Below are 115,343 nucleotides of genomic sequence, written 5' to 3' on the forward strand. Positions count from 1 at the left end.
TTTGGTAAAAGTGCCAAGGACTTGAATCTTCCTCAAGCGGCCTTTATCGCAGGACTTCCCCAAAGTCCCATTGTTTACACGCCCTATACTAACACTGGTGCCTTGAAAGACGATTTGTCTTTAGGAATGAAGAGAAAAGATTTTGTTCTTTTCAGTATGTACCGAGAAAAAGCTATTTCACAAAAGGAATATGAAGAAGCCAAAGCTTACGACTTGAAAAAAGACTTTTTACCAACTGAACAGGCCAATGTCAATACAGAAGGCTATCTATACTACACGGTGTTAGATAAAGCAGTTGAGATTGTCATGGATTTAGATATGAAAAAAGCTAAAGTTAATCGTGATGATTTAGATCAAGTTGGTTTAGATCAATATGAAGAACAAGCACGTCGCGAAATCCAGTCGCAAGGCTATACAATCCAATCGACCATTGATCAGAACATTTATAACACGATGCAAACCGCTGTCGCAAATTATGGTTATTTGCTTGATGATGGCACTGCAGATGTCAATGGGAATACAATGATTGAAACTGGCAATATTTTAATGGATAACGCTACTGGTCGTATCCTCGGTTTTATCGGCGGCAGAAACTTCGATATTAATCAAAACAACCATGCCTTTAATGCCGATCGTCAAGTTGGTTCTACGATTAAACCAATTTCTGTCTATGGCCCTGCGATTGATCAAGGACTCATTGGTTCTGAAAGTCGTCTGGCCAACTACCCAACGACTTATGCTGATGGTACAGAATTTGTTAATTCCACAAATGTGGATTTAAATCAATTCGTGACTGTTCGAAATGCCTTGAATTGGTCTTTCAATATCCCTGTCGTTCATGTTAATAATGAGCTAAGGAAAAAAATGGGTGATGATAATTTCTCTTACAATCACTACTTAAGTAAAATGAACTATCCAGCTTCAGATGCTTGGGCTTACGAATCTGCGCCATTGGGTTCAGTAGAAACAAATGTTGTAACACAAACAAACGGCTTCCAAGCGCTTGCTAACAAAGGTAAATATCAAAAAGCCTACATGATTGAAAAAATCACAGACAATAGCGGACATGTGGTCTACGAACACAAAGATGAAGGAACGCAAGTTTATTCACCGGCGACCGCTTCTATTATGAATGACTTGTTGCGCTCAGTGGTGGATTCTGCGAATACGACAAAATTCAAACCAACATTAGCTGGCTTGAATCCTCATTTAGCCAGTGCTGATTGGGTCGGAAAAACTGGGACAACTAATGACTATAAAGATTCATGGCTAATTGTCTCTACCCCGACTGTGACACTAAGTTCTTGGTCAGGACATGATCTACCAGCGCCAATGACGACGACCAGCGGCGACAATAACGGGAATTATATGGCGAACTTAGCTAACGCGCTGTACTATGCGAATCCAGAATTGTTTGGCATTGGTCAAAAATTTGAATTAGACCCAAGTGTCATTAAATCAAAAGTTTCTGAATTTACTGGTGAAAAACCTGGCTCAATTACCTATAATGGTGCCAAGTTCAACACACCTGGCAAAACAACGACTTCATACTATGCCAAAGATGGTGCACCACAAAGTACCTATAAATTTGGGATCGGTGGAACAGACAGCAATTACGCTTCTTACTGGGGAAATCTTGCTCCACGTGCCACTACAAATAATAACAACAACAATAACAATAAAAACAACGATAATAAAAAGAATAATAATTAACTCGCTAAAATGAGCCAGAAAACGTATTTTTCTGGCTCATTTTTAGGTATCAAAAAAAGGCTAAACTAAGAGTTACCGCTCTTTGTTTAGCCGTTTAATTCAATTTATTTTGTTGAACCTTTTTGATCAATTCCATAAGGTAAAACAACTGTTTTTTCTTCAATTTCTTCTTTGTTCATTAGTTTTGTTAATAAACGCATTGACACGGCACCGATATCATATAAAGGTTGTGTAATACTTGATAGACGTGGACGAGAGACTTCTGTAAGCAATGAGTTATTGCTTGTAATGATTTCAAATTCTTCTGGAACTTTCACACCAGCATCTAGCATCCCATCTAATAAGCCAATTGCTAGCTCATCATCTGTAACAAAGGCAGCAGTTGCCCCACTATTACGGACACGCTCAGCCAAATTAATGCCTGCTTTAAATTTATATTCAGATTCAAAAACTAAGCCTTCATTATAAGACAAGCCATTTTCCGCTAAAGCTTCTTTGTAGCCTTTCATTCGGTTTTGACCATTAATTGGATCGATTAATGCACCACTAACAAAAGCAATTTTTTTGTTCCCATTTTTCGCTAAAGTCGCTGTTGCATCTTTCGTTGCTTCTGTGTAATCAATATTAACGCTACCAACTTGTTCGTCTGGATCAATTGAACCTGCTAAGACAACAGGTGTTTTTGAACGTGAAAATTCACCACGAATATCATCTGTAATGCGATGACCCATAAAGATAATCCCATCTACTTGCTTGGCAAGTAAATTGTTTAATACAGTAACTTCTTTTTGATCGTCTCCATCTGAATTAGCTAAAATGATATTATATTTATACATTGTAGCCACGTCGTCAATGCCACGTGCTAATGAAGCAAAAAATGCATTACTAACATCTGGAATAATGACACCCACTGTTGTCGTTTTTTTACTTGCTAAACCACGTGCGACTGCGTTAGGACGGTAATCTAAGCGATCAATCACTTCTAAGACTTTTTTACGCGTTGCTGGTTTTACATTGGGATTACCATTGACAACACGAGAAACAGTAGCCATAGATACATTTGCCTCTCTAGCAACATCATAAATTGTAATTGTTTGTTTTTCCATGTTTCTTCTCCTATAAATATGAATTTGTTCTCATTTTCTGAAAACACTGTTTACATTTCTTTCCTAGCCTAGAATATCAAAATTCTTCTATTTTTGCAACCGTTTTATCGTTTTTTCATGAAAATTTACTTTCCATTTCAAAAGGAACTTTTTGTCATTTCATGTTATGATAGTACTGTGATTCACTTCAGAATAAAAGAAAGAAGGATGTTTTATGAATCAAAAAAAAATTACCGATTTAAAAAATTGGATGCACCAAGAAAAGATTGACTTCACTTATATTAGTGATCCTGGTCATATCGCTTACTTTTCCGGTTACGAAAGCGAACCTCATGAGCGCGTGTTAGCTTTGTTTATCGCTGCGGACGACCAATCATTTTTATTTACACCTGCATTGGAAGTCGAAGATGCCGAAAATAGTAGTTGGACTTATCCCGTTTATGGTTATTTAGATAGCGAAAATCCTTGGGAAAAAATTGCGGCTTTATTAAATAAACGAACACAAGGCACACCACGCTTTGCTTTAGAAAAACAAGCTCTTTCTTTAGCTCGTTTCGATCAATTGAAAACCTATTTCCCAGCTAGCGATTTTTCGCATGATGTTACGCCTTTAATTGAAAAACTTCAATTAATTAAAACAGAACCTGAAATTCAACGTTTACTAGAAGCTGGTAGTTGGGCTGATGTCGCTTTTGAGATTGGCTTCAAAGCAATTCAAGCAGGCGTTGCGGAACAAGAAATTGTTGCAGAAATCGAGTATCAATTAAAACGTCAAGGTATTCGCTCAATGAGTTTTGATACGTTAGTCTTAACAGGAAAAAACGGAGCTAGTCCTCACGGGGTACCTGGCGAAACAAAAATTGAGCCCCATGACTTAGTGTTATTTGATTTAGGTGTCGTTCATAATGGCTATTGTAGTGATGCCACACGAACAGTCAGCTACTTGGAACCTTCTGATTTCCAAAAAGAAATTTATGGAATTGTCTTAGAAGCACAATTAGCAGCAACTGAAGCGGTGAAACCTGGTGTTACAGCAGGCGAATTAGATGATATTGCCCGAGGTGTAATTACAAAAGCTGGTTATGGTGAATACTTTAACCATCGCTTAGGCCATGGCATTGGAACCACTGTCCATGAATACCCATCGCTAGTTCATGGCAATGATTTAGTCATTGAAGAAGGTATGTGTTTCTCTATTGAGCCCGGTATTTACATTCCTGGAAAAGTAGGCGTTCGTATTGAAGATTGTTTACACGTAACGAAAACAGGCTCCGAACCATTCACTAAGACAACCAAAGAATTGCAAATTATTGAATAGCATAAAAATAAAATGAGGCCATCAGTCAACCGGACTGATGGCCTCATTTCTAAATTTTAAGGTAAGCCGCTGAACAAAAGCAACACGATCCGTTGCTAACTTTCATAAGCTAAATGCTTGTTACCCTTTAAATTCTTTTTTCACGTCTTTCGCTGCATCTTTAACATCTTCTTTTGCTTCTGCAGCTTTTTCAGGAACATCTTTGGTGGTTTCTTTTGCTTCATCGACACCAGCAGAAACAGTTTCTTTGGCCGCTGCCGCAGAATCTTTAACGTCAATATAGATATCTTCTGCTGCATCTTCGGCAATTTCACCTAAATCTTCTGCGTGATCTTGAGCATCGTCAGCTGCTTTTTTAAATTGATCAGATAAATCACCTGTTTGTTTTTTAAAGTTATCAAGCATGTCGCCAGAAACACCTTGTGCCTTATCTAATGAATCTTTTGTTTTTTCTTTGACAGAACCTGCCAAATCAGAGGCTTGATCTGATAAAACGCCGGCTTTTTGTTTTGCGATTTCTGTTAATTCTGTTCCTTTTTGAACAGCATAATCTGTGTAATCTTGCGCTTTGTTTTTTAAATCATCTGTTTGATTTGATAAATCATCACGTAATTCTTTACCTGATTTTGGTGCAAGTAATAATGCGGCAACGGCTGCTGCTGTTCCACCAATTACTGCTCCTAAGAAAAATCCGCCTTTTTTAGCCATAAAAATCTCCTCCAATTAGTTATTTGTTTTTTTATTTTTTGAACGCATTGCTCTAAAAGCAGAACCGCCTACTTTACTCACTAAACCAGCTTTCGCTGTGCCTTTCCCTACGGTTCCTACCTTCGTAATCAAATGTTTACTTGAGGTGTTCAATTCAGAGACACTTTCGCTTAAATCAGCAACGGCCGTAAACAACGGATCAATCGTTGCCACTTTTTGATTCACATCTGTCAATAGTTCATTACTTTTAACAAGCAAGCCTTCCACTTGGCGACTCAATACATTCACATCGCTAGTCACGACTTTGATTGTTGTATTTGTTTCATCAATTGTATCTTCAATTTTTGAAACAACTTGAGAAACTTTATATAACACAAGTACTAAAAAGATGACTAAAACAACAAATGCTACCGCTGCAATTAAGGCAGCAATTTCCCCACCTGACATATCATTACTCCCCTCTGAAATTTTATTTATAATCTTAGGATAACACCAACTTATATTTTTCACAACTCATAAAGCTAAGAATGACAATTTATTTTATAAAATTCTCATGCCCTTTTCTTTAAGAAAAAAAGCGTAAAATTTCCTTCTAACGAATTGAAATTTTACGCTTATTTTTATTTATTTTTCTTTTGGTTGCTCTTTTTTCGCTAATTGAGCACCTAAATTAATAATGTATTCTCGCAAATTATCTTTTACTTCTGGATGAGTCAAACCATATTCAATGCTTGTTTTCATAAACCCAAATTTATCGCCAACGTCGTAACGTTCACCTTTAAACTCACGAGCAAAAACGCGTTGTGTTTTATTTAAAGTGTCAATCGCATCTGTTAACTGAATTTCGTTACCAGCTCCTGGTTTTTGATTTTCAAGTACATCAAAAATTTCAGGGGTTAATAAATAACGGCCGATAATCGCTAAATCACTTGGTGCTTCCTCGGGTTTTGGTTTTTCAACAAAGTTCTCGACATTGTATAGTCCTTTTTCGATTTCTTTTTCTGGATTGATAATACCATATTTTGAAGTATCTTCATGGGGTACTTTCATTACCGCAATTGTCGAAGCATGTGTTTGTTCATAATCATCCATTAATTGTTTCGTTAATGGCACTTTATCTTCCATTAAATCGTCGCCTAACATCACGACAAAAGGTTCATTGCCAACAAATGCTTTCGCTTGTAAAACAGCGTGTCCTAAGCCTTTCGGATGGGATTGACGAATAAAATGTAAATTAACATCCGTTGTTTCTTCGACTAATTTCAATAAATCGGTTTTATTTTTTTCTTTTAAATTATTTTCTAATTCAACATTTGAATCGAAATGATCTTCAATCGGACGTTTGGCTTTGCCTGTCACAATTAAAATATCTTCGATTCCTGAAGCTAGTGCTTCTTCTACAATAAATTGAATCGTTGGTTTATCAACAATCGGTAACATTTCTTTTGCCATCGCTTTAGTAGCCGGCAAGAAACGTGTTCCTAACCCAGCTGCTGGAATAACTGCCTTTTTAACTTTCATCTTTTTTCCTCCTAAAAATCAAGTGTAAATTCGTTTTCGGTTTTGCCATCGCGCAACATGATTTCTTTTGCTGCTTGTTGTACATCTTCGTCATTGTACAAGACATTGTAGATTGTTTCTGTGATTGGCATTTCGACTTCTAGTTGTTGTGCCAATTCATAGGCTGCTTTAGTTGTTGAAACACCTTCCACAATCATACCCATGTTTTCTAAGACTTCATCTAACTTATGGCCTTTTCCTAATAAATTACCCGCACGCCAATTTCGAGAATGGACACTTGTACAAGTAACAATTAAATCCCCAACACCACTTAAACCAATAAATGTTAATGGGTTTGCTCCCATCGCAACCCCTAAACGACTAATTTCTGCTAAACCACGAGTCATAATTGCCGCTTTGGCATTATCACCAAAGCCTAAGCCATGAATCGCTCCGGCGCCCAAAGCAATAATATTTTTTAAGGCCGCCCCTGTTTCTACACCAATCACATCATCGTTCGTATAAATTCTAAAGTAATCATTCATAAACAACTCTTGCACATACACAGCGTCTGCTAAATTTTCGCTTGCTGCTGTAATGGTTGTGATGTCATGAACAGCGACTTCTTCTGCATGGCTTGGACCAGATAAAACCACAATCCCTTGCCGTTTTTCTGCTGGAATCTCTTCTGCTATCACTTCTGAAATCCGCTTATGTGTATCTTGCTCGAGCCCTTTACTTGCATGAATAATAATTGGTTTTGTTTTTAAATGTTGGGCCACTTCTTGTGCTACTGAACGAATGGCTTTAGTTGGTACCACAAACAGTACCGCATCAACATCTACTAAAGCAGTGGCTAAATCAGTGGTTGCCTGAATTGAAGTAGGTAAGATTAATTCTGGTAAATAATGTTTGTTGGTGTGTTTTGTATTTATTTCATCGATTTGCTCTGGTTTATTTCCCCAAATACAGACCTCGTGTCCATTTTCGGCTAATACTTGAGCTAAAGCTGTCCCCCAGGAACCTGGACCTAAAACAGCGACTTTTTGTTTCATCGGTGAAACTCTCCTTTCGCTAAACAACGTTACTTCTTTAGTTTACCATATTCTTCGATCAAGTTGGATTAAGAAGTTGTTATTTTTTTCTTTTGTTTCTCCCGATTGTAAAATTTCAAATTGGGATTTCTTCTGCGAACGATCACAATAACAATTGCTGCCACGAACATCACTAAAGACAACAATTGTGAGACACGAATGTTACTAAACGCATACAAACTGTCCATCCGTAAGCCTTCGATGAAGAAACGGCCGAAAGAATACCATATTATATAACCTAAAAAGACTTCGCCTTCTTTTAAAAAGTGTGGCTTTTTGCGTAATAACACTAAAACGATAAAGCCTAAAACATTCCAGACAGATTCATATAAAAATGTTGGTTGATGATACGTTCCGTTGATATTCATGTTATCAATGATAAACGTTGGTAAATGGAGATTTTCTAAAAATTGTCTGGTGGTCGCTGGCCCATAGGCTTCATGATTCATAAAGTTGCCCCAGCGACCAATTGCTTGCGCTAAAATCACACTTGGTGCGGCAATATCTAAAAAAGTCCATGTAGAAATGAAACGATGACGCGTAAAGAAAAACAGCGCCAGTCCCCCACCAATAAGACCACCATAAATCGCTAAGCCACCATTTCGAGTAAAGAAAATTTCAATCGGATTGTCTACATAGTCTTGCCATTGAAAAGCGACGTAATACAAGCGCGCGCCAACAATTGCTGCAGGTAATCCCCAGAGCATAAAGTCAAAGACATCATCTTCTTTTAAACCAACACGAACAGCTTCACGACTACTTAGCCAAACAGCTAAAGCAATCCCTGAAACAATAATAATTGCATACCAATAGACGGGAATACCGAAAAGGCGAAATGCAATTGAATTTACTTGAGCTAACATCATCACATCTTCTCCTTCTATTCTCCTGAATTTTCTTCAATCAAACGGGTTAAGCGCTCTTCGAACGTTTTTGTTGCATCATAGCCCATTGTTTTCGCGCGGAAGTTCATTGCTGCTACTTCAATGATAATGGCCACATTTCGGCCGGTCTTAACAGGAATACGAATCTGAGGGACATCAACGTTAGCTATTTCAACCATTGCATCATCACTACCGAGGCGATCATATTTCTTGTCTTTTTCCCATGCCTCTAAATAAACGACCAATTGAACTTGCATAAAGCCGCGGACCGCACTAGCTCCAAACAGGTTCATGACGTCAATAATTCCGATACCACGAATTTCAATTAAATGCTGCAAAATTTTTGGTGGCTCTCCAACCACGGTTAATTCATCTTGCTGATAAACATCGACACGATCGTCTGCGATTAGCCGATGTCCACGTTTAATAAGCTCTAAAGCTGTTTCACTTTTACCAATACCGCTATCTCCTTGAATCAAAACACCAAGTCCATAAACATCAACTAAAACCCCATGGACACTTGTCCGAACAGCTAAACGGCCATCTAAATAACTGGATAGTTCCCCTAGTAAACGGGAAGTTGAAATCGGTGAACGTAATACAGAAACGCCATTTTCTTTTGCTGCTGTAATTAATTCTTCGGGGATTTCTAGTCCTCTGGATACTATAAAGGCTGGAGTATCTTTCGCACATAAACGGCGCATCACTAATAAACGCTCTTCAGGCATCATTCGTTCCGCAAAGGTAATTTCTTTGCTCCCAAATAATTGTAAACGGTCATGGGAATAATAATTAAAATACCCAGTTAATTCTAAACCTGGCCGGGAAATTTCACCAGTTTTAATTGTTCTATTTAAGCTTTCTTCATCTCCGTATACTACTTCTAAAGAAAGATTTTCTACCAGTTGATAAATCTTTACCACTTCTGTCATATCGAATGTCAGTCCTTTCTGCTACTTGTTATATTTTATCATTTAAAAATACAAGTTTCTAGCTATTCACTAGATAATTCCTAGAATTATCATATTTCAAAAAAATGAAACTATTTTTCAGTGAAATTACCTATGCTATTTCTGTTACTTGACTATTTCAGAAAACTTTGTATACTTGAAGCCGATCCTTTTAAGAAAAGAGGAAACTTATGAAAGAATATTTAAAGGAAAAAGCCCATCAATTACCGTTAACACCGGGTGTTTATTTAATGAAAGACGCAACCGACACAATTATTTATGTGGGTAAAGCCAAAAAATTAAAAAATCGCGTGTCGAGCTATTTTATTAATAGTAATCAACATTCTCGAAAGGCGATGCGCTTAGTCAAACAAATTATAGACTTCGATGTTCTCCATACTGACACAGAATTGGATGCGCTCCTCCTAGAATGTCAACTGATTCAACAGTATCGACCGCGTTACAATCGCCAAATGAATGCTTATGAACAATATTCTTATGTATCGGTAGCCGTTAATGAGCGGCAATTAGAGATTAAACTCTTAAATATTCCCACTAAAGAGAACTGTTTTGGTCCTTATTCGATTCGTCGAAAATTAAACCGTTTAAAAATAATTTTGGATAGTATCTACGATCTCGTCCCAACCAACTATTGGCATCAAACCTTTCAAAAAGAGAGTGCCATTCCGACCGAACTATTTCAACAAGAATTGTTCGACTTTTTCCATAATCAAGGACGAGAACCAATCAAACGAATTGCTCAACAAATGCAAGAATCTGCTGAAAAACAAGCCTTCGAAAAAGCGGCAAAACTCAAAGAAGATTGGCTCTTTCTGACGCGCTTTGCAAACCAAAATCAACGAATTAGTCAAGCTAACCAACGAGATTGGCAACTGATGTGGTTACCTTGTCAGAAAAAAATCAAATACTATTTAATTTACCAAGGCTTGGTGGTAGCAACACGTGTTGTAACTAAACAAACGTTTCAAAAATATTCACCGCTTGAACTAGCAAAAAAAATCATGCCCAAAAAATCACCGAAAACAATTGAGCATTACTCGAAGCAACAAGTTGATTTTTTAAACATTTTATATGGCTATATCAGCCGTCATCCAGAATGTCACCTAGAAAATTTAACCATCGAAAAAGCCTGAAGAACGCATTTTATGCTACGTTCTTCAGGCTTTTTTATTCATATTTAGATAAATTGTGATCCGTAACGATCGTATTGACAATTGACATAATTACAGCCATTAGCACCGCTGCCCAAAAACTTGAGAAGCCAAAGTTCATTTCCCCCACAAAAAACGAGGTCATTTGTAAAATCGCTGCATTGACAACAAAGCTAAATAGACCAAACGTTAATAAAGTAAATGGGAGCGACAAGATTGTTAAGACTGGTTTCACCAACATATTTAGGATTGAGAGAACAAAGGCGGCAATAATTGCAGGCATTATGCCTCTCACATGAATCATGCCAGGAAAAACAACTGATAAAGAAATGAATGTCAGTGTATTAACAACCAATCGCTGAAAATATGTCATTAAAAGTCACTCCATTCGTCATCATCAATTTTTTCCGCTTCTTTACGTTGCTTTTTATTGGCAGCATAAGGATTTTCATTGCGAACATTTCTATTATAAGGATTTTGATGGCCGTAGCCGCGATCGCTTCCTGTTCTTCCAGAAGGGATCAAGACTGCTAAGGCAATGTATAAGAGAATGCCTGGAAATCCTGCTGAGAAAAAGCTGAGCAAGACATAAACGACACGAATAATTGTTGGGTCAATTCCTAGCCAATCAGCAATCCCAGCTAAGCTTCCTGTTAAAACCACGTTATTCGGAGATTTTGTTAGTTTTCTTTTCATATGTTTTCACCTCGTCTACTAAATTTTACACTAGAAAGGCTGATTCGTCAGCCCATCTAGCTTAAAATTATTAATTATTTATCCGTATCTTTTAGGAAAATACTTCCCGTTGTTGTAGAAGCATTAATTTGAGCCATTGATTCTTCCAGTACACGTCTAAAATGTAATTGTTGATTGCCGCGATCTTTCTTTTCACGGACAACTTCAATATCTGTTAAACGGCTGTTAATACTACCTAAATTAGTTTTCACTTGCCCTTCAACGCCTAAGTCATTTGGCAAAGCCAATTTGATATTCCCATTTGCAGAGCTTGCTTCAACACGGCGAAGCGTTTTTTCTTTAGCTGTAATGCGGATATCTCCATTAATCAGAGAAACACTTAGACTTTCTGGTGCCGCGGAAATAGACACATCACCATTGACTGTTTCAATAATGTTATCTAAAATCGTTCCTTCTAGGACTTTAATTTCACCATTCACGCCTTCAATTTCTAACATAGTTGCATCAATTTTTTTAAACGTAATCGTCCCATTCGTTGATTTTGTGTAAACATCTTTCGCTGTTAACTCTTCTACTAAGACATTTCCGTTTAATAATTTAACAGATACATGATCGTAAGTGCGTTTTGGTAAATAGAACGTTAAATCTGCTTTCACCCGTTTATTTGGCACTTGGAAAGAAATCGTTTCATCATCCACATCAATGTCACTTCGTTCTAAGAAAGCTTCCATTGGTGAATCTCCTGCCATTTTACCATATAATTTGATTTTTGCTTCGACTTTCACATCTTCTTGATCCCAAGTTTTGAAAACCACGGTACCATTTGCTACCTTGACATCAATTAAACTTGCTTGTGGATTTGGATAATTAAACTCATGTTCAAACTTAGTTGTTGCCACACCAGGAACTTTCATTTTAATGTCTTTCCATTCCACATTATCATTCATGGTGTCACTGAAAGAATTAAATGTTTTTTTCAAGAATTCTCCCACTTGGCCGCCAACTTCGGCAACTTTACCGCCGACTTGGTTAAAGGTGTCTGTGGCTTGATCTTTCCACTCTTCAGAGAATTGAGAAGAAACTTTTTCTTTTGTATCATTCCATTGACCTTTCCATTGTTCTTTGCGAATGTTTTTTAGTTCTTCTTCCAGTGCTGTTTTTTCAGTACTTTGAGTCGCTAATTTTTCTTCTAATTGTGCAAGTAAAACGTGCAAGTCTTTTCGTTGAACTTGTTCATCTTCTGTCAATGCATCTAATTCTTCTTTTGTATCTAATGTTCCAATTTCTTCTGCGACTTCTTTAATTTCTTCTTTGATGCCGGCAATTTCTGCGTTGACTTCGTCCAATTCAGCCGAAGCACGATTGGCTTTTGTTGCTAACTCATCAAGAATTCTTTCTAAGTTTTCACGATCTTTTTCTGCACTGTCCTGTGTATTTTCTTCAAACGAATCAACAGTAGGTCCTTCTGATTCGCCTTTTTCTAATGCATCCATTAAATCTGCGACTTGATCTTCTTTATTTGTTGTTCCAATATTTTGTGTATCAACTTTTTCAGCAGCTTTTTCGATTTGTTTTTCATCTTTTTCAGTTGCCATATTTTCTAATAAAATTAACGCTTCTTCTGACGTTAGAATACCTTTTTTCACTAATTCTAATACGCGTTCTCTTTCTTTCATGGATATTGCCTCCTTAGCAAATTTTTCACTCAATAGTGTTTTCCTTACATGCATTATTATGCCTTGTTTTTGATCATTTGTCATAGGACTTAAGAACGATTTCTTCTCATTAGTAAGGACTAGTTTTATAAAATCAGTTCATTTTACGCTAAAAAAACTAGGAATTGGTCTAAAAAAGGCCGTCTCCTAGTTTTTTTATTTGTTTTTCTTAAAATTGTTCATCACGATTACTATTCAATTCGGTAATTTTACCAGTTGCCAAGTAAACAATCCACTCACAAATATTTGTGACATAGTCGCCAATTCTTTCCAAGTATTGTGCCACATGTAGATAATCAGTTCCGCTAATGACCGTTTCTGGATTAGCTTTCATTGCTTCTACGGCATGTTTGTAAATACTATCGAAATATTCATTAGTACGATCATCCATTTGTGCAATCATTCGTGCATCTTTTTGATCCGTTTTAACATAGGCGATTAAAACATTATCCACCATTTTTTTCACATAATCAGACATATCTGAAATTTCTTTTTCAATTTCAGGAATACGTGTTTCTCCTTTTAAGCGAATCGTTGATTTAGCAATTGAAACGGCATGGTCCGCCATTCTTTCTAAATCCGAACTAGCTTTCATAACAGTAATAATCATACGTAAGTCTGTTGTCACTGGTTGTTGTAACGCAATCATTTCAAAACTCTTTTTCTCAAGTTTGACTTCCATATCATTAATTTCAATATCGCGATCAATCACTTCTTGAGCCAATTTTTTATCATGATTAATATATGCCTTCACGGATTTATGGACGGCACTACTAACCATCATACCCATTTCATAAAATTGATTGTGCAGATTCAATAGTTCTTCTTCAAATTGTGTCCGTAACATTCTTTTTCCCCCTTTTAACCAAATTTACCAGAAATGTAATCTTCTGTTTGTTTTTCTTTTGGATTTAAAAATACTTTTTTCGTGTCATTAAATTCAATTAAATCACCTTGTAAAAAGAAGGCCGTTTTATCAGAGATCCGTGATGCTTGTGACATATTATGTGTCACCATAATCATCGTATATTTCTCTTTTAATGTTAACAGCATGTTTTCAATTTTACCACTAGAAACTGGGTCCAAGGCGCTAGTTGGTTCATCTAATAAAATAATATCCGGTTCCACAGCTAAAACACGAGCGATACAAACCCGCTGTTGTTGTCCACCAGAAAGTGAAAGTGCACTTTTGTGAAGTTTATCTTTGACATCCTCCCAAACGGCAGCAGCTTTCAAACTGGTTTCAACTGCTTCATCTAAGACTTGCTTGTCTTTGACTCCTTTTAGGCGCAAGCCATAAATCACATTTTCATAAACTGAAAACGGAAATGGATTAGGTTGTTGGAAAACCATGCCAATTTCTTTACGTAATTCAACGTTATCTGTTTTCGGTCCATAAATATCTTTTCCTTTATAGACGACACTTCCAGTAATAGTTACGTCTGGGATTAAATCATTCATACGATTCAAGCAACGTAAATACGTTGACTTCCCGCAACCAGAAGGACCAATCATGGCAGTTAATTCTCCTTGATTAAAAGTTAAATCAATGCCTTTCAATGCTTCTTTTTTCCCGTAATATAAATGTAAATCTTTTGATGAAATAATTTCTTTGCCCATCTTGCTCCTCCTAACCAAAATGTCCTGAAACGTAGTCTTCCGTTGCTTGAATTTTTGGTCGTGTAAAGATTTTTCTTGTATGGTCGTATTCAATGACTTTACCCATATAGAAGAAAGCTGTATAGTCACTAATCCGCGCCGCTTGTTGCATGTTATGTGTCACAATGATGATCGTGTAATCATCTTTTAAATTCACTAACGTTTCTTCAACCGTTCCTGTTGAAATCGGATCTAACGCGCTTGCCGGTTCATCTAACAATAAAATATCTGGTTTCATCGCAATTGCCCGAGCGATACACAAACGTTGTTGTTGCCCACCAGACAGAGCTAAGGCGCTTTTGTTTAAGTTATCTTTCACTTGATCCCAAAGTGCGGCTTGCTTCAAACTTGTTTCAACGATTTCATCTAATTTTTTCTTATCCTTTTCACCATGCTGTTTCAATGCGAATGTGATATTTTCATAGATAGATTTACTAAATGGATTGGGCCGCTGAAAAACCATGCCAATGCGTTTTCTCATTTCGTAGACGTCAACTTCTTTCGTATTGACATCGACATCTTTATACATGATTTTTCCAGTAACACGTGAATTGGCAATGCCATCGTTCATACGATTTAGCGAACGTAAATACGTGGATTTACCGCAACCAGAAGGTCCAATTAAGGCGGTTATTTTGTTCTTTTCAAATTGCAAATCAACACCTTTGATAGCCTCATTGTCCCCGTAAAAGACATGTAAGTCTTCCGTGTGTAACGCAATCGGGTCTTTTTGGCTATCTAGTTGAAGTAAATGGGTATCATTTAAATTGTATTCTTTCATGCTAATTCCCCTAACATTAAGCTGATGTCATTCTCTTATAAAGACGGTTGCCGATAAAACGAGCGCCGAAATTGAAAAGTAAAACTACTAAAATTAACACAGCGGAGGCACCTGCTGAGACCGCAGCGCCATCTGGCATCGTTCCTTCGGTATTAATTTTCCAAATATGCACAGCCAACGTTTCCGCTTGACGGAAAATGCTAATTGGACTTGAAACGCTCAATGGATTCCAATTACTGAAATCTAAGGCAGGTGCGCTTTGTCCTGCTGTATAAATTAACGCAGCGGCTTCACCGAAAATCCGACCAGAACTCAAAATAACACCTGTCAAAATTCCTGGTAACGCTTCTGGCAAAATAACTTTTTTAACTGTTTCCCAACGTGAAAGACCTAAGGCTAACCCCGCTTCACGCTGTGTATAATGAATGGCTTTCAAAGATTCCTCAACATTTCTAGTCAATAATGGTAAGTTAAAAAATGTTAATGCTAACGCACCTGATAAGATTGAAAAGCCATATCCGATTTGTACAACGAAAATCAAGAAGCCGAACAGCCCGACAACAACGGAAGGCAATGAACTTAAAATTTCAATCGAGGTACGAATTAAATCAGTCAACCAATTCTTTTTCGCATATTCCGATAAGTAAATTCCAGCACCCAATGAAATTGGAATACTAATAATCATTGTAATCAATAGTAAATATAGTGAGTTGAAAAGCTGAATACCAATCCCACCACCAACTTGATAGGCTCTGGATGGTTGTGTTAAAAATTCCCACGAAATATGTGGAATTCCTCTAGCTAAAATGTAAATCAGTAAGGCCGCCAAAATTAAAACAATGACGCCAGATACGGCATATAAGATACCTGTTGCGATTTTATCAGCTTTTTTTGCATTCATTATTTTAAGGCTCCTCTCTTACCGATAATTCGGATAACAATGTTGAATAGTAAAGACATCAACAATAGAATCAAGGCTAAAGACCAAAGAACGTTGTTTTCAACTGTTCCCATAATTGTATTCCCAATCCCCATTGTCAAAATACTTGTTAGTGTCGAAGCTGGTGTTGTCAAACTAGTTGGCATCACAGCTGCATTTCCGATTACCATTTGGATTGCTAAGGCTTCACCAAACGCACGAGCCATACCAAAGACCACCGCAGTTAAAATACCAGGCACAGCTGCCCGCAAGACAACTTTATAAATCGTTTGCCAACGCGTAGCACCAAGCGCCAACGACGCTTCACGATAATGTCGAGGCACAGCTTTTAATGCATCTACGGTCATTGTAGTAACCGTTGGTAAAATCATGACAAATAGCACAAACGTACCAGCTAAAATACCGAAGCCAGTTCCGCCAAAGATTGAACGGACAAAAGGAACAATGACAGATAAACCAATAAATCCATAAACAACAGAGGGAATCCCTACAAGTAATTCAATAACTGGTTGTAAAAATTTCGCTCCTTTTTTAGGTGAAATTTCTGTCATAAAAACAGCCGCTCCAATCGCAAATGGCGTCGCAACAATCGCTGACAAAAACGTTACAATAAAGGAACCCGCAATCATTGGTAAAGCCCCAACCATGGGTTTACCGTCTGCGCCGATATCACTTGGGTTCCAGTTTGTTCCAAATAAGAAATCAAACACATTAATCTTATCTTTAAAGAATGTAGCAAGTCCTTTACTTGCAACAAAATAGAAAATTGAAACAACCACTGCTACAATTAAGGCAATACATAGGAAACTAATAAATTTCCCTCGTTGCTCCATCTTGGCTCTTTTCGATTTTGTTAATAATTTTTTCTGTACATCTTCCAAGAATATTTCCTCCTCAAACAATCCAACTTTTACAGATAAAAATAGTGTACCTTTTTTACATCAATTTGTTTTTAATAACATGTAAATTTTATGTTAAGTTTGTAAATTTTGTGTTAAGAGAATTATTTAATGACATTTCCTTGCCAATCCCGTTCAATTTCCATTTTCGAAACAGGAATATACCCTAATTGACCAATCACACGTTCTTGGATATCATCTGACAACATAAAGTCTAAAAACTCTTTGGTTAAATCACTTGGATTTTTACGAGTGTACATGTGTTCATAAGACCAAATAATCCATTTATTGTTCATTACATTTTCATCTGTTGGCTGAACACCATCAATACTTAACGTAGCTACTTCATCAGTAACATATGAAAATGCGGTATAACTAATCGCTCCTGGTGTATCAGAAACAATGGAACGAACCATGCCGCTGGAATCTTGTTCTTGCGCACGAATGGCTGTTTTATCTCCCAAGACCCACTTTTCAAAAGTCGCACGCGTACCACTACCGGCCGCTCTGTTCAAAATAACAATTTTTTGGTCTTTCCCGCCAAGTTCTTTCCAGTTTGTTACTTCACCTAAAAAGATTTTCTTTAAATTTTCCATTGTGATATCTTTGACACCGACATTTTTGTTAACGATTGGTGTAATCCCAACGACAGCAACTTTATGATCAATTAAGTCTTCCGCTTTGATGCCCTTTTTCTCTTCTGCAAATAAATCAGAATTACCAATGTCTACCGCGCCAGATTGGACTTGACTCAGACCTGTTCCGCTTCCGCCACCTTGGACATTAATAAATCTTCCCGGATTTTGGCTTTGATATTCCTCACTCGCTGTCTCTACTAATGGTTGTAAAGCTGATGAGCCTACCGCTGTGATGGATTCACCACGATCAATCCATTTTGCACATCCTGTCAAAGTAAGTATACTTGCCAAACCAATAAATAATAGCAATCTTTTTTTCATCGATTCATTATTCCTCCAATTAATTTCAATCCATTCTATTTTACCATTATATGTAGGACTTGAAAATTATAAGTTATCAATTTGTTGGTACAACTGAGAAAACTCTTAAATTAAATAACAAGTATTTTAAAACTAAACGAAAAAAAGCTCTCCAAAATGGAGAGCTTTTTTTCGTTTAAATTTTCAAGAAACGACGCATTGAAATAACTGAACCTAGTGATCCAATAATCATTCCTGTTGCAATCATTAATAGATTGACTTTCCAGATAAAATCTTCTGGACGAATTAATGAATAATTCGAACGCAATAACTGCGGGTTGAACATGTTATAAACTTGATGGTAGCCTAACGTCATAATAATGACTGGCACGATTGCGCCAATCAACCCAATCCAAGCACCTTCTAAGAAGAACGGCCAACGAATGAAACTGTTTTTGGCTCCTACAAGACGCATAATTTGGATTTCTTTTTGACGAGATAAAATCGTAATCCGAATAGTGTTGGAAATTAAGAACACTGCAACGAATAAAAGTAATGCAGCAGCTGCTAAGCCCCAAGTTCGAACGGTTTGAGCGATTTTAAAGATTTTGTCTGAGTTTACACCACCGTAATCGGCTTTAAAAACACTTGGGAATTTAGCTGCTTGTTTCGCAATATCTTTCGTGTCTTCTGGTGTTTTTGCACGGACATAATACACGTCGTATAATGGGTTACTGTCGCCTTCGAAAAGATTCCAGGCATCCCCCATTTGTTCTTGGATTTTTTTCAATTGTTGATCTTTGTTTGAATAAGAAATATCTTCAACATTGTCTAATCCTTTAAGTTGTTTTTCTAATGTTTTCATTTCATTTTGTTTTGTACCAATATCGACAAAAACTGACACTGTCACGTTTTTTTCGACATCATCAGCAAGTTTCGTTGCATTAAAAATAACGCCCATAAAAATACCAACTAAAACTAATGTAATTGTAACCGCACTTGCTGAGGCAACAGTCATCCAACCGTTCCGTTTTAAACTTTTGATACTTTCAAATAAATGAGAAAAGAATGTTCTAATCATCGTAACCGTATTCTCCTTCCACTTGGTCACGGATAATGCGACCATTTTCAATGGCAATAACACGGTGACGAATCGTATTTACAATTGTACTATTATGCGTTGCCATCACGACTGTTGTTCCTTGTGCGTTAATCCGGTCCAACAATTTCATGATTTCCCATGAATTCTCTGGATCTAAGTTCCCAGTTGGTTCATCGGCAATTAAAACTTTCGGTGTATTTACGATTGCTCGTGCAATGGATACCCGTTGCTGTTCCCCACCAGAAAGTTCGCTTGGAAAAACACGTACCTTATGTTTTAGACCGACTAAATCTAAAACTTCCATCACGCGTTTTTTGATTTCGCGAGGACGTCGTCCGATAACTTGCATCGCATAGGCCACGTTCTCATACACAGTTTTCTTTGGTAATAGTTTATAGTCTTGGAAAACGATGCCGATTTCACGACGTAAATAAGGAACTTCTTTATTTTTTATTTTCATTAAATCATGACCTGCAACTGTCAAATTACCTTTTGTTGCTTTTTCTTCACGATACATTAATCTAATAAAGGTTGATTTCCCTGCACCTGAGGGACCAACCACATAGACGAACTCGCCTTGGTCAATCTCTACTGAAATATTCCGAATCGCTGTTGTACCATTCGAATATTTCTTCATTACATCTTTCATTTCAATCATGGCGTTCTCTCCATCTCTTTTTTCTTCAATCCTACTCATTATAACATGTCAATATTGCAAACTTCTTGCATTAAGTTACATTTTTATTTCAATTTAATGAAGAGCTTAACTTAAGCGCTGTTTTAAGTAGGCATCAATGAAACCATCAAGGTCTCCATCCATCACAGCTTGTACATTGCCGGTTTCGTAATTTGTCCGATGGTCTTTGACCATTGAATACGGATGGAACACGTAAGAACGGATTTGTGAGCCCCAGCCAATTTCCATTTGTTCACCACGTAAACTTGCTGCTTCTTGGGCTTTCTTTTCCATTTCCAATTGATATAATTTGGCTTTTAACATACTCATTGCTTGCTCACGGTTTTTTAATTGGGAACGTTGTGCTTGGCTTGCGACAACGGTACCTGTTGGAATATGTGTGATTCGAACAGCCGATTCTGTTTTATTAATATGCTGACCACCGGCACCACTTGCTCGATAGGTATCAATTTTTAAGTCATCTGGATTGATCGCAATTTCTATTGTGTCGTCTAATTCAGGCATTACATCAACTGAACAAAACGAAGTATGACGGCGTTTGGCGGAATCAAAGGGCGAAATCCGCACAAGACGATGGACACCTTTTTCAGATTTTAGGTAACCATAAGCATTGTAACCTTTGATTAATAAGGTGACACTTTTAATCCCTGCTTCATCTCCAGCTTGGTAATCCAACGTTTCAACTTGGAAACCGTGACTTTCTGCCCAACGTGTGTACATTCGTAAAAGCATACTTCCCCAATCTTGTGATTCAGTACCACCTGCACCAGGGTGTAATTCAATTAGGACGTTATTATGATCATATGGCTCATTTAGTAGTAAGGATAGCTCATACGTTGTTAAACGTTCTTGCAAGAGATGAATTCTTTCTTCCAATTCTTCTTGAATCTCTGCATCATATTCTTCTTGTTGTAATTCAAACATCACCGTTAATTCGTCAAGTTCCTCAGAGAGCTGATGAAATTGTTGATATTTTTCTTTCAAACTATTGGTTTCGTTAATTAGCTTTTGAGCCGTTTCTGTGTTGTCCCAAAAACCAGGTTCTCCCATCCGATTTTCCGCCTCGGCAATGTCTTCTTCTAACTGGTCTAAGTCAAAGAGACCTCCTGAAGCTAGTAATTTTTTGTGTCATTTCGTCTAATAATGTACGAATTTCTGGGTTTTCCAAAATGATTCCTTCTTTCTCTTTATTGTAAAAAGAGCAAAGGCGGGACAAATTGCCCCACCCTGCGTTTTTTCTTTAATTAAGCGTTTCTTCCATGACAATTTTTGAATTTTTTGCCACTTCCACATGGGCATAAATCATTACGGCCCACTTTTTTATCTACACGCACAGGTTGACGCTTCGCACTTGTGTTGCTTTGTGCAGCTGCATCTTGTTCTGTTTCTGGATGTTCCGCTTGTCCTTGAGCTACTTGCTCACGTTGGACATTTTGGCGAATTTCCGATTTCATGAATAAACGTGTTACTTCATATTCGATTGAACCCACCATATTGTTATACATAGAATAACCTTCTGTTTGATATTCTACTAATGGGTTGTTTTGACCGTACGCACGTAAGCCGACAGATTGGCGTAATTGATCCATTGCATCAATGTGATCTGTCCATTTAGTATCGACAACACGCAAGATGACTACTTTTTCAAATTCTAGCAATTGTTCTTGGCCATTCAATTGTTGAGATTTTTCTTCAAATACTTCTTGCGCACGTGCCACTAAGTAGTCTTTGATTTCTTCAGCTGATTTATTTTCTAAATCTTTTTTAGAAATCGTATCTTCATGGACAAGTGTTGAGGCTGCAAAATCGACAATCCCATCTAAATTCCATTCTTCTTTTTCTAATTGTGTATGGCTATCCACCACTCGGCCAATCGTCCGTTTTACCATGCCCATCAATACATCAGACAAGTCATTTTCTTCCATAATTACTTCTTGTCGTTGCGCATAAATAACTTCACGTTGCTCGCGCATCACGTCATCGTATTGTAAGACATTTTTACGTGTGTCATAGTTATTTCCTTCCACACGTTTTTGAGCAGACTCTACTTGGCGAGTAAACATTTTACTTTGAATAACTGCATCTTCTTCTTGCACATTCATTCGTTCTAAGAATGTTTTAATTCGTTCTGAACCAAAGCGTTTCATTAAGTCATCTTCTAAAGATAAATAAAATTGTGAAACCCCTGGATCCCCTTGACGTCCTGCACGTCCACGCAACTGATTATCAATACGACGTGACTCATGACGTTCTGTCCCGATAACCGCTAGACCACCTAGTTCAAGTACACCTAAACCAAGTTTAATATCCGTTCCACGACCAGCCATATTTGTTGCAATTGTAACTGCGCCTTTTTGACCGGCATTCATAATGATTTCGGCTTCTTTAAAGTGATTTTTCGCATTTAATACTTCATGAGGAATTTTAGCTGCGTTTAATTTATCAGAAAGTAATTCTGACGTTTCTACCGCAACAGTCCCCACCAACACTGGTTGTCCTTTGTGGTAACGTTCTTTAATATCTTCCACCACTGCATTAAATTTACTTTCTAAGGTTGGATAAAGTAAATCTGGACGATCGTCACGGATAATTGGACGATTGGTTGGAATTTGAATGACTTGAATATTGTAAATTTCACGGAATTCTTCTTCTTCTGTTTTAGCAGTACCAGTCATCCCGGCTAGTTTTTTGTACATCCGGAAGTAGTTTTGGAACGTAATCGTCGCCATTGTTTTTGTTTCATCTTCAATTTCGACGCCTTCTTTTGCTTCAATCGCTTGATGCAAGCCATCAGAATAACGACGACCATCCATGATACGACCAGTAAATTGGTCAACAATTAAGACTTTATTGTCTTGAACCACGTAATCAATGTCTAATAACATGATATAGTTTGCCCGTAACGCTTGATCTAAATGGTGCGTTAATGCTGTATTTTCAATATCGTACAGGTTATCCAATCCGAAAGTTTGTTCAGCTTTTTCAATCCCTGCTTCTGTTAAACCAATTGTTTTAGACTGAATATCAATTTTGTAATCTTCGTCTTCTTTTAAGCGTTTGACAAAATTATCGGCACGCGTATAGAGTGCTGTCGATTTTTCAGCTTGTCCAGAAATAATTAATGGGGTTCTTGCTTCATCAATTAAGATTGAATCCACTTCATCGACAATTGCATAGTTTAATGGACGTTGAACCATTTGGCTGCGATAAACAACCATGTTATCACGCAAATAGTCAAATCCTAATTCGTTATTTGTACTATAAGTGATATCACAGTTATACGCTTCACGTTTTTCATCAGAAGATTTAGAGTTAATGTTTAAGCCAACGCTTAAGCCTAAGAAATTATATAATTCTCCCATTTCGTTAGAGTCACGGGTTGCTAAGTATTCATTAACTGTAACAACGTGTACTCCTTCGCCAGATAGTGCATTCAAGTATACAGGCATTGTGGCAGTCAAGGTTTTCCCTTCACCTGTTCTCATTTCAGGAATGTTCCCGTCATGAAGCACAATCCCACCCATTAATTGGACACGGTATGGGAATAAACCTAGTACACGTTTAGCAGCTTCACGGACAACAGCAAACGCTTCTGGTAATAGTTCGTCTAAGGTTTCCCCTTTTTGATAACGGGCTTTAAATTCATCTGTTTTTTCACGTAATTGTTCATCGCTTAGTTGTTCCATTGCACTTGCATGTGCATCAATTTTATCGGCGATTTTTTCTAATCGTCTTAATTCTTTTTTATCGTTTTCGATCATTTTTTTCAAAAATTTTGCCATTGGTATCTGTGTTCCTTTCAATTACCTCTTTTTATTTTTGTATCCTTTTTGTACAAGAAGCACAATCTATCCGTTTTATTTTATCATTACTTGACGAGAAAGAAAACCATTTCTCTCTATTTTGCAGACATTTTCCTTTAAAAGAGGAACTTTTAAAGTTATTTTATGTATTTCTTTATTTTTTCTTTACTCCGTGCTTTAAAGATGTTTAAAGAGCTGAAATGCACGAAGGCATTTCAGCTCTTATTTTAAGCTTTAGTCTGTTTCAATCAAGCCATATTTGCCATCTTTACGACGGTAAACAATGCTTGTTCCATTTGTTTCAGCATCTTCAAAAATGAAGAAGTTGTGTCCTAACATGTTCATTTGTAAAACAGCTTCTTCACTGTCCATCGGTTTTAATGATAGACGTTTTGTACGAACGATGTCTAATTCTGAAGGTGTTTCTTCTGTTTCTTCACCAACTAAGAAGACAGCGGCTTTTGTATTGTTACGTCCTGTTTCACGAGATTTTCTGTTGATTTTTGTTTTAAATTTACGAATTTGTCGTTCTAATTTATCGACAACCAAATCAATACTTGCGTATAAATCAGGTGACGTTTCTTCAGCTCGTAAAACTAGATAAGGAAGAGGAATAGTAACCTCGACTTTGGCTGTTTTTTCAGTGTACACTTTCAAATTCACGTGAACCGTTGCTTCAGGTGAATCGCTGAAATATCTTTCTAATTTACCGACTTTTTTCTCAACATAGTCTCGAATCGCTTCGGTTACCTCGATATTTTCTCCACGTACATTATATCTAAACATAACAATTACCCCTTTCATCTACCAGTAAAGAAAAGATTAAAGGACCACTCTTTAATTCCCTTCTTCTTAATTTCATTATATCGAATAATCTGGGTTTTGCCAACAAAATAGTCATCAAATTTATGAATTCTTTTCTTTTTACCGCGCGAGAGTAAACGTATTCAAACTTTTAGGATAACAGTCATTGATAACAGCAGCTGCGTGGAAAAGAGTTCGTCCAGTGGTATAGATGTCATCCACCAAAATAACAGAACAATTTTTTAATTTTTTTTGGTTTTCTTTTTGGATGGCAAATGGTTGTTGCAACTGCATCCTTTCCTTTCTAGTTTTCTTAGATTGCGGAACATTTTCCTCTTTTCTAATTAAAAAAGGGCTGTACGGAACATCAGCCGCTTCTAGTAAGCCAATTACTTGGTTGAAGCCTCGTTCTTGCATTCGTTTTTCGGATAAGGGCACCGGAATAATATAGTCCGCAGATTGTTGCTGAAAGTAAAAGTTGATTTCCTCGTTAAAACACATTCTTAAGCGATAGTCTCCTTGAAATTTATAGCGTTCCATCCACTCTTGCATTCCTTCATCATAATGAAACAACGCTACATTATGAAAAGAATACTCTGGATAAAGCAGCTGCCACCTTTGACAATCAAAACAATAGCGCTCTTGGCTGACGCGACTACAGCCAAAACAAGTGCCTGTCATTGGCAGTTTCTGGAACTTTGCTTGGCAGTGCTGGCAAAGTGAAGGCCTCGCCCATTTTTTAAAACGTAAGAGCATTTTTAATGTTATCTCCAAACGAATGGGGCTTGCGCAATTTTTACAATCCATCTAACATCCCTCGTTTGCTAGCCAAGCGATTCATTTGCTTTATTTGCCGAATTGCCTCTTTCATGTCTCTTGTTTCCCCATCATGTAAAAATAAAACTTCGCCGTAATTGAATTCTTGTCTTCGATCGACTCGGCCCGCAATTTGGACAAGTGTTGAAGAAGTGAAGACTCGATGATTGGCACCATAAACAATAACTGAGACTGCATCAAAAGTCACACCACGTTCTAAAATGGTTGTAGTGATCAAAATATCCGTTTTCTGCTGACGCATTGCTTGAACTTTTTCTAGGCGAAGCTCATCACTACCATAAACGGCGACAACTTCTTTGTCGGAAAATCGCTCAGCTATTAATGCATGCAATTGGTGAATTAATGAAATGCTTGGGCAAAATAGTAAAACTGAATTACGCACCAATAAACGTTTCAAATGATGTGCAATGATTTTAATATTTTTGCTAGAAAGACGTTGCCACGACTGAACCCAAAATCGGCGTGGCACAGGTAATGGCCTACGATGATATCTTGCTGGCAAAATACTGGCTGCTAACTTCTTTTGCTGTAAAAGCTTCCGTAATTCTTTCGTAGGGGTTGCTGTTAAGTACACCAAACTACTTCTTTTTTTTCGTGCGTTACGCACTCCATAATAAAGATGCTCGTTATTAACAAAAGGAAAAGAGTCGACTTCATCAACGATAAGTAAATCAAACGCTTGATGGAATTTCAATAATTGATGGGTGGTGCAAATCACTAGTTTCGTATAACGATACGGTTCTTGACTGTTTCCATGAAGTAAAGCAATTGCTTCATGAGGAAAAACCGCTTGGATTCTGGGAAACAGTTCTAAGCAAACATCGACACGCGGCGAAGCCAGCGCAATCTGCCCCCCTTCTTGTAAGGTTTGGTGTAAAACAGCAAATAACATTTCTGTTTTGCCTGCACCTGTAACTGCCCACACTAAGCGATTCTCTCTTGCTTTTGCTGTCTCACAAAGTTCAACCGAGATCGCTTGCTGTCCCTTTGTTAATTGTCCAGACCACTCAAAAAAGACAGTTCTTGGGCTATTGGGCCTTTCTGGTAAATGACAAAATTTTTGACAAGAAGTCACACGGCCTAATTGAATGCACGCATGACAGTAGTATACATTTGTCGCCAGTCTGTTTTCTTTTTTGGATACGACTTCCCCGCACCGCTGACATTGAATTGTTAGGGGGGAACGCTCTAACATTGTTGGTAAATAAACCAGTTTTGTCTGTATTGAACGTTCTGTTTCTTCAATAATTATTTTACGTCCATGCAAGTCTTCCATGTTAACCACCTCAATTATAAAATACGCATTTCTCTAGCTTTTTTGCGAAAAAGGAAATCTCCCACCGTTATCTTTCTATTCTTATCTAGTCGTTACCTACTAAACAAACTCTTGATACGCTTTATTGTTTACACGAATCTTCCACTTTCGACTTACCTATATGCAGATTTTTTATAACAAATTTATCTACCTTTAAAGAAAAATTAATGTTAAAGTATATCTAGTAATTCAAGCTTTAATTTGAAAAGACTAGAGAGGAGCAAGCTTTATCATGGAAAATATTTTTTTAAAAAGACTAGAACTCAAAGCTTTTGAAGAAGATTCTGTTTTTTCAAAAATTGAAGGGCTGAATAAATTTAATTCACTAAATTTTAAAAAACCTATTACTTTTTTTTCAGGTGAAAATGGAACTGGAAAATCCACTTTATTAGAAGCAATCGCAGTCAATTGGGGATTTAATCCTGAAGGCGGTAGTATTAATTTTAATTTCTCTACAAACGATACTCACTTGGATTTACATAATTATTTAACTGTTGGAAAAAGTGTAAAGCGTGCTACGGATGGCTTCTTTTTAAGAGCTGAAAGTTTCTACAATGTTGCTACATATGCAGAAAATATAGACTTAGATTTTTCTGAATATGGCGATAAATCCCTACATCATCAATCACACGGCGAAAGTTTTTTGAATCTGGTGAACCATCGGTTTAGAGGAAATGGTCTGTACCTGTTAGATGAACCTGAAGCGGCTCTCTCACCTCAACGCCAACTAGCCTTAATGATATCTATAAAAAAACTAATTGATGAGGGGTCTCAGTTTATTATTGTCTCTCATTCACCTATATTACTTGCAATGCCTGACTCACAAATTATTTCTTTTGATAAAGATAGTCCTTTAGAAATCACGTATGAAGAAAGTATGCCTTATGAAATAACCTCATTATTTTTAAACAACAAAAACAGAATTCTCTCTCATTTATTTGCTGAATAAGTCTGTTATTCGAATTGCTTATGCCATACTGTAATGACTTGTATATAATAATATTGTTAATCATTCTTTGAATTACTACTTTCAGACTACGGAAAAAGGCGTTCATTATTCAGAAAATAGATTGTTAAGTATGTTTTTTTAGTATCTAGATTAAAGTAAAAAATTAAAGACAGTTGTCTTTCTCTAGCTCACAGGACTAATTTCGGCTCTATAATTTATGGAACTGATAAACCAGAATGACTGCTTCAGCTCAATTCCAATTAACTAAAGTCATAAAAAAAGACAAGTTGCTTTTTCGAAGATTCTCGAAAAAACAACTTGTTTTTACTCTTTTTTATCTGCTTGTGCTAACAAACCCAAGGCTTGTTCCAGCACTTTTTCCCCGTTCATTAAGCCGTAATCAGACATGCTAATGACATCTGTTGGGATACCTTTTGGTGATAGACGCTTTTCAAAATCACTCTTCATATAACGAACTTGTGGACCTAACAATAACACATCGACTGGATTATTTTCTAAATTTGTTTCTGCTTCCGATGCAGAAGCCGCAAATATATGGGCATCTAAGCCTTGATTAAATGCTGCTTTTTGCATTTTTGTAACAAGTAAACTAGTACTCATTCCTGCGGAGCAAACTAACATAATTGTTTTTTTTGACATTTTAACAGCCCCTTTTACCATTGCCTTTTTCAATTTTCAACATTATCTATTAAAAATATTATAGTGTAAAGTTAATTTTTGTCAATCATTCTTGTTTTTTAAAGCGGATACAATCCTAGTTTAAACGTACCATGCTGACTTCAGCAATTTATTAAATACCACATATTCTTTTTCCAAATTCACTTGAACTACTTGGTAACTCGCATTCAACCAACCATAAGCGCCCTTTTCTGGATGCTTATAATCGTTCGCCCACCAATCGACATCTGTTTTAGCAGTTTTTGGTAAACCAGAATGAGGGAATAACAATTCATCAAACTGAGTAAAGGTCAAAGTAACTTGGGAACCGCCATTCGTTTTCAAATAATGAGTAATTGTATCATATTTTTTCTGTCGTGTATGTACCATTTCCAGCGCCTCCCTTTTCTCTATCATACCTTATTATAACGTTTTTTTCCAAAAAATCTCACAAAAAAGATGAGAGAAAAAGTTGCTATTCAGTTGATTCTTTTTTATACTGACTTTATTACGAGAGAAAAGGATGCCCATATGTTAGAAAGCTATATTACAGTCAAACAAGATGGTTTCAGCGAGATTGAAATCAAGAAATCGCGGTTTATCTGTTCTGTAAAGCGCGTAACATCAGAAGAAGAAGCAAAAGCCTTTATCGCCGCAATAAAAAAAGAACATTGGAAAGCCAATCATAATTGTAGTGCTTTTGTGATCGGCGAAAAAAATGACATTCAGCGGAGCAGCGATGACGGCGAACCTAGTGGCACTGCTGGTGTTCCAATGCTGGAAGTCTTAAAGAAAAAAGAGTTAATCAACGTAGTCGCTGTTGTCACTCGTTATTTTGGCGGAATAAAATTAGGCACTGGTGGTTTAATCCGAGCATATAGTCATGCTCTTTCCCACACTTTAGATGAAATTGGTTTAGTCATTGGCAAATTGCAACAAGAGCTATTGATTACGATCGCCTATCCTTTATTGGGAAAAGCCCAAGCCTTTTTAGAACATAGTCCCTACACGCTTAAAGAAACTATTTACACAGAGTCTATTCAGTTAATTTGTTTAGTAGATGAACAAGCAACAGAAACATTTATAGCTGAAATGACGGATCTACTTAACGGTCAGTTGACAATTGAAAAAGGCGCAACGAGCTATCACGAACTACCATTTAACGAAAAAGGAGCACAATCAAATGACATTTGAAGAAGTATTGCCACAGATTAAAACAGGAAAAAAAGCCGTACGTAAAGGCTGGAGCGGTTTTGAACTTTTTATTGAATTACGTGATGAAATTGGCACCTCCGAAGGTGAATTTTTACAAGTTACCCCGTATTTTTTAATCAAAACTTCTGATGAAGGCTACAGCATGTTTTCACCAACACCTTGTGATGTCTTAGCAGAAGATTGGGTGATTGTTGAAGCATAACTACACACATAAGGTCTGGCAGATTACGGCGATTGCTCGTTCTTCCAGACCTTAATTTTTAAATGTTTAAAGGAGTTTTTCTTATGCCAAAAGAATTTGAAACAAAACGGGTGCTTGTAACCGGTGCAGCTTCAGGGATTGGCCAAGCACAAGCAATTGCCTTTGCTGAACAGGGCGCTGAGGTTATTGGCATCGACCTAGACGAAACGGGGTTAAAACAGACAGCCGCACTGGTTAATCCAGATTCTACTAAGCCATTTACTTATTTTGTCGGTGATGTGTCTTCTCCCTCATTTGTGCAAGCCACGATGAAACAAATTGTGAAAGACAACGGCCAAATTGATATTTTATTAAATACGGCAGGTATTTTAGATGATTATCGTCCTTCTCTAGAAACTTCGGAAGCTTTATGGGATCAAATTTTAGCAACCAATTTAAAAAGTGTCTTTTTAGTGACCAATGCTCTATTACCTTATTTCCTCCAACAAAAAAAAGGAGTAATCGTTAATATGGCATCTATCGCTGGCTTAGTAGCTGGGGGCGGCGGCGCAGCGTACACTGCCTCCAAACACGCAATCATCGGGTATACAAAACAACTTTCCTACGATTATGCCAAATTAGGCATTCGAGCAAATGCGATTGCGCCAGGTGCCATCCAAACACCCATGAACGCAGCTGATTTTGCAGGAGAAGGTGAAATGGCTACTTGGGTAGCACGTGAAACACCCGCGGGCCGTTGGGCACAGCCACAAGAGGTAGCAAAACTTTCATTATTTCTAGCTAGTGATGACGCTGATTATATCCATGGCACAGTTATGACCATTGATGGTGGTTGGACCATGAAATAAAAAGACTTTACAGAGTGTCTGTTCTTCAGTAACATGTAACACAGTGAGGCAACTCACACCATAACACTTCAGTTGGCTTTGCTGCCCTTCCTTTGGTTATGGTTATCACTAAAACACGTCGTTGTTTTATAAAGGAGAATCTTAAATGAATCATTCATCAAATCCACAAACCAGTACGTGGTCAGCTACGGCGTTGGCTAAAATGGCGCTGGTTACCGCTTTGTATGTCGTTGTCACTGTACTTCTCGCTCCGCTTAGTTTTGGTCCGATACAGCTTCGTCTTGCCGAATTATTTAATTATTTAGGCGTTTTTAACAAGCAATATATCTGGTCCATTACGTTAGGGGTTGCGATTGCCAACACCGCTTCGCCTCTTGGTATCATCGATATAGTCATCGGTAGTGCTGGAACGTGCGCAGTCTTATGGATTGCCTATTTTGCGACAAAAAATCAGCAAAATTTATTGATTAAACTAATGCTGACGGCCATTCTTTTTGCTTTGTCCATGTTCACTGTTGCCGGACCCTTAACGTTCTTTTATCAGTTACCTTTTTGGTACACATGGTTGACCGTTGGACTTGGTGAACTTCTTTCAATGACAGTCGGCGGCATCCTGATTTACGTATTAAATAAAAAAATACAGCTTGTAAAACGCATCGAAGAATAAAAAAGCGCTTGGGATTTAAACCCCAAGCGCTTTTTAGCACTATCCTTTAGGTTGAATGAAGTCTGCTTGCCATTTTCCAAGAGATGGATTGTAATCAAAATACCAAAGTTGTGAAAAATATTGTTTTTGATGCTTGTATCCCGATAAAACACGACCGCTTTGAGTATCTTCCTCGTAGTCAATACAAGAAAAATGAAGCATCAGTGAAAAACTGGTTTCACTAATAGGATGATAATTCGAAGCTGGCGCTACTTTCACTTTTTTTACATAATTTCTGATGCCCGCTTGTTGATTTTCTTGTAATACTGCAAGATGTTTTTGATAAAGTTTTTCTGTATAGTTATCTTTGACTACAGACAAGTTTTCTTGATCCCACGCTTGTTGTATTTCTAAAAACGTTTGTTGTATTTCTTTTAAGAGTGCCTTTTTTTCTTTTGATGTTCCAGGTAATGCTGCCCACATTTCTTGAAAAACTCCTTCATCGACTGGTTGATTTCTACGGCGTCTTTGCCAAATCATCGTGCCCCCAAAAAGAACAAAAAATACTGTTGAAATTAAGCCTTCCAGTGGCGTTGTGTTGCTGGTCCCGGTCTCGTTATGATGAACATAACTTCTTGATCCATCACCGCTTGGCGAAAAACCATTCGAGGGATTACCCCCGCTAGGACTTTCTACACGTCCACCGCCATAGCCACCAGCTACAGCCGCCGCTTGATTAGGCCATAAACAAAAGGCCATGGCACAGCCCACAAAAACCAAAATTAACTTTCTCATTTTCTCACCTTTCGACCCTTTCAAACCAACAAATGAATAAATAGACGCAGAATACTAAACAAAGCGCCAAGATTAACAATGATTAAGAACACCTTCAGCTATCCACCATATGGTTGTACCGATTGATAACTTCGTTGATAAATACTCAAGCCAAATAGGACCGTTGGCCACATAAATATACTATATCTTGGGCCAAACGAATTACCCTCGCCCAAAAAATTCACATAAATGGGCACATGAGCTGGTAAATCAGGATAGACCACCGCACTTAATAATAGTAAACTGACTGCTAAAATACTTGTAACAATAAACAACCGCTGACTAACTTTTTCAATCTGGTTCTCTCTCATTAATTTAGCTTTCTCCTCTAGTTTAATGATGGATATACTTTCAGTTTATGCCTCCCTATCTGAATTTGCAATAAAAAAAAGACAAGGAAACATTCGATTAAATGTCCTTGCCTCTGTTTTTGAAAATCCTAAATCAAGCCTTTCACACCTATATCTTTTCGGTAGTACATTCCAGGAAATGAGTAATTATCCAATGTTTGATAAACTTTTTTGCGGGCTTCTTCAAGAGTCGAAGCAGTTGCTTCTGCTAAAAAGATTCGTCCGCCAGCCGAAACCAGAGCCTGTTCTGAACGAGTTACCCCTGCATAATAGATGGTTTCACCAGACATTTCGGGCAATGGTAGATTTGTCTTGTATTGATTAGGATAGCCTTCTGCTGCTACAACAACACCAACACTCGCTAACTCATTCCATGCAATCGTTGGTTGCTCTTTCACCAGCAATGAAGAAATTATTTCTGAAAGGGGACTCTCTAAACGTGCCAACACAACTTGTGTTTCTGGATCCCCAAATCGAGCATTAAATTCAATAACCTTGGGGCCAGTTGCTGTTTGGATTAAACCAGCATATAAAATCCCTTGAAACGGACGTTTTTCAGCCACCATTCCTTTAGCAGTCGGTTTCAGGACTTGGCTAATGGCTTGCTGAACCGCTTCTTCTGGGATCTGAGGCACTGGTGTATAAGCGCCCATCCCCCCTGTATTCGGCCCAGCATCCCCATCGAAAATCCGCTTATGATCTTGAGCAATCACCATCGGATATACCTTCTCATTAGAAACAAAAGCCATTAAGGAAAATTCTTCTCCTTGCAAAAATTCTTCGATTACAACCGTTTGACCGCTTGCTCCAAATTGTTGGTCCTCCATCATCGCAACTAGCGCCCGTTTTGCGGCTGTTTTTGTTTCGGCAACTACTACTCCTTTTCCAGCTGCCAAACCATCTGCCTTAATAACAATTGGTACTCCTTGCTGTTCAATATATTCTAAGGCAGGTGCCAAACGTCGAAAGACCCGATATTCTGCCGTTGGAATCTGGTATTTTTGCATAAAATCTTTTGCAAAACTTTTTGAACCTTCAATTATTGCAGCTGCTTTTGTCGGGCCAAAAATCAGTAATCCCGCTGCTTGAAAGGCATCTACAATTCCTTCAATTAATGGCGTTTCCGGTCCGATGAATGTCCAATCAATCTGATTATCCTTCACAAATTGAATTAGTTCCGTTTGCTGCTCTTCACCGATAGGTACAGTCCGAATATTATCACCACTCATACCAGGATTACCTGGTGCACAATAAACAGTCTTGACTTTGTCTTCTTGCTGTAATTTTTTGGCGATTGCATGTTCACGACCACCACGCCCAATCACTAATATATTCATCGGTTTCTCCTTTAAAAATTAATGTTTGAAATGACGAGTCCCAGTAAAAATCATCGCAATACCATAATGATTCGCTAGATCAATTGATGCTTGGTCTTTAATGCTCCCGCCTGGCTGAATAATTGCTTGAATGCCATGTTGTGCAGCATATTCCACGCTATCTGCCATGGGGAAAAAGGCATCACTTGCTAAGACGGCCCCTTGTAATTTTCCAGCTGCTTGGGCTTGATCAACTGCAATTTTTACTGAACCAATTCGATTCATTTGACCAGCGCCAATCCCCACCGTTTGGCTTTCATTGGCTAAAACAATAGCGTTTGATTTTACATGCTTGACTGCTTTCCAAGCAAAGTTCAATGCGTCTCTTTCAGCTGGTGTGGGTTGGCGCTCTGTAACAACTTGCCATGCTTGGTCATTTTCAACAACTGTATCTTGTTCTTGAATTAATAACCCGCCCATAACAGAAACTAATTCCACCGCTTTTTTTTCTTGAGCATGAAAATCTAACGTTAACAAACGAAGATTCTTTTTCTGAGATAACAGTGCCAGAGCTTCTTCCTCAAAACTAGGCGCAATAATTATCTCTAAAAAGATTTGATGCATTTCAGCCGCAGTCGCTTGGTCCACTGGACGATTCAAAACAACAATGCCACCAAAAATTGAAACTGGATCTGCTTCAAATGCCTGACGATAGGCTGCCAAAATCGTTTTTCCTGTTCCAATTCCACATGGGTTCATATGTTTAACAGCGACGACCGTAGGTTCTGTAAACTCGCTAGCAATCCGGAGTGCTGCATCAGCATCTCGAATATTGTTATATGACAGTTCTTTGCCATGAAGTTGTCGAGCGGAAGCAATGGATAATGATACAGGTACAATAGATTGATAAAAGGTGGCTTGTTGATGGCTATTTTCGCCATAACGCAATGTTTGCTTACGTTCATAAGTAAGCGTCTGTTTCTCTGGTTCAGTTTCACCCACTTGCGTCGTTAAATAGTCAGCGATAAGCGCGTCATAAGCAGCGGTATGACGAAAGACTTTTGCTGCTAATCTTTTTCTGGTGGCTAACTGGCTAGTTCCAGCGCTGCTAATTTCACTTAATACCTGTTCATAATCACTAGGATCAACCACTGCTGTTACGTCTTGATAATTTTTTGCCGCTGAACGTAACATGCTAGGACCGCCAATATCAATCATTTCAATTGCTTCTGCTTCAGAGATTGCTGGTTTTAAAATTGTTTCTTTAAATGGATAAAGATTCACTACTACAAGGTCAATAAAGTGAATGCCTTGTTCAGTCAGTGCTTTTTGATGCGTTTGGTTTCCCCTTTTTGCCAAAAGTCCGCCATGGATATTCGGATGTAACGTTTTGACACGGCCATCTAACATTTCTGGAAAGCCAGTGATGTCGTCAATAGCAAGTGTCGGTACCCCCGCTTCTTCTAAGACACTCCTTGTACCCCCAGTGGAGATAATTTCAAAACCATTTGCAACTAAGCCTGCTGCAAATGTTGTCACTCCTGTTTTGTCTGAAACGCTAATCAATGCTCTTTTGGTCATTTCATTGTCTCCTTTACAATTTGTGAAATTATTTTTGGGTACCATTCGTGCTCAAGAGCATGAATTTTCTCTGCTAATATGTCCAATGTATCTTCAGTATCAATCTTGGTGGTTGTTTGGAAAATAATCGGTCCTGTATCAACCCCAGAGTCAACATAATGGATAGTGATTCCTGTTATTTTCACTCCATAATGAAATGCCTCTTCAATTCCGTGAAGACCTGGAAAACTAGGTAACAGAGAAGGATGAATATTGACGATTCTCTTTGGATAAGCCTCCAGTAAAGTCTTGCCGATAATTCTCAAATAACCAGCTAACACGATTAAATCGATCTGATGCTCTTTTAAATGTTTCAATACTTGTTCTTCATACTGCCCACGAGATGGAAAATCAGATGGTGAAAAGCAAACAACGGGAATCTTGCGTTTTTTGGCACGGGTCAATACATAGGCTTCAGGCTGGTCACAAAAGACTAAGCTCAACTGCCCTGCGATTTTTTTTGGGGAAAAAGCTGCAGCAATCGCCTCAAAATTGCTACCATTGCCAGATGCAAAAACAGCTATCTTCATAAGGCTTCCTTAAAAATAACGGCTTTCGTTTTCCTAGGTACCAAACGACCAATTTCAAAAGCTTCTGGCAAAAGCTCCTGAACTTTTTCAACATGCTCTGGACTCACCGCTAAAATCATCCCTAAGCCCATATTGAAAATTTCATACATTTCTTCAGATGGAATTTCACCGTATTTTTGAAGCAATTTAAAAATTGGTAGCACTGGCCAACTATTTAATTGAATCTCTGCAGCTAATGAAGAAGAAAACATTCTTGGTAGATTTTCTAAAAACCCGCCACCAGTAATATGCGCAGCCCCATGCACGAGTCCTGCTTTTAACAATGGCAATAATTCTTTCACGTAAATTTTTGTTGGTGTTAATAATTCTTCCCCTAACGTTTTGGGTGCCAATTCTGGAAGCTTGTCCGTTGTTTTAAACGAATGTTTCTTAAAAAAAACATTTCTTACTAAAGAGTAACCATTAGAATGAAGACCACTTGAAGGAAGACCAATCAAGAAATCGCCTTCTTTTACGTTACTTGGAGTCAAGAGTTGACTTTTCTCAGCAATACCCACGGCAAAACCAGCCACGTCATAAGCATCTGCTTCATACATATCAGGCATTTCAGCTGTTTCGCCCCCAATTAAGGCTGCATTCGCCTCACAACAGCCAGTCGCAACACCCGCAACAATTGCTTCAACTTTAGCTGGATTAACGGTCCCTAACGCTAAATAATCTAAAAAATATAACGGTTCGGCGCCTTGTGCGACGACATCATTGACACACATTGCTACACAATCAATTCCGATTGTCTCGTGTTTCTGTTCTTCAATTGCCAAGAGTAACTTTGTGCCTACGCCATCCGTTCCTGATACCAAAACTGGTTCTTTAAGCTTGTAACTACTTAAATCAAAACAACCACCAAAACCACCAAGCATACCCAACGTTCCCGTCCGTTGTGTCTTTTGGCTATGCTTTTGAATTCGTTCCACTACTTCGTATCCTGCCTCAACATTTACGCCAGCTTTTGAATAGGCATTTTCCATGTCAATTCCTCCTAGTTTCTTTTTTCAAGGATGCTTGATATTGTTCTTCATAATCATACAAAGGCGTTGGATAGTCTCCATTAAAGTAAGCCATACACAGCCCAGAATAAGGAGCATCATAATTTAATTGAATCCCATCAATCAGCCCTGCTTCACTCAAAAAAGCCAGCGAATCTGCGCCAATCTGCTCTTTGATCTCTTCAATTGAATAGTTTGCCGCAATTAGTTCGTCCCGCGTCTGTATATCAATGCCATAAAAACACGGATATTTTAATGGTGGTGAAGCAATTCTGACATGAACTTCTTGCGCTTCTGCTTCTTTTAATAAATGAATAATGCGCCGAATAGTGGTCCCGCGAACAATCGAATCATCTACTAAAACGACTTTTTTTCCTTTGACCACGCCACGAACTGCTGATAGTTTCATACGGACACCTTGTTCTCTTAATTCTTGTGTCGGCTGGATGAACGTTCGAGCGACATATTGATTTTTTACTAAACCTAGTTCGTAAGGTATCTGTGCTTCTTCTGCATAGCCGCTAGCTGCAGACAATGACGAGTTCGGTACCCCAATTACCATATCAGCTGCGACTGGACTTTCGATTGCCAAGTTCTTCCCCATCCTTTTACGAGCTGTATGCACATTAACTCCAGCAATATTTGAATCTGGCCGTGCAAAATAAATATATTCCATTGCACAAATTGCCGGTTGGACTTCCGTAGTGAAAACCTCTATTTTCAAGCCTTCATCAGAAATGATGACTACTTCACCAGGCGCCACATCTTGAATAAAGCGAGCCCCAACTGTTTCTAATGCACACGTTTCGGATGCCACAACGTACGCCCCATTGTTCATTTGTCCGATGGAGAGAGGGCGAAAGCCGTTGGGATCCAGTGCAGCAATCATCATCGTTTCTGTTAATAAAAGATAAGCAAAGCCACCCTTAACCAAATTCAAGCTCTCTTTTAGTTTATCGAGAAACGAGGCAGCAGTGCTTTTTCGAATCAAGTGCATTAAAATTTCAGTGTCTGAATTGGAATGAAAAATAGCGCCTTCTCTTTCTAGTTGTTTTCGTAAACGCTTGGCATTTGTCAAATTGCCATTGTGTGCTAACCCAATTTGACTATCATAAAATTTAAATAAAAATGGCTGAATATTATCCACGCTACCCGTACCAGCGGTTGCATAGCGTACATGACCAATAGCCGCCGTTCCTTCTAACGCATTCAGTTGTTCTTGCTTTTGGAATACTTCTGCTAACAAACCTAAATCACGGTGGCCATCTAATTTCCCAGAATTGTTCGCCACAATTCCCGCGCCTTCTTGGCCTCGATGCTGCAAGCTGTGTAAACCAAAATAGGTCACTTGTGCCGCATCAGGATGACCCCAAATACCAAAAATACCACACTCTTCATTTAAGCTTTTTGCTTCATAAGACATGGAATCGCATCCTCCCATAAGGCTTTGGCTTCTTTTGTTGAACAATTGATCACATCATCTAACGCATGAATGACCAAACCAGTTTCAGTCACTTTCCCAATATGTTGAGCTTTTCTTCCGATAAGTGTTTCAAATGCTTCTTGATGCTGGGGACTAACTGAAAGAATAAAACGGGATTGCGTCTCCGCAAATAGATATTCTTTTGCTAATGGCAGTGTCACCTGTAACCCCAGTTCGTTGGCAAAAGCCGACTCGGCTAAAGCAACGGCAACGCCACCTTCAGCGCAATCATGCGCGCTAACAACTAGGCCTGCTTGAATTGCTTTTAAAACTAATTCTTGGTTTGCTTTTTCCTCTTTTAAATCAAATGAGCGTAATTGCCCTTCAATTCGACCCAGTTGCATTTTTTGAATTTCTGAGCCGTTAAAATCTGCGTGGGTTTCACCGATGAGATAAATTAAGTCATCCACTTGTTTAAACGCTTGTGTGGTAATTTGTGAAACATCTTCAATCACGCCCACCATGCCGATCATTGGCGTTGGATAAATGGCTTGACCATCTGTTTCATTGTAAAGAGAGACGTTCCCAGAAATCACGGGCGTTCCTAGCTGACGGCAAGCTGCGGCGATTCCATCCGCCGACGTCCATAATTCCCAAAAACTTTCTGGTTTATCAGGGGAACCATAATTCAAACAATCAGTGATAGCCAAAGGTTGTGCTCCACTTGCTACAATATTACGGGCTGCTTCTGCAACCGCAATTTGCCCACCAATTTCAGGATTTAAATACAAATAACGGCTATTACAATCTGTCGTCATCGCTAAGGCTTTATTGGTGCCCCGCACTCTTAAAACAGCTGCATCACTTCCTGGTTGCACCACTGTATTCGTTTGTACTTGACTATCATAGGTTTCGTAAACTGATTTTTTCGATGCAATCGTTGGTTGTTGCAATAGGCGTTTTAATAATTCCGTGCTATTCGTAATTTCTGGAATGAAGGGCGCTAATTTTTTAAAAGCACGCATCCGCTCTGGTTCTTGATAGGCTTTCTGGTAGACAGGGGCTTCTTCTGCCAAAGCATCTACTGGTACATCTGCGACTATTTTGCCACCGTGAAAGACACGATACTGTCCATCATCTGTTACGGATCCAATCGCTACCGCTTCTAAGTCATACGTTTGAAACAATTCACAAACTTGCTGTTCTGATCCTTTTTCCACACAGATTAACATCCGTTCTTGGGACTCAGACAAGAGCATTTCATAGGGGCTCATCAGCGTCTCTCTCTGCGGAACTTTATCCAGCTCTAGAATCAAGCCTGAACCTGCTTTTGATGCCATTTCAGCACTTGAAGAAACCAAGCCAGCCGCCCCCATATCTTGGATGCCGATTAAAATATCTTGATGATTTTTGATTAAATCAAGACAAGCTTCCAATAATAATTTTTCCATAAACGGATCACCTACTTGTACTGCAGATCGTTGCTGTTCTTCACCTTCACTAAATTCTTCTGAAGCAAAGGTCGCACCATGAATTCCATCTCGTCCTGTTTTCGCACCTACGTAAAGAATGCTATTTCCGACGCCTTTTGCTTGGCCTTTTTGAATCTCATCATGACGAATCAATCCCACACACATAGCATTGACAAGTGGGTTTCCTTGATAACATGGCTCAAAAGCAATTTCGCCGCCAACGGTTGGAATACCAATACAATTTCCATAACCGCTAATCCCCGCCACAACTTCTTGAAACAAATAACGTGTTCGTGCATCCGTCAGTTCGCCAAATCTTAGCGAATCCAGTAAAGCAATCGGCCGCGCCCCCATACTGAAAATATCGCGAATAATTCCACCAACGCCTGTAGCCGCTCCTTCGTAAGGTTCTACTGCAGAAGGATGATTATGGCTCTCTGCTTTAAAAACAACAGCTAATCCGTCACCAATATCGACAATCCCAGCTCCTTCACCAGGGCCTTGAAGCACTTGTGGCCCTTCCGTCGGAAACTTTTTTAAAACGGGCTTGGAATTTTTGTAAGAGCAATGTTCACTCCACATCACGGAGAATAAGCCAGTTTCTGTATAATTAGGTTCTCTTTGCAAAATGGTCTCAATCTGATGATATTCTTCATCTGTTAGTCCCCATTCTGCATACAACCGTGTCTCCTTGATTTCTTTTGGTGTTGGTTCATTCATCATTGGCTTAATTCCTTTCCAAAGTTTTTAATGATTGAAGCAAAAAAGCTGCGTCCATCTGTTGAACCTAACAATTCTTCCATCGCTCGTTCCGGATGAGGCATCATTCCTAGAACATTGCCCTGTTCATTACAAATACCAGCAATATTCTCAAGACTACCGTTCACCTTTTCTTGATACGTAAAAACAATTTGGTTCTTTTCTTTCAGCTCTTGCAACGTTTTTTCATCACAATAGTAATTCCCTTCGCCATGTGCTACTGGTAAATGTATCGAAACATTTTCAGGATACTCGCTTGTAAACTTTGTGTGCGTATTCACTTTCAATGGGACACTTTTACAAATAAAACGAAGCGAATCATTTCTTAGCAACGTGCCAGGAAGTAAGCCAATTTCTGTTAAAATTTGAAAGCCATTACAAGTACCAAAAACCATTTTGCCTTCTGTAGCAAAGCGAATCACCTCATTGATAATTGGCGAAAACCGAGCAATTGCACCACAACGTAAGTAATCGCCATAAGAAAAACCACCAGGCAACAATACGCCATCAAATTTTGCTAAAGAAGTGGCATCGTGTCGGACAAATTCTGCATCGACGCCCATCACCTCTTTGACAGCCCACAATAAGTCTGCATCACAATTAGATCCTGGAAAAACAATCACTGCCAATTTCATTTAAATTTCCTCCAAAGATAAAATTTCAAAACGATAGGATTCCATATTTACATTGGCTAATAGTTGATCACAAATTTGTTCAATTTTCTCTTCAATTGCTTCTGTCTGCTGGACGTGCATTTCAAAATACTTACCGACACGGATTTCGGCTACTTCTGTAAAACCAAGCCGATGGACTGCTTCCTTAACCGCTTCACCTTGGGGATCCAAAATTGATTCTTTATACGTAACATAGACTTTGACAAAATACATACGCGCTTCCTCCTCAATTAGCTGTTAGTAAACGTTGTAAAACTTCTTCATATACAGGAACTATTTCTCCTAATTCACGGCGATAAACATCTTTATCCAGATGTTCGTTTGTGTTTAAATCCCATAGACGACAGGTGTCTGGAGAAATTTCATCTGCCAGTAACAATTGATTGGCCTTCGTCCGACCAATCTCGATTTTAAAATCGATCAAACAAATATTGAGGCGTTGAAAGAGTTGACTGAGCGCCTGATTAATTTGTAAAGTCAATGCTTTAATCTCCACAATTTCAGCAGGAGTGGCTACTTTTAGAAATTGAATATGGTCTTCGTTAATAAAAGGATCATCCAGACGATCTTCTTTGTAATAAAATTCAATAATGGGCGTCACTAATTTAGTGCCCTCTTCAATCGCTAAACGCTTCGAAAAACTTCCTGCCGCATAATTACGTACGACAACTTCCAAAGGAATCATTTCTACGGCCTGAATTAATTGTTCGTGTTCAGATACTTTTTTGATAAAATGATTGGGAATCTTCTGTTGCTGTAAATATTCAAAAATAAGACTAGTGATTTGATTATTTAAAGCGCCTTTTCCAAGAACTTTGTCTTTTCTTTGACCGTTTAAAGCTGTTGCTTGATCAAGATATTCCACAAAAAGAACCGCTGCATTTTCTGTTTGATACAACTTCTTCGCTTTTCCTGTATACACAAGTGCTTTCTTTTCCATTCTTTCCCTCTTCTCGTTAGCTTCATGAATCCTATTCTTTCTAACTCAGCTGATTTACATCAGTTAAAAACTTACATTAGTTATAAAAAAACAATAATCGTTCGTGTTTGTCGAATGTAAAAATAAAAAACTTGCTTGGAGCAAGCATTTATTAAGTTACGTTCCAAATACCAACAGTCTCAATTTCCTTTAACGTTTCTGATAAGCAAGGTGTTGTAATGGTGACGTGGCCCATTTTTCTGCCAACTTTTGATTCGGCTTTTCCATAGTAATGGACTTGCCAAGTGGGTTTTGACGTGCATAACTGGTAGCTTTTTTCTAAGTGTTCACCTAAGAGATTCACCATAACCACTGGTTGAAGTAACTGGGGTAACCCAATGCCCCAATTGCTAATCCCTCGAATATGCGCATCAAATTGACTAAATGAGCAAGCTTCAATAGAGTAATGACCTGAGTTATGAGGCCGTGGCGCTAATTCATTGACGTACAACTCTTCTGAATCCGTTAAAAACAGTTCGATAGCTAAAACCCCAGATAAATTTAATTCCTCAGCAATGTGTTGCGCCAATTCCGCTGCTTTTTGTTGCACATTCTCAGAAATTCGAGCGGGCACAATTGATTCATGCAAGATATTCTTTCGATGAATGTTTTCAGATACAGGAAAGCTTTGGTAACCATGCTTATTCCCTGCAACGATGATTGAAAGTTCTTTAGTGAAAGGCACCCACTTTTCTAATTCACAAGTGGTGTTAGCTAATAATTTAGTCGCTTGGGAGAAATCCTCTTCGCATTTTAAGACGACCTGTCCTTTTCCATCGTATCCACCTTGAATAGTTTTTAAGACACATGGAAAACCAATCTTTTCTGTTGCTTGTGGCAGCTCTTTCTGACTTTTCACTTCCGTAAAAGGGGCAATCTTACAGCCAATCGATTGAAGAAACATTTTTTCAAGCAATCGATTTTGAGTAATTTTTAACAATTCTGTTCCTTGTGGCAGCTTTTCTAGTGGAATGGCCTTTTCTAGAGAGGCCACTTCAATATTTTCAAATTCATAGGTGATCACATCGCATAACTCTGCTAGTTCAGTTAAAGCAGATATCTGATCAAAGGCTGCCACAATTTGACGGTCAGCTACTTGACCAGCTGGACTATTGAGCGTTGGGTCCAACACAATCATTTGGAAACCCATTTTTTTACCACTCATGACTAGCATTCGCCCTAACTGTCCCCCACCTATAATGCCAATAGTTGCTCCGACTTTTAAAGGTTTATTCAAGTTGTTCCCCACTTTCCATAACCGCTTTTTCCAATGATTGTCGTCTTGCTTGGATTCTTTCTGCTAACTGTAAATCATCAATACTTAGTATTTCTGCAGCTAATAACCCAGCATTGGTAGCACCTGCTGAGCCAATCGCAGTTGTTGCTACAGGAACTCCCCCTGGCATCTGCACAATAGACAACAGTGAATCAATACCGTTTAATGTTCGTGTTTTAACTGGAACACCAATGACAGGTAAGGTTGTCTTTGCAGCTACCATCCCTGGTAAATGGGCCGCTCCACCAGCGCCAGCGATAATAACCTTCAATCCTTTTGTTCGTGATTCCTCTGCAAAACGAAACATCAAATCAGGGGTCCTATGTGCCGATATCACTCGTTTTTCATAAGGAATTCCCAACTCTTCCAACACAAGACAAGCAGCTTTCATCGTTGCCCAGTCTGAGGTACTTCCCATAATCACAGCGACTAATGGTTTCATGAATGTAATAACTCCTTCCGCCTTTTTTCACTGTTATTCTAACAATGAGAAAAAGAGATGTCAAAGAAAAACCGAAATATTATATATTAAAATTATATAATGTTCGTTTTTATCAAAAAAAAGAGTCATCGGAAAGATGACTCTTTTTTGCTATTTTTAGCGTTGCTTCCTCTTTAAGAAGAAACGTCGCCTGTATTAATAACTGGTTGTGTGCCCTTATCAGTAATGATTGAGACTAGTAAATTATTAATAAGTTGTACTTTTCGTTCATCGGTAAAATTAATTTCTTGCCCTTCTTCAATCTGTTCTAAGGCCATTTGTGTCATGCTTACCGCACCTTCAACAATTGTTTGTCGAGCCGCTAAGATTGCTTTTGCTTGCTGTCTTTGCAACATGGAGCTAGCTATTTCAGTTGCATAAGCTAAATGATTCAACCGTGTTTCGATAACCTCTACACCAGCCACTGCTAAGCGTTCTTGCAATTCTTTGGTTAACTCCTCGGAAATTTGTTCGGTATTTCCTCGCAGAGTTACATCATTATCTGAAAAAGTGTCATAAGGATATTGTGTTGCTACATGCCGGATTGCCGTTTCACTTTGAATTTCCACAAAGTCTTGATAATAATCGACATTAAATAACGCCTTAGCTGTATCGACTACCCGAAAAACGATGACCGCAGAGATTTCGATTGGATTCCCGTCAGAGTCATTGACTTTTAATAGAGAACTATTGAAATTTCGTACTTTCAAAGAAATGTTCATTTTTTGCGTAAATGGAATGGTAATAAACAACCCATTTTCTTTAATCGTACCTAAGTAGCGACCAAAAAATAAAATAGCTTTCGCCTGGTTGGGACTAACAATGGTTAAGGAACTTAAAAATAAAATAGCCCCAACTAACAAAATAATACCTAAAACAACAAGAACACCATTGGTATGACTCGCTCCATAAATAAATAAACCAATTCCCGCAATTAAAATAACTAATAAGCTCGCAATTCCTACGTAGCCACTCATATAAAATGTTTTTTTCTCTTCCATCTGTTTCACTCTCCTAACTCATTTATCTGGTCCTTATTATACACCTCATTGCCTTCAATAGAGTAACTTTTAACATTAAATAAACTGATTTTTTCGGTGCTCTTGTAGTATACTGAGAACAAAGAAATCCCAAGAAAAGGAGTGATAGAATGCGCTATTTAAGCAAGGACATTTTAGAGGAAGTCATCACTCAACGCCCCTCCGACTCTTATAAAAGCAATTTTGGGCGTGTCGTATTAATCGGAGGAAACCGTCAATATGGCGGAGCCATCATCATGAGTACCGAAGCGTGTATCAATAGTGGCGCTGGTCTCACCACTGTGATTACTGATGTTAAAAATCACGGGCCTTTACATGCAAGATGCCCAGAAGCGATGGTCGTGGGCTTTGAAGAAACAGCCCTTCTGACGGACGTCGTAGAACAAGCGGAGGTTATTTTAATTGGTCCAGGTTTAGGCTTAGATGCTACTGCACAACAAATATTAAAGATGGTACTCGCCCAACATCAAAAACAACAATGGTTAATTATCGATGGCTCAGCAATTACCCTGTTTAGCCAAGGTAATTTTTCCCTTACCTATCCTGAAAAAGTTGTTTTCACACCTCATCAAATGGAATGGCAACGTTTGAGTCACTTACCTATCGAGCAACAAACACTGGCAAATAACCAGCGCCAACAAGCAAAATTAGGCAGTACGATTGTTTTAAAAAGTCATCACACCACAATTTTCCACGCAGGAGAACCTTTTCAAAATACAGGCGGCAACCCTGGGATGGCTACTGGCGGAACTGGGGATACCTTGGCTGGCATCATTGCTGGTTTTTTAGCTCAGTTTAAGCCGACAATTGAAACCATTGCTGGCGCCGTCTACTTACACAGTCTCATTGGTGATTATTTGGCCAAAACCGACTATGTTGTTTTACCAACGAAGATTAGTCAAGCCTTGCCGACATATATGAAAAAATATGCCCAGCCACACACTGCACCTGATTCTGAACTATTAGAACAGAAGCGTTCGAGATAAAACCCGAAAAGGCTAAATGGTGACAAATTTTGGGTTAAAAAGCAGGATTTAAGCCTGGGCCGAAAATCAAAAGCGATTTTCAGCCCAGGCTCTCTTTTTATTTTTCCTTATAAACATTTTTTAACGTTAATGGAGCGCCAAAGGTATGAAAATTCAAGCCTTTGACTTTATCATTTTGCAGGACTGTTTGTTCATTTTGGCTAAGTGGAATCATGCCAGCAGTCGTTTCAATCACTTCTTTTTCAGCCGCAATCAGTGTCGCCCATCTTTTTTCTGGCTCTAAGGCATAGGTTGTGGCTGCTTCATCTAATAATTTGTCATAGACAGGGTTCTGATAATTGCGATCATTGCCCTTGTATAAAGTCATCAGGGTAGAAATAGGATCTTGATAGTCTGGTGTCCAGTAAATTAAGAATAAATCATAGTCACTTTCTCGCCCAAAGTTCAATGCAGCTTCGGTCGGCAATGCGGTTAGCTCTATTGTCAAACCAGGAAACAGTTCTTGTAGCGAGCCTTGCAAACTTTCACCAATTTTTTTGTAAGAACCATCATCTGTTACCATCAATTCAACGTTAACCTTTTCTCCTAATTCTGCTTGTGCTTTTTTCCAATAACTTTGCGCTTTTTCTTTGTTATAAACCATTAAATCACCTGCTTCTTGACGAAAATCGAGGCCCGTTGTGGGATTCGCAACAAAGCCTTCCGTGATTGCCCCATGTAGCGCTTTAGAACCATCTGCAATAATATTATTGACTAGATTTTCTTTATCTATGCCTAAAGCCAACGCTTTACGCAGGTTTTCGTTTGCAAGCGGCGTTGCTTGCCCTTTCCGTTTTTGATTTAAGCGCAAATAGTTCATTGTCGCTGTTGGGTACGAATGATACAACGTATTATTTTTATTCTGTTGCGCCAATTCACCACTTAGTGTAGCCACATCTAATTGTCCATCTTCAAAAAGATTCAATGCAGTAGATGTTTCTTTGATAACCGTATAATTGATAATGTCTGAGCGCACGTTCTGGTGATCCCAATAGCGATTATTTTTTGCTAGTTGCCAGTCCATCTTTGTTTGCTGCCAATCTTTTACCACGAACGGACCATTATAGACGACTTTATCACTAGCAGTTCCATAGTCCGCACCAAATTGTTCGACTACTTTTTGATTTTGCGGGAAAAATGTAGGAAAAGCTAACAAGGACGTAAAGTACGGTTTTGGCTCTTTGAGCGTCACCTTTAATGTATAATCATCCACAGCTGTGACACCAAGTTCATTGGGAGCTAATTTCCCCGCTGAGATTTCTGCACCATTTTGAATTGTTTCAACGATGAGGAAACTATAGACAAAGCCGTTTTTAGGATCAATCATTTTTTTCCAAGCATATTCAAAATCATGTGCCGTGACAGGATCATCGTTACTCCAAACCGCTTCTTTTCTCAAAGAAATCGTGTAAATTTTTCCATCTTCTGAAATCGTCGGCAATGCTTTTGCTACGGCTGGTACCAATTGGTCTTGTTCATCTAAACTATATAACCCTTCAAACGCTGCTGTTTGGACAATAGCATCTGGAAAATCCAATAATACAGAGGTGTTGAGCGTTGTTAATTCCGAGGGTGACATCAGTTGAACAGCTTCTTTGGTATTTTTCTGTTTCTTTTTATTTTCATTTTTATTGGTACACCCAGCTAAAAATCCTACCAATAAAATACAAACCATTGTGATTTTTAAATACTTTTTCATCTTCTTTCTCCTATAACTCTTCATTTTTTATGCTTTTACTTACAGAAAGACAGCTCCCCTTTTATTTTGTCCTTTCCACAAGCATCCAGACAACGACCGCTGGCTCCAACCCATTATTATAATTAATGTGCCCCTCACCAGCTTCAATTAATTGGGCTTGTCCAGCTTTTCCAACTAAGTCTTGACCATCTTCTAAAATCGTATGTGCTTCGCCAGAAATCACATAAGAATATTCATCCTGTTCATGGCGAGCATATCCAGCTAAAGGCCGTTTTTCACCAGGTTGTAATGTAATAACGCCCATTTGAACTTGTGCATTTGGTTGGTTTTCTTTATCAAAAAAAATCGTCATTTCTTCTGATTCTGCTGATTTAATAAGCAATAGCTTTCCCTCCTTTTTTTAAATCTTGTATCTTCCATTATTCCTTTAAATAGAATCAAAGTCAATATTTTTATAGAAAATTCTGAATATTCTACACAAAAAAAGAGAGCATGAATTCTCTCTTTTTTGTCTCTTTAAACTTTTACAATCCAGCCTTCTGGCGCTTCTTTGTCACCAAACTGTATGCCAACCAGTTCATCATATAGTTGCTTAGTCACTGGTCCAACTTCCGTTTCACTATAAAATACATGGAAATCTGTGCCGTTTTGAATCCCACCAATAGGAGAAATAATCGCCGCTGTGCCACAAGCACCCGCTTCGGAGAAGTCCGCTAATCGATCAATGTAAACGTCTCCTTCAAGCGCCGTCATCCCTAAACGTTCTTTTGCTAGCGTCAATAATGAATATTTAGTAATACTTGGTAAAATAGACGCTGATTTCGGCGTAATAAAAGTACCATCTTTGGTTATGCCAAAGAAATTGGCTGCACCAACTTCTTCAATTTTCGTATGCGTATACGGATCTAAATAAATGCAATCACTAAATTCTTTCTCATGTGCTTCTGCACCTGGTAAAAGACTAGCTGCATAATTGCCCCCCACTTTAGCGGCCCCAGTTCCTCGACCCGCTGCTCGATCATATTCAGAAACGATAAAGTTGGTTGGTGCTAAACCATTTTTAAAATACGAACCAACCGGCACGCAAAAAATAGAAAAAATGTATTCTTTGGCAGGTGCTACGCCAATATTATCGCCGACACCAATCATATAAGGGCGAAGATACAACGTACCGCCCGTTCCATATGGCGGTAAATAAGCAAGGTTGGCTTTCACCACTTCTTGGCATGCAGAAACAAAGGTTTCTACTGGCACTTGTGGCATCAGTAGACGCGCACAACTTTTTTGTAGCCGTTTGGCATTTTCATCTGGACGAAACAAATTGACAGAACCATCTGCACATTGATACGCTTTTAATCCTTCAAAACATTGTTGGCCATAATGTAGAGCAGGCGAACCTTCACTAATCGTTAACTGATTGTTATCTGTTAGCGTGCCTTCTTCCCACTTGCCATCTCGCCAATAACTAATATAACGAAAGGGCGTTTTAATGTAAGAAAATCCTAAATTATTCCAATCAAGATTGGCTTTTTCCATTGTCGTAGCACCTCAATTATTTTGATTTTTTATCTTAATTAGTGTAATTGTACCCACCAAAAACTAGAAAAGCAAGTCTTATTCTCATTCTTAACTTTTGTTATTTTTTCTTACTTGTCCATATTTCCCTCGCAAAAAAACCTTGATAACCGTTTCTTGAATTGCAACGGAATATCAAGGTTTCGAAAAATTATTCAGTATATTCTTTGGTTTCTTGTAACGTACCATCTTGCTTATAGATTTTCAGCTTTGTTTGCTTATTCCGAGCAATTTCTTGAGCTCGTTCAACCGCCTCTTGTTTGTGGGTAAATGTATTGCTTGCTTTTTCAGCGCTGTCTGAAATCACCAACCATTGGTCGTCTTTATATTTAACGTTGACAGCCGCCGTTAATAATTTTCCCGCATGTTTATCCTGTTTATGCGAATCTTGTTTCGTAGGATTTGCTTCTTGTTCAAATGCCTTTTTGTCTGCTGCACTTGCCTCTTGATACCATTTCTCCGCTTGACTAATCGCAATTGGAATGGCGCGATCATCAGGGTAGCCATCCGCAAGCAACGCATTGCCAATATCTATCGCTTTTTTCCGAATCAAAGGTGCTAAATTTTTCATTGATGTAGGATAATCATTCATATTCCAAGGCATCAAAATCTCCTCCTAAAATTCTGTCTATTAATAGCTTACTACAGAAAAGGAACATTTGAAAAAGAAATGATTACTTTGAATATTTCCTGAACCTTCTTGAGAGAATAAGCCTAATTTCCCATTAGCCAAACTTCTCAATCTTTGAGTGTATGATTACTCATTTCCCTTTGAATCAGTTATGATAAAGGAAGAAATAAATAAATTTTTTGGAGGGATTTTCATGAAAATGTCTAAAGTACTCACCACTGTTTTGACGGCAACTGCTGCTCTTGTGTTGCTTAGTGCTTGTTCATCTGATAAAAAAACAGATAGTAGTTCTAGTAGCAAAGAAACAGCTAATTCAAGTACAGAAGTAGTCTCTGGTGCTTCAATTAGTGCCAAGCCTGAAGAGCTCGAAATGGCGTTAAGTGATAAAGGAAATTGGATTGTCGCAGCTACTGACAATGTCACTTTTGATAACGAGGTAACAGTTGCTGGTACTTTCCATGATAAGGGGAAAGATTCCAACGATGTCTATCGTAAATTAGCGCTTTATTCTCAAGATGATAATAAAAAAGTAACTGCTGAATATGAAATCACGGTTCCTAAGCTAATCGTTTCTTCTGAAAATTTCAACATCGTTCACGGGACTGTCAAAGGTGATATTGAGGTGAAAGCAAATGGCTTTACTTTAAATGGTACCAAAGTTAATGGCAATATTACTTTTGATAAACAAGAATATAAAGATTCTGCTGACTTAGAAAAAGATGGTGCCACTGTTACTGGTGAAGTCACAGTAGCCAATAATTAAGTTATTACCAGACAATTTTAACTAGTAAAAAACCAATGACAAATGTTCAATCAAATTTGTCATTGGTTTTAGTTTGTAAACACAGTGCCAGCATTGGTAGATAATTACAAAATGAACTCACTCTTTGCCATAAGCCTAAATAATTAAATGGTTTTACCTGTTGTAGCTGTGGAATCCTTGCTAAGCCATATAAGCCGGCTGCAAGCATACATAAAATAAACAAAAAACCAAAAAGTTTTTTATTTTTTTGCGAACCGTATTTACTGTAGATAATGGTTAAGACGCCTGATAACAACAAAAAGCCTGTATAACCGACTGCTGATCCTCCGTTATGAAGCGCGGCAGCAACTGTGCCAGCGGTTGAAGTGTCTACGCTGAAGAGTCCACTGAAAATACAATCAAATAAACCATAAGCGCCAATCATTGCCACTACTAACCAAGCACCTTTTTTCGTTTTTCTGGAAAAAATAGCATATATCCTAGGTAAACTTGCTAACATCAACATTCCCGCAATGATAGTTAAATGATTAAAGGTTTCCCTAACTGGACTATTCACATCACCTAATAAGCTAATTACTTCTGTCAATTGATTGTAACCTTGATCTTTGAATCCGACATAATAAGGTGTAAAAAAATCAAGTAAGACCCCTAAAACTAAAAAATAGCCGCCATATTTTTTTAAAAACTGCATTTATTCACCTCAATTTTGATTTTCTATTTACTTTAAGTATAGCATATCAAAAATTCCAAATAATTAAACTTTCTTTTCCACTAAAAAACTTTTCGTCAACGCGAGACGAAAAGTTTTACTTTAAGATTCAATAGAATCTACAATCTTATCATTTTCTTTTGATTCATTTAGCCACTCCGAGACAATAATTTTAATGATTGCAGCAACAGGAACTGCTAAAAACATCCCTAAGACGCCGAAGTACGCTCCCCCAATCGTGATTGAAACAATAATTAAAATCGGATTGACATTTAGGGCATCTCCCATAATTCGAGGACCAATAATATTGCCGTCAATTTGTTGTAAAATTAATAAAACTAGTAACACCGTAATTGCTTGAGTAACACCACCTGTGAAAAGCGTAATCACACCAGCAACAATTGACGCAAAAATCGAACCAAAATAAGGAATCATATTACAAATACCTAATAAAATACCCAAAGTCACAGCAAATTTCACATTCAAAATACTTAACAAAATCGTTGATGAAACGCCAATTATACAAGCATCAAGAAATTGGCAACTGATAAATTTATAGAAAATTTTATTCGTTGTATTTAACCAGGTTTGTGTTTGCTTGTACACTTTTTCAGACAGCAATTTGTGGGCAGCCTTTTCAACAAATGTCAAAATAGATTGCTTAAATACCAGCGCATATATTGAGATAATCAACGTCAAAAATGCATTTAAAAAGAATGAGGAAACATTTTTAGTCAACGTTCCTAATGAAAATAACGCTTGTGTCCATTGATTTAAAAAACGTTCCGGCGACAAATCTTTAAGGACACTATTTAAATATTTTTCAATCGCGGCTGTTTTTAAAATCCCTTTATCTTCTAAACTCATCACAAACTGAACCATGTGATCATAAAAAGTAGGTAAAGAGTTTGCTAAATCTACTAAATTACTAATGAGTAGCGGAACGATATAGTTTAATGTCAAGACAAAAATAAACAAAATAATCAGGTATAAAAGGAGTACACTCAAGCCGTGTTTCGCTTTTTTAACGACTGGTAAAGGTACTCTTTCTAGTAATCCCTCGATTTTTTTCTGACTTCCACTCAATAAATAAGCAATCACGAACCCAGTAATGAATGGGGATAAGATGCCTAATAAACCCGAAACACTATGGACAAAGTGCTGATAATTCGTGATTAATAAATAGCCAACAATCAGCGCCATTACAAATAAAAAGCGGACAACCCAGTAATTCCAATCAACATTGTATTTCTTCAATCACTTCACCTCTAAATAAATTATGCCTATCATTGTAATTGTAAACGATTTGTGGCAAAAGGCAAGTTTGTCCATTCGTTCTTGATGAAATACACAAAGAAGCCTGACACTTTAAAAAATGTGTCTGTTTATTCTGCAGTATAAAAATGAGGCACTAGACCTTGCTTCTTTTCATAAAAGAAGCAACTTGGGCTACAAGTACGTTTAACTTGTAGCCCAAGTTGCTTAGATAGACTAAATTTATTTTTTCGATTCCACTGTGACCGTAAAGTTATCCATAATGAAATCTTTATCGGCACCTGTTGTAAAAATACCAAACGTAGTGTTTCCTGAAGCATCCCCAATTATTTCTGCTTCATAATGCTTGGTTTGACCATCTGCTGCTGTCGAAGTCAACTCACCGACTGGCTTAAAGTCATTGTTATTTTTCAACTCTCCATTAATGGTCCCAGCAGTAAAGACATTTTCACCATCAGTTTGATAATCAAATTGGACCGTATATTTCTTGTTCGGTTCAAATTTAATATTTTGCGGAATTGTTTGAAGCATCAAACCTGCTCCTTGTTTATGGGCTTTCAAGGACCAGTTGCCTTCTAATACATCTGAAACAAGGTTTCCATTCCAACCATATTGTGTGTAAGGTTCATTTCTTTCTGATAAATGAATCCGTGGATCTTCTACACCACCAGCTGAGCCTTTAACAAACGGATATAACCCAACTGCTTGTGTGTCTTCAAAATCTTGCTTAATAACTGTTTGTTTGTCTGGGTTCATGATATCCGTTTGACGCTCAACAATTCGTAAATCATCAAATTTTGTAACGGAATTGCCTTTATCAACCGCTAACGTCACCGAGCCTTTTTGGGCATTATCTGGGATTTCAAAATCAATTCGCATATTTTGCATATACTGCGGATTTTTCCTGCTTGTATGGTTAATATCTGCCTGAATGTAGTTTTGGGCAACCGAATTATTCACTGTCCGCGTATATTTCTTACCACCAATTTTAACAGTTACTGTGGCTTTGCGATCATGTGTTTCTGTGTTTAGATACAAACTATATTTTCCTGGTTTAGGAAGATTGATGTCTTGTTTGATTTCGGTTCTTTCTTTTTCTGAACTAAAGACATAATCACCGTTGGCATCTTTTTTAACTTCACCATCACCTCGGAAAACTTTCCAGTTATTTTTTAAGGTATTGGCTTCATTAAATCCAGGATCTTTAAATGGTGTTCCTGTTCCAAATGTCATCGGTTCAATACTGTCAGGTTCAGCAATGACATACGGTGTATTAGCCTCGGCTTGGATGGTCACTTGGTTATTTGTAGTGGCAATTGCGCCTTTGTCAATACGCCCTTGATCTGTTAATTCATATAAATGTAAATTCGTTTTTCCTTGCATTTTCTTATCCAATGACCAAGTGCTGGTACCGCCTTTTGGATTCCAGTGATATAGTTTGTCTTGACCATTGACATTCCAAGGCAGTAGATACGCATCACCTTTTAGAACTTCTGTCTCATTTAACGTAATGCTTCTTGGCGAATTAGCATCTGCTTGAGTAACGGTCACTTTTTCAGCACCGTTCGCTAATTTAATCGTACCATAGATTTGACCATCTGCTGCTGTTGTAGTTTCCCAGTTTGTAATTTGGTAATGCTGTAAGAACTTAGTTGGGACATTAATGGCAAAAGTTTTTTGGCGATAGGTATTAAAATTGGTTTTACCCACCCAACCTTCATAGGCTTCAAATTCAGCTCCACCTAACAAAGGATTGTCGGAAATAATCCAAGTGTCTTTTTGATGATTCCGAATAAAACGAACGATTGTACTGTTAAAGCCTTTCGTTGTTGTACCGCCGTAATCTTTTTCTGCAGACCAATGGTTCCAAACCGAGTCATACTCTAAAGCATTCGGAAATTCATTGGTTGTAAACCAACCGAGTGAATTAATTTCTTTACTTAGTTGACGACTTGCCCAACCTGATTCGCCTTGATTGCCCCAAACATCAACATAAATATAATCTAGATTCGGTGCTTTTTGTTTTAATTCTTTAAAGCGCTCATAGCGACGACCACTCAATGTATCGGGTCTTTGTTTAATAAAATAAGACGGATCTAACCAATCCCAGCCACGCTTCGTTGGATCAACTAATTCCTCATTAAATCCTTTTGCTTCTGGGTAAGACTCGGTGTCATTAATATGCACACCGAAAACGGCATTTAATTTATGACCTTCATCAATTAATTGATTCAACGCTTGTTCCCCGCCAGGTCGCTGACCAATAGCACCGTAATCTGGATGCGCAGAATCATGTCCTTCATTTTGATACCCTTTTAGTAAATTCATTTGTCCTAATCCATCTGTTAAATTGTAAATGCGTTTTGATTCGTCTAACGTCACTAAGAATGGGTTCGTCGCCTGACTAGCAAAGTTAAAAGGAATCCGTTGGTTGACTAATTCAGGGACTTTTTCCGCACCCATTGGGTTATTCATAATTGAACGGAACCCAATTGCCGCATCTTGCCAATCCACCCGATTGTCGTCGTTGCTATCTTTTGAGAATTTAACTTTCACTTCTGGCGTTTCTCCAGTTGTGTAATCTTCCGGTGCATCAAATGGTCGATAGGTCCATGCCCCACTTGACAAGGTTGTTACAAAACCAGTCGCCGCTTCTTTTGTTTGTTTATGGATTCGATTGTTGTCACTACCATCGACAGAGCCGTCTCCATAGGCGTTCGTCCAAAAACTTGCAGCATAATTCGCTGTATTTAAGAAACCATACATATATTTTTTCGTTTCTTCTTGGCTTGTTGTAGTTAAATCTTGGATAGTATCACCATTTTTATTTCCGTTATTTGCATTTGTCCCAGTATTCATCACAACGCCAGCAAAAGTCGCCCCTTCATCTGTACTATTGACAGAAATCAAGCCTTGATTTGGAATTGAAATTGTGTGTATTTTGGTTCCTTCTTCACGAATATCTGAGAGTTTCATAGCTAATTCTTGGCCTTCGGAAACAGTCAATGTCGTTGTGAAACGCAGGCCAATTTCTGGGACAGCTACGTTATAAACGGCTTGATTTGCTTCACTCTTTTGTTTTTCAGCAGTTGCTTTATATGCTTTGCCATCAATCATTACTTGGTCAATTTTCTCGTGTTGGCCATTAAAAATCACTTGATTACTCTGAGGGTCTTCGTAGCGAATAATTCGTGGAAATTGTGGATCAACCACGGCTGTTAAATCTGCGGAAGAGATTTTGTCGCCTTTTTCAGCTTCATTGTCTTTAGCAACAACAATGCTGGCTTTTGCTTTGATGTTTGTATTTTCCAAAGTACCGTCGACTTCAAAAGTTCCTGGTTCTTTATATGCATCAGGATCGATTTCATTCCAACGGACTGCTTCATTGGCTTCTTTACCAGTATTATAGGTCACTTTTACTTGTTTCGGTAATTTTGGTGCGACACCAATTTTTGTAAAAACTTTGACTGGCGCAATTTGGGTCACTTCTGGCACAATTTCCGGAATGCTATCTACGGGGCCATTTTTAAAATAGTCATAATTGACAATTTTTTTGTCGTACCACAAACGGACACCCACATGTCCGGCTTCTGTTGGAATTTTGTCTCCGTTGGCCAAAACAGGTTCTCCTTCGTAAATCAACGTGGTGTTAAGCCAGATAGTAATTTTTTCACCAACATAACGTACTTTCAACAAATAATTCGTATCTTCATTTAACGTTGGCCCAGAAATCGAATCATTCCACGAATTAGGGCTTTCAACTAACCATTTGCCATTCGCGTTATAGCCTACAAAAACCCAGCTATCTTTGGTATTACCACGAATAATCACACCCGTCCGACCGCTTCCAGCAGTGTATTTAAACCTTGTTTCTACTTCACCATCAGCTAATTTAGGGGAATCTAAATTTAAAGATACGGCATTATTACCTGCTGCTGCATCTCGTGAAATCGCCAATGACTCTCCTGCTAATTCTCGATTTGTTTTACCAATCACATCTTGCCACTCACCAATTTTCCCTCCTGGAAAATCAGATTGCCACAATTTTTCTTCTGTTGCGGTAGGTTCCACCATTGATGAGCTTGTTTCAGTGCTGCTGTTTGTTGTTTCTTCTGCAGACGTACTTAATGGTACTAAAATCGTTGCGCTTGCCAATAGTGTCAATGTACTAAATCGTTTTATTTTTCCATGTTTCATCTGATAAATCAGCCCCCTAACATTTTTGAACACGCTTTCATTATTAACAATTAAAGGGGCGTTCCAAAAATAAATTCTTTTATTTTTGGAACGTCCATCTCTAAATCATTCTCTTAAAAACTTTGATTACTTACGACAACAAGTCAGAATTATTCATCCTCATCATCTACTGCAACATTTAGCAGCAATTCGTTGACTTTCACAATACTTTCTGCTGATTCTTTAACATAGTCACCTTCAATTGCTAATAAACTTGCATTTACATAGCTGATAACCATCGGTAAATTCATCCCAGTATATAAGTCAAACGAAGCACCTTGCATAATTTTTTTGGATAAAATATTACAAGGTGTTCCCCCTAATAGATCAGCAAAGACAACAAAATCTTCTAACGATTCCGTAATCGCTTCAAATTTTTCTAAAAAGTCAGCTTCACCTTCTTCTGGTAATAAAGCAACAGTGGAAATTGTTTCTTGCGGTCCCATAATCATCTCCGCACTTTTTTTCAATTCCTCGCAAAAACGGCCATGACTTACTAAAACTAAATGTTCACTCATCGATTTTCTCCTGTCTTACTTATTTTGAAATAACACCTAACGCAGACAATGCGACACAGACAATTAATACGATAAAAATGGCTTTAGTAGACGTCATATTCTTTTTACCTAGCATCCAATAAACGCCACCGACAATTCCTGCAGGAAGTAGACGTGGTAAAATCATATCCAAGTTATTTTGCATGTTAAGTGTTACATCCCCAATACTTGGTGCCCATGATAGTTTGACATTAACCATTGTTGCCACTAAAGCGCCAACCATGAAGACCCCTAGTAAAGTTGCAGCATCTGTTAAGGCAGTTAAGCGGTGTTGCATAGTTGTTACCAAAGAAATTCCTTCGCGATACGCAAATTCCAATTGTTTCCAACGGAAGACCATCACGGCAATTTGAGCAACAATCCAGATAAAGATACCAGTTGGGTTACCATTAATCGCCATGTTAGCAGCTAGCGCCCCAAAAATAGTTGGAATTAAAGCTGCGAAAATTGAATCCCCAATTGCTGCAAACGGTCCCATTAAACCAGTTTTCAAACCTGAAACTGTTTGTTTTCCAGCAATGCCTTCTTTTTCTTCAATGGCCAAATCGATCCCTGTAATAATCGTATTAAAGAAGTTTGAAGTATTGAAAAATTGCGTGTGTGTTTTCATCACTTCTTTTAATTCAGGCGTATCATCCCCATAAATTTTACGCAATTGTGGCAAAATCGTATACAAGTAACCTGATCCTTGCATTCTTTCGTAGTTCCAACCTAATTGGAAAGTAAACAAGCTTCTGCGATTAATTTGTTTAAAATCTTCTTTCGTCAATTTATAATTAGATTTCGTCATCTTCAATCTCTCCTTCGTCTGAATCATTCGCTGCATGTTCTTTTTTGGCTGCTGGCCCACTCGGAATCATTTGGCCATTTTTGTAGCTAATTGCGGCTAAAGCGAAACCAATTAAAGCGACTGCTAACATTGGTAGTGCGTTAAATACACCACTGAAGTCTTTCACAACGCTCGCAACAGATGTTCCTAAAAGTTGCATGTTTGTAAAGATTGTTCCTAGTAAAGCAGTTACAGTGAAACCAAGAATTAAATAAGGGAAATGTTTTTTCACTGGTAAGTAACGTAGTAAAATTGCAAAACCGACCGCTGGTAAGACCGCCCCAGCAACAGACAAGCCATCACCTAACCATTTCAAATCGCCATTTAGGACAGATACAACTTTTTGTACTAAACCACCACCAAAAGCAAGTGCTAAGAAGACTGGAATCATTCGAGAAAGAGACCAAGGTAAGGCACCCATTAAGAAGTTACGTTCAATTCCTTTGTAGTTCATATCTTCGACCATTTTATCAATCCGATGTGCAAAGTAGGTATTCGCAAAACGAGCCAAAATGTCTAATTGAATCATTAAACTAGCAACTGGTACTGCAATAGCAGCGATTGCTTGTTCAGGGTTCATTCCTAAAGACACAGAAAATGCTGTGGCAAGAATCGTACCTGAGTTAGCATCAATTTTGGAGGCACCCCCGAAAGTCCCAACTCCTAATACAGTTAATTGCATACTTCCACCAATAATAAGTCCTGCTTTAATATCCCCCATCACTAATCCTGCAAAAAGACCTGCAAACACTGGCGCACTTAATGAAGAATAAATTTGTAATTCATCTAAAATTTGGTATCCTGCGTATAATGTTAATAATAAGATCTGCCACCATAAGATATTCATTTTTTGTTCCCTCCTATTTTGTTATCAAACTCATAAAGTCTTCCGCTTTGTCACTTGGCACCATTTGAGCAATCAGATGGACACCTTTAGCATTTAACTCTTTAAAAACCTCAATATCTTGATCGACCACATTGATTGACTTAGTAATCGACCGTGTTTCGTTTGTTTGTGACATGTTCCCAACATTGATTTCTTTAATCGGCACCCCAAGTTCTACTAGTTTTAATAAACGATCTGGTTTCCGTACCACAATTAGTAAACGTTGTGAGTCGTATTTTCCTGCTAAAATATTTTGAGCAGCTTTTTCAACTGGTAACACGCTTAGTTTCACGCCAGCTGGTGTTGCTAATTTCAAGCCACTTTTTTCAATGGCATTCCCTGCAACCTCATCATCAACGACCATAATTCTGGAAATATTCAATTTTGTCGCCCATAAATTTGCCACTTGTCCATGAATCAAACGTCCATCAATTCTTACGCCAATAATACTCATTGTAATCCCTCTTTCATTTCTTTATATAGTGGTTCTTTTACTAACTGAATTTCTGGTTGGTACGTTCCTTCCGTTTCAAAAATGACGATCTCATTTTGCCCTTCTTTTAATAATCCTTTGGGAATATATAAGGAAAGCGTGGGACCAACATTCCAGAAACGACCAAGATTGGTTTGGTTAACAAAAACAATTCCTTTGCCAAATTTAGAAACATCAATAAATGTATCTTTCACTTCTGCTAACTCCACATGATACTGGTAAAAGCTTGGTTGATCAGGCTGCCATTCTCTTGAATAGTCTACCTGTTCACAGCTTGTCATAGGTAAACAATATTGTTGCCATTGCGTCATAAAATGTAAATCTGCCATGACACCCGTTCGAATCCCTTTTTTCTGAGTATCTGCAAATAGTTTATGCCCGTAATTGACACGACCCATATTTTCCATTAAAACATCGATTTGATTATTCTCTTGCGGCAGTGTAACGTAAATATCTTCGCCAATTTCCGTTTGATATTGCGTTGCTTGATGTACCTGATTGACAAATAATTGCAGACGATCACGACCGTCAATCACTCTTAGCTTTTCTTCTGCAGCATCTTTTTCAATGCTTGTTCGGTAAAGAAGATAGCCGGTATTTTGTCCTAATTGTTCCATGGTTTGCGGATAAACGCTGACCACTGGCTGACTAATCGTTTCTAAAGTCGCAAACAAACTCACTTTGTTTGTTAAAGGAATTGCTGTTTGCGCAAAAGAATCTTTTACTAATGGTTCAGCTTGTGGTAACGCAGGGTACTCTTCGTGAAGCATTTTTTGTAACGCAAAATACTTTTCGGTTGGGTTCCCTTGTTCATCAAGTGGCGCATCATAATCATAGGAAGTGATTTGTGGTAAATCAATGGTTCCTCGTGCGGAGCAGCCATTCATAAACCCAAAATTGGTGCCGCCATGAAACATATATAAGTTGATACTGCCTAATGCTAATGCTTCTCTAACTGATTCAGCCAATTCTTGCGGATCTCGTTTAATAATTGGCTCTTTCCAACGATTAAACCAGCCATCCCAAAATTCCATACACATTAGCGGCCATTTTTTACCATGTTCTTCAAAAAAGGCTTGCATCATACCGAAATTTTCTTTGGCTTTTGAGCCAAAATTCCCAGTTACTAAAATATCATCTTCAATCATGCTGCCTGACCGCAATGTTGCGCGCCATGGCCCGTCAGAAGTAAAAAATGGTGCTGTCACGCCACGTGCAATCATCAAATCGCGAATCGCCCGTAAATACGCTTTTTCTTCGCCAAATGAACCATATTCGTTTTCGATTTGAATCATTAAAATATTGCCACCGTTAGCAAGTTGATGCGGAACAATTTTTTCCATTAAAACATCATAATATTCCGCAACATGCTTCAGATAGGTTGGATTATTCGAACGCATCCGTCCTGGTTCATTTAATAGCCAGGCTGGAAAACCGCCAAACTCCCATTCTGCACAAATATAAGGAGACGGCCGCACAATCGCATATAGTCCAAGTTCTTGTGCTAATTTTAAAAAGCGCTCCAAATCTAATATTCCCTCAAAATGAAATGTTCCTTTTTGCGGTTCATGTAAATTCCATGGTACATATGTCTCAACTGTATTGAAGCCTAAAGCTTTCAAGTTATAAAGTGAATGATGCCAATCTGAGGGATCTACACGAAAATAATGAATGGCGCCTGATAAAATTTTAAATGGTTGACCATTTAAAAGAAACTCCTCTTTAATTTCAAATCTTTCCACATTGCCACCCTTTCTAGTAAACGCTTTCAATTACTGGATAATTGCTAAATAAAGAAAGCTCTTTATTTAGCAATTTCGACTACTTGGATGTTCATAAGATGTTTCTTCACGTTCTCTACGTCTACATGCCCAGTCGTTCTTTCTTGGGCATTAGCCATTCCAGCCGCCATGCCCCATTTTAGCAGTTCGGCCGCTGGGGCATCCTTGGCTAGTCCATATGCAAGACCAGCAATGGTTGCATCTCCTGAACCAACAGGATTTTTAGCTTGAATCGTTGGAATTTTTACACGATAGAATTGATCTTGATGTTTGACAATTGCACCATCTTTTCCTAAAGATACGACAATCCATTCAATTCCAGCAAACATTGGTTTTGTTAAAGCTGTTTGTACAGCTGCTAATGGATTTTCTGAAAAATCTTGCTCTAGCAATCCTTCTAGTTCCTCTAAATTAGGTTTAATTAAATACGGTTTCCATGGTCCTTGAAGAACTTGCCTTAAACTATCACCAGAAGTATCTAGTAGCACTTTAACCTCTTGTGCTTGAGCTTTTTGAACTAATTCTTGATAAAAATCTGATGGTAATCCTTTCGCTAAACTGCCAGAAATTGTGACAATTTCTGCTTGCTTAATTAATTGATCGAAATTTTCAAGGAAGTTACTGATTTCTTCTGGGGAAACAGTTGGTCCAGCTTCTAAAATTTCAGTTTGATTCCCCTCGTGCAAAATCGCAATCGAATCACGTGTTTCTTCTTTGATTGACGTAAATGCTTGGGGGATGTTTGCTTTCTTTAACTCATTTGCAATAAACGCCCCATGAAAACCACCAAGAACGCCGGTAGCGATAACATCTCCACCTAAATCATGAATAACGCGAGTGACATTTAGTCCTTTGCCACCAGGGGTTTTGGTCACCTGACTGGTCCGATTAACGGTATCAAGCTTTAGATGATCTAATAGGTAGGAGATGTCAATTGACGGATTCATTGTTACTGTTACTATCACAGCTATGCCTCCCAATTACCCTTCGTTTACTTGAACTTTCGCATGCCAAGAGCTGGCGGTTGCTGCGATGACTTCATTTAAACTTTCAATGTTTTCTCGGCCTTCTGTTTTTAACCAATCACAAGCCGCAGTTTCTCCTGCTTCAACGAAAGGTTTCACGCCATTTTTCCACGTAGCACGGCCACATAAAACACCATTAAATGTTGAACCAGCTTCTTTAGCGAAACGTAGTGTTTCTTGGAATAGCTCTGTTGAGACACCGGCACTTAAAAAGATAAATGGTAAATCAGTGGCTTGACTTTGTTCTAAGAAATAATTCGCCGCTTCCTCTTTTGTATACGCTGTTTCAGCCGGCGCAAAACCTTCTACAAAATTCATATTAACTGGAACTTCCACTTTCAATACATCTACTTTATATTGGGGTTTAGAAAATTCTTTCATCATTTCATTCACTTTATGCGGTTTAACTTTTGCATATTCTAAAGAAGTCGCATCTGCTATTTGTGCATCATAAGAAACTAATTCTAAGTAAAATGGTAGGTCTTCTTCTGCACATTCACTTCCTAAGCGTTCAATGAATACATGTTTTTGATGATTGATTTCTGGATCCTCATCCACATCATAGTATAGTAAAAATTTAATCGCATCTGCGCCTTCTTCTTTCAAGCGTAAAACAGACCAATCTGCTAGTAAATCAGGCAATCGTCCCGGAGTTGTTGCATCATAGCCCGTTTTTTCATAAGCGAGTAACAATCCAGCCTCGGTATCGCGTGCTTTTGCAGCAGGCAATCCATATTCTGGATCCAATAAAATGGCAGACGCATAAGGTGTCAATTCTTTCGAGACTAATTCTTTAAACGTTTCAATTTGTGCATCAGTTGGCTCTACATCTAGCGCTTTGATCATTTTTTTCAAGGCACCTCGTTGATCAATGGCTAATGCGCTAATGATTCCTTCTTGGGTTGACAAACGATCCATTGCCGCTTTTTTTCCAGCTGTTAACGTAAGCATAGTTCCTCCTCCAAATGTTGTATTATTTATAGTCATAAATCGTTACGCCTTTAACCACACGATTTACTGTACCTGTCGGTGAAGGGGTATCCGGTTTATTTCCAACTTTAATAGATGTTAAAAGTGCGACTGTTTGGGCTACCATGATATCTGCTAATGCTAAATAGCCATCAGGTAATAGAGCAGTTTCTGCGGAATATTCAATAGTTGAACCTGAGAAATTACGTTTGCCAGGTTGAGCAATCGCAAAAACACCCGCCGCAATTTCGTCACCGTGAACTTCTTCTAAGATATCCAAGTCATAATCTCTTGTGTATGGTGTATTATTAACAAAACCAAACATTATTGTTTTTTCATTAATAAATGATTTTGGTCCATGACGGAAGCCCATAGAAGAGTCAAAAATTGTGGCAACTTTGCCGGCTGTTAGTTCTAAAATTTTCAATTGCGCTTCTCTTGTCAAACCAGCTAAACTTCCAGAACCAACATAAACAATGCGTTCAAAATCAAGGTTAACAATTTCATTTAATTCTTCTTCACGGGATAGCACTTCTTCACCTAATTTAATTAGAGCGGTTACATAATCTTGTTTTTGCTCAAAGGCTGTTTGATCAAAGAGTAGTAATGTACCCAAGGTCATGCAAGAAAAGCTACCAGTCATCGCAAAACCACCATCATTGGAGCGTGTTGGCATTAAGAATAAAAAGCTGTTTTCTTCTTTTTGGCTTATTTGTGCCAGTTGTCCTTCTTCAGCACAAGTAATCGCTAAATGATGAATTGTTTCAACCACTTGATTAGCTACTTCAACTGCCGCTAAACTTTCAGGACTATTTCCACTTCTTGCAAACGAAACTAACAATGTTGGTTCGTCTTTAATCAGATAATCTTCTGGTTTGGCCACAATATCCGTTGTCCCAATACTTTCGAATGAAAAGGCTTGTGTGTCACCGTGTGCTCGGAGATAAGGTACAACCGTATCACCGACATATTGCGAAGTCCCTGCTCCTGTAAAAATTACTCTTGTGCGTTTTCCTTGCGCTTTGGCCTGGACTTCTTTTAAAAAGTTTTCCAAAGCTGTTTGATTTTCATGATAAAGTGTCACGGTTTCTTGCCAAAGCTCAGGTTGCTGACGAATTTCACGTGTCGTGATTTCCGCTCCTAGTTGTTCTAGTTCTTCTTTTTCTGCTGTAAACATACTTAACTCTCCTAACTATTCCGAATATGGCGTATCTGATAATGAAATTGGTCTGCTCGCGCCACACTCAACGTAAATTCAATAATTTCATTTTTCATGTTATATGTCTGGCGTGCTAAATGAAGGACTGGCGCTCCTTCTGGAATCATCAATAATTTGGCATCTTCTTTTGACGCAATGCTAGCGTATAATTCTTCATCAGCTAAACGAACGGTTTGCTTAAAATCTTCCGAAAATAGATCATATAATGGTTTGCTACGTAGTAATTGATCCGTGAGTGATAAGAAAAATTTCACAGGCAAGTATGTGTCTTCAACCATTAATGGCTCGTTATCAGCAATCCGCAACCGACTTAATTTAAAAACTGCCTCTCCTAACGAAAGATTCAAATGCTGACAAATAAATTTATCCGCTTCCAATTTTTCGAAGGATAATATACGGGTATGTGGTTTTCGACCCAGTCCTTTCATTTGTTCTGTAAAACTATATGCGCCAGCTAAATCAGCGGCCTCTTTTTTTATATCTGAAACAAATGTTCCTTTGCCATGACGACGATAGATGGAACCTCTATTTTCTAGTTCTTGTAGCGCTAACCGGACCGTCGTCCGACTCACTCCATATTGTGCAGTCAATTCACGTTCAGAGGGCAACTTGTCATGAGGAATCATGCATGTTTCGATTCGTTCCTGCAGCAAATCAACAAGTTGATGATACAAAGCTTTGTTTTTAAAGGCATTTTCCATAACTTTCTCCTTTACCCTAACTGGTTATAACCACAAACCAATAGTACGGTGGTTTTTTTTATTTTGTCAATAAAAAGTATTAATAAATATCTTCATACCGCTATAACCTTGAAATGATAACGTTTACATTTTTTTATTTTTCTTTATTGTAATATTTTTTTCCTCAAGAAATCATTTTTTTATAAAAAACCATCCTTAAATATGATACCAGTTGCTGGCTTTATTTTAAATAGACAAAAAAGAGTATGAGACAAAAATCACTTTAGATTTTTGTCTCATACTCAAAATCTGAAAAACAGTTCGATCCCGACTTCTTCGTTTCTATTGTTTGGTTCTGGCAACAACTAACAAGTAACTAATTTTACGAAATCCATGACAATATTCATTATTGAGCATATTCAATCCTTCTACTAATTTTCGTATAAGATAAATATTGATTAAATGTGTTGACACAACGAAAGGCCGTCCTATTCGCATATTGATCATAATAACGCTTGGTATACCACTGAAATTCTTTCGTCCAAGGTTTGACATGGCCAGTAAAGTGGATAATGGATGGTGCTCTTCTCGTTTCTTCATATTGTTTTTCTCCATAAATAGTTGGATGTTTTTTCGCTTTTGACAGAATATAACCTTGGGCGTTCCACTTAGGATGCAACAGGGTCCAACGGTCGTGTAAAACCGCATTCAATGCATCTTGATCATGGAAACGTAATTTATCTGGATTTTCTTCAATAAATCTTAAGACTTTAGTGGTTACATCTAAATTCAACCATTTTTTAACATCGATTAGCAACAAGCCTGAGTTAAAATAACACATAGATTCTGCAGGAATCGCCATTTTTTCCAAACGTTGATGGAACCCTGCATCTTCCACAGCGGCGATGATATTTTCACCTAAATCAACTGTCCATAATTTTGCGACATCATCTAAGGCAATCATGTCACAATCCATATACAACAGCCGTTCGATCTGGCTTCCTCTAAACAGCTCTGGAATAGCAATCCTGTAGTAAGCTGTTTTGGGAATTCGTTCACTGGTTACAACATTTTTGAAAAAATGGGGGTTGATTTTTAAAAATGTTAACTCTGCATTGATTTGGGTATGTTTAATCGTAAAATACAGTAGTTGCTTGCTTTCAAAATTGATATTGTCATCAATTACATAAAAATGAACAGCTGCCGCTGAAGGACTATTTTCTAAAATTGAAACAAACATAGCAGCAAGATGCGGTACAAAGTTGGTATTGCAACAGGAGACAATCGCTAATTCTTTTCTATTTTCCATTTCTTGCACCTACTTTCTTTAATTTGTTTAGATAAAGAGCTGTATAAGGATGATTTTCTAACGTATTCCAGGGTTTATCGTGTCCAGTAAAATGAATAATCACTGGCTCTTGATTTCCCGCTGCATATAATTTTTGGTAAGCCTCATTAGGCGCTTCATGACGATTAAAAACTAAAGACGTCTGCATATTCCATCTTGGTTCTAGAGCTAGCCAATCTTCATAAAGAACAGCGTTTAAAGCATCTTGATCATGATAGATTATGCGGTCCCCATTTTCTTCTAGATACTGAATTGTTTTTTGCGTGATTGCTTTCTCGTTCCATCGGTCAATATCAATAATCATGACTCCTGAATTAAAATAATAATCGGAGGAACGGATGCCCAAACGTTTCAAAGCATATGCTTGACCAGGATCAATAACCGCGCCAATCGTTTGGTTCACTAATGGCGTATCATACAACTGGACAATATCATCTAAAACAAGCGTATCTGCATCTAAATAAAGAACCTTTTTATAGCTATATTTTTGTAAAAGTGACGGTAAAGAAATGCGTAAGTATGCGGTCGTTGTAATATGATCACTCACTAAAAAATTTTGATAGACTTCTTTGTCTGCTGTTAGAAATTCAACAGTTGCATTTTGTGAGTTACTACTAACCGTTTCTAGGAGTGCTTTTTTGCTAGATAGCGACAGCCCATCATCAATCACATAAAAATGAACAGGTCTCTCCGCATGACAATTTTCTAAAACAGTTATCATCATTACATTCAAATAAGGAGCATAATTTTCGTCTGAAGCTGTCACAATTGGCACAATCTTCTGAGTTTTTCTCATCAAAACCACTCTCCTCTTTTATTTTTATAGCTAAGTTCCTATTCAGAATAGGCCCTGAAAAACTTATCTGCAAATCATATGCTCATTGTTTTATAATATAATTATAATAAAAATATATTTTATGGCTATAAAATAATTTTGTTTTCCGTTAACAACTATTAAAAAAACAACATTTCTCTTACTTTATCCTCAAAAATACTATTTATTTAGTACTTGTTTTACTAATTTTTTTATCTAGAAATCCGCCTGTTGTATTTTCTGTTGATGGTAATTTTAAAATGTACAGCGAAACTTAATATAAATTCTAAACTGACTTCTTACTCAATAAAAGAGCGAAAGAGCCTGGGACAAAAATCACTTTGGATTTTTGTTCCAGGCTCAAAACCTGATAAATGGCGGGAACAGAACCAATTGCTTCGAAAATAAACGGCTCTGTTCTGACCTCTTTCACTTCATATATGATTCTCTTTCCCTTCCAAAAGTTATCCTTCTTAAATGATCTATGGCGTAGTCGGATAATTTTGGACTGTCGTTTGATTGCCATTTTGACTAAACAAGCTAGTTGATTGTGCATTTTTTTGTTTTTCTACTTCTAAGACTTTGTTTTTTTCAAAAGCCACATCATAGTTGTAGTCCTTTGGTTGCACTTCTTGGAATCCTTGTGGTTTATAAAAACGTAAAAGGTTTTCCTGATTTAATTTGTCAGATAAACTTAACGATTTTTTCACCCAATCGTTATCTTTCGTGACTTCTGCTTTTAAATCTGCTGGAACTTGGTCTAATTTTTTCCCTTGATTATTGTAGATTTCCCCACCTAGATACGAAAATTGAGGCGTTACAAAATCGCCATTTCTAAAAGGAACCACTTGTTTATATTGAGGAGATAAAAGGTCCGTGCCAAAATGGATATAATTTTTATCATCGACACCTAAAAGATGGTACAGTGTCGGTAAAACGTCAATTTCCCCACCATATTCGTGCATGATTTTCCCTTGCGTATAGCCTGGCATGTAAAACATCAAAGGTACTCTTTGCAATTGCGCATTGTCATAGTTTGTCCACGTTTTTGGATCGCGGTTGAAGGCTTTACATAAGTCCTTGTTGTTCGCATCTGAAATACCGAAGTGGTCACCATAAATAACAAAAATAGAATGATTGTATAAACTTGTTGTTTGCAAGTAATGGAAAAATTGTTCTAGCGATTGATCCAAATAGTGCGCTGTTCGAACATAATCATCCACAATCGAATTGCCTGTGTTCAATTTAGGAAACGGGAAGTTTTGGTCATCCGTATAATAAGGGGTATGATTGGTCACAGTTAAAAACTTCGCATAGAATGGCTGCTGTAAATGTTCAAGCTCACTAGCTGATTCACGCAACAATTGTTTATCTAAAATACCGTAACCTAGCATTTTGTCATCTTTTGAAAAATATGACCGATCAAAAAAGTATTGATATCCTAAGTTTTTATACACATGGTCTCGATTCCAAAAACTCCCCACATTTCCATGGAAAACAGCGGTTGTATAGCCTTTTTGTCCTAAAACTGCGGGAGCCGCTTCGAAAGTATTGTCTGATCCTAATTGTGTAAAAAGAGAGCCTTGCGGGAGCCCGAATGTTCCTGTTTCCAACATATTCTCCGCATCACTCGTTTTTCCTTGCCCTACTTCATGAAAGAAATTATCAAAACTGATTGTCGCTTTGTTTTGATAGAGCTGATTTAAAAACGGTGTAACCTCTTGGCCTTGGACTTTCATATTAATCAAAAATTGTTGAAAACTTTCTAAATGAATCACAAATACATTTTTTCCTTTGGCAATCCCGGCATACTGCGGATTAAGCGGTAAATTGTTTTGCTTGGTAAATTTCATGATTTCAGGTAATTCGTTTGAACTAGCTTCTGCTCTTACCTCATTTGACATGGCTGTTTTGACACCATCGATGGCTGTGAATGCATCCAAGCCAAGATATTTTACAATATAATTACGATCAAAAATTCTTTGAAGCAATTGAGGACGATCGGTTTCGCTTAAAAATAAGTTAACCGAAAAGAGCAAGACACTTAAACAACTAATTGAGATCGCCAATCTTCTGTTGATAGGTTTGGTCACAAAGACTTGATGATTCCGTCGCTGTTTAAAAGAGTAAAATACCAAAACGAGCAGCACTAAAGTATCTAGCCAATAAAAGACATCGTGGACTCTCATTAAAGCAAGTAAATCACCAGAAATCCCTTCTGAAACTTTTGAAAAGCCAAAAACAGATTGGATGGTAATAAAGTCAGTGAATTCACGATAAAAAATAATATTCAAATATAAAATTAATGTATTTAAAACATTTAAAAGAGTTAAGCTAAGCATAAATGTTTTATGCTTTTTAAAATACAAACTAAAGCCAAATAATAACAGCGTAGTAGCAACTGGATTGAACCATAAAATTTCTCGCTGGAGACTGCCCTTAACGCCCAATGAGAAATCTAGGTAATACGCCAGAATCGTTTTTGCCCAAAAGAGTAAAACAAAAAATAAAAAGAGTCCTAATCGGTTATTTATTTTTTTCATCTAAGTTTGTCTTCCTTTCCCTTCAAAAAAATCTTGATTTGTTAAAAATAAAACCTAACTCTGCGCAATGACTTTTTCGCTAGCGGAGAATTGGATAAATAACTTAAAAAGATAATCGCAATGGCGCAACATCCAAATAAAAGCCATACGTTTGTAAAAGGTGTTCGAGTAAGCGAACTAGTAATAGGCTTTGTAATTAAAAGACTTGGTAGCGCCACCCCTAAAGAATTGCCAATTTGCTTACATGTCACCGCAATGGCTGCTGCCGTTCCTGACTGAGAAAGTGGCATTCCTTCAATCGCTGTAATGGTAATCGGTGAATTTAACATCCCAAACCCAATGCCTAAAAAGATATAAATAACAAATAAAATAATCATAGGCGTTGTTTTAGTTACAAATAATTGTAAAAAGCTAACAGCCAACATTGAAATACCACAAAGCATAATAGGACGTTTCGTTCCTATTCTCCCTACCATTTCGCCGGCTCTCGGTGCAACAAGAAAACTAACAAAAGCCAAAGGAATGGTTGATAAGCCAGCTTCCAACGGGCTGAAGCCTCTCATTTCTTGCAAATATAGCGTGTTTAAAAATAAATAGCCGTTATATATGATAAAGCCAAAAATAGCTAAAAAAGAAGCCGATGTAAATGGAATAGATAAAAAGAAACGCGGGTTGATTAACGGATTGTCAATGTTATATTCATAAATAAAGAAAATAACAATGGCTAAGCAGCCGATTATCCCAGTACTTAAAATATCTGGCGCGAAAAGCCCTTTTCTAGGTAGTCCGATAATGGAATAGATAGAACTAAATAGAAAAAGAATCATCAATGCTTGACCAACAAAATCATTTTTCGCCGTTTTCTCTACTTTTGACTCAGGTACAAACTTTTGTGTAAGGATAATTGCCGCAGCAATGATCGGTACATTTACAAAAAAGACATACCGCCAGCTAAAATAAGAAACAATCAGTCCACCAATAATCGGGCCCATGCCTAAGGAAATCCCTGTAACAGAGCCCCACAAGCCAATTGCTTTCGCTCTTTCTAACTTTTCGGTAAATACCTGTGTAATAATAGACATTGCTACTGGATTTAACATAGAACCACCAATCCCTTGCAACATGCGAAACGCGATCAATTGCCCTGGGGTTTGCGAAATCCCACATAGGAAAGACGCTAAACCAAAACAGGCTAAGCCCAATTGAAGGACTCGTTTACGGCCAATTCGATCTGCTGTAGACCCAGACAACAATAATAAGGATGCTACCATTAAAGTGTAGCCATCTGTTACCCACTGTAATGTAGACAGATTCGTGTGAAAATCACTTTGAATGGATGGTAACGCCACATTGACAACCGTAACATCCATGGTCACTACAAACAAACTCATGCAACAAGTATACAAAATAACTTTTTTTCTATCGATCATAAAAACAGTCCTTTCTAGCAACTACATAAAACAGGAAAAGCAACAATGACACTTAAACTTCTAACGACACAGTTATCGCAAGTACTCACGTATCAACAGTTCTTTATATTCCTTGCCATTTAGTTATTTTATACTTAAAAAAGTAAATCTTTAGATAGCCAAACTATACACCAGAACCCTTTTAAATTGAACCGTAATAGATACGATTTATCGATTCTTAAGTTATTAAATAATTGAACATTCCGTTCAGAAATATCGAACAGTCCCATAATTGAGCATCTCTTTTAAACAATGAACAACAAAAATAGCCTTATCCGCAGCAAAAGTAAATCTAAGCGAATAAAGCTATTTTTGGTAACTATTCCAAAGTAATTTTAATGGCTAAGTCTCTAGCAACTTTTGTAAAGTTGCCTTGATTTGACCAGGTTGGACAAAAACCGAACTGGAAACATTTCGGTATAAATAAAATTTTTGTTTTCGTTCAATCGGTAAAAAGAAGAGTTTAGAATCAATTTCTTGCAGTTGTTCTTTCCGAAGAGAGATTACCGCATAAACTCCTTTACTTTTTTCAATGAGACGAGTAAGCATCAACGTATCATAGCAACAAACAAGTGGACTTGTTAATTGCAACATTTCTAGCACACTCTTGGTAGCTTCTAAATGATCTAAGTGATGAGGCAAAAATAGAAATGGATAGTTGGTCAAACAGGTGAAGCCTTCTTCCTCAATTTCTTGTTTAATTTCTCTTGAAACACAAAGATACATTTTTAGTTCAATTAATTGTTCTTTCTTTAAAACTGGACTATTCACATCTGCAGAAGTAATCACAAAATCCAACTCATGATTCTCCAATTTATTCAATAACTCAAACGATGAACCATGGTAACATTCCCAAAAACGATTCAGTTGGTCCTCATTTTCTGTCACTTTATACATCAAGGACGTATTTCCAAAACCTAAACGCATCACTGGATTCTCAATCATTTCATGCAAATTAAGTTTCATTTTCTTAGCCTCGTTTAAAATGATATATACAGATTGGACGATTTTATCACCATAGGAATTTAACGTCAAAGAATTCCCGTTACGGTCAAAAAGTAAATGGCCCAATTCACTTTCCAAATCTTTTAATGACGCACTTAAGGTTGATTTACTAACATGGAGTTCAGAGGCTGCTTTGGAAATACTATTATATTTTGCAATGGTATAAAAATATTCTAATTTTTCAATAGTCATCTTTTGTCATCCCTTTTATTCAAATTCATTTGCCCACGCAACCTGTTCAAAACACGCCTCACTCTTTATCAATAGCGTAGTTATTTTTGCTCTAATAAGCTATGTCCATCTTGTTATTTTTCTATAACTAATAGCAGATGGATATGAAAGTGCCTTTGGTAAAACTTTTTTTCGGAAATAGTACGAGCATTCGCAGTAAATTCGGCTTATCAAAAAAGGCGTCTAGCTTTTTCTATTTTACGCAAATTTACTTAAGAAATTCCATTTCAATTCTTCTCTAAAAAAGGTAAGATGGACACAACAAATGTTTCAGTTTCCATGCCCATTTACTTTAAGGTTCAGCGTTATCTACTAAGTATGAAGAATGTCAAAGAAAGGTTAGGTACTCCCAATGAAAATCAACTATTTAGGTACGGGTGCAGCAGAACGGATTCCAGGAATTTTTTGTAATTGTAAATTATGTAAATACGCTCGAGAGAAAAAAGGACGAGAAATTCGTACACAAACTCAATTAATTATTGATGATATCCTGCTGATTGATTTTCCAGGGGATTCTTATTTACACTTGTTGCAGTATGACTTGTGTTTTGCAGACTTTAACTCTTTACTAATCTCTCATTGGCATTCCGATCATTTTTACGGCGAGGATTTGGCTTATCGAATGTCTGGTTATGCATTAGATATTCCCAATCGTTTAACTGTTTACGGAAATGAAGCAGTTAAGACGTTTTATCAGCGCGCCTTTGATTTAGAAGGTCGTCAAGACGATACCCGATTACATTATCAGGTTATTCAGCCCTACAAATGTTTTACTATTGCGAACTATACGATTTATCCCCTTCCTGCACAACATGGAAATTTCAGTGAAGATTGTTTTATTTTCGTTATAGACGATGGTAAAGATGCTTTTTTATCCACCCATGATACAGGTTACTTTACGTCAGAAATGTTTGAATATCTTGAAAAGAGCCACTTACTTCTTAGTATTGTTTCTTTAGATTGTACTAGTCAAACAAACGAAACTGGCAATAGTCATATGAATTGGGAAGAAAATTTAAAATTAATTGCAGAATTAAAAGAAAGAAAACTCGTCACAGATAAAACGATTTACGTTGCCAACCATTTTTCTCACAATGGCGGCTTGTCTTATGCGGAGATGGCGGCTTTATCTCAAAAGCATGAAATCATTACGAGTTATGATGGTTTAGAAATACTAACTTAATCGGATTATTTGCCTTCTTTTCAGCACTATTATATGCTTTTAACCGATAATTACAAGGTACTTATATCGTAACTTACACTATCTTAAAAAACAAAAATACTCGAAATTTCCCGTGATTCTGGAAATTCCGAGTATTTTTATGGTTCTTTACGCTGCTGGCACAGCGGATAAACGTTTATTTTCTTCTTCATTCACTCGATTGACAATAAAGTTATAATTCACTTCATTTAGTCTTTGACCATGATTTCCTGTTTGCTTAATGCCACCATTGGAATGAACACCAACTACTTCAAACCGAGCATTATAGATTGGTGAACCAGATTGACCACCTGTTGTATCGATATCATAAAATAGTAATGGATTTTCTAAGTCTGTAAAGTTAGATGTAAACAAATCATTTTCATGAGACCATTGCGTGTGGTTTTTCTCACCTGGATAGCCTGATATTGTGACATGGGTATCTGAAGATTCAAACTTTTTCAAAACAAATGGCGTTAAAATTTCTCCCAACTCTGGGCCATCTGGACGATCGTTTTGTTTGCCGACAGTCACTACCGCAATATCCGCATTCGGGGAAAAAGCTACATCAATCACTTTGAATTTGCCAAATGGTGTCGCACTGCCATCTCGACCTGGATAAAACCAAGCATCATCTTTGGCATTCGGATTTAATACTTTGGCATTCTTAAAACTTTCAGCCACATGATTATTGGTGACAATTGTATTAGTTCCAACAACAAAGCCTGTTCCTAAAGAAATATATCCTGGTTTACTGGCAGGGGAAATGATTCTTCCGATTGACGCAAAAGGCGCTTCGGTTGTATCTGCCACTTCTTGTCTTCTGTCTTCAGGGTCCAGTAACGATCTTTTTTGTCGTGAATGACTTTCGGCAGGAACGATATACTCTTCTGCATTTGCAGACAAGCTAAAACCGGCGATCAAAGTTACTAAAATCAGAAACAAAAAACCAGCACTAATTTTTCGTATGGAGAACTTTTTCATAAGATTATGCCACTCCTTATCCATTTTTATTTAATTGGGGAATTTTTTTCATTCATTGACCAGAACAGATTCACTTGGTTGGTTTACTTGAATATCCTCTTTAGCTCCGATTCCAGCAGAGTTAAAGGCTGCTGACACCACTGAAGCTGCTTCATCGCCATATTGAACTTTTGCAGCAGCAAGCATCGCATCACGAGCATCACTGAATTGTGCTTTAGGTGTTAAGTAATTTACTAACGAGCTGTAGAAAATAGTCTGTGCTTTTTCAATGCCTAAGTTCTGGATAATGGTGTAACCAATCCGATTAATAATTCCACTATTATAATGAACACCGCCTTGATCATAATAAGGCGTTCCTTTATACCGTGCTCGATCGTCGTATTGAGCCATGGTTTCTGGTTGTCCGTGTTTACTTGGCGTTTGTAAATTTCGAATACCTGTTTTTCGGTCAACACTCTGAGTATCCGCACCAATTTCTGGATTAGATGCACCCGAAATAATATAACCCATCAAATCAGAATAAGATTCATTCAAGGCACCTGATTGTCCTAAATATTCTAAACCGGCAGTATGTTCCGTCACACCATGTGTCATTTCATGACCAACTACATCTAAAGAGGAAGCATACGTTTTTCCTGTTGGTGTACTTGTTTCACCATAACGCATTGCTTTTCCATCCCAAAAAGCATTGTCATAAGCATCTGGATGTTGTTCATCAACAACTGACAAGATGGGCATCCCTCGATCATCAATACTGTGTCGTTGGAAATGATCTTCATAATATGTTTTTACAAATTTTCCATGCGTATAGGCGTCAACAGCATTCTGATTTAATGCTGCTAGTGATGGTGCTTGAATAATAGAATAATTATTTTTGCCATCAACTACTGCATGGTAAACCCCTGTGTTATCCGTTCCGTGTAAAGCAATTCCCGTATTGCTTTTTTCAACTGGTACATTAAACGTTACTTGAAAAGAGTTTTTTAACGTTACTTCACTACCGACATGTTCCGTTAAATCTTGTTTTTCCATAATTGTTCCATCTGTAGCATTTACTTTATAAACCAATGATATGGGGTCACCAGTTGGTGAAGAAGTTACTCTGACTTTATAAAATAATTGCCCTTCATTATTTACACGTTTGTCAATAGCTAAAAAGACAAGATCTTTAGTTTCCGGATTATCAGAAGCAATAATTTTTTTAACTCCTTCTTCACCGATTGCATCAACCGATTGAATTTTCACTACTTGATCAACTGGATTTCCTGTAACACTTGTTACTGCACCATTTTTATCTAAATGAATAATCACATTATCTGAATCAACAGTAACGCCTTCCGTTTGCTTTTCTAACTTAAGATGCTTCATCCCCCACGCATCTTCTTTTCGATCTACAACCGTATATTGTTCAGCAGCTGCCTCAGAAATTGCCTCCTTTTCCAACTTCGATAAAACTGTTGAAACTTCACTTTCTGAATAAACTTGTTCTTCTGCTGCTACAAAAAGTGAAGAAAATAGACATGAACTTCCAACAAAGATGCCTGTACCTAAAATGTATAAAATTTTATTTCCCTTCATCAAACAATTAACTCCTTCCCCAGTTTCCTTTTATTTCTTTTCCCAACAAAAGTATTGCTTTATCCTCCCTAATTTTTCCCGTTAAACGACCGCCCCTTTCCCTGCGTAAATATTTGTTGCTATTTTCATTATAGACAACTACCTAACCGGCACTATCTAAATTCCTTAATCAGCCGACATTTTTCCCTGTATTGCCCCTCATAACTCAATACCATAGCAAAAAAGTTGTTAACAAATTCATTCGTTAACAACTTTTTTACTATTATGATTTTTTTCAATAATTAAATGTTGAGTAACCGATCCTTCATTGAAGGACGTTTGCAAATCAAATTGATCTGAAAAATCAACAATTTCTTTTACGTATAACAATCCCCAACCGTGCTCTTCAGGGTTACTTTTAGAACTAAATTTGGTTTTCTTCATAACCCTAAAATCAAATTCGGCTTGGACACTATTTGTTATCACAAACTCTTGTGTTTCATTTTTATTGAAAATCGAGATAGCGAACATTTTCAATTCTGATTTTGCACTGTTTTCAATCGCGTTATCTAATAGAATAGCCAACAAACGAATCACAACCACTAAGTCGATTGATGTATCAAGAATAAATACTTCTGGCACATCAACAATCACTTTTAGTTTTGCTTGCTTTGCGGTATTAATTTTCATACTTATGAGTGCCTTAAGTTCCATATTTTTCAAACGATTTAACTTCATAAGTTCAAATTCTTCATTATCAATAATTTTTTTGGTTGGTGCAATCGTTTCTTCATAAATTCTTTTGATTTCCAGAATATCTTCGTATGAAATAGCAATTTGTAAACTATACAATAAATTTTTATAGTCATGACGAAACATCGCTAGCTCTTCGTTAATGGATTCTATTTTTTCAGTATAAATCGTTAAATTATTCAATAATTGAGTGTTGATACGTTGTTCTTCCAAATAAGCTTCAATGACTAAACCAATCAGAATTAAAAATAAACCTACACTTATTAATAACTCCAATTTAGAACTATTTACCGTGACAAATCCTCGCATAAAGTCAGGTGAAATCTCTGGCGAAATCAAAAACACAAAAAGTAACAACAGAATCAACAATAAAAGTAAACAACCAAAAAAAATTCGGCTATTTTCTAACACACGATTTAATCTTAAAAAAACACTATTGGGAATTTTTAAAGCAATCCAGATATTTATAAGCAACAGAATAACATTTGAGGCAATCCATAATAATTTATTTTGATAAATCTGTTGAAAAAAAACACTTAAAATCGTTTGCTCCGTGTAATTGATAAACGAAACCATAAGCAATGTAAAAACGGATAAAAATATTGCTTTAAAAATTGAGAACCTCTTTTTGTGAATGAGTAAAAATCCTGTAAAAATAACGACTGTCAGCGCATAAATCAACCAAGAGTAGCCCAACATTAATGCCGCAAACGAACAAAGATTAATGACAATAAGCAATGAAAGTAACGGTATTTTACATTCAATCTTGATCAATGTTACTCGTAAAAAGACAAAAACGATAAAGCTAGATACAAGCAAAACGTTAGTAGCTAATAATGACAAAATCATTTTTCAATATTCTTTTTAGGTTTTTCAGTTTGTCCCATCCATTGTCCAAATATATTGGGCGAATTTTGATTTAATCTAGGCTTAGTTCCCACACCATCACTAACTTTTGCAACTCTTTTTTCAATAACATTTTTAATTATTTTTTTACCAAATTTCATAAAAACACTTCCTTCAATTAAATTTTTTGTTACAGGGAGTATCATCAGACCTTGGATGACGAGACCGTAGAGTATTACTGAAGCAATCTTTTCTTTGACAAACAGACTACATAAAATAAGTAAACACACCCTTATAAGGCTTTGCTTTTTGAGCACGTTTAAATCAGATGGTTGAACAGGTTCGATTGCTGTTCCTTGTGGCGCATACCAATAAAATAATACAACTAAGAGGCAAATCAATAGAATTTTATAAATAAACGGTAAGCTCACAGAAGAATTTTTCAATACAAATGGTATGGCAACATAGATAACAATGCTTTCTAGACGACAGAGCCATTTGGTTTTTGCATGCCAGCCACCTGCGACAGGCCGTAAAAAAATCAGTACGACGTATACAATAAAGGTTTCGCTTAACGTCCCAAATAAAACTGATAAAATCAGAATCATCAGAAAATTAAATAAGCCAGAAAAATAAACGGTTAGATAATACTTTGTCCATTGTGTTTTTCCTGATTGATCTTCCTGATCCATATCCATAATATTTTTTAGAATCCAATCGATTAGCATATCGCCCTCCTCTTCAAGTATTGCACTAAATTATAACGAATATAGCGACTAATAGATAGATAATTCCTTAATTAGTCATTATCCCTCCCTAAGTAAGAAATAGTGCCTTGACCTGAGTATAATATCTTCTTGAGACTGGTACTTCCGTTCCGTCTCTCATAGTTAAAAGATGCGTTTTATAATTTAATTTTGACGCATATTTTTTATTGATGATGATTGATTGATGGACTCTAATCAAATCTGGATGCAGTTGTTCAATTTTTGATAACGTTCCATAAAATTCTCTTTTAAAATTTTTACCAACCATTGACACACGATGATCGTATTCCGTTTGAAAGAAATAAATATCATTAATATCCATTTTTATAGAGGATGCTTTTAAGTTAATGATAATATATTCACTTTTTGTCTTTATATTTTCTTTTTGTTGAATATATGCATCGACACATGTTTCGACCTCTTTTTGGAAATCTAGAAAATCCACGTTCTTTTGAATAAATTGAAGAGCTGAAACCATATATTTGTAAGAAGTTAAAACTAATTCTGTGTGAGTAGAAATAAATACAATCAGACTTTCACTGTCTGTTTTTCTGATTTCTTTGGCAACCTCAAATCCTGCCTGGATATGATTGTTCATTTGAATATCTAGGAAAAAGATATTTAGTTGGGCGTCCTGGTGTGCCACTTGTAATAATTCATCTGAACGTGAAAATAAATGGATTGTTTCATTATAAATATTTCTTGAATGTAGGATATTTGTTAACAATACTTCTAACGCTTTTGCTTGAATAATTTGGTCTTCTAATATATAAATAGCCATTTGTTCACTCATCCCTTTCTCAAGAAGATATAAAATTACACAACAAAAGACAAATGATTATAATGTTCAATCAATTTATACACCAATAAAAGAGATAAAAAATTGATTGTCTGTTAGTATATTCACATAAATTTAGTATAGCGATTTCAGTAGTTTCCTGCAAACAAAAACATAAAATAACAAAGCATCAAGAAAGAGTACTTTGGACTATTCATCTTTTTCTAACGAATCATGAGGACGATTGTCTCTTCGTTGATGAAAAACAAAGAATCAACCGCCAAACTGTTCTTGTCATTTTATACATGACAAAATCAATTCATTGGTCGATTCTGGTTATTTTAATTTGTTAGTTCACACATGGATCATTGTGCTAACTTTTTACTTAAACATCCACACTTCTTCCTGTTGAATGAGTCGCTTAAGCGCCAATGTAGGTCACGCCACTACTATAAGCAATTGCATTAGGTAAGACACGATACGAAATCGTTTGATCATTGATGACATTGCTTTCAGAAATAATGATTCCATCAGAAGTGACCGCTTCAACAAAAGCAACATGTCCATATTGATTATCTGCGCCAGCAACTCCTGGTTGGAAACTAATCGCACGACCAGCTTTAGGCAATGAACTAACTTGATAGCCTAATGCACGTCCTTTTCTTCCCCAGTCACTGCCATTTCCCATAAATTCATCCACAGAAGTGCCCAACTGTTTGAAACGATTATAGACATACCACGTACATTGGCCCACGGGATAGCTACCACTCCGATTATAATTGATCCCATCATAGACTGGAAAATGCATTTGTTGCTGTTCCGCTTCCGACAGCTCATTTTTAGATTGGATAATCAAACCGTCCACTGTTTTTGGTAAATCAAATTGCGTTAAGTTATAAACCGCAATTAACGAATTTAATTTATTATCGTATTGCTTGTCTGTTGCATATTTACCTGTTAAAAAACGCGTTGCTTGAAGGTAGTTTTTGGCTTCCGAACGCCACGCTGGTTTATAAAAATCTTGATTTCCGTCAATCCCTTGTCGGAGTAATTGAACATAATCTTGCAGTGAGTCATTATAGCCACCGTAATCGCGAAACCCAGCGGAAATTGTATAAAGTTGGCCCCTCTGATCAGCCTCTTTTGTTGAAAAGCTAACACTATTTCCTTGGAACGAACCTTTCACGCCAAAGAGATTATAATAAGGTTCTTTGGCTAGTTGACTTTCGCCAGAGCCACTTTCTAAAATAGCCTGAGCTATCATCACTGATGCAAAAACATCGTATTTTTCGCCAAGTTCTCTGGCTGTCTCACCAATTTTTTTAATAAACGCTGTGGCTTGTTCTGACTTCTGCATTTCAAATGACGCACCATATGTTGCTAAAACTTCTTTGCCATACTCCGTTAATATGAACTCCTTAAAAGGATTAGTCACTACCAAGCGTTTTTCCTCTTTTGAGTCTGGTTGTTGTTTGGCAGTATAGATATTCTCTAACTGAGCGATTACTTCTGGTTTCTCTTTAGAATCCGCTTCCGCTGCGGCAATTAAATATTTTCCTTGGCCAAGATAAACACCATTTTGAAGCGTTTTTCCTTCAGCTGTTTGCCAAAAAATCAGATCACCAGGTTCTGCCTCCTCTATAGAACGAACTTTACCAAATGTCATTTGTTCTTGCGGCGTACTGCCAATGTCTATTTTAAATAATTGTTGGTAAACTTTTTGGGCAAGGAAACTACTGGTCAATGCTTGCTCCGTCAAATTAAATTCTTTTTTTGTTTTCCCAACGTGTCTTAATGCTTCAGCCACCACAACTGCCCGTTTCTTTTCGCCAAAAGACGACAACAGTGGAAGTTCGTAGCCTTTTAAATTTGAAGAAGCTATTTCATCTACTTTGAGGGACGGATTTAACGATACAGCCTGATTTTCTTCAACAACGTTATTGGTGGCTTCAGGAACTTGAATAGGTTCTTCGGGTTCTTGCTTGGTCACAGGAACTTGTGGTGGTTGAACTTGTGTTGGTTGCGATTGTTCAACAGGCTGCGTGATTTCTGATGATACCGTCGACTCTGTAGGTTCTTTTTTTGTTTCAGAACTAGTATTTGTGGTTGTCGTTTCTGTCGTTGAATGACTCGTTGATTCGGTAGTCGTATCGGTAGAACTATTTGATTCAGATGACGAACTACTAGTGGACGTTGTCGATGTAGCAACAGTTGTTTCGGTTGTTTCGGTTGTTTCAATTACTTTTTCTTCCGAAGTAATTGTCGTTTCCGAGGACAGAGCTGTTTGTAGCGAGCTACTTGGTAATTCTGCAGCCAACGTAACAACTGGAGCGACTTCCAAACTCAGAAGAACGAGAATACTTGTTAAAACAAGTAGTTGATTCTTGATTTTCTTTCTTTTCATTCGTAAAAATCCTCTCCTATTACATACTCGCGCATTTGCACACTGTTTTTGTACAAATGCGCCTTGTAAGTTAATGATACGCTAATTTTGGTCTTTTTTATTTTTGAAGAATAATTTTCCTAAACCAATACTTACTATTAATAGAAAACCACTAATTGACCAGATTGGCGAAACAACTTCATTTGCTTTTGGCAAAGTACCAGAAGTGGTGGTTTTCGTTGTCGTTCCACCTGCTGCTGTGCCCTTTCCTGGACTGGTTACGCCACCAGTCCCGCTAACCGTGCTATGATTTCCATTGTTGCCTGTAGAGTTGCTACTGATTGGCTCTTCTGCCATTGCTTCAATGGCTTGTGATAAAATACTTAAACATTTGTCCACAGCTTCTTGCGTCGCATTTGGGTCCTCAACAAGTGCTTTTGCTTGTTTAATTGCTTCAGCTAAAGCTTCTTGCGATGCTTTTGTAAATTGTTTTCCTGCTTTAGGTTTCAAGGTTTCTGCTTTTTGAAGCAGTTCTTTCAACTTTGTTTTATCCGTTTGAAGGACTTGTTCCTCTAAACTATCCAAAGCAGTTTTTACATTTTTTTCAGCAGTATCAATTTGTTCTTGCCGAGCATTTTTATCAGCTAAAATCCCTTCCGCTTGGTCAATTGCTTCAGTTAAGCGCGCTTTAGACTCGCTAGTAAATTCTTTTCCGGCAGATGGTTTGATTGCTTTTGCTTTGGCTATCATTGCCTCTAAGGCTTTTTTATCTGTAACTAACGCTTCTTCTTGTAACCCATCGATGGCACTAGTTAATTCAGCAACCGCTTCATCAATCATTTTTTGATTAGCTGCTGGGTTTTCCAATGTGTTTTTAGCTGCTAAAAGCGCTTTTTGTAAATCTTGTAACGAGGAGGCAGTAAATTGGTGCCCTTCACTTGGAGTGACTTGCTGCGCTCGTTTGACAACTTCTTGTAATTGGTCTTTATTTACAAGGGGTACTTCTTTTAATTGAGCCATTGCAGTTTCCAATGCGTTTAGAGCCGCTGAGACTTCTTCTTTTGTCGCCGTTTCTTTCGCTACGATTGCTTCAGCCGCTTGAATTGCTTCTTGCAATTGTTTTTCTGTTTCTTTTGTAAATTGGTATCCTTCTTCCGGCTTTCTTCCTCGGGCTTGAGCGATTTGCTCTTTTAAGGTTTCCTTATCAACGGCGACGGGTTGTTCTTTTAATTGTGCAATTGCTTCACGCAATGTTTTAGTCGCTTGGTCTATTTCTTCTTGGGTAACTTTTTCTTGAGCAAATACTTTTTGAGCTGCTGCTAATGACTCTTCGAGAACTTTTTTAGTTTCTTCGGTGAATTCTTGCCCATCACTTGGTTTTTTCGCCAGCCCCTCTTGAATTGCTTTTTCTAAATCAGCTTTATTCGCTACATCAGGCATTTTTTCCAACTGTTCTACAGCCTTTTCTAGATTTTCCACAGCAGCAGAAACGTCTGTCTGTGTGGCTTGCTCATTGGCTAGAACAGCTACTGCCTCATCTAAGATTGGTTTAAAGATTGCCCAAGTTTCAGGCGTATATTCTTTTTCGACACGTGCTTGATTTAGCGTAATTAGCGCTTGTAATAACTCTTTATCTACTAGCTCTGTTGGCTTCACTGTTACAGAAAAATCTGAAAGTGTTGCTTGTTGGAATCCTTGGCCCACTAATAATCCTTGACTCATATCAAATTGTAATAGCTGCTCAACAGTTGTCGCACGTTTTACGCGAGTTGTTTCTTTTACTTTAACTTTAAAGGTAACTAAGTCCATTGAACCATTTAACAATTGTTTATTTCCTTGATTACTAAGAACTAAATATAGATTCTCCACATCATTTGAATGTTTCCGATATTTAGAATAATTTTCCATTTGTTTTGTATTATTCGTGGTTGCAGGCTGACCGACAAGTTCAAATTTGCTAGAATCAAAGGACATTTTTGTGCTTAACGCATTAATGTTTTTTAAGTCTTGACCTTTAAGTGTAAAGGTTAATGTATCGCCAGGAAGATAAGTATCCTTGCCATTTTCATTAACCACAGCAAGGGATAAACCGCCCGCAATTTCTTCGACATCAGGTATCTCAATCCCACCATCTAATTGTCGTAAAACATAACTGATATCATAAGCATCAATTACCCCATTTTTATTTAAATCACCTTTTTCAACATAGCCATTAAAGTCACTGTCCACCGATTCTAAGCCTGTATAGTTTCGATAACTCATTGCATCATTTTCATCAATCGTTCCATCGTTAGTAATGTCTCCATGTAAGATTCCTTCTGATCCTGGTTGTTTGTAAAAGAGCATCTCACGACCAGAGCCAAAATTACCCACCGATTTTAATACCTTCATTTCAACAAAACGATACGCTTGGTCCTTCGTTTCAATGGTTTTTGTCAAAGCATCTTGCTTCCAGTTAATAGGTTCTGAAAACTCTGTCCAATTAGCTCCATCTTTCGACGTCCGATACTGGAGCTGCAAAATATTTCCGTTGCCGGCATTGTCTCTTGGCAAGTATTCAATTTTATCCATTTGATACTCCGCACCAAGATCAAATTTTAAAGTCAAGAAATTTCCATCACTTGGATTAGCGATGCCGGTTGACCAGTTCGTATGCCAACCTGTACTTAAATCTTTATCTGTTAATTTCTTCAATTCTGCGCCTGGTTGTTCTGGTAAATTACTTGTTGCTTTGACTTGATTAATTGTTTCTTTATAGGGATCATCTTGTGTTTTTCCTTTAATCGGTTCACTCCATTCAGAGACCCCGTTTTTTCCAACAGCTCGAACTCGAAAAGTATGTTCGCTTAGGAAGGGAAATCCATCAAATGTTGCTGTATTCGTTTGAATATTTCCGAAAACAGTCCCGTCACGCTCTACTTCATAACTTGTTGCCTCAGTTACTTGATCCCATTGAAGAGTCAAAGAAGATGGCGTTGTTTTTTCTTCATTGATTGCGACATTTGCCGGAATAGTTAACTGGTCATCGACCGTTGTATTTCCTCCGTCAACCGTTCCTTTATTAATGAAACCTTTGACAGTTATTTGAACATCTTTGGCGGTCACAGATTGTTTCGCTAGTTTTACTGATAACGCTGATTGGTTCAGTTTTTCTCCTGAAGCTTCAGAAAGATACTGATTCACTTGGAATTCTTTATCAAAATAATATAGATTTGTGCCAGCTAAAAATTCTTCTTTATTAGCTGCTTGTTTCAAGGTTACTTCTGTCCCCCCCACCATTGCTGTTACGCTTTCGGGCGCTTCTGAAGCTAGCAAATCAAGCGTGGTGCTTCGTTCATCAACAAAGTCTTTATAACTTCCTTTTGTCGGTTCGATAGTAACGGTCAGATCCCCTTTTTCGTTTGATTTAGGGCCTTGACTATTTATTTTAGTCGTAGCTGATTGCCCAGCTTCATAACTAGTTGAAATTCCGTCATCTTCATACATATTAAAAGAAGTGGTGCCATTTGGATAAATCAAGAAAGATCGTTGATCTCGTTGGATTTCCTTTGGATTGTTGTTTGGATTCGTCATTGGGATAATACTGCCATCTTTGACGAAAACGGGCACCTTCCACAGCGGTGTTTTTACTCCATTTAAGACACGGCCACCTTGATATTTTTCGCCTGTAAATAAGTCAACCCAGACTTGTTTTTCATCTGGTAAGTAGATTCCATCACGGATTGAATTTCCTGCCTCATCTTGATTGCCATTATAAATTGGGGCAACGAGTAAATTGGGTCCCCACATATATTGGTATTGAGAATCTTTTGTATATGCTGTTCCTTCATTAGGAAATTCTAAAGCCATGGCCCGTACCATTGGTAGTCCATCAACTGATTCCTTGGCAATACTGTAGTTATAAGGCATCATCATTGATTTTAATTTTAGATACGCTCGGTTCAAATCTGTGGCTTCTTGATCAAAAGCAAATGGCGTTTTTGGATTGGAGCCCCAGCCGTCCATATTTAGCTGCACTGGTGTAAAAGTTTTCCATTGGAAATCACGTATGTTGACCTCTTTATTTTTTCCACCAAAAATTCCATCCATATCTGAACCGACATTTGGTTGTCCAGACAACGAAGTCCCGATATATGTTGGGATATGGAAGCGAATATATTCCCATTGACCACCCGTTTGATCGCCTGTCCAAATACCAGCGTGCCGTTGGGTTCCGGCCCAACCATCTAATGAAACAATCATCGGACGAACTGCGCCGTCTGTTTCTTTTACAAAAACATTCGCGGCATCTTCTACACCATTTAAGCCAAAGGAATACCCATACCCGACCCACGCCACGTCAGTTTTGAGAGCTTTAACACCAGCGACACTAACTTCTTTCGCAATATCCCGTTCTCCTTTTTTAGGATTTTTAGGATCCGCTGGATGGAGATTAGATTGAGTCCACAGCCCCACTTCAACACCATTGGCTTGAGCATACTCTGTAAATTCTTTTAAGTTTTGTACATCGCCGTCCAATGAATCTGTTTGGCCATAGCCAGCACCGTAGCCGTCATTTGGCAAGAACCACCCTAACGGCATATCGTTTTTCTTATATCGATCAATAACTGCGCGTGCAGAAAATTGATAATTCTCTTTTTCTCCATTTAAAGATTCTAGCGTGCCATTTAAGTTTCCTAGATCGCCTGGTTGGTATTCTTTGTAAAAATTACCATCTTCAAACTTAACTGCTCCCGCGGTTCCTTCTGCTACTTTCACCCAATAGTCCCGATTATACGCGTTTAAATGCGCTTCATAGAATCCGTATTCTGGCATCAAAGCTGGTTTCCCGGTTAATTCATAGTAATCTTTTAAAATACCTGCTGAGGAATCATTAAAGAAATAAAAAGCATCAAAATCTGTTCCTTCGTGCGTTGTTGTGGTTGTTTGTGGATCATGACTGCCAAAATCATAGTTGCCAGGTTTCCATGTATTTCGAACAACGCCATACCCTGCAGTTGACCAATAAAATGGGTTAGGCGATGCTACTCCGCCATCTACCCAATTGTTCGTATTGACAATCTGGATAGCTGTTCCTTTATGCGTAAATCGACCATTTTGAGTTCCTCCACCAAAATAATTTTCTTGACTACTTTGTTTTAACGTTTGTGTAGCTTTATCATTTTTAAAGGATAGCGGAGCGGTTTCTTCTAAAATAACTTGATTCTTTTTCTTGTCTAGAACCTCCATTAAAGCGCTTTCTTTTTCGAACATAATTTTTAAACCATTATTTTCTAGAATAAATTGGTTTCCTGAATCTGTGACGTTCGTTTGCTCAAAGGCTTGTGTACCATAGTCGGCCATTGTTTTAGCCGTAATTTTCGCAACATGCTTTGGATCATTTGGCGTTGGATATTCTTCAAATTTACCAGTTGGATCTAGATGATAGCGAAAAAGATGGTCGTTTAAAATACTAATTTGTGCTTTTTTTCCAGAAGCATACGTAATGACAAAGTTTTTCTCCGCTTTTTCAATCGACACAATTGCTCCGACTGACGTTGCTGAATCAGCTACGTCTTCTTTTGCTGTTTGCTCTTGCGCATCAACCACTTGAGAATCCATCGTAACAAACGAATGGAACGCCAATACAGACGAACTCACTAATAAAAATGTCAACCAGTGCTTTTTACCGTAAATTTTTTTACCCTGATACTCTTTGTTCATTTTTTCCTCCTTAAAATTGCTCCCCATAGAATAGTTCCGACACAATTACTCGCAAAATCCAAAACCCAACAAAGTTTTATCCAGATGAAAAGTCATAAAAAGTCATAACGATTTTCTTAGTTTACTGAGACTGTTAGAAAGTCAGTTTCAGTAACCCCTTCATAAACACATCCTTTCAATAAATTATTAAATGAAAACAATCTATTTTCATCTTATATAAAAATTTTAGTACAGAATCACAATTTCCCGATGAATGCGTTTTCATTTGTTGACTACCAATTTTTCACTTTTTTAATAACATAATTATCGTATGATGGTTTTTTTGTGTTTGTCAACGGTTAATTATAGCAGCCACCATTAACAAGTATTAACCCTTGATAAACCTGTTAATTCACTTATAATGATGATTTTATTGCAAAAATATCTACATCAGAAAAAGAAAGACTTTTTTCAAAAATCTAATACCTGTTGCTCAAATCTAGTCTATTTAAAAATAATCAACACCCTCCTGCTCAGCAAGAGGGTGTTAATTACTCGTTTTTTAGTGATTGATTTGACTTGCTGGTGTGAAAAGCAAACTAATGATGATGCCAACTATCAGTACCGCTAGCAATATAAAAATTAACTTTCCAAACCGGTGATAGGGATTGATCGAAAGCCCAATCCCATAAACTTTCGGAACCCACAAAAGAGGCGTTGGATTATCTTTTTGATCTTTATAGGCTATCTTTAAAATCTGCCACGCAAAATACAACAATGGTAAAACCATAATTACCCCAACTATACCTAGCCATTTTGCTAATAAGTCACTAGTATGCAAAAGACTGATTGTCAGAATTGGTACAAACAAAAGAATAAAGCTAATTGTGGCTCCCACTTGTGCTTGCTTAAGCAGTCGTCTCTCACGGAGAGTAAGATTCGCAAACATTCCATCCATCCTTTCATGGTTTTCAGATTAAATCAACGAATCACTAAAAACTAAATTAACTGCGAAAATCAATGACCATGCGCCCGCGAATTTTTCCTTGTTCCATTTCTTCAAAAATAGCATTAATTTCTTCTGGTTGGCGTGTTTGACAAACAGGAACAACTTTTCCTTCTGCACCGAATTGGAAAGCTTCTCTTAAATCTTGACGGGTTCCAACTAACGATCCGACTACGTGAATGCCATCAAGAACAAGACGTGGAATAGATAAATCCATTGTCTCAACAGGCAATCCAACGGCGACAACCGTTCCTCCCGCACGGACTGCATCGACTGCGCCATTAAATGCTGATTTAGCTACCGCAGTGACTACTGCTGCATGGACACCGCCAATTTCTTTTTGAAGTTGTGCAGCAAAATCAGGATCTTTAACTGGATTAATTAAAAGATCAGCACCCATTTCTTTCGCAAAAGTTAACTGATTATCATTCACATCAACAGCTACTACTTTTGCATTAAAGACATGCTTGGCATATTGTAAAGCTAGATTACCTAGCCCACCTAATCCTGAAATCATTAGCCATTGACCTGGACGAATCCCAGATTCTTTTATCGCTTTGTAGGTTGTTACCCCTGCACAAGTAATAGAGGAAGCTGGCTCTGATGCTAAATTTTCTGGCACTTTCACTGCATAACCGTCTGTGACGATACATTCTTCGGCCATGGCACCATCAACTGTATATCCAGCATTTTTTACTGAACGACAAAGCGTTTCTCGACCAGAAGTACAATATTCGCAATGCCCGCAGCCTTCATAAAACCATGCAACAGATGCACGATCACCAATCTTTAAACTAGTAACGTCTTTTCCAACCTCCGTCACAATCCCAATTCCTTCGTGACCTAAGGTACAACCGCTAACATCGCCAAAATCTGCATTCTTAACGTGTAAATCCGTATGACAGACACCACAGACTTCCATTTTCAACCGCGCTTCATTATCTTTCAATGGACGTGATTCTTTTTCAACAATTTTTGTTGTTTTTCCTTTTGCTGCGACAATTGCTTTATACATGGTTCTTTCCTCCTTGTTTCTATTGTGAATCATTGAACAATAATAGTATAATACTACTTTCCAAAATAAGGAACACCAATGACTTGCGTAAATTAACGCTAATTTGACAATTTATCCTTGCTAGACAGCTATTCTTCCCTTATGTCATAGATAATTCATACTGGCATGATTTTTTCTGCATAATTGTCAACTATTTTAAAGGCAGGTTTTACAACCTCATTTTTCCCTTCTTTTTTCCCAAGATATAGCAGACGGTACCTAAAATAACTAGAATTAAAAAGGCCATGAGGTACTTAAGCCAGTGAAGGTTTTTGACTTTATGATCAACAGAACGCTTATTATACTGATCAGCTTGCTTTTTGTTTATCGTGAAATCTTTTGAGAACGTCCAGCTCCCCTCATGGTTTTTCAACTTAATGGTATAGATATAGTCTCCAGGTTTAAACGAATCTTTCAGTAAAATAGGCAGATCAAACCTTGTGTTTGGTGCAAAACTAAGATTATTTTTCTTTTCGTGAATGATCGTTTTGTTTGTTCCTTTTTCTTTAACAAAAAAATCTCCTTCGACTTTTGACAATAACTTCCGCTGTGGATTTTTAATTTTCATCGAAACAGTATTGTGGCGGTTAATTTGCCCAATTTTAACAGAACTACTTTCCAATTTTGCAGGTATGGTCTCTGCTGTTTCATTCACCCGAATAGCAATCGTATGCATATAAACATTTTGAATCCCACCCTTGCTTTGGTCCCCAGCTATCTCTACAGGTCGAATCGTCACTCCACCTAATAAAATTCCTGAGAATAACTTTTCTGGCATCGTTATTTGAAAATCAATCGTTTGTGATTGTTTACCAGGAACACTAATGTCCTTCCTATTGGGACTAATCAAATCACTAAGTACCAAACTCATCGATGGATCTTTTTCAAAGCTACTTTTTGTATAGTCAACTATCCCATTACTATTTGTTGTTGCTGTATTTACCTGAACTTTAAATTTTTGAGGGTTCGGCGTAGTATTGGTTATCGTTAATTTGAATGTATCTTTTTGTTTCGGAGTTAATGTCATATCAAAAAAATTACTGGTTTTGTTATTTTGAGTTGCTCCGAAAACGGGTGTGACTGTATACGCATTCGCATTGTCAATTGTTGCTGAACTATTGGTATTAGACGGCTCTGCCCAGGCACGCATCGCTCCACCTAAACAGAGAATAGTCAATATAAAAAGTATCTTTAAAATTCTTTTCAATTTATCTGCCTCGTTTTCTTACATCGTTTTATGTTAAATTCTTAGGCGGGTGCTCCATCGATGGCATTCCAGACGATGGTCCCAGAGTAGGTATTTGCAGCAATACTTTTAGGTATATTTAACGTTGCATTTAAATTGGCTGTCGTGACAGTGTCTGATAAACGGATATCACTTTTATCTAGCGAAATAATGGTTGAAGCATCTGTGGTTAAATCAACGCCCGTAAAGGTACCTTTTTCAGAAGATCCGTCAGGTTTTTTAGTGTCTAAATGAAGTGTCATTCCGTCTAAGCCAGTGACACCTTTTCCTTTATCTTCTAAATTCGCTGTCAGATACCAACCTGTATTCGTTGTCCCACGATTATCATTAATGATAAGTTGCGACTTGCTTTGATCTGGTTGCGTATGATCTTGGCCGTCTTTTGTCACCGTCCCAAAGTTAATTTGTGCTAATGGTGTAATGGTTAATCCGCCACCCAAAACCGACACATTCGCTGTGGTATTGGTATTATCAGCCGCATTTACAGTTTGTTGACCAATTAAAAAAATCCCCGTTCCTAAAGTGACAGTTAAACCAATTATTTTTTTATTCATTATTTTTCCTCTTTTCTTTATAAAGTCCGACGATTAATGTACTTCCGAGTACCACGATCCCTAAAATCGTCTCTTGAGACGTAATCTCGTTTGTTTTTGGTAAAAAATTAGGTTGTCCTCGTGAAGTTGGCATATCGTTAGTCTGAGGTATAAGCTCATTGGGATGTGGAACAATATCCTCACTCTCTTTCACTATTACCATGACTTTTGTGCCAGCTTGTGCGTCAGTTGTCTTGTCTTCAGCTTGTGCTTGAATTGGCAAACCGAGAATAAAGGCAACAAACAATAAATCATAGATAAACCATTTCACAGCTATTCCCTCTTCCCTTACGGTGTTGCTTCTAAGTTCCAAATTAACTGAGCTTCATATTTATCAGCAGGTGTGACTTTTGAAATAGTTAATGTGGGCAATAATTGTAATTTCGTCAAAACTTTTTTATTTTTGATAGATTGGTTACTTACATCAGCTACTAATTGTTGCTCATCGTTAACCATAATATTTTGCTCAGTTGTTACATAATCGACTGACTTTGGATTTAGCGTGAGATCAAGCCCTGCGTCTTTCCACGCTTGTGTTTTCTGATCATTTAAATTATAGGCTACTTCAAGCTGCCAGCCAGTTGTCCGATTAGGATCCCCCGTATCTTCAATGTTCATCTCACAACTTTTTAATGTCTGTGTTTGATCTTGGCCATTAAATTTTACGTTCTCAAAAGGCATTAGTTGTTCAGATAAGTGATAAAAGTCTAGACGATTAGAGTAATAGTAGGTCCAATCAACAGTAACACTTTTACTAAAACCTACTATTTTAGAGATATCATAAGTAATTCTATAAATGCCCGCTACTTCATCGTTTACCTGCTTAGGCGTATAGCGAATCGTTATCTTACTATAAGGAATGGACTGTCCATCATTATCTGTTGCACTATCAAAAAGACGTTTTGGATCGAAGGGCGTCCCTACAGAAAAGCTGCCGTTATGTGCACCAATATGAGCTGAAGAGGGAATGACTTCTAGTGCAGTCTGCGCCTCTAATCCTAGGTAGTTATAATCAATTTCATATTTACCAACCACTTTTGTATCCACCGCATCTACTGGGACCTTTTGCTCTCCGTCCAGTTTATATATGGTGACACTTACGTCTCGAAAATCACCTTTTTTACCATCTGGTGTTTGTAGGATAGTCACTTCACTTTCTGGTTGCCATTGAGTATATTGATAAACCGTATCTTGAGATTTAACTTTAATTTGCGCCTGATCAATGTGCACAGCTAAACTTTTCTCATTTGAGTAGCTTTTAGATGTATCATCAACATCAAGAATTCTAAATGTTAATGTGTAATCTCCTGAAGTTGGTAAAGCATCTGCTAAACAGTTAAAACTAACGCAATCATCTGTGACTGGTAAATTTTTTAAATCTTGCTCCCCAATTTTATGAAAATCAGTTTGGGCAGCACCTGAAATTTTTTCTTCAATTTGAACTTTTCTAGTTGTCGGAGCCTTAACGGTTAGTTCTACTGGTATCTTTTGTTGCGGGTGAAATGTTGTTTGACCTTTAACAAAAGCTGCCTTTTCTAAACTTGGCACTTGGTAGGGATCTGTTGTGACGCGCATATATGTTTTATCTGTGGGCTCTGAAGAATCCGTCCCTGGCGGATTGACTAACGGCAGCCCACAACCATCTTTGCCACTAAATAAATAGGTTGTTAACCCGTTTTGTTGTTGTGAAGAGACATTCACATTGGCCTTAGGATCAACTGTGTGAGTATGAAAATTAACTACGCGCGCAAACCGTTGAGCAACATACCCATCTGTCCAATTAAGCGGATTGTCTTGTCTTTGGTTCATCGTAAACTTTGGTGATAAAAAATCCCCTGGTAACATCGTTTTGCTTTCAGGTATTTCAGGATATTTAGAGGCATCTTGGGTATTGTAATTGGATAATGGATTGTCTTTATCGCCGCTGTCCCATGGCGAGATATAAGAAGACCAAGTAGCCACTTTCCCAGTGATTCCAGTGATAATTTGATGATTCAAATTATTTGGATCTTGCTTTGCTGCTGCCGCTAAACTTGTCGCACGTAACCACATGTCTGGACTAAGCAATATCCAATTATGATTAACCGTATTCGTTGTATCTGATTCGTAAGTTCGACCAAAAAAATCTGCCGACAACGAAAATTGATCACTTTCAGTGCCATCCGACAAAACATTTGATACTGGTAAGCGATGTTTCGTTAAATTTTTATTGAGGGAATAATCCTTTGAATCGCCATCCTTCATTAAAGTAGCTACATCTAAATCAAAATGAAGTTCAAATTTTATGGCCGATTTGTCAGGTTCATGTCGCCAAATTTCATAAAGTTTAGTAAAAGAAAAATTAATAGTGTCCCCCCGTTCACAAAACATCACCTGATGCTCAGTATCAATTCCGCTATAATCTTGATCAGGATCACCCCATCCCGGTGAACCATCTTCTGAAGAACCGTTAAACGTCCGCATTCCTTTTGTGTTAACAATTGGTATTTGTGTGTTTTTTTGTCCACTAATTGAATAAAAATTTTCTGGATTATCCGCAAAAGCCTTGTCATAAGCCGCTTTAAAATTATCTGCACTTATATTTTCTGGCAAATGAAACATCAGTCCATATTGCATTCCTACAGTACCAAAAGAAAGAAACTTCAATGCTTCTGTATGAGAAGTGTCCACTGTTCCGTATAATTTTACGTGTAATTTTCCTCCAAATGATCCATCAGGACCACTACCACCGTCATGGCTTATCTCCATTCCATAAGGTAAATCAGTTCTCAAATCAATGGCTATCCCTCCCGCTTGATAGAGCGAAGCTGCCTCGCATTCTTGAAAATGCACGCTCAAAAAACAAGAAATCGATACCAATAGTAGACAAGAGTAAAAGAAATAAGCAATGCTTTTTTTTCTTTTGTAGGTTGGCATTTTCATTTTTAATTGTTCGTTGATTTTTTTCATTGCTTACTCACCTTGACCTTTTTTGGAATTAGAAACTAAATAATAATTATTCTAACTACTGCTAGCTTATCAACATTGAAATTGCTTTGCCACACACAATTAATGTATAAGGCTGTACATTAATTGTGATGGCCGCTTCTTATTGCGCTTGTGTTAACATATCAATACAAAAATTTAAAGAAAGTAGACTACAATGAACCTAAATTTTACTTTTGGAGGTCCATAACATGTTTCCATCCTACCTAACGAATGAGCTAGAAATTTTATTTTACATAGTGAAGCGAGCTCATACGTCATTAAATGAAATTTCTTCCAATTTAAAAATTTCAAAAAGAACGGTCAAGGAAAATCTGATAAAAATAAATCAAGAATTCGAGGATACTTATCAAATCCAACATTTTATTGTCTCTAACAATAATGGCATTGTTTGTGTAAATCCAGCGTACCGAAAAAGCGCGGTCGAATACGCCTACACGTTAAAACTCAATCTTTTAAAAAACAATGTACAATTTAATTATTGCGTACAATTGGTCACACATTCTTCCATTGATAAAAACGAATTAATTAAAGTTTTATATATTTCTGAACATTATCTGGTAAAAATCACGAAACAACTGAATAACTTTTTTAAAATTTTTGATATAGTAATCGTTAGTATTAAGGGTATTTATCAATTAACTGGCAATGAATTATCGATTCGAGTGTTTTCTTTCATTTTCCTACAAGATTCCTTTCAAGAATTGGCTTGGCCTTTCTCTAAAATAAGTCTTGAAGAAATAAAAAAAAGTCTACCCGATGAACTTCTTGAACGATCCTATAAAAATGTCCGAATGAAGAAAAGAGCGTTTTATATTTTATATGCGATATTTAAAACTAGAACAAGTGCACAAAACTTCTTAAAGATGCCGCACTCTAAAAACCTGCATTCTTTTTTTATTCTGATCAATCAATACAGTCATGTGACTTTATTTTTTCTTGAACACTCTTTCGCTGACATTCAATGCGAAACAAGAAAAACTGAAATTTTATACTTTAATTTTTTATCTCGCATTTTTATCCCTTATATCTTTTCGGAAAAGCAAACGAAACAAATAGAAAAATTATTTATAGAATCTAACCATCCTTATTGTGTCTTATCAAAAAAATTATTTAAGCAAGTAGCCTACTTACTGACAAATCAGCATGATTATCAATACGTTTACTATCTTTCTATTTTTAATGCTTGGTACTTTTTAACGGAGGGCAATTATTATACTTTTTTAACACTTTATTTACCGCAGCCAGAAATTTGTACTCCGTCAGATGTGGCATACTTTAATCGAATAAAAGGAACGGTGGCAAAATTAGTTCACCAAGAAACGCATTTAGAGTTACTCAGTCAACTGCTTTACACATTGTCTGTGTCCGAAAAAAAAGTACAAGTGAGAATCTATTTACAAATTATCAAAGATTTTTATGCAAGTTATTTTATTAAAACACGGTTATCCTCCTTATATAATACAAACGCAATCTCTATTACCGAAGACTTCACAAATGCGGATATCATCATCACAGATTCTTTCGAAAAAGCTACTTCTAATCAAGATATTTTCTACTTAGATTCCATTGAAAATGAAGAAAGTTGGCATGAGCTTACAGAATTTATTCAACAAAAATATATGGCTAAACTTAATGTTGGCTTATAATTGTGAGTTTTCTTAAAAAGAGCAAATTTGAAAAAAAAATTTAGAGGTGTATACTAGCAGAGGAATAATTTTTTAGCTTCTAATAAATTTTTAAAGAAGGAATGTTTTGTGAAATTATCTATCAAAAAATTTTTTGAGGTTTTCTTAGAATCGTCTTGGGCGTATAGTCGCCCTATACTAACTTTTGATACAAGACAGAACTGGTTTGCCCTTGTTCTTAGTATCATTATTGCAAATGCTGTTGGTGCTGTTCTAACAATAGTCTTTCCTTTCGCTTTTGTTTTAGTAAATGTTGGTAGCTTTTTGGGCACTGTAATTTGTGTCTTACCACGACATAGCTCTCCACAAAGAAGTGCCATAGATGGTATTTTAATGATTTTTCTTGGTGCCAGTCTGGGGATACTTTTACAGTCGTCAAGTATATTCATTATTTTATTATTCGTCCTTGGTTTGTATTTTTCAGGGATTGTAAGAAACTTTAGTATTGGTCTGTATATTCGATGTCTCTTTGGGACCATTTCTTTACTAGCTGGTGCGCAATTAAAAGGCAATTTGTCTATTGGTCAAACTTTTGAAGGTCTGGGTGCAATAATTTTAGGTATGTCCATCCTTTGTTTGTTCTATTGTCTTTATTCTAAGCCGAAAAATAATGAAGCACGAAAATTAGTAGCCGATTTATATGAACAATTATATTTATTAGCACAAGGAAAACCTGCAAGCTATGTCCATTTCAGAATAAAAGTACGCGAATCTGTTGAAACAATGCCATGGGTCAATCATCAAAAAACACCATGGATTTATCCCTTGGTTTCACAAGCAGATGCAATTGCAGGTTCGTTAGATTCAACCAATGCAGCTGAAAATCTTCCTGCTTTAAAAGCAATTCAACTCTTTTTAAAAGGAGAACAATTAACCCTGCCTCTTCAAGAATTTGCTTCAGCAAACACCGAAATAAAATCAGCAATCCTTTTGATACAAAACAAACAATCCTCTAAAAAAATCTCATTTAAATCTTTCTTACCCACAAAAGAAGGACTTGCAGAAGCCAAAGAGATCCTTCATTCTTACAAAGGCAGCTCTGCTAGATTCGCAATTCGTTTAGCTTTAACAGGTTTAGTTTGTCATTTTTGTTCGCTTATACTTAATTACATGTACCCTTTGCCTTTAGCTAATCACGAATTCTGGGTAGTTATTTCTGGTTGTTTGATGGTTATGCCAGGGTATCATGGTACACTCGGTAAAATCACTTCAAGAACTATTGGTTCTATTTTAGGTGGTTGTTTAGGCATCTTTTTGTCTCAATTAATTGCTAACTTAACAAACCTAAATCCTTTATGGCCAATGCTATTGTCTTGTTTGCTAGTTATATTGTATGAAACCGTCCGTAAATTAAGTCAAGCATTTCTAATGCTAAGTGTGACCACTTGGTTAACTTTCACATTAGGTGGTAGTTCTGCAGGCTATACAAGAGTTTTTGATGTAATTATTGGTGCGCTGATTGCTTTTGTCATGTTTTTTATTTTCCCAACATGGCATAGTCAAGTATTACGTAAAAATATCAATAGTTGGTCAAAAACGATCAGCTCTATTTTGCTAGCGTTAATCAATGAAGAGACCACGTTACCAAGTGATGCTTGGGTACTAGCTTATCGAGTACAACGTAGAGTAAACTATTCTATTCAAGAAATTGTTCTTGAATCTCCTATTTATAGTAACGATGCCTCTGCTGAAAGCTTAATGCAACAAAAACAACTAAATGATCAACTGTTGGAAATGCAAACTGCTATGGAAGAGCTTCTTTTAGAACTTATGAAAACACAACACTACTTAAAAAAATTAACGCCAGTTAGGCCGGACACACTAAACATTGAGTTATTTAACTATTCACAGCAAATACTTTCACTCACGAATCCCAAAAATAATCGACTAATCAACCAGTCCAAACAATCCATTTATTTTCCTCAAATTGAACAATCACTGGTAATCTTAAAAAATTCTACAGCTAATTTCTTTTTAGCAAATATCAAATGATTAAATAGACAAAAAGCCTAGGAAAAATCCAAAGGGAATTTTTCCTAGGCTTAAAAGTTAATAAACTACTGGCAGAGTAATCAATGAAAACAACCGACCTAATCGAGCAGAAAACTTGGTTTTTGTAACGGAATACCCCTGTCCTGACTCCGTTACACCGACTCAATTTTATAAACTTATCTGTCTAACATTCACAAAAAACTTTTTTTTCAGTTTCTGTGAGGATATCATTCATTCGACCAGATTTAAATCCTTCTAAGTCAAAAGTTACATAATTAAATCCTTGTTTTTTAAGATAATCTGCAATTTTTTCTCTGTTTTCTAATAACAGAGAAAGTTTGTCTTCTGGAATTTCAATCCGTGCTAAATCATGATGTGCTCTGACACGGACAATTGGAAAACCTATTTCCCGTAAATATTTTTCACTAGCAAATACTTGATCAATAGCTGAGCGTGTTAACTTAATGCCATAAGGAATTCTTGAAGCAATGCTACATGAGGCAACTTTACTCCAATTGGAAATACCTGCGTCTTTAGCAAGTTGACGTATTTCAATTTTATATAATTTAGCTTGTTGTAGCGGACTGATGACCCCTTCTTGATCTCTTGCTCTTAATCCAGGACGAAAGTCAGTATTATCATCCATAATCATCCCATCGGCCAGAACATCAAATCCCTCTTTCTGAATAGCCGAACGAATAGTTTTATATAATAATTTTTTACTGTAGAACCAGCTATTAGGGTTATTTGCAACAATTCTATCATCCGCTAATTCGCTCATTTCAAGGCCTAACACATTTGCTCCCAATCCATTAGCTAAATCGACCGCTTTATCAAACTCATCATCAGAAAATAATTCTGAATTTACAACAACCGCAAGTACATTTTCAGCACCTAAAGTGTCCAAAGCTTTTTTTAGCAAGTAAGAGCTATCAATTCCACCTGAATATGCAACAGCCAACTTATCCATTTTTTGTAATTCGCGAACTAAATTTTGTTCTTTCGTTTTCATGACAGACATTTAAACCATCTCCTATTGATTTTCTTTTACATAATTAATTATAGACATCTCCACATTAGAAAAAATCACGATTCATAGTATCAATTATTGTCAATATTTGTACACTTAATACCGTTTTAAATGTTGTAACAAGTTAGCATTGGCTTCTATCTCTTCCTTTGAGTACCTTGTGACAGCCGAATCAAACAATAAAATGGAATCAGCTTCCTCGTAAATACTCAAATAGTCATGGGTGGAAAGGATAATTGTTTTACCAAGTTGATGCAGATTTTTTATTATCTTTTTAAATAATTTTTCCGATTCTTTTGTCAACCCAGCAAACGGCTCATCTAATAAATACACGTCTGGATTCATTACTAACAGACTAGCAAAAGCCACTTTTTTCTTTTCTCCTCCCGATAATTGATAAGGCACTTGATTGCTTAAATGGGTAATTTTTAATAAATTCAAACAATCATTAATTCTTTTTGCTGTTTCATGCTCGGATAGTTGGAGCTGTCTAGGGCCAAATGCCAATTCGTCATAAACTGTTGCATTAAATAATTGTGTGTCCGTCTCTTGAAATAATATACCCAAATGAGCATAATACTTCTTTTTATGAATAGGGTCTTTTTTCCAGGCCGTTAATGATTGTTCCATAAAATAAATCGTTCCCTCGGAAGGTTTTAAAAAACCTGCGAGCAAATTTAAAAAAGTGGATTTGCCACTGCCGTTATCTCCCATCAAAACCAGATATTCTCCTCTGGCTATTTCCAAATTACAAGGCGAAAAAACAGGCTTCGTTTGATAGCGATAAACCAAATGATTTACTCGATACATATTAGTTCCTCCCTAAATAAAGCAACCCCCCGAAAAATAAAAGATAGGCAATACTAACCAAAAAATCTTTCGTTTTTAATGGTTGCTTTACTCGATAATATTGACCAGTATATCCTCTTGCTTCCATCACCATGTCCAACTTTTTCCCATACGTAAAAGATTTTAAAGAAATAAGACTGATTAAATTACTACCCGTACTCAACTGGATATTCCCACCAACTGCTCTAGCTTCTACAGCGGCAAGCAGTTGGATTAAGAGATTTCCAAAGAAAAAGATATATTTAATCGTAATATCTAATTGTAAAAGTATTATATTCGGAAAATGAAAGATTTTTAATGCTGCTATAAATTGATTCATGTTGGTTGTTTCCATATATTGACTAATCGCTATGGCTAAAAAAAACAAATGAACAATAAATAATAAACTAAATTGACCTAAAAAAAAGATCGGTAAATAGATAATCAGCGGCATCAAAATGAGGATACTAGCTTTTTTGACAATGTTTCGTAGAATAGTTGGTTTTTCAACTAAAAGTAACATGCCTAGGTAGATGCCTACGAGCCACAAAACAAGAACTTTTTGTGTAGTGCTGATTAAAACAATTAGTAAAAAAGTACTGATCAGTTGAATTGCTGGGTGTATATCACTGAGAATAGTCTTATTGCGTTTCCCACTCACCTGAAATTTATTTAATAAAAAAAGGATTCCTTTTCGATTTTTAAGCATAAAGGTTTCTTTTTTATTAGGTTCAAAGGACGTGGAAGATTCTTTCATCCATTCAGGCATCAACTTTGCCTTCTTCCATTAAATAAACGAAAAATGAGTAAAAAAACGATTATGGCTGTTACGCCACTTAAAATATACCCAAGTGCTAATGGCAGTCCTGGAATAAAGTAATCACTCAAAAGTGCATGAAATGAAAAACCATTCACCATACCTTTTGGTTGTACTGCAGGTAAATGATTCTGTTTTAAATTCTTGACTAATTCAGATAAATCCCATTCACCCCAAGCGGTGGCATGATCAATCAAACCTAATGGACATAAAATTACCATAACCAATAACAGTCTCTTTAATCGCAACAACGGAGTCCTTTTCTTCTTTTCTTCGATAAAAATTGCATCTTTTGACACACTTTTTACAAAATTATAGACACACACGGTGAAGAGACCTTCAACAATCCCTATTACTAACAGATGGACACTCATCATTGCTGGTATAGTTATAGAAAGACCATATGGGTTATAAAGTGGCGTACCATTCGCTTCATGGAATAGTAAGGGTTGGATACCTAATAATACAGAAGTAGAAAATGCCGCCACATTTACACCAAGATACCCAGCTAAGAAAAGACCCATTGTTTCAAATTTTTTTACACGCGTAACTAGCTTATAAACTCCATATCCCACGAATGGCATCACAAACGCCATAGAAAAGGCGTTTGCACCAAAAGCTAATATACCACCATCACCAAATAAACAAGCCTGTAATAGTAAAGCCACCGAAACAGACAGCGTCGCGGCCCAAGGTCCCATCAATAATGCGATGAGAACAGCCCCAACAGCGTGCGCAGTTGTTCCACCAGGTACTGGCAAATTAAACATCATTATTAAAAATGACAAGGAGGAGGAAATCCCTAACATGGTCCCTGTATCTTTTTTTAATTTAATTTGAACGTCAACTTTTTTTACCGCGCGGTACCAGACAGGTACCATAATCGCGCCCATCACTGCGCAAGTTTGTGGGCTTAAATAATTTTCTGGAATATGCATGTTCGTCAGACTCCTATCTTATCGATCAATATAATCAGCTAAATAACTTTGATCGTAAATCACAATTTTTTGTTTTTTGATATCGATGACTTTTTCCTCTTTTAAATCATGGATAATTCGGTTTACGCTATTTCTCGTTGAAATCCCGCAAAACCCCGCAATATCCTCATTAGTTACTTGAAAATCAATTAATATTCCTTCCTCTGTCTGTACACCAAACAAATCAATTAATTGGTAAATAAAAGTACAAACAGCCCCTTTCTTACCATTCATTGTCATATTCTGTAAGGAACTAATACTCTCCGATAATTTTGCTCGGTAGTAATCCCGTACATAATCTTGAAGAACAGCATCTTCTCTAACATATTCCCAAAATACAGTCCTTGGTATCCGATAAAAGCTAGCCTCTTCCGACTCAATGCGGATATTAAAAGGAGCAGATGTATAATTTGATACTTCATCACGTAACAATGAAATAATGTCAGGAGACACAATATACGACAGATTAAATTCTCGTCCATCCTTTAAAATAATACTCGTCTTAACGACCCCTTTCTTTAATACATAGGTGTACGCTTCCTCCAATCCATGATAAGCGAGATAAGTATGGCGTTTTTTTTTGATAATCGGCGTCTTCTTTCTATCTAAGAAAGCTGTAAGATAATCTGACTCCATAATTGTCACTCCTTTGACTAAGTTTCTGTTTGATTCGTTAACTATTATAAACACTCTCACCAACCTTTTGTTAGCAAATGTTACCCACAATAAGGACTGTGTGATTTCTAAATTTCATTATACTTAGTCTCGTAAAATATTACTTAGGAGATGATTGCTATGGTAGAAATTAACCTACCTTATGACAAGAAAATGATTACTGCAAGAATTCCCGATAAAAATTTTATTGGGCTTCTCGAATCAAAAGCTGAACATTTTTCAAATCCATATACTGAGAAAGAAACAGTCGAAAAATCGCTGGACAATCCTATTGGAAGCCTTCCATTAGAAGAATTAGCTAAGGGTAAAAAAGACATTGTCCTCATTAGTTCCGATCACACACGTCCCGTTCCTTCACATATTATCACCCCAATTATTTTGCGTAGAATTCGTTCAGTGAACAAAACAGCTAGAATCCGGATTTTAGTTGCTACAGGCTTTCATCGCCCTTCTACACGAGAAGAACTGATTAGCAAATATGGTAAAGCGATTGTAGAGAATGAAGAAATCGTTATGCATATCTCTACTGATGATTCCTCAATGGTCAAAATCGGTCAACTACCTTCAGGGGGCGATTGTATCATTAATCGCATTGCAGCAGAAGCAGATTTACTGCTGGCCGAAGGGTTTATTGAATCACACTTTTTTGCAGGATTTTCTGGTGGACGTAAATCTGTTTTACCTGGAATTGCTTCTTATAAAACCATCATGGCTAACCATTCTGGAGAATTTATTGATTCCTCCAACTCACGGACAGGAAATTTAACGGATAATCCGATTCATAATGATATGGTCTACGCTGCCGCTAAAGCGAATCTAGCTTTTATTGTTAATGTCGTTTTAGATGGTGACAAAAAAATTATTGGTTCCTTCGCAGGTGATATGGTTGAAGCGCATAAAGTTGGTTGTAACTTTGTAAAAGAAATTGCCCGTGTCAAAAAAATACCTTGCGACATTGCGGTTTCAACGAATGGCGGATTTCCACTTGATCAAAACATTTATCAAGCAGTTAAAGGGATGACCGCTGCAGAAGCAACCAATAAAGACGGCGGTGTCATTATTATGGTCGCTGGGTGTCGTGATGGTCACGGTGGTGAAGGTTTTTATGAAAATATTGCCAATGTTAAAAATCCAAACGAATTTTTAGAAGCAGCCATCCATACACCACGATTAGAAACCGTGCCAGATCAATGGACTTCGCAAATTTTAGCGCGAATTTTAGTTCATCATCATATAATTTTTGTTTCAGATCTTGTTGATCCTGAGCTTATCACTTCGATGCATATGGAAATAGCAAAAACGTTTGATGAAGCGTTAGAGCGAGCATTTGAAAGAGAAGGTCTAAATGCAAAAGTGACTGTGATTCGAGATGGCTTGTCTGTCATTGTAGAATAATGATCCTTGAGAAATCAGGAATAAGGAGCGTTGTATTATGCAACCGAAAGAAATTTTAGGAGCTTTTAAAGAGGGAAAATTATCTTTAGAAGAAGCAACAAACAAATTAAATGGCTTTTGCGAATTAGACTTTGCAAAAATTGATACGCAGCGTAAAGAAAGAACTGGGTATCCAGAAGTCGTTTATGGGGAAGGGAAAACAATTGAGCAACTCATCAAAATTATCAATAGCTTAAGAAAAGAAAACAATACAATCCTAGTTACTCGCGTTTCACAACAAAAAGCCCAACCTCTAGAGTCGAACTTTCCTCATGGAACCTACTATGAACTTGCACGTTGTTTCGTTATCAACCAAATGGAGACTACAACAAAAAACTATATTGCGATAGTTACTGCTGGAACGTCAGACATGTCCGTTGCTGAAGAAGCAGCAATCACTGCAGAAACTTTCGGGAATCAAATAAAACGTATCTATGATGTAGGCGTTTCTGGCATTCATCGTTTGTTCGCTCACCTAGATGAGATTCAACAGGCTTCGGTGGTTATTGTGATTGCAGGCATGGAAGGCGCACTGGTGTCCGTGCTAGGCGGACTAGTTAGCGTGCCAGTGATTGCCGTCCCTACTAGCATAGGCTACGGCAGCAATTTTCAAGGGCTGACTGCTCTTTTAGGAATGCTAAATAGTTGTTCCTCTGGCGTTAGTGTAGTCAACATAGATAACGGGTTTGGTGCCGCTTATAATGCAAGTATGATTAATCAAATAAAGGAGTCTTCACTATGAAAAGCTTATTTTTAGAACCATTTTCTGGTCTTAGTGGTGATATGTTAAATGGATTGTTGCTTGACTTAGGCGGGGATTTAAACAAACTGTTAATCGAATTAAAAAAACTTCCCATCGATGGGTTCACCATTCAAGCCCAACGAATTGCTAAAAGTTGTATTTACGGAACAGATTTCGATGTTCTCCTACAACATGGAAAAAAAGATTACGGTATAAAACACAGTCTCTCTCCTCACCACAAAAATGAACATCATGAAACGAAAGAACATGCACATCATCATAGCCATTCTAGAAATTTAAAAGATATTTATACATTAATTGAAAAAAGCGACTTGTCCAATTTTGTAAAAAAACATAGTAAAAATGTTTTCTATGACATTGCAAAAGCTGAAGCTGCTGTTCATCAACAAACAATTGACACTATTCATTTTCATGAAGTCGGAGCAATTGATTCAATTGTTGACATCGTTGGCTTTTTTATCCTATGGGAACAGTTAGAGATTGAACAAGTCTATTCAACGCCAATTACAGATGGAAGTGGCACTATCACAATTGCCCATGGAGTCATGCCAATACCAGTTCCCGCGGTGATGGAATTACGTAAAGAAACGAATTTAATCATTCAACAAGACTTTGAGATAAAAACTGAACTTGTCACACCGACTGGCTTAGCTATTTTTAAAGAACTTAGCCCTCTATTTGTCGCACCAGAACAACGATTAATTGAAAAAATAGGTTACGGATTTGGCAAATGGGAAACAGGCAAGTTCAATGCCCTCAGAGGATCAATCTTTACTGAAACACATAGTAAAAAAAAGAGGACAGAACACCATGACCAAGTCTTAAAAATTGAAACAAATATAGACAATCAAACACCTGAACAGTTAGGTTACGTAATGGATCTATTATTGGAACATGGTGCTCTAGATGTTTTTTTCACGCCCATTCATATGAAAAAAAACCGAAGCGCCATTCTATTAACGGTTTTAACAACAACAGAGGAAAAAGAATATTTTACAGAACTACTCTTTAAACATACTTCTACAATTGGTATGCGTTTTCAAACAATGGAACGTAGTGTGATGGACCGTTCTTTCAAAATCTTGGAAACACCTTTTGGTAAGGTCCATATTAAAAAAAATCATTATCATGGCCTATTGAAAGAGTCTATTGAATACCAAGATTGTGAACGAATTGCTAAACAATATAATTTTACAATTGAGGAAGTCTATCGCCTCGTCCAAACATTAAATAATAAAACTATTGATTAAAGGAGCTTTAGCTTATGTTTCATCATATCTTATCAGAATTTATGGGAACTGCATTAATGATCGTATTTGGGGTAGGTGTTCACTGCGACGATGTCCTAAAACGAACAAAATACGCTGGTTCTGGTCACATGTTTGCAATCACTACTTGGGCTTTTGGAATCTCTGTTGTTCTGTTCGTCTTTGGCGGAGTCTGTATTAATCCAGCAATGGCCCTCGCTCAAGCTATTTTAGGAATGATTCCATGGTCTTACTTCATTCCCTATGTCATCGCTGAAATGTTAGGCGGCATTTGTGGCGCCGTCATTGTTTATATTATGTATGCTGATCATTTCAAGCTATCCGCCGATAGTGTCGATCCGATCGCCATTCGTAATATTTTTTCTACAAATCCGAACCAACGAAATTTACCAAGAAACTATTTTGTTGAAACTTTTGCAACATTCATTTTTTTAACATCTATTTTAGCGATTGCACATTCCTACGAAACACAACTACCCATTGCTGTTGGCTTGCTTGTTTGGGCAATCGGCATGGGGCTAGGTGGTACTACAGGATTCGCAATGAATCAAGCACGTGATTTAGGTCCTCGTATCGCCTATCAACTTTTACCAATCAAAAATAAAACCAATAATGATTGGCAATATGGGTTGATTGTTCCCGGAACTGCACCGTTTTTAGGAGCCATTTTTGCGACACTTTTCGTAAAATTTTTCCTAAAATTCTAATAAACCAACTAAATTTCTAAAACAAAAAAATATATAAAATAGAAGCTAGTCTCTAAATTTCTTCTATTTTATATATTTTTATTTTAATCACAAGATTTTTTCTGTGTCTTAGAGAGTAAGAATTTAATTTATTAGCTTTTTCGTTATCGGTTTTATGCAAAAGTCAGTTTGCTCTAACAGCTAGAGTCCTTTTTGGTGATTGTTCAGTAAGTTAATCCTGGATTGAAAACACCTAATAAAACGCCAACGAGAGAAATAACAACTAAAATAAGCATCGTCCAAATAGCGGAAACATGTTTTTTGGACATTAACCACCAACAAAATAAGGTAACAAGTATCGTTAATAATCCTGGATAAATACTGTCAATTTTATCTTGCAGTTTAAGGAAAACTTTTCCGTCAGCACCTATTAATTTAAAAGAAGTAGTCACATTTACCCAAGATGCAAGGACCCCACCGACAACCATACTACCAATAACTCCGATAGCAACTCTAACGGCGGCTCCTTCTTTCCCAACTAAGAAACTTACTGCTTTATCGCCAAAATGATAGCCTCTAAAATACAAAAAGCGTTGGCCAAAATAGGAAATTAACGTCCAAACAATAATATAAAATATGGCACCAATTGGCGAACCGCCCGTGGACATTCCTAAGGAAATTCCTAACAAGATAGGAATCAAGGTACCATCAACTAATGAATCGCCAATCCCTGCAATTGGCCCCATTAATCCTGCCCTCATATCATTAATGGTTTCTCCATCAATTTCATTCTTACTTGCTCTAGCCTCTTCCATACTAGCAGTCACACCAACAATGACCGTTCCAAGCATTGGATTTGTGTTAAAAAAAGCTGTATATGCTTGAATGGCTTTCACTTGGTCTTCATGTTTTGGATAAAGTTTTTTGATAATAGGAAGCATTGAAGAAAGATAGCCGAACGTTTGCATATGCTGTTGTGAAAAACAAGTTAACGCTCCCCAAAACCATAAATGAAAAGAATGCTTTAACGTTTTTTGGTCTAATTTATTTGCTTTCAACTCTTCCATCTCATATGTCCTCCTCTTCATCATCATTCGTCAGACTTCCTGTTGAATCAACCAGTTTAGTATTGTTTTTAATCAAAGCAATTTTATAAAAAATTACAGCAAAAAGAAGCGCAATAATCGTTATTGAGACTAAATTGAGTTTTAATGAAGCAGCTAATGTGAACCCTACAAAAAAAGGTACAAAATCAATGTTCTTATTAACAATTTGACGTAACAAAATTGCAATTCCCACACACGGAAGCATGCCACCTACAGTAAAAAGCGTTTTCATTGCAAGACCATCCATAGGTAATGCATCTCTCATTGCTGTAACAGCCGTAGCCCCAAAATAGGTTAAAATCACGGTTGGCAAAAAGGAAAAAAGGAGATGAGAAATCCACGGCCAACCAAAATTAATGGCATATAAATGATCAAGCTTGCCTTTTTTTATATCTTTCCAACCAAACGATTGCCAAACTAAATTTAACGCGGCAACAGAATAAAATAATACCGTTCCGATCGTTCCAACTAATGTGCCGACCGATTTAGCCAGGTCGGCTGCAGAGCCGCCAAGTGGATCTAACCCTTTGGTCGAAATCGCTACCATCGCCAAAGGAATCCCGATATATGAAATTGCCCGCACATCAGCAGACACTGTGCCTCCAGGTGTGACCAAAGCAATGTAAACTAATTGCATTGCTACGCCACAAGCGATTCCTAATTTTAAATCTCCTAAAATAATGCCACAAACTAATCCGCCGACTAAAGGACGCCCAATCGTATAATTTCCCACCGCTTGTCCAGCCATACAAGAATTTGAACACAGACAAGCAAATAGGCCTAAAATAGCCGCTTGTATCCAGTTGATTGTCATAATACTACTCTCCTCTTTTCAAAACTTCTAGAATCAGTAACCAAATTTAGCTTTAAAATGCGCCCAAGAACCAATTCGTTGATCAGGTAACAAGGCAAAATCCACTTTGTAACCAGCCTTTTCAATTTCTTCAAAAGCCGCTGCTTCTTCTGCTGTAAAGGATTGGTTATCCCCTAATTTAATTGTCCCTTCGCGGTCATTTCCCGGTCCAACATTAATCATTTTTACTTCACTTGGAACAAAATGCCAATCCACCAAAATTTTTTTCATATCCAAAGGGCTCTTTGTAATCAAAAAGTATTTTGACTTAGACGCTAATACTTTATCCTTTACATCAAAAAAATGCGCCATTGTCCAAATAAAGGTTTTTTTATCTTGTGCAGCTGCTTTATAAGCTTCCTTTAAAATAGGGTTACTTGCTGCTTTGTCATTCACAGCTATAATGCCATCACAAGGCATTTCTTTAGTCCAACGTAAAGTAATTAAGCCATGAATCATTCGATCATCGATTCGAACAAAAGAAATTGACATGTTCATCTTCTCCTTTAGATATCCTCTTCAGTTATATCGTTTTCAGTTACATCGTCTTCAGTTACAGTTAACTCTCTAATGCCATGACAAGCATCTGCTACTATCATTTTTTTCAAATCAGATAATTCACTAGTTTCTTTCAATAGAAGCGCATTTAAAGCCATTGGAAAATTTACTCCTCCAACAATCAGAGAATTTTCTAGCATTTTTTGCTTATCTAATACTTTACAAATAGTAGCAAGTGGACTCCCGCCTACAATATCAGCCAAAACGATTAGCCTCGTTTCCTGCGGTAATTTTTCAACTTCACAAAGAAACCGCTTACCAAAATTATCGGTAGATTCACCAGGTTGTAAGCCAAACACTCTGACTGTCTCTATCTCATCGCCAGCAAACATCCCTAATGAATTTTTTAACCCTCTAGCAAAATCGCCATGACTGACCAGAACTAAATAAGTCATTTTCTCTCTCCTTTCTTAACATTTCCACTTCAAAATTTTTTAAATCACCTCTTTTTAAGAGTCCATAATACAGCTTTTATAAAATGAGAATACTTGCTTCGTTCGCCTCACACTCCTTTGATAGCATGAATGTTTAACAACAGTACCTTTCTAAAATTAAAGTCATTCACTAAAAAAGTTCTAATGAATTTGGCTGTTGTAGCTTGATGACAAGGAACAATGACTGTCTTTATCCATAAAAACATTTAGTTGATTACGCTTAAAAAAATAAATAATATAGCAATTCCCAAAAAAGTTGCTTTTGAATAGTCCCTTTTCTAAATTTATTGATTCATTTTTTCAACTATTAGGTTAGCAAAGTCCCAACACACATTCCACCCACAATAGGTGTACATAGTTGTACATTATTCGGAGTTAATCAACTCATTTAAGCTATGGTAAAATAACTATATATCACTCCAATTTTCTAATTATATAGGTCATTCCAGGTCATGCTCTTTTGGATACAACAAAATGAACTTATATCGAATCTATGGTTTTATGCTCTTAATAAATTAAAAAGTAAAGTAGGGATATTTATATGTCAGCAAAAGAAAAAACGATGAAATATGGATTGGTAGGCCTCTTTTTGGGGATATTGTTATTAGCTCATCTAGATTTATTAGCTGAAAATCTTAGTTATCTTCTCTTAGGATTATTACTTTTACTTGTTGCATATCTAATCTTGGTAAAAAAATTTTATTTTTTCTCAAACTTGATTCCTAAAAATACTACTGATATAAATTTAGGTAAAAAATATAGTACGGCTTCTGGCATCGGCAGTTTAGTTATCGGGATTATTTTAATAATTCTGGGACTATTTTTATAGAAAAATAATTACTAAAATAAAACAAGCAGCGAAACCATAAAAAGTACACGAGTTCTTTTCTCGTGTACTTTTTATGGTTACCTGTATAGCCTTCAATTTGTTCCTTTGTTACTACTTTTTCTTAATAATGCTCTTTACAGTGCTACGTTAAAACAGCAATAAAAATTAATGAAGGGGAATTTAACTCAAATACCAATGATTATTATTTAAGACCGCTTTCTCAAATAACCCTCATTGATTACGTACTAATCGTGATAGACTCCTCGTTGCCATTTATCTAAAAATTCATCGAAAAAGTGCGCATCTTGTTGTTCTGGATGTTGTTTTTCAACTTGATTAATTTTTTCAATTAGTTGTTCGTTGTCTTCTGTTGGATGATAGTGTGCTTCAATAAAGGCCGCAGCGATATCACAGATCAAGAATTCTCCTGTTATTTTCCCACCGAAACCAATAACATTTGCGTTCAATTCCTCTTTCGCATACAACGCTGTAGTCATATCGCGAACTAAAGCAGAACGGATACCCGGCACTTTGTTAACCGCATTGTTAATTCCAACGCCTGTTCCGCAAATACATATACCCAAATCAGCCTGATTGCTCATTACGGCTTCTCCCACTTTTTTTCCGAAAATAGGATAGTGAGTTCGAGTAAAATCATACGTGCCTACATCTAAAATTTCATATCCCTTTGCTTTCAAAAAATCAGAAACTGCTATTTTGGTATCCGTCACAATATGATCACAACCAATGGCAATTTTCATAAAAACACTTCCTTTCTATTATTTGTTAAGCCATTTTATTTAACATATCTACACGTATTTGATGACGCCCGCCTGCATAATGACCTGTTAAGAATTCTTTTATTATGTTTTTGGCTAGTTCCGTTCCAACAATTTTTGCGCCCACCGTGATCATCCGAGCATTGTTGTGTTCTCGCGCCATATATGCAGAACGCTCATCTGACAATTCAGCGACAATCATTCCTTTAATTTTAGCAGCAGTCATAAAACTACCTGCCCCATAACCATCAAAAACGATTCCTAAACTTTCAGTATCCTTTAAAACTTCATGAGCAACAGCAAGCGTTGCTTCTATAAAGTCTTCCGAAGCACTTTCACTTTTATCGATTACCTCAACTTTTTCTTGCAATAAGTATTGTTTCATTTCTGCTTTTAATTTTATTCCATCTAAATCTGAACCAAGTATGACACGCATTTTGTTTTCCTCCTTACCTCGTGTATCTACTATTAAAATTCTGTCCCTTTCTTTAAACTCAAATCCCCTTCTCGAAAACATAATAAAACAATATCGAACTTTATTCAACATATATTTTCTTTTTTTGTTTATTATTGTTTAATATTGTGTTGACATCTTTTTGAAAGCGTTTTATATTATACTTGTAAATAAATAATAATATATTAAAGAAACGAGGGGTTCTATGGTTATTAAAACATCGATTTTTTCATTAGATACTACCTATATTTCAAACAAAAAAACACAAGAAGAAGTTTTTGAAGAAGTTTATTTAGACTTGTTAAAAAAGAAATTAGTTACACCTGATTTTCTAACTAATTTATTGGAACGAGAACACAACTATCCGACTGGTTTAAGTTTAACACCGATTGATCCTGCACTACCGAATATCGCCATTCCGCATACCGAAAGTACCTTTGTACGGACGACAAGAATTATCCCGATTAAATTGAAACAATCCTTATCATTTCATAACATGATTATCCCAGATGAAACGCTCTCTGTTTCCTTTCTTTTCATGATTTTAAATGAAAACGGTATTGAACAAACGGGTCTTTTAGCGACTATCATGGATTTTATTAACACGACAGACCGTTCATCACTATTGGCTTTTTTTCAATGTGAAGATAAAGAAGAAGTTTATCGTTTTTTACAAAAAAATTTTAAAGGAGAGATTTAACATGATTAAAATTTTAGCTGCATGTGGGGCTGGGGTAAACTCTAGCCATCAAATCAAATCTGCATTAGAAACAGAATTATCAAAAAGAGGCTACCAAGTTTCTTGCGATGCCGTAATGATTAAAGATATCAATCAAGAGATGCTATCCCATTATGATATTTTCGCCCAAATCGCCAAAACAGATTTGGGTTTCCCAATCACGATTCCTGTAGTTGATGCAGGCGCAATTCTTTATCGAATTCCAGCAATGGCTGAACCTGTTTATCAACAAATGGAAAGTATCATTCACTCTTTAAACAAATGATTTCCTTTTCAGACTAATTACTTACGCTTCACTGTCAACAATAACAAAACTAAGATAAAAATTTTGTTATCTTAGCTTATGAAGGAGAAAATAAATGAATACGATTATTGACCTAGCAAATACAATTTTTAAACCTTTAATTGATTTAGGTGCTGCTCCTTTAATGACTATTGTTTTAACACTGATTGCCCTTTGTTTTAAGGTAAAACCCACTCGCGCATTAGAAGGTGGTCTTAAACTAGGGATTGCTTTAACTGGTATCAGTGCTATTATAGGAATTTTAACTACTGCTTTCTCAGATGCAATGGCCTCTTTCGTAGAACGTACAGGAATTTCTTTAAATATTACTGATGTTGGTTGGGCACCTTTAGCCACCATCACTTGGGGATCTCCTTACACGCTTTACTTTCTTTTAATTATGGTGATTGTCAATGTCATTATGTTAATTCTAAATAAAACAAACACATTAGATGTGGATATTTTCGACATTTGGCATCTATCGATTGTTGGTTTATTTGCTATTTTTTGTGGCGCAAACTTAATAATTGCAACAATCTTAGTTATTTTCATAGGTGTTTTAAAAATTATCAATTCTGACTTAATGAAACCAACGTTTAACGATTTACTTAACGCCCCAGATACCAATCCTATGACTACCACGCATATGAACTATATGATGAACCCAATCATTATGGTTTTTGATAAAATTTTTGATAAGCTTTTCCCTTGGTTAGATCAATACGATTTTGACGCTGCCAAATTGAATAGTAAAATTGGCTTTTGGGGATCAAAATTTGCCATCGGGATTTACTTAGGGATTTTTGTGGGTCTTTTAGCTGGCCAAACACCCACGCAAATTTTTTCTCTATCCTTTACGGCTGCAGTCTGTTTGGAACTATTCTCTTTAATTGGAACTTGGTTTATCGCTGCAGTTGAGCCTTTATCACAAGGTATCACTGATTTTGCTTCGAATAAATTAAAAGGGCGTACACTTAATATTGGTTTAGATTGGCCTTTCTTAGCTGGTCGTGCTGAAATCTGGGCAGCAGCTAACGTATTGGCTCCAATTATGCTATTAGAAGCCATTGTCCTACCTGGCAACAAACTTTTACCACTTGGCGGAATTATTGCAATGGGTGTAACCCCTGCTCTACTAGTAGTAACAAGAGGTAAACTCATCCGAATGATTATCATTGGAGCAATCGAATTACCTTTGTTCTTATGGTCTGGTACCCTAATTGCACCGTTCGTTACCGAAACCGCAAAAAAAGTTGGTGCTTTCCCAGCGGGTCTAAATAATAATACTTTAATTTCACATACTACCATGGAAGGGCCAATGGAAAAATTCTTAGGATACTTAGTCGGCAATGCATCACAAGGTCAACTCGAATTTATTTTATACGCATGTCTGGCGCTTGTCGCCTATCTACTGATTTTCATTTGGTATGCAAAACAAATGAAGAAGCGAAATATTATTTATGCTCAAAAAGCTCAATAAGGGAAACTAAAAAGAAGAGGTGCATCTGCACCTCTTCTTTTTAGTAGATCACCCTGACAACTTTTTCCAATACTTTAGATGTGTCAAATTTATCTTTATTTGTAACTACCGCTGTCACTTCTTCTAATTGATAAAAAGAATAAAAATCCTGTTTCTCTACTTTAGAAGTATCCATTAATAAATATTTTTCTATTGAGTTATCTAATGCAATTGCTTGTGTTTGTCCTTCTTCAATAGTCGCTGTCATAATTTTATTATCTTTTAACGCATTACAACTAAAAAATGCTTTATGAAAATGCATTTCTTCTAATGCTTTATTAGCGATTTCACCAAAAAAAGATTTAGTTAAAAGTCGCATTTCTCCACCAACCAAATAAATGGTCAACGCATTCTTTTTTTTACTTAACGTTTCAAACACAGGCAAACAGTTTGTTACTACTCTTAAATGTTTAAATTCCATTGCCTCGGCCAAAAGTTCAATAGTTGTTCCTGGTCCTAGGAAGATAGTTTCTTCTTCGTGAATTAAACTTAATGCTTTTTGGACAATTTCTTTTTTTTCAACACTATTAATAATTTGTTTATCATCATGAGACAGTTCATGTGGACGATATGTATTTAAACTGCTAGCTCCTCCATGTACTCGTTTTAAACGCCCCGCTGCTTCTAATTCTGTCAAATCTCTACGAACAGTCATATCCGAAACATTTAATCGTTCCATAATTTCAGTAACTTTGATTGCCCCTTTTTGATCTACTAGAGAGACTATCGCATTTAATCTTTCTTCTTTTAGCATTTTCATCGCTCCATTGTTAGTATATCTTTTATTCTACGATAAAATACTTACTATGAATACTAAAACATTTCTCCATTTATTTTAACATGAACGACGATTCGTAAAAAAATGACAATTTAGCCTATCTTTATATAAACAGATATCACTTCAACGATTGATTCAGATCTATTTGAGCCTAGTCAAATAGAGATCTAGCATAAAAACTTCCCAGAAAAACATCCCCTACTCTGAGCACCTCTATCCAAAAAAATAGCACATAGGCAAAGGCAGGCTGCTTACCTTTTTATAAGTAACCTGCCTTTGCCTATGTT

General features: G+C 37.1%; 105 protein-coding genes and 1 pseudogene (1 of these 106 only partly in view). 21 read left to right on the forward strand and 85 right to left on the reverse strand.

The genetic code is table 11. From position 1 onward, the window contains the following. Positions 1–1,713, forward strand: partial view of a transglycosylase domain-containing protein gene (locus IGJ37_RS07190; RefSeq protein WP_016618336.1) — the 3' portion only. Its footprint begins 702 nt before the window's first position; only the last 1,713 of its 2,415 coding nucleotides appear in the window; the start codon falls outside the window, past its left edge; it ends in the stop codon at positions 1,711–1,713. Positions 1,714–1,817: 104 nt separating this feature from the next. Here IGJ37_RS07190 and ccpA read toward each other — a convergent pair whose 3' ends face one another. Beyond that, positions 1,818–2,819 (reverse strand): catabolite control protein A, encoded by a 1,002-nt coding sequence (gene ccpA, locus IGJ37_RS07195; RefSeq protein ID WP_002357319.1) that lies wholly within the window; start codon positions 2,817–2,819, stop codon positions 1,818–1,820. A gap of 214 nt (positions 2,820–3,033) precedes the next feature. Between ccpA and IGJ37_RS07200 the strand changes: the two genes are divergently transcribed. Beyond that, entirely contained in the window at positions 3,034–4,137 is a 1,104-nt protein-coding gene (locus IGJ37_RS07200; protein ID WP_325814835.1) for an aminopeptidase P family protein, read from the forward strand. Positions 4,138–4,257: 120 nt separating this feature from the next. On the opposite strand, the gene IGJ37_RS07205 is transcribed toward IGJ37_RS07200, so the two are convergent. From IGJ37_RS07205 to hprK, 6 genes are all read right to left on the reverse strand, one after another. Next, positions 4,258–4,845: a YtxH domain-containing protein gene (locus IGJ37_RS07205; protein ID WP_002381831.1), complete on the reverse strand. Its 588-nt coding sequence runs from the start codon at positions 4,843–4,845 to the stop codon at positions 4,258–4,260. 15 nt (positions 4,846–4,860) lie between these two features. Further along, the gene (locus tag IGJ37_RS07210) at positions 4,861–5,292 is read right to left on the reverse strand and encodes a DUF948 domain-containing protein (RefSeq protein WP_002357316.1); all 432 of its coding nucleotides are present in this window, start codon (positions 5,290–5,292) and stop codon (positions 4,861–4,863) included. A gap of 177 nt (positions 5,293–5,469) precedes the next feature. After that, positions 5,470–6,366, reverse strand: a complete 897-nt coding sequence (gene galU, locus IGJ37_RS07215; protein WP_002357314.1) for a UTP--glucose-1-phosphate uridylyltransferase GalU — start codon at positions 6,364–6,366, stop codon at positions 5,470–5,472. 11 nt (positions 6,367–6,377) lie between these two features. After that, positions 6,378–7,400 carry an NAD(P)H-dependent glycerol-3-phosphate dehydrogenase gene (locus tag IGJ37_RS07220; protein WP_192190035.1) on the reverse strand — a complete coding sequence of 341 codons (1,023 nt, stop codon included), beginning with the start codon at positions 7,398–7,400 and terminating at the stop codon, positions 6,378–6,380. Positions 7,401–7,468: 68 nt separating this feature from the next. Then, positions 7,469–8,302, reverse strand: coding sequence for a prolipoprotein diacylglyceryl transferase (lgt, locus tag IGJ37_RS07225; protein ID WP_002381830.1), 834 nt, complete (start codon positions 8,300–8,302; stop codon positions 7,469–7,471). Positions 8,303–8,319: 17 nt separating this feature from the next. Continuing rightward, positions 8,320–9,255, reverse strand: a complete 936-nt coding sequence (gene hprK, locus IGJ37_RS07230) for an HPr(Ser) kinase/phosphatase (RefSeq protein WP_002357309.1) — start codon at positions 9,253–9,255, stop codon at positions 8,320–8,322. Positions 9,256–9,464: 209 nt separating this feature from the next. On the opposite strand from hprK, the gene IGJ37_RS07235 reads away from it, so the two are divergent. Further along, a complete protein-coding gene (locus IGJ37_RS07235) occupies positions 9,465–10,427 on the forward strand; it encodes a GIY-YIG nuclease family protein (RefSeq protein ID WP_325814836.1) in 963 nt (320 codons plus the stop codon). A 34-nt stretch (positions 10,428–10,461) separates the two neighbouring features. Here the strand turns inward: IGJ37_RS07235 and IGJ37_RS07240 are convergent, their stop codons facing one another. The 16 genes from IGJ37_RS07240 to IGJ37_RS07315 all read right to left on the reverse strand — a co-directional run bounded on the left by IGJ37_RS07240 (position 10,462) and on the right by IGJ37_RS07315 (position 26,592). After that, positions 10,462–10,818 carry a phage holin family protein gene (locus IGJ37_RS07240; protein WP_002357307.1) on the reverse strand — a complete coding sequence of 119 codons (357 nt, stop codon included), beginning with the start codon at positions 10,816–10,818 and terminating at the stop codon, positions 10,462–10,464. Continuing rightward, positions 10,818–11,141, reverse strand: coding sequence for a PspC domain-containing protein (locus IGJ37_RS07245; protein ID WP_002357306.1), 324 nt, complete (start codon positions 11,139–11,141; stop codon positions 10,818–10,820). Before IGJ37_RS07245 ends, IGJ37_RS07240 begins: the two co-directional genes overlap by 1 nt. A 74-nt stretch (positions 11,142–11,215) precedes the next feature. Next, complete coding sequence (gene liaX, locus IGJ37_RS07250) at positions 11,216–12,817, reverse strand: daptomycin-sensing surface protein LiaX (protein WP_002360155.1); 1,602 nt, start codon at positions 12,815–12,817, stop codon at positions 11,216–11,218. Positions 12,818–13,025: 208 nt separating this feature from the next. Then, positions 13,026–13,703 carry a phosphate signaling complex protein PhoU gene (gene phoU / locus IGJ37_RS07255; RefSeq protein ID WP_002357304.1) on the reverse strand — a complete coding sequence of 226 codons (678 nt, stop codon included), beginning with the start codon at positions 13,701–13,703 and terminating at the stop codon, positions 13,026–13,028. Between the two features lie 14 nt (positions 13,704–13,717). Further along, positions 13,718–14,476 carry a phosphate ABC transporter ATP-binding protein PstB gene (gene pstB, locus IGJ37_RS07260; protein ID WP_002357303.1) on the reverse strand — a complete coding sequence of 253 codons (759 nt, stop codon included), beginning with the start codon at positions 14,474–14,476 and terminating at the stop codon, positions 13,718–13,720. A gap of 10 nt (positions 14,477–14,486) precedes the next feature. After that, the gene (gene pstB / locus IGJ37_RS07265) at positions 14,487–15,296 is read right to left on the reverse strand and encodes a phosphate ABC transporter ATP-binding protein PstB (RefSeq protein WP_002357302.1); all 810 of its coding nucleotides are present in this window, start codon (positions 15,294–15,296) and stop codon (positions 14,487–14,489) included. A gap of 16 nt (positions 15,297–15,312) precedes the next feature. Further along, positions 15,313–16,197, reverse strand: a complete 885-nt coding sequence (pstA, locus tag IGJ37_RS07270; protein WP_002357300.1) for a phosphate ABC transporter permease PstA — start codon at positions 16,195–16,197, stop codon at positions 15,313–15,315. Continuing rightward, positions 16,197–17,117 (reverse strand): phosphate ABC transporter permease subunit PstC, encoded by a 921-nt coding sequence (gene pstC / locus IGJ37_RS07275; RefSeq protein ID WP_002357299.1) that lies wholly within the window; start codon positions 17,115–17,117, stop codon positions 16,197–16,199. The genes pstA and pstC overlap by 1 nt, the downstream gene beginning before the upstream one ends. A gap of 122 nt (positions 17,118–17,239) precedes the next feature. After that, the gene (locus IGJ37_RS07280) at positions 17,240–18,094 is read right to left on the reverse strand and encodes a phosphate ABC transporter substrate-binding protein PstS (RefSeq protein WP_002397362.1); all 855 of its coding nucleotides are present in this window, start codon (positions 18,092–18,094) and stop codon (positions 17,240–17,242) included. 175 nt (positions 18,095–18,269) lie between these two features. Beyond that, a complete protein-coding gene (ftsX, locus tag IGJ37_RS07285; protein WP_002360154.1) occupies positions 18,270–19,154 on the reverse strand; it encodes a permease-like cell division protein FtsX in 885 nt (294 codons plus the stop codon). Continuing rightward, the gene (ftsE, locus tag IGJ37_RS07290; RefSeq protein ID WP_002361935.1) at positions 19,147–19,833 is read right to left on the reverse strand and encodes a cell division ATP-binding protein FtsE; all 687 of its coding nucleotides are present in this window, start codon (positions 19,831–19,833) and stop codon (positions 19,147–19,149) included. The genes ftsX and ftsE overlap by 8 nt, the downstream gene beginning before the upstream one ends. 105 nt (positions 19,834–19,938) lie before the next feature. Then, positions 19,939–21,040 (reverse strand): peptide chain release factor 2 gene (gene prfB / locus IGJ37_RS07295; protein WP_325814837.1). Its coding sequence is split into 2 segments (ribosomal slippage): positions 19,939–20,967 and positions 20,969–21,040, totalling 1,101 coding nucleotides; the frame shifts between segments, so codons are not numbered across the junction. A 76-nt stretch (positions 21,041–21,116) separates the two neighbouring features. Then, positions 21,117–23,654 carry a preprotein translocase subunit SecA gene (secA, locus tag IGJ37_RS07300; RefSeq protein WP_325814838.1) on the reverse strand — a complete coding sequence of 846 codons (2,538 nt, stop codon included), beginning with the start codon at positions 23,652–23,654 and terminating at the stop codon, positions 21,117–21,119. 255 nt (positions 23,655–23,909) lie between these two features. Next, positions 23,910–24,461: a ribosome hibernation-promoting factor, HPF/YfiA family gene (gene hpf, locus IGJ37_RS07305; protein WP_002357293.1), complete on the reverse strand. Its 552-nt coding sequence runs from the start codon at positions 24,459–24,461 to the stop codon at positions 23,910–23,912. A 138-nt stretch (positions 24,462–24,599) separates the two neighbouring features. Next, positions 24,600–25,286 (reverse strand): ComF family protein, encoded by a 687-nt coding sequence (locus IGJ37_RS07310; protein WP_104847334.1) that lies wholly within the window; start codon positions 25,284–25,286, stop codon positions 24,600–24,602. Beyond that, complete coding sequence (locus IGJ37_RS07315; protein WP_325814839.1) at positions 25,276–26,592, reverse strand: DEAD/DEAH box helicase; 1,317 nt, start codon at positions 26,590–26,592, stop codon at positions 25,276–25,278. The genes IGJ37_RS07310 and IGJ37_RS07315 overlap by 11 nt, the downstream gene beginning before the upstream one ends. A 271-nt stretch (positions 26,593–26,863) precedes the next feature. Here IGJ37_RS07315 and IGJ37_RS07320 point away from each other — a divergent pair, with 271 nt between their 5' ends. Then, complete coding sequence (locus IGJ37_RS07320) at positions 26,864–27,580, forward strand: AAA family ATPase (protein ID WP_010710290.1); 717 nt, start codon at positions 26,864–26,866, stop codon at positions 27,578–27,580. Between the two features lie 324 nt (positions 27,581–27,904). Here the strand turns inward: IGJ37_RS07320 and IGJ37_RS07325 are convergent, their stop codons facing one another. Further along, positions 27,905–28,240 carry a PTS sugar transporter subunit IIB gene (locus IGJ37_RS07325; RefSeq protein WP_002360150.1) on the reverse strand — a complete coding sequence of 112 codons (336 nt, stop codon included), beginning with the start codon at positions 28,238–28,240 and terminating at the stop codon, positions 27,905–27,907. A 120-nt stretch (positions 28,241–28,360) separates the two neighbouring features. Then, positions 28,361–28,648: a DUF7662 domain-containing protein gene (locus tag IGJ37_RS07330; protein ID WP_002357286.1), complete on the reverse strand. Its 288-nt coding sequence runs from the start codon at positions 28,646–28,648 to the stop codon at positions 28,361–28,363. Between the two features lie 141 nt (positions 28,649–28,789). Between IGJ37_RS07330 and IGJ37_RS07335 the strand changes: the two genes are divergently transcribed. The 4 genes from IGJ37_RS07335 (at position 28,790) to IGJ37_RS07350 (ending at position 31,190) form a co-directional block, all read left to right on the forward strand. Next, the gene (locus IGJ37_RS07335; RefSeq protein ID WP_010708717.1) at positions 28,790–29,452 is read left to right on the forward strand and encodes a YigZ family protein; all 663 of its coding nucleotides are present in this window, start codon (positions 28,790–28,792) and stop codon (positions 29,450–29,452) included. Further along, complete coding sequence (locus tag IGJ37_RS07340; RefSeq protein ID WP_224798944.1) at positions 29,442–29,675, forward strand: DUF2829 domain-containing protein; 234 nt, start codon at positions 29,442–29,444, stop codon at positions 29,673–29,675. The genes IGJ37_RS07335 and IGJ37_RS07340 overlap by 11 nt, the downstream gene beginning before the upstream one ends. A gap of 62 nt (positions 29,676–29,737) precedes the next feature. Beyond that, positions 29,738–30,523, forward strand: a complete 786-nt coding sequence (locus IGJ37_RS07345) for a 3-oxoacyl-ACP reductase (protein ID WP_002399031.1) — start codon at positions 29,738–29,740, stop codon at positions 30,521–30,523. Between the two features lie 145 nt (positions 30,524–30,668). Continuing rightward, positions 30,669–31,190: a QueT transporter family protein gene (locus IGJ37_RS07350; RefSeq protein WP_002397370.1), complete on the forward strand. Its 522-nt coding sequence runs from the start codon at positions 30,669–30,671 to the stop codon at positions 31,188–31,190. A 39-nt stretch (positions 31,191–31,229) separates the two neighbouring features. Here the strand turns inward: IGJ37_RS07350 and IGJ37_RS07355 are convergent, their stop codons facing one another. The 14 genes and pseudogenes from IGJ37_RS07355 to IGJ37_RS07420 form a co-directional block, all read right to left on the reverse strand. Continuing rightward, a complete protein-coding gene (locus IGJ37_RS07355; protein ID WP_325814840.1) occupies positions 31,230–31,964 on the reverse strand; it encodes a TIM44-like domain-containing protein in 735 nt (244 codons plus the stop codon). 20 nt (positions 31,965–31,984) lie between these two features. Further along, a pseudogene (locus IGJ37_RS07360) lies at positions 31,985–32,314 on the reverse strand (DUF1648 domain-containing protein). A gap of 128 nt (positions 32,315–32,442) precedes the next feature. Next, positions 32,443–33,690 carry a phosphoribosylamine--glycine ligase gene (purD, locus tag IGJ37_RS07365; RefSeq protein WP_010825294.1) on the reverse strand — a complete coding sequence of 416 codons (1,248 nt, stop codon included), beginning with the start codon at positions 33,688–33,690 and terminating at the stop codon, positions 32,443–32,445. Between the two features lie 18 nt (positions 33,691–33,708). After that, positions 33,709–35,295, reverse strand: coding sequence for a bifunctional phosphoribosylaminoimidazolecarboxamide formyltransferase/IMP cyclohydrolase (gene purH / locus IGJ37_RS07370; RefSeq protein WP_411859932.1), 1,587 nt, complete (start codon positions 35,293–35,295; stop codon positions 33,709–33,711). Next, positions 35,247–35,819 carry a phosphoribosylglycinamide formyltransferase gene (purN, locus tag IGJ37_RS07375; protein WP_010708724.1) on the reverse strand — a complete coding sequence of 191 codons (573 nt, stop codon included), beginning with the start codon at positions 35,817–35,819 and terminating at the stop codon, positions 35,247–35,249. The genes purH and purN overlap by 49 nt, the downstream gene beginning before the upstream one ends. After that, positions 35,816–36,847 (reverse strand): phosphoribosylformylglycinamidine cyclo-ligase, encoded by a 1,032-nt coding sequence (gene purM / locus IGJ37_RS07380; RefSeq protein WP_010730797.1) that lies wholly within the window; start codon positions 36,845–36,847, stop codon positions 35,816–35,818. The genes purN and purM overlap by 4 nt, the downstream gene beginning before the upstream one ends. A gap of 1 nt (position 36,848) precedes the next feature. Then, on the reverse strand, positions 36,849–38,288 hold the full coding sequence (gene purF / locus IGJ37_RS07385) for an amidophosphoribosyltransferase (RefSeq protein WP_002394511.1): 1,440 nt from the start codon (positions 38,286–38,288) through the stop codon (positions 36,849–36,851). Then, complete coding sequence (purL, locus tag IGJ37_RS07390) at positions 38,264–40,483, reverse strand: phosphoribosylformylglycinamidine synthase subunit PurL (protein ID WP_252671105.1); 2,220 nt, start codon at positions 40,481–40,483, stop codon at positions 38,264–38,266. Before purL ends, purF begins: the two co-directional genes overlap by 25 nt. Next, positions 40,480–41,154, reverse strand: a complete 675-nt coding sequence (gene purQ / locus IGJ37_RS07395; protein ID WP_104874901.1) for a phosphoribosylformylglycinamidine synthase subunit PurQ — start codon at positions 41,152–41,154, stop codon at positions 40,480–40,482. Before purQ ends, purL begins: the two co-directional genes overlap by 4 nt. After that, a complete protein-coding gene (gene purS / locus IGJ37_RS07400) occupies positions 41,155–41,406 on the reverse strand; it encodes a phosphoribosylformylglycinamidine synthase subunit PurS (RefSeq protein ID WP_002357271.1) in 252 nt (83 codons plus the stop codon). It abuts the gene before it with no gap. 13 nt (positions 41,407–41,419) lie between these two features. Then, positions 41,420–42,133, reverse strand: coding sequence for a phosphoribosylaminoimidazolesuccinocarboxamide synthase (gene purC / locus IGJ37_RS07405; protein ID WP_002360135.1), 714 nt, complete (start codon positions 42,131–42,133; stop codon positions 41,420–41,422). A 151-nt stretch (positions 42,134–42,284) separates the two neighbouring features. Next, positions 42,285–43,409 carry a 5-(carboxyamino)imidazole ribonucleotide synthase gene (gene purK / locus IGJ37_RS07410; RefSeq protein ID WP_192190044.1) on the reverse strand — a complete coding sequence of 375 codons (1,125 nt, stop codon included), beginning with the start codon at positions 43,407–43,409 and terminating at the stop codon, positions 42,285–42,287. Next, on the reverse strand, positions 43,402–43,890 hold the full coding sequence (gene purE, locus IGJ37_RS07415) for a 5-(carboxyamino)imidazole ribonucleotide mutase (protein ID WP_002360132.1): 489 nt from the start codon (positions 43,888–43,890) through the stop codon (positions 43,402–43,404). The genes purK and purE overlap by 8 nt, the downstream gene beginning before the upstream one ends. A 173-nt stretch (positions 43,891–44,063) precedes the next feature. Next, positions 44,064–44,930 (reverse strand): SPFH domain-containing protein, encoded by an 867-nt coding sequence (locus IGJ37_RS07420; RefSeq protein ID WP_002357267.1) that lies wholly within the window; start codon positions 44,928–44,930, stop codon positions 44,064–44,066. 149 nt (positions 44,931–45,079) lie between these two features. Here IGJ37_RS07420 and IGJ37_RS07425 point away from each other — a divergent pair, with 149 nt between their 5' ends. Continuing rightward, positions 45,080–45,955 (forward strand): NAD(P)H-hydrate dehydratase, encoded by an 876-nt coding sequence (locus IGJ37_RS07425; protein ID WP_002394515.1) that lies wholly within the window; start codon positions 45,080–45,082, stop codon positions 45,953–45,955. A gap of 97 nt (positions 45,956–46,052) precedes the next feature. Here IGJ37_RS07425 and IGJ37_RS07430 read toward each other — a convergent pair whose 3' ends face one another. The 4 genes from IGJ37_RS07430 to IGJ37_RS07445 form a co-directional block, all read right to left on the reverse strand. Continuing rightward, on the reverse strand, positions 46,053–47,693 hold the full coding sequence (locus IGJ37_RS07430) for a peptide ABC transporter substrate-binding protein (protein ID WP_252671107.1): 1,641 nt from the start codon (positions 47,691–47,693) through the stop codon (positions 46,053–46,055). Between the two features lie 61 nt (positions 47,694–47,754). Further along, complete coding sequence (locus tag IGJ37_RS07435) at positions 47,755–48,075, reverse strand: cupin domain-containing protein (protein WP_252671108.1); 321 nt, start codon at positions 48,073–48,075, stop codon at positions 47,755–47,757. A 134-nt stretch (positions 48,076–48,209) separates the two neighbouring features. Further along, positions 48,210–49,229 carry a branched-chain amino acid aminotransferase gene (locus IGJ37_RS07440; protein ID WP_002369265.1) on the reverse strand — a complete coding sequence of 340 codons (1,020 nt, stop codon included), beginning with the start codon at positions 49,227–49,229 and terminating at the stop codon, positions 48,210–48,212. Between the two features lie 190 nt (positions 49,230–49,419). Continuing rightward, positions 49,420–49,872, reverse strand: coding sequence for a DUF2188 domain-containing protein (locus tag IGJ37_RS07445; RefSeq protein WP_016616305.1), 453 nt, complete (start codon positions 49,870–49,872; stop codon positions 49,420–49,422). Positions 49,873–50,050: 178 nt separating this feature from the next. Here IGJ37_RS07445 and IGJ37_RS07450 point away from each other — a divergent pair, with 178 nt between their 5' ends. After that, complete coding sequence (locus tag IGJ37_RS07450; protein ID WP_002381806.1) at positions 50,051–50,662, forward strand: hypothetical protein; 612 nt, start codon at positions 50,051–50,053, stop codon at positions 50,660–50,662. A 46-nt stretch (positions 50,663–50,708) separates the two neighbouring features. Here the strand turns inward: IGJ37_RS07450 and IGJ37_RS07455 are convergent, their stop codons facing one another. The 17 genes from IGJ37_RS07455 to IGJ37_RS07535 form a co-directional block, all read right to left on the reverse strand. Further along, positions 50,709–51,353 (reverse strand): DUF998 domain-containing protein, encoded by a 645-nt coding sequence (locus IGJ37_RS07455; RefSeq protein ID WP_002361965.1) that lies wholly within the window; start codon positions 51,351–51,353, stop codon positions 50,709–50,711. Positions 51,354–51,473: 120 nt separating this feature from the next. Next, complete coding sequence (locus tag IGJ37_RS07460) at positions 51,474–52,628, reverse strand: AI-2E family transporter (protein WP_002386882.1); 1,155 nt, start codon at positions 52,626–52,628, stop codon at positions 51,474–51,476. A gap of 240 nt (positions 52,629–52,868) precedes the next feature. Then, positions 52,869–56,843 (reverse strand): endo-alpha-N-acetylgalactosaminidase family protein, encoded by a 3,975-nt coding sequence (locus IGJ37_RS07465; protein WP_325814842.1) that lies wholly within the window; start codon positions 56,841–56,843, stop codon positions 52,869–52,871. A gap of 149 nt (positions 56,844–56,992) precedes the next feature. After that, positions 56,993–57,400 carry a PTS sugar transporter subunit IIA gene (locus tag IGJ37_RS07470; RefSeq protein WP_002361967.1) on the reverse strand — a complete coding sequence of 136 codons (408 nt, stop codon included), beginning with the start codon at positions 57,398–57,400 and terminating at the stop codon, positions 56,993–56,995. A gap of 19 nt (positions 57,401–57,419) precedes the next feature. Further along, entirely contained in the window at positions 57,420–58,229 is an 810-nt protein-coding gene (locus IGJ37_RS07475; protein ID WP_002357254.1) for a PTS system mannose/fructose/sorbose family transporter subunit IID, read from the reverse strand. Then, positions 58,216–59,115: a PTS mannose/fructose/sorbose/N-acetylgalactosamine transporter subunit IIC gene (locus tag IGJ37_RS07480; RefSeq protein ID WP_002357253.1), complete on the reverse strand. Its 900-nt coding sequence runs from the start codon at positions 59,113–59,115 to the stop codon at positions 58,216–58,218. Before IGJ37_RS07480 ends, IGJ37_RS07475 begins: the two co-directional genes overlap by 14 nt. Before the next feature lie 13 nt (positions 59,116–59,128). Beyond that, positions 59,129–59,608 carry a PTS system mannose/fructose/N-acetylgalactosamine-transporter subunit IIB gene (locus IGJ37_RS07485; protein ID WP_002361968.1) on the reverse strand — a complete coding sequence of 160 codons (480 nt, stop codon included), beginning with the start codon at positions 59,606–59,608 and terminating at the stop codon, positions 59,129–59,131. Further along, a complete protein-coding gene (locus IGJ37_RS07490) occupies positions 59,605–61,419 on the reverse strand; it encodes a glycoside hydrolase family 35 protein (RefSeq protein WP_325814843.1) in 1,815 nt (604 codons plus the stop codon). Before IGJ37_RS07490 ends, IGJ37_RS07485 begins: the two co-directional genes overlap by 4 nt. A gap of 32 nt (positions 61,420–61,451) precedes the next feature. Further along, positions 61,452–62,393 carry a hexose kinase gene (locus IGJ37_RS07495; protein WP_002381804.1) on the reverse strand — a complete coding sequence of 314 codons (942 nt, stop codon included), beginning with the start codon at positions 62,391–62,393 and terminating at the stop codon, positions 61,452–61,454. A gap of 15 nt (positions 62,394–62,408) precedes the next feature. Next, positions 62,409–63,404, reverse strand: coding sequence for a tagatose-bisphosphate aldolase (gene lacD / locus IGJ37_RS07500; RefSeq protein ID WP_002357245.1), 996 nt, complete (start codon positions 63,402–63,404; stop codon positions 62,409–62,411). Between the two features lie 22 nt (positions 63,405–63,426). Then, on the reverse strand, positions 63,427–64,599 hold the full coding sequence (gene agaS / locus IGJ37_RS07505) for an SIS domain-containing protein (protein WP_002357242.1): 1,173 nt from the start codon (positions 64,597–64,599) through the stop codon (positions 63,427–63,429). 11 nt (positions 64,600–64,610) lie between these two features. Continuing rightward, positions 64,611–65,342: a GntR family transcriptional regulator gene (locus tag IGJ37_RS07510; protein WP_002360115.1), complete on the reverse strand. Its 732-nt coding sequence runs from the start codon at positions 65,340–65,342 to the stop codon at positions 64,611–64,613. A gap of 385 nt (positions 65,343–65,727) precedes the next feature. Further along, positions 65,728–66,630 carry a glycosyltransferase family 8 protein gene (locus tag IGJ37_RS07515; RefSeq protein ID WP_002382420.1) on the reverse strand — a complete coding sequence of 301 codons (903 nt, stop codon included), beginning with the start codon at positions 66,628–66,630 and terminating at the stop codon, positions 65,728–65,730. After that, positions 66,620–67,465 (reverse strand): glycosyltransferase family 8 protein, encoded by an 846-nt coding sequence (locus tag IGJ37_RS07520; protein WP_325814844.1) that lies wholly within the window; start codon positions 67,463–67,465, stop codon positions 66,620–66,622. The genes IGJ37_RS07515 and IGJ37_RS07520 overlap by 11 nt, the downstream gene beginning before the upstream one ends. A 500-nt stretch (positions 67,466–67,965) precedes the next feature. Further along, entirely contained in the window at positions 67,966–70,026 is a 2,061-nt protein-coding gene (locus tag IGJ37_RS07525; RefSeq protein WP_002361977.1) for an LTA synthase family protein, read from the reverse strand. 41 nt (positions 70,027–70,067) lie between these two features. After that, a complete protein-coding gene (locus IGJ37_RS07530; protein WP_010712556.1) occupies positions 70,068–71,456 on the reverse strand; it encodes an MFS transporter in 1,389 nt (462 codons plus the stop codon). 381 nt (positions 71,457–71,837) lie between these two features. Beyond that, complete coding sequence (locus tag IGJ37_RS07535) at positions 71,838–72,692, reverse strand: LysR family transcriptional regulator (RefSeq protein ID WP_002357233.1); 855 nt, start codon at positions 72,690–72,692, stop codon at positions 71,838–71,840. A gap of 391 nt (positions 72,693–73,083) precedes the next feature. Here IGJ37_RS07535 and IGJ37_RS07540 point away from each other — a divergent pair, with 391 nt between their 5' ends. Next, entirely contained in the window at positions 73,084–73,914 is an 831-nt protein-coding gene (locus tag IGJ37_RS07540; protein ID WP_002371935.1) for an MBL fold metallo-hydrolase, read from the forward strand. 147 nt (positions 73,915–74,061) lie between these two features. Here the strand turns inward: IGJ37_RS07540 and sprE are convergent, their stop codons facing one another. The 13 genes from sprE to IGJ37_RS07605 all read right to left on the reverse strand — a co-directional run bounded on the left by sprE (position 74,062) and on the right by IGJ37_RS07605 (position 94,530). After that, the gene (gene sprE / locus IGJ37_RS07545; RefSeq protein WP_002361980.1) at positions 74,062–74,916 is read right to left on the reverse strand and encodes a serine proteinase SprE; all 855 of its coding nucleotides are present in this window, start codon (positions 74,914–74,916) and stop codon (positions 74,062–74,064) included. 48 nt (positions 74,917–74,964) lie between these two features. After that, positions 74,965–76,497: a M4 family metallopeptidase coccolysin gene (gene gelE / locus IGJ37_RS07550; RefSeq protein ID WP_080113403.1), complete on the reverse strand. Its 1,533-nt coding sequence runs from the start codon at positions 76,495–76,497 to the stop codon at positions 74,965–74,967. A gap of 234 nt (positions 76,498–76,731) precedes the next feature. Further along, entirely contained in the window at positions 76,732–78,075 is a 1,344-nt protein-coding gene (gene fsrC, locus IGJ37_RS07555; RefSeq protein ID WP_154064187.1) for a sensor histidine kinase FsrC, read from the reverse strand. After that, positions 78,072–78,800: an accessory gene regulator AgrB gene (locus IGJ37_RS07560; RefSeq protein ID WP_002377181.1), complete on the reverse strand. Its 729-nt coding sequence runs from the start codon at positions 78,798–78,800 to the stop codon at positions 78,072–78,074. Before IGJ37_RS07560 ends, fsrC begins: the two co-directional genes overlap by 4 nt. A gap of 88 nt (positions 78,801–78,888) precedes the next feature. Next, positions 78,889–79,620, reverse strand: a complete 732-nt coding sequence (gene fsrA / locus IGJ37_RS07565; RefSeq protein WP_011109506.1) for a response regulator FsrA — start codon at positions 79,618–79,620, stop codon at positions 78,889–78,891. Between the two features lie 418 nt (positions 79,621–80,038). Continuing rightward, a complete protein-coding gene (locus IGJ37_RS07570) occupies positions 80,039–82,021 on the reverse strand; it encodes an amidase domain-containing protein (protein WP_325814845.1) in 1,983 nt (660 codons plus the stop codon). An 81-nt stretch (positions 82,022–82,102) separates the two neighbouring features. Continuing rightward, positions 82,103–87,730, reverse strand: coding sequence for a TIM-barrel domain-containing protein (locus IGJ37_RS07575; protein ID WP_430598889.1), 5,628 nt, complete (start codon positions 87,728–87,730; stop codon positions 82,103–82,105). Between the two features lie 514 nt (positions 87,731–88,244). Continuing rightward, positions 88,245–88,640: a hypothetical protein gene (locus IGJ37_RS07580; RefSeq protein ID WP_202576049.1), complete on the reverse strand. Its 396-nt coding sequence runs from the start codon at positions 88,638–88,640 to the stop codon at positions 88,245–88,247. A gap of 46 nt (positions 88,641–88,686) precedes the next feature. After that, the gene (gene adhP / locus IGJ37_RS07585; protein WP_002361987.1) at positions 88,687–89,703 is read right to left on the reverse strand and encodes an alcohol dehydrogenase AdhP; all 1,017 of its coding nucleotides are present in this window, start codon (positions 89,701–89,703) and stop codon (positions 88,687–88,689) included. Positions 89,704–89,911: 208 nt separating this feature from the next. Continuing rightward, positions 89,912–90,892 (reverse strand): DUF916 and DUF3324 domain-containing protein, encoded by a 981-nt coding sequence (locus IGJ37_RS07590; RefSeq protein ID WP_325814847.1) that lies wholly within the window; start codon positions 90,890–90,892, stop codon positions 89,912–89,914. Between the two features lie 98 nt (positions 90,893–90,990). Beyond that, positions 90,991–91,542 carry a hypothetical protein gene (locus IGJ37_RS07595; protein WP_002361989.1) on the reverse strand — a complete coding sequence of 184 codons (552 nt, stop codon included), beginning with the start codon at positions 91,540–91,542 and terminating at the stop codon, positions 90,991–90,993. Beyond that, positions 91,535–91,894: a hypothetical protein gene (locus IGJ37_RS07600; RefSeq protein WP_002397402.1), complete on the reverse strand. Its 360-nt coding sequence runs from the start codon at positions 91,892–91,894 to the stop codon at positions 91,535–91,537. Before IGJ37_RS07600 ends, IGJ37_RS07595 begins: the two co-directional genes overlap by 8 nt. Next, positions 91,870–94,530 carry a bacterial Ig-like domain-containing protein gene (locus IGJ37_RS07605; protein WP_325814848.1) on the reverse strand — a complete coding sequence of 887 codons (2,661 nt, stop codon included), beginning with the start codon at positions 94,528–94,530 and terminating at the stop codon, positions 91,870–91,872. The genes IGJ37_RS07600 and IGJ37_RS07605 overlap by 25 nt, the downstream gene beginning before the upstream one ends. Positions 94,531–94,757: 227 nt before the next feature. Between IGJ37_RS07605 and IGJ37_RS07610 the strand changes: the two genes are divergently transcribed. Both IGJ37_RS07610 and IGJ37_RS07615 read left to right on the forward strand, forming a co-directional pair. Continuing rightward, entirely contained in the window at positions 94,758–96,215 is a 1,458-nt protein-coding gene (locus IGJ37_RS07610; RefSeq protein ID WP_002394536.1) for a helix-turn-helix domain-containing protein, read from the forward strand. A 108-nt stretch (positions 96,216–96,323) separates the two neighbouring features. Next, positions 96,324–98,246 (forward strand): FUSC family protein, encoded by a 1,923-nt coding sequence (locus IGJ37_RS07615; protein ID WP_033917907.1) that lies wholly within the window; start codon positions 96,324–96,326, stop codon positions 98,244–98,246. A gap of 184 nt (positions 98,247–98,430) precedes the next feature. Here the strand turns inward: IGJ37_RS07615 and larE are convergent, their stop codons facing one another. The 5 genes from larE to IGJ37_RS07640 all read right to left on the reverse strand — a co-directional run bounded on the left by larE (position 98,431) and on the right by IGJ37_RS07640 (position 102,534). Then, positions 98,431–99,267, reverse strand: coding sequence for an ATP-dependent sacrificial sulfur transferase LarE (gene larE, locus IGJ37_RS07620; protein ID WP_002374609.1), 837 nt, complete (start codon positions 99,265–99,267; stop codon positions 98,431–98,433). A gap of 105 nt (positions 99,268–99,372) precedes the next feature. Further along, positions 99,373–100,086 carry an ABC transporter ATP-binding protein gene (locus IGJ37_RS07625; RefSeq protein WP_002357209.1) on the reverse strand — a complete coding sequence of 238 codons (714 nt, stop codon included), beginning with the start codon at positions 100,084–100,086 and terminating at the stop codon, positions 99,373–99,375. A 1-nt stretch (position 100,087) separates the two neighbouring features. Then, positions 100,088–100,873, reverse strand: a complete 786-nt coding sequence (locus IGJ37_RS07630) for an energy-coupling factor transporter transmembrane component T family protein (protein WP_016626596.1) — start codon at positions 100,871–100,873, stop codon at positions 100,088–100,090. Beyond that, positions 100,873–101,859, reverse strand: a complete 987-nt coding sequence (gene cbiM / locus IGJ37_RS07635; protein WP_325814849.1) for a cobalt transporter CbiM — start codon at positions 101,857–101,859, stop codon at positions 100,873–100,875. Before cbiM ends, IGJ37_RS07630 begins: the two co-directional genes overlap by 1 nt. 18 nt (positions 101,860–101,877) lie before the next feature. Next, a complete protein-coding gene (locus IGJ37_RS07640; protein WP_002361998.1) occupies positions 101,878–102,534 on the reverse strand; it encodes a Crp/Fnr family transcriptional regulator in 657 nt (218 codons plus the stop codon). A 159-nt stretch (positions 102,535–102,693) separates the two neighbouring features. On the opposite strand from IGJ37_RS07640, the gene larA reads away from it, so the two are divergent. The 4 genes from larA to larD are packed head-to-tail and all read left to right on the forward strand — an operon-like array spanning position 102,694 to position 106,745. Continuing rightward, on the forward strand, positions 102,694–103,968 hold the full coding sequence (larA, locus tag IGJ37_RS07645) for a nickel-dependent lactate racemase (RefSeq protein WP_002361999.1): 1,275 nt from the start codon (positions 102,694–102,696) through the stop codon (positions 103,966–103,968). 37 nt (positions 103,969–104,005) lie between these two features. Then, the gene (gene larB / locus IGJ37_RS07650; protein ID WP_002379543.1) at positions 104,006–104,749 is read left to right on the forward strand and encodes a nickel pincer cofactor biosynthesis protein LarB; all 744 of its coding nucleotides are present in this window, start codon (positions 104,006–104,008) and stop codon (positions 104,747–104,749) included. After that, a complete protein-coding gene (gene larC / locus IGJ37_RS07655; RefSeq protein ID WP_430598891.1) occupies positions 104,746–106,020 on the forward strand; it encodes a nickel pincer cofactor biosynthesis protein LarC in 1,275 nt (424 codons plus the stop codon). The genes larB and larC overlap by 4 nt, the downstream gene beginning before the upstream one ends. 14 nt (positions 106,021–106,034) lie before the next feature. After that, positions 106,035–106,745: a D/L-lactic acid transporter LarD gene (gene larD, locus IGJ37_RS07660; protein ID WP_002357197.1), complete on the forward strand. Its 711-nt coding sequence runs from the start codon at positions 106,035–106,037 to the stop codon at positions 106,743–106,745. A 203-nt stretch (positions 106,746–106,948) separates the two neighbouring features. On the opposite strand, the gene IGJ37_RS07665 is transcribed toward larD, so the two are convergent. Genes IGJ37_RS07665 through IGJ37_RS07680 form a run of 4 tightly spaced genes read right to left on the reverse strand, consistent with a single transcriptional unit; the run spans position 106,949 to position 109,636 of the window. Next, positions 106,949–107,818 (reverse strand): PTS system mannose/fructose/sorbose family transporter subunit IID, encoded by an 870-nt coding sequence (locus IGJ37_RS07665; RefSeq protein ID WP_025190088.1) that lies wholly within the window; start codon positions 107,816–107,818, stop codon positions 106,949–106,951. Then, on the reverse strand, positions 107,793–108,644 hold the full coding sequence (locus IGJ37_RS07670) for a PTS mannose/fructose/sorbose/N-acetylgalactosamine transporter subunit IIC (protein ID WP_002357194.1): 852 nt from the start codon (positions 108,642–108,644) through the stop codon (positions 107,793–107,795). The genes IGJ37_RS07665 and IGJ37_RS07670 overlap by 26 nt, the downstream gene beginning before the upstream one ends. A 33-nt stretch (positions 108,645–108,677) precedes the next feature. Next, positions 108,678–109,175, reverse strand: a complete 498-nt coding sequence (locus tag IGJ37_RS07675; RefSeq protein WP_002357192.1) for a PTS system mannose/fructose/N-acetylgalactosamine-transporter subunit IIB — start codon at positions 109,173–109,175, stop codon at positions 108,678–108,680. Between the two features lie 14 nt (positions 109,176–109,189). Further along, complete coding sequence (locus tag IGJ37_RS07680) at positions 109,190–109,636, reverse strand: PTS sugar transporter subunit IIA (RefSeq protein ID WP_024041531.1); 447 nt, start codon at positions 109,634–109,636, stop codon at positions 109,190–109,192. Between the two features lie 580 nt (positions 109,637–110,216). Here IGJ37_RS07680 and IGJ37_RS07685 point away from each other — a divergent pair. Further along, positions 110,217–110,504: a hypothetical protein gene (locus tag IGJ37_RS07685; RefSeq protein ID WP_104675115.1), complete on the forward strand. Its 288-nt coding sequence runs from the start codon at positions 110,217–110,219 to the stop codon at positions 110,502–110,504. A 245-nt stretch (positions 110,505–110,749) separates the two neighbouring features. Here IGJ37_RS07685 and lacB read toward each other — a convergent pair whose 3' ends face one another. After that, positions 110,750–111,265 (reverse strand): galactose-6-phosphate isomerase subunit LacB, encoded by a 516-nt coding sequence (lacB, locus tag IGJ37_RS07690; protein WP_002374591.1) that lies wholly within the window; start codon positions 111,263–111,265, stop codon positions 110,750–110,752. Between the two features lie 25 nt (positions 111,266–111,290). Further along, positions 111,291–111,719: a galactose-6-phosphate isomerase subunit LacA gene (gene lacA / locus IGJ37_RS07695; protein ID WP_002357188.1), complete on the reverse strand. Its 429-nt coding sequence runs from the start codon at positions 111,717–111,719 to the stop codon at positions 111,291–111,293. Positions 111,720–111,942: 223 nt separating this feature from the next. Here lacA and IGJ37_RS07700 point away from each other — a divergent pair, with 223 nt between their 5' ends. The 3 genes from IGJ37_RS07700 (at position 111,943) to IGJ37_RS07710 (ending at position 114,239) form a co-directional block, all read left to right on the forward strand. Next, on the forward strand, positions 111,943–112,437 hold the full coding sequence (locus tag IGJ37_RS07700; RefSeq protein WP_002357187.1) for a PTS sugar transporter subunit IIA: 495 nt from the start codon (positions 111,943–111,945) through the stop codon (positions 112,435–112,437). Between the two features lies 1 nt (position 112,438). Then, complete coding sequence (locus tag IGJ37_RS07705; protein WP_002357185.1) at positions 112,439–112,741, forward strand: PTS fructose transporter subunit IIB; 303 nt, start codon at positions 112,439–112,441, stop codon at positions 112,739–112,741. A gap of 94 nt (positions 112,742–112,835) precedes the next feature. Then, positions 112,836–114,239, forward strand: coding sequence for a PTS galactitol transporter subunit IIC (locus IGJ37_RS07710; protein ID WP_325814852.1), 1,404 nt, complete (start codon positions 112,836–112,838; stop codon positions 114,237–114,239). Positions 114,240–114,279: 40 nt separating this feature from the next. On the opposite strand, the gene IGJ37_RS07715 is transcribed toward IGJ37_RS07710, so the two are convergent. After that, positions 114,280–115,032: a DeoR/GlpR family DNA-binding transcription regulator gene (locus IGJ37_RS07715; RefSeq protein ID WP_002362011.1), complete on the reverse strand. Its 753-nt coding sequence runs from the start codon at positions 115,030–115,032 to the stop codon at positions 114,280–114,282. Between the last annotated feature and the right edge of the window lie 311 nt (positions 115,033–115,343).

This window comes from Enterococcus sp. AZ104 (assembly GCF_050546705.1).
GTDB lineage: Bacteria > Bacillota > Bacilli > Lactobacillales > Enterococcaceae > Enterococcus > Enterococcus faecalis.

Bases quoted from the DNA above. Each gene is read 5' to 3' on its own strand.
- cbiM (WP_325814849.1), bottom strand. From the start codon at position 101,859: ATGCATATTCCAGAAAATTATTTAAGCCCACAAACTTGCGCAGTGATG.
- purC (WP_002360135.1), bottom strand. From the start codon at position 42,133: ATGGAAAAGAAAGCACTTGTGTATACAGGAAAAGCGAAGAAGTTGTAT.
- IGJ37_RS07330 (WP_002357286.1), bottom strand. From the start codon at position 28,648: ATGGTACATACACGACAGAAAAAATATGATACAATTACTCATTATTTG.
- IGJ37_RS07325 (WP_002360150.1), bottom strand. From the start codon at position 28,240: ATGTCAAAAAAAACAATTATGTTAGTTTGCTCCGCAGGAATGAGTACT.
- IGJ37_RS07700 (WP_002357187.1), top strand. From the start codon at position 111,943: ATGGTTATTAAAACATCGATTTTTTCATTAGATACTACCTATATTTCA.
- IGJ37_RS07350 (WP_002397370.1), top strand. From the start codon at position 30,669: ATGAATCATTCATCAAATCCACAAACCAGTACGTGGTCAGCTACGGCG.
- purN (WP_010708724.1), bottom strand. From the start codon at position 35,819: ATGAAGATAGCTGTTTTTGCATCTGGCAATGGTAGCAATTTTGAGGCG.
- IGJ37_RS07560 (WP_002377181.1), bottom strand. From the start codon at position 78,800: ATGCTAATCGATTGGATTCTAAAAAATATTATGGATATGGATCAGGAA.
- IGJ37_RS07670 (WP_002357194.1), bottom strand. From the start codon at position 108,644: ATGACAATCAACTGGATACAAGCGGCTATTTTAGGCCTATTTGCTTGT.
- IGJ37_RS07420 (WP_002357267.1), bottom strand. From the start codon at position 44,930: ATGGAAGAGAAAAAAACATTTTATATGAGTGGCTACGTAGGAATTGCG.
- IGJ37_RS07595 (WP_002361989.1), bottom strand. From the start codon at position 91,542: ATGAATAAAAAAATAATTGGTTTAACTGTCACTTTAGGAACGGGGATT.
- IGJ37_RS07200 (WP_325814835.1), top strand. From the start codon at position 3,034: ATGAATCAAAAAAAAATTACCGATTTAAAAAATTGGATGCACCAAGAA.
- fsrC (WP_154064187.1), bottom strand. From the start codon at position 78,075: ATGATTTTGTCATTATTAGCTACTAACGTTTTGCTTGTATCTAGCTTT.
- IGJ37_RS07210 (WP_002357316.1), bottom strand. From the start codon at position 5,292: ATGTCAGGTGGGGAAATTGCTGCCTTAATTGCAGCGGTAGCATTTGTT.
- IGJ37_RS07590 (WP_325814847.1), bottom strand. From the start codon at position 90,892: ATGCGTGCCTGGGCAGAGCCGTCTAATACCAATAGTTCAGCAACAATT.
- IGJ37_RS07245 (WP_002357306.1), bottom strand. From the start codon at position 11,141: ATGAAAAGAAAACTAACAAAATCTCCGAATAACGTGGTTTTAACAGGA.
- larD (WP_002357197.1), top strand. From the start codon at position 106,035: ATGTTTCATCATATCTTATCAGAATTTATGGGAACTGCATTAATGATC.
- purQ (WP_104874901.1), bottom strand. From the start codon at position 41,154: ATGAAATTGGCAGTGATTGTTTTTCCAGGATCTAATTGTGATGCAGAC.
- IGJ37_RS07205 (WP_002381831.1), bottom strand. From the start codon at position 4,845: ATGGCTAAAAAAGGCGGATTTTTCTTAGGAGCAGTAATTGGTGGAACA.
- IGJ37_RS07220 (WP_192190035.1), bottom strand. From the start codon at position 7,400: ATGAAACAAAAAGTCGCTGTTTTAGGTCCAGGTTCCTGGGGGACAGCT.
- pstA (WP_002357300.1), bottom strand. From the start codon at position 16,197: ATGAATGCAAAAAAAGCTGATAAAATCGCAACAGGTATCTTATATGCC.
- lacD (WP_002357245.1), bottom strand. From the start codon at position 63,404: ATGCTTACGTTAACAGCTGGAAAAAAAGCGGCAATGGATCGTTTGTCA.
- IGJ37_RS07445 (WP_016616305.1), bottom strand. From the start codon at position 49,872: ATGCCTTGGAATATGAATGATTATCCTACATCAATGAAAAATTTAGCA.
- phoU (WP_002357304.1), bottom strand. From the start codon at position 13,703: ATGTTACGGACACAATTTGAAGAAGAACTATTGAATCTGCACAATCAA.
- IGJ37_RS07315 (WP_325814839.1), bottom strand. From the start codon at position 26,592: ATGGAAGACTTGCATGGACGTAAAATAATTATTGAAGAAACAGAACGT.
- purH (WP_411859932.1), bottom strand. From the start codon at position 35,295: ATGGTACCCAAAAATAATTTCACAAATTGTAAAGGAGACAATGAAATG.
- ftsE (WP_002361935.1), bottom strand. From the start codon at position 19,833: ATGATTGAAATGAAAGATGTAATGAAGAAATATTCGAATGGTACAACA.
- IGJ37_RS07625 (WP_002357209.1), bottom strand. From the start codon at position 100,086: ATGTATCGAGTAAATCATTTGGTTTATCGCTATCAAACGAAGCCTGTT.
- purM (WP_010730797.1), bottom strand. From the start codon at position 36,847: ATGGAAAATGCCTATTCAAAAGCTGGCGTAAATGTTGAGGCAGGATAC.
- IGJ37_RS07485 (WP_002361968.1), bottom strand. From the start codon at position 59,608: ATGAGTATTATTGGCGTAAGAATTGATGGACGTTTGATTCATGGACAA.
- lacB (WP_002374591.1), bottom strand. From the start codon at position 111,265: ATGAAAATTGCCATTGGTTGTGATCATATTGTGACGGATACCAAAATA.
- IGJ37_RS07450 (WP_002381806.1), top strand. From the start codon at position 50,051: ATGATAAAGGAAGAAATAAATAAATTTTTTGGAGGGATTTTCATGAAA.
- IGJ37_RS07530 (WP_010712556.1), bottom strand. From the start codon at position 71,456: ATGATCGATAGAAAAAAAGTTATTTTGTATACTTGTTGCATGAGTTTG.
- IGJ37_RS07665 (WP_025190088.1), bottom strand. From the start codon at position 107,818: ATGATGATGAAGAGGAGGACATATGAGATGGAAGAGTTGAAAGCAAAT.
- hprK (WP_002357309.1), bottom strand. From the start codon at position 9,255: ATGACAGAAGTGGTAAAGATTTATCAACTGGTAGAAAATCTTTCTTTA.
- ccpA (WP_002357319.1), bottom strand. From the start codon at position 2,819: ATGGAAAAACAAACAATTACAATTTATGATGTTGCTAGAGAGGCAAAT.
- IGJ37_RS07640 (WP_002361998.1), bottom strand. From the start codon at position 102,534: ATGGAGTCAGATTATCTTACAGCTTTCTTAGATAGAAAGAAGACGCCG.
- IGJ37_RS07235 (WP_325814836.1), top strand. From the start codon at position 9,465: ATGAAAGAATATTTAAAGGAAAAAGCCCATCAATTACCGTTAACACCG.
- IGJ37_RS07515 (WP_002382420.1), bottom strand. From the start codon at position 66,630: ATGGAAAATAGAAAAGAATTAGCGATTGTCTCCTGTTGCAATACCAAC.
- IGJ37_RS07480 (WP_002357253.1), bottom strand. From the start codon at position 59,115: ATGAATATCTTATGGTGGCAGATCTTATTATTAACATTATACGCAGGA.
- purL (WP_252671105.1), bottom strand. From the start codon at position 40,483: ATGATGAATGAACCAACACCAAAAGAAATCAAGGAGACACGGTTGTAT.
- IGJ37_RS07540 (WP_002371935.1), top strand. From the start codon at position 73,084: ATGAAAATCAACTATTTAGGTACGGGTGCAGCAGAACGGATTCCAGGA.
- IGJ37_RS07525 (WP_002361977.1), bottom strand. From the start codon at position 70,026: ATGAAAAAAATAAATAACCGATTAGGACTCTTTTTATTTTTTGTTTTA.
- IGJ37_RS07705 (WP_002357185.1), top strand. From the start codon at position 112,439: ATGATTAAAATTTTAGCTGCATGTGGGGCTGGGGTAAACTCTAGCCAT.
- IGJ37_RS07680 (WP_024041531.1), bottom strand. From the start codon at position 109,636: ATGACTTATTTAGTTCTGGTCAGTCATGGCGATTTTGCTAGAGGGTTA.
- secA (WP_325814838.1), bottom strand. From the start codon at position 23,654: ATGGCAAAATTTTTGAAAAAAATGATCGAAAACGATAAAAAAGAATTA.
- larC (WP_430598891.1), top strand. From the start codon at position 104,746: ATGAAAAGCTTATTTTTAGAACCATTTTCTGGTCTTAGTGGTGATATG.
- IGJ37_RS07675 (WP_002357192.1), bottom strand. From the start codon at position 109,175: ATGTCAATTTCTTTTGTTCGAATCGATGATCGAATGATTCATGGCTTA.
- IGJ37_RS07710 (WP_325814852.1), top strand. From the start codon at position 112,836: ATGAATACGATTATTGACCTAGCAAATACAATTTTTAAACCTTTAATT.
- IGJ37_RS07430 (WP_252671107.1), bottom strand. From the start codon at position 47,693: ATGAAAAAGTATTTAAAAATCACAATGGTTTGTATTTTATTGGTAGGA.
- IGJ37_RS07320 (WP_010710290.1), top strand. From the start codon at position 26,864: ATGGAAAATATTTTTTTAAAAAGACTAGAACTCAAAGCTTTTGAAGAA.
- IGJ37_RS07715 (WP_002362011.1), bottom strand. From the start codon at position 115,032: ATGCTAAAAGAAGAAAGATTAAATGCGATAGTCTCTCTAGTAGATCAA.
- IGJ37_RS07240 (WP_002357307.1), bottom strand. From the start codon at position 10,818: ATGACATATTTTCAGCGATTGGTTGTTAATACACTGACATTCATTTCT.
- purE (WP_002360132.1), bottom strand. From the start codon at position 43,890: ATGAAACCATTAGTCGCTGTGATTATGGGAAGTACCTCAGACTGGGCA.
- IGJ37_RS07440 (WP_002369265.1), bottom strand. From the start codon at position 49,229: ATGGAAAAAGCCAATCTTGATTGGAATAATTTAGGATTTTCTTACATT.
- IGJ37_RS07535 (WP_002357233.1), bottom strand. From the start codon at position 72,692: ATGACTATTGAAAAATTAGAATATTTTTATACCATTGCAAAATATAAT.
- IGJ37_RS07340 (WP_224798944.1), top strand. From the start codon at position 29,442: ATGACATTTGAAGAAGTATTGCCACAGATTAAAACAGGAAAAAAAGCC.
- IGJ37_RS07575 (WP_430598889.1), bottom strand. From the start codon at position 87,730: ATGGGGAGCAATTTTAAGGAGGAAAAAATGAACAAAGAGTATCAGGGT.
- pstB (WP_002357302.1), bottom strand. From the start codon at position 15,296: ATGAAAGAATACAATTTAAATGATACCCATTTACTTCAACTAGATAGC.
- larB (WP_002379543.1), top strand. From the start codon at position 104,006: ATGCAACCGAAAGAAATTTTAGGAGCTTTTAAAGAGGGAAAATTATCT.
- IGJ37_RS07425 (WP_002394515.1), top strand. From the start codon at position 45,080: ATGCGCTATTTAAGCAAGGACATTTTAGAGGAAGTCATCACTCAACGC.
- purS (WP_002357271.1), bottom strand. From the start codon at position 41,406: ATGTATTTTGTCAAAGTCTATGTTACGTATAAAGAATCAATTTTGGAT.
- IGJ37_RS07510 (WP_002360115.1), bottom strand. From the start codon at position 65,342: ATGGAAAATGCCTTTAAAAACAAAGCTTTGTATCATCAACTTGTTGAT.
- purD (WP_010825294.1), bottom strand. From the start codon at position 33,690: ATGAATATATTAGTGATTGGGCGTGGTGGTCGTGAACATGCAATCGCC.
- fsrA (WP_011109506.1), bottom strand. From the start codon at position 79,620: ATGGCTATTTATATATTAGAAGACCAAATTATTCAAGCAAAAGCGTTA.
- agaS (WP_002357242.1), bottom strand. From the start codon at position 64,599: ATGTTTACAGCAGAAAAAGAAGAACTAGAACAACTAGGAGCGGAAATC.
- IGJ37_RS07605 (WP_325814848.1), bottom strand. From the start codon at position 94,530: ATGAAAAAAATCAACGAACAATTAAAAATGAAAATGCCAACCTACAAA.
- adhP (WP_002361987.1), bottom strand. From the start codon at position 89,703: ATGTATAAAGCAATTGTCGCAGCAAAAGGAAAAACAACAAAAATTGTT.
- purF (WP_002394511.1), bottom strand. From the start codon at position 38,288: ATGTCTTATGAAGCAAAAAGCTTAAATGAAGAGTGTGGTATTTTTGGT.
- IGJ37_RS07520 (WP_325814844.1), bottom strand. From the start codon at position 67,465: ATGAGAAAAACTCAGAAGATTGTGCCAATTGTGACAGCTTCAGACGAA.
- IGJ37_RS07280 (WP_002397362.1), bottom strand. From the start codon at position 18,094: ATGAAAAAAAGATTGCTATTATTTATTGGTTTGGCAAGTATACTTACT.
- galU (WP_002357314.1), bottom strand. From the start codon at position 6,366: ATGAAAGTTAAAAAGGCAGTTATTCCAGCAGCTGGGTTAGGAACACGT.
- lgt (WP_002381830.1), bottom strand. From the start codon at position 8,302: ATGTTAGCTCAAGTAAATTCAATTGCATTTCGCCTTTTCGGTATTCCC.
- IGJ37_RS07355 (WP_325814840.1), bottom strand. From the start codon at position 31,964: ATGAGAAAGTTAATTTTGGTTTTTGTGGGCTGTGCCATGGCCTTTTGT.
- IGJ37_RS07465 (WP_325814842.1), bottom strand. From the start codon at position 56,843: ATGAAACATGGAAAAATAAAACGATTTAGTACATTGACACTATTGGCA.
- larE (WP_002374609.1), bottom strand. From the start codon at position 99,267: ATGTCTGTCATGAAAACGAAAGAACAAAATTTAGTTCGCGAATTACAA.
- liaX (WP_002360155.1), bottom strand. From the start codon at position 12,817: ATGAAAGAAAGAGAACGCGTATTAGAATTAGTGAAAAAAGGTATTCTA.
- IGJ37_RS07335 (WP_010708717.1), top strand. From the start codon at position 28,790: ATGTTAGAAAGCTATATTACAGTCAAACAAGATGGTTTCAGCGAGATT.
- IGJ37_RS07685 (WP_104675115.1), top strand. From the start codon at position 110,217: ATGTCAGCAAAAGAAAAAACGATGAAATATGGATTGGTAGGCCTCTTT.
- IGJ37_RS07630 (WP_016626596.1), bottom strand. From the start codon at position 100,873: ATGCCTGAATGGATGAAAGAATCTTCCACGTCCTTTGAACCTAATAAA.
- IGJ37_RS07475 (WP_002357254.1), bottom strand. From the start codon at position 58,229: ATGACGAAATCTAATTATAAATTGACGAAAGAAGATTTTAAACAAATT.
- ftsX (WP_002360154.1), bottom strand. From the start codon at position 19,154: ATGATTAGAACATTCTTTTCTCATTTATTTGAAAGTATCAAAAGTTTA.
- IGJ37_RS07580 (WP_202576049.1), bottom strand. From the start codon at position 88,640: ATGGATGGAATGTTTGCGAATCTTACTCTCCGTGAGAGACGACTGCTT.
- pstB (WP_002357303.1), bottom strand. From the start codon at position 14,476: ATGGGCAAAGAAATTATTTCATCAAAAGATTTACATTTATATTACGGG.
- IGJ37_RS07455 (WP_002361965.1), bottom strand. From the start codon at position 51,353: ATGCAGTTTTTAAAAAAATATGGCGGCTATTTTTTAGTTTTAGGGGTC.
- IGJ37_RS07310 (WP_104847334.1), bottom strand. From the start codon at position 25,286: ATGGATTGTAAAAATTGCGCAAGCCCCATTCGTTTGGAGATAACATTA.
- lacA (WP_002357188.1), bottom strand. From the start codon at position 111,719: ATGCGTGTCATACTTGGTTCAGATTTAGATGGAATAAAATTAAAAGCA.
- hpf (WP_002357293.1), bottom strand. From the start codon at position 24,461: ATGTTTAGATATAATGTACGTGGAGAAAATATCGAGGTAACCGAAGCG.
- IGJ37_RS07570 (WP_325814845.1), bottom strand. From the start codon at position 82,021: ATGAAAAGAAAGAAAATCAAGAATCAACTACTTGTTTTAACAAGTATT.
- IGJ37_RS07470 (WP_002361967.1), bottom strand. From the start codon at position 57,400: ATGAGTGAACATTTAGTTTTAGTAAGTCATGGCCGTTTTTGCGAGGAA.
- sprE (WP_002361980.1), bottom strand. From the start codon at position 74,916: ATGAAAAAGTTCTCCATACGAAAAATTAGTGCTGGTTTTTTGTTTCTG.
- IGJ37_RS07345 (WP_002399031.1), top strand. From the start codon at position 29,738: ATGTTTAAAGGAGTTTTTCTTATGCCAAAAGAATTTGAAACAAAACGG.
- larA (WP_002361999.1), top strand. From the start codon at position 102,694: ATGGTAGAAATTAACCTACCTTATGACAAGAAAATGATTACTGCAAGA.
- IGJ37_RS07610 (WP_002394536.1), top strand. From the start codon at position 94,758: ATGTTTCCATCCTACCTAACGAATGAGCTAGAAATTTTATTTTACATA.